The sequence below is a fragment of the Kordiimonas gwangyangensis DSM 19435 = JCM 12864 genome, from assembly GCF_000375545.1.
Taxonomy (GTDB): Bacteria; Pseudomonadota; Alphaproteobacteria; order Sphingomonadales; family Kordiimonadaceae; genus Kordiimonas; species Kordiimonas gwangyangensis.
The window spans coordinates 115,344-230,686 of sequence record NZ_AQXF01000004.1; the positions used below are offsets into that span (position 1 = coordinate 115,344).

Consider the following 115,343-nt stretch of genomic DNA (forward strand, 5'->3'; position numbering starts at 1 on the left):
CAATAAAACCGTCCTGTATGGCGGCGCCCACAAGCGTGGTGCTGACCGACTTCGCCATCGACATGGACATCCAGCGTGTATCCGGCGTGTTGCCATACTCGTAGCGCTCAAGCGCGATGCGTTCATCCTTGGCGATCAGGAGGGCCGTCACCCGGTTGCGCGCCAGATAGTCATACAGGTCATAGTCGCCTTGGTCGGTCTCGATCGTCATGTCATCAAGCGGCAGGGCGCGTGTTGCCAGTTCGCTCACCGCGGTTGATGTTCCACGTGAAATGGTCCGGCTTGGGAACAGCTTGTCGATGTTCCGGAAGGTTTCAATCTGCTCCGTCGGGAACAGACGGCCCGAATAGGCATCGGTGGCGGAACCAATTTTTACCGCGCGGTCATTCATAGAGTGCTTCCCATTTCCTGTGGTCCTGATATCCCAAAGTCGACCCTAGCCGAAGCGCATGCAGCTTTGGCAGGTGCAAACGGGGCAATATGTGGTGCGTGCGTCGCACCAGCGTGCGGCAGCCGCGGATTCGCAGGCGCGGGCCGCAAGGTTTCCAGCCGTTTTCGGGCTGGTGACCCCTGCGCACCGTTCGTTGCACTATTGGCATCTGCCCCAAGGGCGGCGCGGCTGCTTACTCTGACAGCATGAGGAAATCCCGGCTCGTGCATCCTGATGGCAGGGTGTCGCCAGCCGGTCTCGGAGGGGAAACACGATGAAAAAATACAGCAAATATTATCTGGCTTCCCTGTCCACGCTGGCGCTTTTGCAGTCGCCCGTGTTGGCACAGGAGACAAGCGCAGACGCCACAGAGTTCACACTTGAAGAGATTGTGGTCACGGCGCAGAAACGCGAACAGCGGCTGATTGAAGTGCCGATGAGCATCACCGCCCTTGGCGGGACCGAGCTTGAGGAGCGCGGCATCGACAGCATTCAGGACCTGTCGTTCGCGGTGCCGGGCCTGACGATGCGTGAGGATGGTCCGGGTAGCTACCAGATCTTCCTGCGCGGTATCGCAAACGCCTATGGTGGCGGATCGCTCGTGAGCGTCTACCAGGACGAAGTGCCGATGAACCTGACGGGCTATGACGTGCTCCCGACCCGCACGCTTGATATCGCGCGTGTCGAGGTGCTGAAAGGCCCGCAGGGCACGCTCTATGGCCAAGGCGCGGTTGCAGGCACGGTGCGCTATATCACCAACGACCCTAACCTTGACGATTTTGAAGGCCATGTGGACGCGGCGCTGACATCTGTCGCAGGCGGCGAACTGGGCACAGAATTTACGGGCATCGCTAACGTGCCGCTTGTGCCCGGCAAGTTCGCCGTGCGCGTTGCCGCAACCGTGAAGAACGGTGGCGGGTGGCAGGACCAGCCCGAAGCCGGGATCGAGGACGGCAACGACGAGGAGCTCACGAACCTGCGCTTCAAGGCACTGTGGCGTCCCAATGAGGACTTCGAGCTGATGGCGACCTTTGTGTCCTATCATGCGGAATATGAGCTTGGGCAAGGTTACGAGCAGCCGGACCGCACGGTGTTTGTGGCCATCGATCCGTCCAAGGAACTGATCCCCAAAATCTGGGACTATGAGCTTTATAACCTGACCATGAGCTACAACCTCGGCGGTGTGGAGATCATGAGTTCCACAAGTTATGTGGACCAGTACCACCAGTACCCCTTCGCCTACCGTGGCGGTGAGGACACCATTTATCTGGGCCAGTATGAAGGCAATGACCTGCGCTATAACCCGGGCGAGCAGTTCACCCAGGAAGTGCGGCTGTCGTCCACCGGCGAAGGGCCGTTCCAGTGGACAGTTGGCGGTTTCTACCGCGACATGAAACGCTCGCTGACGGCATATTTCGAATATGACTATTTCGGCTTTGTGGTCACCGATCAGGAGTTCTTTTCCGAGAATACATCGAAGTCCTACGCCGCATTCGCCAACGCGTCCTATAAGCTGACGGACCGTCTGGAAGTAGGCGCAGGTGTGCGCTACTTCGAGGACAAGGGCTCTGAGACCAATGGTTTCGCGCCAACCGCGGTTACTGAGGAAGGCAAGTTTGACACGGTAAACCCGCGTTTCTACCTGTCCTACGCCATGACGGATGACCTTAATTTCTATGCGAGCGTGGCCAAAGGCTTCCGCAGCGGTGGGTTCAACACCGGTGGCAACCCGCCGTTTAACCCGGAATCGCTATGGTCCTATGAAGCGGGCCTGAAGGGCACGGCGCTTGACGGCGCGCTCTATTTCGACTTTGCCGCTTATTATACCGAATATAACGACATGCTGCGCCGGGGCCTCGTGTTCCTCGGGCCTGAGCTTGGGCTGCAGCAGCTTGTCTCGAACGTTGGTGCGGCTGAGGTGAAGGGCCTTGAAGCTTCCTTCTCCTGGCGGGCGACGGATGCGCTGACCTTCAGTGCTTCAGGTACGGTCATCGACGCTGAGGTTACGGAAATCACAGCTGACGATACGGCCAACATTGTCGGTGACCCCATCGACTATGTGCCAGACTTCAGCTTCACCCTTGGCGCAAACTATGACTTTATGTGGTCGGCGGATATGCCGGGCTTCTTCCGCGTGGATTATAGCTACAGGGATGAGATGCCCTATGTGGACCGCACCAGTTTCCCCGGTGACAATGTACCGCAATATTCCGACAGCATCGCGCTTCTTGATGCCCGCATTGGGCTGACAAGCGGCGCTGTCTCATTCGAGCTGTTCGCGCAGAACATCACCAATGTGAACAAGTGGATCGACCCCTACCACGAATGGAATAACGCCAACCGCACGCGTCCGCGCACCGTTGGCGTCAAGGTCGGGTTCGACTTCTAGACTTAAACACCTCCCGGTGTTTGTCCGCCATGTTACCGGCTCCAGCGGTGGCATGGCGGCTTTTTTGTTACCACTCCACAATCTTCATTTGCCGCACCACGGCCATCGAATGGGTCTTGATCCCGGGGCATACGACCACGGGTACATCTGCCCATTCAAGGAGCGGCATGTCGGTATGATGGTCGCTGTAGAAAGATACAAAGATGCGGTCGCGGGTGAGGCCTGAGGTGCCCAGAAGCGCGTCCCGCAATTGCAGGAATTTGTCATCACCGTAACAATTGGCACCGCTGAGCGCGACGGGTGCGCGCTCATCACCGGTGAAGGTGGTGCCGGTGCAAACCACACACTCAAAGCCCAGCGCGTTGGCGATGGCGTGCACATAAAGGTCAATCGCGGCGGTGGCGAGCACCATGGTGTCCCCTTCCATCCTGTGCATGGCGAGCGCAAGCTCCGCCCCGGGGCGCAGGCCTTTTGCAACCGTCTTTTGTGCGAACCTTGCGGATGCGGCCTCAATCTCCTGCTCGCTGAAGCCCTTGAAGGCAAGGGTGAGCATCCGGTTCTTGAGCTCAAGTCGGCTGATGCGTTTGGCTTTGTAGAGGATCATGTGGCGGAGCAGGCGCAGCATCAGCACGCTGCGCGCGACCATGCCTTTGCGGGTGGATAGCAGGAAGGGTGTGAACGTGCCGCGCTTGGTCAGGGTGCGGTCAAGGTCGAACACAGCAAAAGACTGGGTGCCGCTGCCGCCCCATTTTTGCGGGCCACGGGTATGTTTCATACGGTCCACAAGGATACGTTCGGCCGCCACAAAATCGCGCGGGCTGTCCACGTCCATCGCGGCTTCCGCCTCCTTCAGAAGATGAGCGTTGACCGGGCAACCAACCACTTTACCAGCGCGGGCAAAACCGTCCTTTAGCGACAGGCGGCGGAGCGCCATGCCCATAACCGTGCCCCAGCCAAACGCGCTCAGGATTTTCCACGGCTTTTTGCGGTGGCTTTCAGCGCGCTCCCAAAACCCGAGTACGTTGGTGGCAGCATCGCCGCGGAAATAGAACAGGTTCGCGCCTGAGACCGCCGCATCACGGAAGCGGTAGTAGGTGCGTTTGCTGGTGGGGTATTTGGCGCGGATGACATGGTCTGGCACGAGGCCGAGCGAAAGCCCGTCATGCCCTGCGGCGGCCATGATGAAATCGCTCAGTGCCTCGACGCTCAGAAGCGGATTGTCAGCGGTGGTGACAAGCGCGCCGCGGCCCTTGGGCACACAGTCGTAGGCCGCCTTCACGCTGCTACAGATGGTGGTGCGTGTGGGCACGTGGCGAAGCGGAATGCCTGCCGCCGCGTGGGTAAGCTCGGCCTCGCCCGTCAAGTCAGAATTGGAGCTGATGAGGATTTCCCCCACAAGGCCTGAGCGCGCGAGGGTCGCGACCACATGCGCGATCATCGGCTTGCCGGCAATGGGTGCCATGGCCTTGCCGTGAATGCCGCCTTGGGCACCAAGCATGTCCCGCTCCGGCCGTTCGCCGGCGAGTACGATGGCGCTGCTGAGGGCTGGCAGGAAGCCGGTGGAAACGCGCGCGTTGGCGACAGTTGCGCCCGCACCGATGGCGAGCTGGCTTTCTGTCAGGGTCAAGCCGTCATGCATGAAAACTCTCCTTTACTCGGCAGCATTGAGGAAGGGTGTGTAGGACTGCGCGGCATCAAAGCCTGCAAGCTCTGCAAGTAACGTTGCCGCCCGCTCCGCACCTCCAAAGGGGGCGGTGCCAAAGGTGGCTTCGAAGGCGGAAAGCTGGCGGCGGCGATAGAGGATGTCATGCCATTCGGTGGCGCCGAGGTGAGCGGTGAGGTCGTCCGTACCGTCCAGCACTTTACCGAGGTGCCAGTGGCTATAGTTGGGGTCATTGTGCCAATCAGCCTGTTCGCTATTGAGGAACAGGCAGGGGCGCGGCGTGGCGATAAATTCATACACCTGGCTTGAAACATCGCCTAGGTAGATATCCGCCGCGCGGGTGTAAGTCATATCCACTGAGCGCGGGCTGCCTTCATCAATGAGGATGTTGGCACACTTGCGGTAGCGCGCGGGCACACCCCCGCTTCGGCGCAAGCGCACAGGCTTGCCGGAGGCGTGAAGCGCGCGCGAGAACAGCATCACATGCGGGGCAAAAATCAGGTTGAACTGGGGGTTCGCGGCAAAATACTCAAGCACGTTCAGCCCGTCCCGGTACCAGGACGAGAGCGCAGGGTGGAAGTGCGGGTTATAGAGAACGGTGGGGTTGTCGTTCTCGAACAGTTTGGGCCTGCCCCCCAGGGGGACGGCATCAAACTTGGGGTAGCCGACGACGCTATAGTCGCCTTCGCGAATGATGCCCGCGGCCTTCATACGGTCGCGGATTTTCTCTCCCGCCACGAGCACATGGTCAAAATGGCGGATCACTTTTTTGAAACCCACAGCACGGTCACCTGCGCCGTGCTGGGTGTAGACCAGTTTGGTGTCTGTGAGGCCGAGGTGGGTTTTCAGGAGCGTGCTGGTGGTTTCAGGGACCACCAGAATATCCATGCGGGCGAGGAGTGCGCGGTGGCGCATGAGCGCACCAATACGCTTGAGCGGCAGGGCAGAACCGGTGAGCGTTTCCGCCACGCGCGCACCGCGCCCGGGTTCAACCATGGTGAAGGTCACACGCTCGGCAAGCACGGGCGGCAGGAAACGCTCCAGCATCGCCATATGGCCGGGGGCGGAGACAAAGGCATGCAGCTCGACGGGGAGGTTGCGGGCTGCAAGCGCTGCGAGGATGGGCGCACTGTGGGGGATCTGGTGCGCCTGTTCATGGTTGAACAGGAAACCGATGCGCGGCTTGGTATCCTGAGTATGCGGGGCGACCGGATTGTGGCGTTGGGGGTTCACAAAAGCATCCGTTTGTTGTTCAAACATACGGATTTTCAAGCATTCGCCGTGCGCGGAGGCAAAGACAACCGACTTTCGTGACAAAAAACAAATGTTCGGCAAATATGCCCGTTAAGTGCGGGTTTTAGCTTGCGCTCATCCCGTGAGTTAAAAGAGGATGAAACGATGAGGAACGCTTTTGGAAAATGGGTCATGCCGCTGGTCGCCTGCGCGAACCTGCTGGCTATGACTTGGGCCGCCAGTGCCGAAGAATATGAACCGGCGATGATTGGCCTGATTGACGCCACGGTGATCGCGGAAACCAACCTCAAGGCAAACCTGCTTGAGGTGGAACTGGACACCAAAGACGACACACTTTGCTACAAGATCGACCTCTCGAAAGCGGGGGATCATTTCCAGGTATGGATCAATGCGCACACCGGCACCGTGGTGCGGGCGCGTAAACCGTTTTTCTCCAACCTCTGGATTGATGTGGCAGCGGGCGAGAAACTGAAACTCGCGAACAGTATGCCCGCGCCAACCGAATGGCTGCGCGCCATAGAGGCCGAGACTGGTGGCACGGTCGAATATGTGCGCTTCGAGATTGAAGACGACCAGCCGCAGTATGAGGTTGGTGTGGTCACCGGTGCAGGGTCGGCCGAGCTTGTGATCGACGCGCTCACCGGCGCGCGCAAGCCGAACTGAGCCGTATCCGGCATTTTTACTGAGAACAGCTGTGCAGATTTTGTTGGTGGAAGACGATAGGCGTGTTGCCGACCATGTCGCCAAAGGGCTTCGTGAGGCTGGCCATATGGTTGAGCATGTGGCGGACGGCAAGACGGCGCTTTATATGGCGGCGGCCGAAAGTTTTGACGTCATCATCCTCGACCGCATGCTACCGAATGTGGACGGGCTGACGATACTGCAGACCATGCGTGCCGCCGATGACCATACCCCCGTGCTGCTCCTGAGCGCACTCGGTGAGGTGGACGAGCGCGTGAAAGGCCTGCGCGCGGGTGCCGATGATTACCTCGCCAAGCCCTTCTCCTTCTCTGAGCTGCTGGCACGCATTGAAGTGCTGTCGCGCCGCGGGCCCGCGACCCCTGAGAAAACCACGCTGAGTGTGATGGACCTGAGTGTTGACCTGCTGGCGCACCAGGTTACCCGTGGTGGCCGCAGACTTGACCTGACGGCGCGCGAGTTTCGTATTCTCGAATATCTGATGCGCAATATTGGCCGCGTGGTCACACGGTCCATGCTGCTTGAAAAAGTGTGGGACTATCATTTCGACCCGCAGACCAATATCATCGACCAACACGTGAGCCGGTTGCGGCAGAAGGTGGACAAGGGCTTCAGTGCCCAGTTGATCCACACTGTGCGCGGCACCGGCTACATGATCCGCCCTTCTGCATAAGGACCACGTCTTGGCACCGGCCTTTTTCACCTACCTTCGCTACAGTTTCGCGTTCCGGCTTGTGGCGCTTTATGTGGCGCTATTCATGGTGTCGGTCAGCATTCTGGTGGGCGGCTTCTACTGGATGATGGTCACCCAGCCGTGGGACGAAACCGCCGAAGTGGTCACGCGCGAGCTGGATGCCTTGTCGCATACCTACAAGGTGGACGGTGAAGCCGCCCTCGTGGCCGCGCTTGACCGGCGCTTCCGGGCGCCTGCGGAACGCCGCGCCTTCCATGCCTTCATCAACGAGAACGGCAAACTTGTTGCCGCGAACTTGCCCAGCTGGCCCTCGGTCCCGCGCCTCGGGTTCTACGAGATTGAAGCCGACCGCTATCTTGAAGGCGACGAGATCGACTATCAGGCCCTCTCAAAAGAACAGGTTTTTGCCAATGGCGCGCGGCTGATTGTAGGCCGCGATATCGAAGATGTCGGCGACCGGCAGGAGCAACTTATTGAGGGGCTCGTGGCGGCCTTTGTTGTCTCCATAATTCTGGGCGGCGCGGGCGGTGTGTTCATGAGCCTCGCGGCAGGCAAGCGTATCGAGGCCATCAGCGCCGCCGCGCGCAAGGTGATTGATGGCGACCTCTCGCGCCGGGTGCCGACGACCGGCTCCGGCGATGATTTTGACAATCTGGCCAACACACTCAATGAAATGCTGGACCGGATCGAGAGATCGGTCGAAGCCATCAGCCGGGTCTCGGACAGTGTGGCGCATGAGCTGCGCCTGCCGCTCAGCCGCCTGCATGCGGAGCTTGAAGACCTCGCGTCTGCCGCGGAACGCGGGGATATGAAACCCGAGCTGGCGGAGCGCGCGATTGCTGAATCCGTACGCCTCAAGGCAGTGTTTGAAGCGCTGCTATCTATCGCGCGGCTTGAGACCGGGCGGCACAGTGTGCCACAGGAGAATGTCGACCTGACCACCGTTGTGAGTGATGCGGTGGAACTTTTCCAGCCGGAAGCTGAAGAACGCGGCCTGCCGCTCAAGGTAACCGTGGCACCAAACCTTATGCTGCAGGGGGATGTGAACCTGCTGTTTCAGATGGTCTCCAACCTGCTCGACAACGCCATCAAGTTCGCGCCTGTAAAGAGCACGGTTGAGGTTGAAGCCTTGATGCATGGCGGGGTCGTATCGATTGCCGTTACCAACGAGGGCCCCGGCATCGCGCCTGAACATCGCGCACGTGTGACCGAGCGTTTCTACCGCGCGGGCGACGGCACTTCTCCCGGTTTGGGTTTGGGCCTCAGCCTCGTCGAAGCGGTGGCTAAAGCACATGGTGGTAAAGTATTATTTCGGGACCGGAATAATACGTTCAGCGTGATTATAGAGTTTCACACCGGGGCATAACCCGCGCCTGTTTCTCTTTGGTTGCATCAACTCGCCAATCTCACATTGTGAAATTTCTTTGGCTGTAGTTAGCTATCCCTCAATTGGGGGTATTTATGACAGCTTCATCACGTATTCTTGGCCTTTTTGCCATTCTTCTTGGTTTTGCTTTCGGAACAGCCGTAAGCGCACAGAACAGCATCTATGAGCTGCCTTGGACCGTCGGTCCCGGCGAGGTGGATATTCCGCACATGCCAGTCACGCTCCGGCTGACTGAAGACGAGGCCATTGTCACCGGTAATGATGCGCTCGATTTCGAGCGGGTTGGCACCGGCGGTTTCACCTTCCGTGCGCCGGCGGTTCTTGTCGGGCTGAATGCCGAGCGGCAGATCACCGACAATGCGTACATCCAGTTCGCGAAGGTCGGTCATGTCATTGATGACGATTGGGAGGAACGCACCAAGCCGCATGCGCTGGTGCAGCTGTTCAATAAGGTACAAAGCCGCGCGAACGCCACTCGGTCCGAGGAGGGGAAACTCTACTTCGATCGTTGGCTCAGGGTGCCTGAACTGGACCCAGAGTTGCAGCAGGTCGAATACGCATTCGAACTGAAGCAGGGCAACGGCGCGACGTGGGTAAATCTGAAGCTGCTGAAGCTGACGCGGGAAGGCTATCTGGCCATAACCTGGATCGGCACCCAAGCACAGTATGAGATGGCGGCAGAACGCATCCGCACAATTGCGACCAACTTGATCGTGGACGAGGGCGAAAACTACGACGATTTCAAAGCGGGTGACTTAAGGGCAAAAATTAGCGTTGCCAAACTGGTTGAAACCACCCTCTCAGGCAAGACGGTGGACCAGATACGCCAGCAAATGTCATTGCCCGACCTTTCAGGCATTGGCATCAAGCTTGGTATCGCCATCGCTATTCTGGCAGTTGGTGGCCTTATTGGGGTTATCCGCCAGAAGCGGCTACGCTGGCAATATCTGGCGAGTGCAGGTGCATTCCTTGCTATCGCGTGCCTATGGCTCGCTTCTGAACTTCGCGAGAATTGGCGCATTCCAAGCGAATATGAACTTGAGGTCGCTGAGGGCATCGTCAAGGAAGCCCATGTGAACGGCAGAGACCTCAAGATTGAATTGATGGAGCCGGAAATTGCTACAGAGTTTCAGGCGCTGACAGGTGAGCAGGCCAAGGAAATTTTCCTTGCCGCCAAGGCCTCCTTCGACACCGGCGCGCGCGTAACCATTAGCTATGTGCCGCCGGGGCATGCCGGTGATGCAGCCACGCTTACCGAGTTTTGCAAGGACGATGAGACCTGCGTGCTCTCCTTTGCAGACAGTACAAAGGTGTTTGAACGCATGCAGGATATTTGGCTGGGTGTCATAGCCTTCGTCTTGGCCTTTGCTGTGATCATGGTCGTTGTCGGGTTGGTTTGGTGGGCGCGGTTGCCCGCTGATAGCAGTGACCGACGCAGCGTTGATGCCGGGATTGCGGGCGTGCTCGGTCTGCTGTTTCTGTTTGCGGGCGGGCGTGTTGCCTTCCTTGAGCATGCACGTTGGTCTGCTATGCGGGCGGATGAGGTTGAGCGGTTCTATAACGACGTCGGATACAATGAGGCTATTGAACAGGCGGACCGTGCGCTGCGCTATGCCACGCTGTCGGACGAGGACCGCAGGGCCATCCTGAACCGCAAAGCGGACGCCTTGCAGGAGTTCGGGCTTGAGATACATGATGATGCCAAGCAGATGGAAGCACTTGCTATTCTGGAAGGGCTGCAAGCCGAGGAGCCGGACAACCTGTCCAGGCTCAAGATGATTGGCTATTCGTTCATATACCTCGGCGCATACCCTGAAGCCCTTGCGGTTGGGGAGCGTCTGGTTGAGCGAGGCGAGCCTTATTGGGGTAATATCCGTATTGCGCTGGTGCACCGGGTGCGCGGCGACTATGCCCAAGCCGAGTCCTTTTACCAGCGCGCCCATGACGCCCAGGGCGGTTGGACTGGCATGCCGCTTAATTATCACCGCGCAAAAAATCAGGTACTTGCTGGGGAAAATGAAGCGGCGATTGCTTCGATTGAGCAGGGCCTGACGCATCAGGAAGACTATTCGTGGGCGTTTGTTTACCGCGCATGTGCAAAAGCAAATATGGGGGACACCGAAGGTGCCAAAGCAGATTATGCCAAAGCGCTTGAGATCATGCGAGAGGAGCGCGGAAACAGTTCGACCCCCGACAAGATCTTCCCCTATGAGCAGGAAATTATTGATCTTGCGGCGGCGTATGAAGAAGGGCCGGTACCCACACCCGAAGACGGAAATTATTGCACTGCGCATATCGCTGGTGGAGAAACCTTGCGCGAACGCAGCAGTTTGCTGCCAGCCACCTATATGCCCGCCTATCTGCAGCCTGCAGAGGAGCCTGAAGAGACGTCTGACGAAGTGTCTGAAGAGCCGCGCGAAGATACGGCACAGCCGTAAAGAAAAAGCACAGCCACGAATGGCTGTGCTTGTTCAAGGTTTTGGTTTGCTTTGATCAGTCGCGCGGGTTGCGAGCGGTGTATTTCTCGAGGCTGAACTTGTCGGCGATACGTTCCCACGGCACCAGCTTGAAGTTCTGCCGTTCCTCTGGCGCGATGTTGCGGCCGTCCTGTGCCACAAACACACCGTATGGGAACTGGGCACCGAGCGGGGTGCTGATGATATCAAGGCCGTCGGTTTCCGAGGAGCCGTCGATGCCAGCGTCGCTATCCGCGATTACGCGGTAGGAGCCGATGTAGCTGTGCGGCGCTTCGCGGTCAAAGAGCGCATAGCTGTTGTTGCCCTGGCTCGAGAGCACTATATAGCCTTTTGTGCCTTCACCGTAGTAGATGGACACACCTTCGAGGTCGTCCTTCAGCGCCGGGTTCGCCTGTGGGTCGGTGATTTTCTCACGGGCGTCGCCGTCTGTGGGCTCGGCACCATATTTCCACAGCGCGACATCTTCCTCGGCCACATAAAGTGCGCCGGTGTCATCATCGGCGGTGCAGCCCTCGGCCGTGCTGCCGACTTCAAACTCGCGTACCTGTGTGGTTTTCAAGCGGCCCGATGTGCCTTCATCCAGTTTCCACTGGCGCACGAGGCCGTCTTTCTCGTTGATGAAGACATAGGTGCTGCCGTCCTTCGGGCTCTGGTACAGGCAGAGGCCGTAGGGGTCCGGCATATTGGTCGGCTGCACGCCGTCCGCGATGTCTGTCATCATGCCGGTGGCATCGTCAATCTCGAAGATGTCGATGCTTTCATGGGTGCGGTTGCTGGCAACAGCGATGGTGGCCGAGCGGTCACCCAACTTGACGCCGTAGCGCACATCAACGTTGTTCACGCGGCCAACCTCAAGATACTGATGCACCTTGCCGTCAAGCGTGTAGCTATAAAGCCCGCCCTGCTTGTTGGTGCCGATGATCAGGCTTTTGGCAGGGTCCGTCGGGTGTACCCAGATGGCAGGGTCGTCCGCCGCGTCACCGCCGTCCGCGACCGGTGCGGTCTCAAGGCTTGGCTTGACGAGCGCGAATTTAGCCGTCGGGTCCTCGCCCGCTGATGCTTTCAGCTTGCTGAAGCCAAAGGCATCCGCAAGCGTCGTCATGCTCACAAGTTTGAAGTTGGTGGCATCGTCGCCATTGTCTTCATCCGCGAGCGCGAGATAGCCGCCACCGGCGGACAGCGCACCGGCGTTGTCCACACCGTCCACATTGCCCGCGCCTTTAAAGCTGGTCTGGCCGATGAAACGGTGCTCATCTTCAACGTCATAGAGGTTGATCATGCTGCTTTCGACATCGGAGGCGAACAGCACGGTCTGGCCAGCAGCTGTGCGGTGAAGTGCAAGGCCACCCACTTCGCCGGTGAAGTGGCCGAATTTCACCACGTCGATCAGCTCCGGTACCGTGTCGGCCTCAACGTCCGCGTCAAAGCGCCAGACACCGACGGCTTCTTCCGTCACATAAAGATTGTTGCGCTTGCTGTCCGCGACACAGAATTTTGGTTCTGAACCCACTTGCAGTTTGCGGGTGAGCCGGCTTTTAAGTGCACCGTTGGCGCCTTTGGTGATGGCCCACTGTTCAATCTGGCCGCTGCTGGTGAGCAGGAAGGCGTAGCTTTCGCCGTCAAGCGGGCTCGTGTAGGCACACATGCCTTCAAGAAGCGCGTCTGTTTTCACAATAGCTTGCTGGGTGGGCACAAGCGCGCCGTCCCTCACCACAAAGCCGTTCACTTGGCTTACCGACGTATCAAGCGCGAGCGCGAGCGGGCCGTCGCCGTCACCATAACGGCCGATCAGGCTGATGGCTTCAATCTCGCCGCCGCCCGCATGGCCAAGCGTCTGGCCGTCCGGGCCATAAAGCTCAAGGCCGTCTTCAATCGCGCCGATTATATAGCCGCTGCCGGGCCACGCCATGGCCGCTGCCGCGCTATCGGATGCGCTGGGCGCGGTTTCCATGGCAACGGCAAGGCTTTGGCCTGCCGGTTCCTGTGACGCTGGTTGTTCTTTTGGCTGGTCGTCACCCGGCGTGCAGGCGGCGAGGCCGATGGCAACAATAGCCATCATCTGGCGGTTCATTTTCATGAGTGCCTCTCCCTAAATTGGCTTCCCTCTGGCCAAGATATGTGACCTATTCCGCCGGTTTCAAGACAAAAAAGAGGAAAAATTTCATTTATGTTGAAAAAAAGAATATAAATTCTATAATGCAATGAACGGAAGGGCGTTCCTAAGCAGTTGGGATGGTCGTTATCCGAGGGAAGGAACATGCTGCCTCTTATAGGTCTGGGGTGGCTGTTGGAGATACTGCAAAACGAATCCATAGTGGGAACCTGGGGAGGTTTTTATGACATACGCATTACAAAGGCGCAGACTTTTGTGCTCCTGTATGCTTTTGGCGCTTGCGCCAGCTGCGTACGCACAGGAAGCAGATACAAGTAATACTGACACCACCAAGGACATGAGCCTTGAAGAAATTGTGGTCACCGGCCAGATTGTTACGCGGAACCGCACATCGTCGGTTGCGCCTGAACTGACGTACGACACCGAGTTTTTCCAGAAGTTTGAGCCTATTTCGGCGGGGGACATGCTCAAGCGTGTGCCGGGCGTGGCGTTCACCAGTGACATCGGTGAATATGATGCGCCGCAGATGCGCGGCATGGCAGACGGTTTCACGCAGGTGCTGATCAATGGCCGTCCCGTTCCGGGGGCGGGCAATGACCGCACCGTGCTGGTGGACCGTATTCCGGCAGAGATTATTGAGCGTATCGAGATTATCCGTAGCCCCGGCGCTGATATTGATAGTCAGGGTGTGGGCGGCACCATCAATATCATCCTGAAGGAAGGCACGACACTTCCGGAAGGGGGTTCGGTGCGGGCAAGCGCGCTTTATTCCGCGAAGGACAAGGAATTGCGCGGCGCGGGTGCGATCTCATACGCGGGCCGCAGCGACAATGACCGCATGTTCTATTCGGTTACCGCCAACATCCAGCAGCGTTTCAACGCCAAGAAGTTTGTTGAAGAGAAAATCGTTGCAGGTGACTTCCCGAACTCATTTGATGGCCGTGACCTCTTCTCGCCCGATGATTTCAATGCGTCCGTGGCCGACGGCCGCGCGACCCAGCTTGATAGCCGCGAGAATCTGGACATTTCGCTGAACGCGGACGTTACCTTCAAAGTTGGTGACGAAGGTGAATTCCGCCTCGATGGCTTTTTTATCGACACCAACCGCGATGAGCGTGAAGACGGTAGCGAGTGGGAGCGCGACGACGGTGTTCTGGTTGGCGACAAGGTGACGACGCAGGACACGGAAATCCGCCAGAAAAGTTATGGCCTGAGCGGGCTTTATGAAGGCCGCATGTCAGACGTGACCAGCTTTGACGCCATGGTGCGCTACAGCCGGTTCGATAACACGGAAGACCAGTACGACCGCGAATTCGGCTTCGACGACGGCGAAGAAAGCCTTGATGACCGCGAGCGCGAACTGGTGACGAGCGTCGATAAGGAATTTGCCGCTGACTTTGGCCTCAAGCACGAGTTTGAAGGCATGACGCTCAAATACGGTGCGGCGGCCAAATTCAAAAAACGCGACTATGGCCTCACGCTTATGGAAGCGGATGATGATGGCAATCTCTCTGTTGAGAGCGACAGCATGTTTGCGGTCAAGGAAAACCGCTATGACGGTTTCCTCGTCAGCGAGTGGGAACTGGGCACTGGCACAACGGTGGAAGCGGGTATGCGGCTTGAACATACCAAAACCAACGTGAACGCAATTGGTGCCGGTGAAACCTCAAACTCCGTCACGCTTTTGAACCCGTCCCTGCACTTCCAGCAGGATCTGGGTGAGAAGGGGCAATTGCGCCTCAGCGTGGCACGCACGGTCAGGCGGCCAACCTTTGACCAGCTTGTGCCTGCGGAACTGACGGACGAGCCGGACGATGATGATGTCACCATCGGTAACCCGGACCTCGCGATGGAGAAATCCTGGGGCCTTGATGTGGGCTATGAGCACACCCTGCCGCAAAACGGTATCCTTGGCCTCAACTTCTTCTACCGCAAGGTATCTGACCTGTCGCAGCTCGTGCGCATTGGCGACACGGAAGACGGTGGGCTTTATAGCTACGACAATGTGGGCAACGGCAAAACCTACGGGATCGAGATGGACATCAGTACACCGCTTGTCTTCCTCGGCCTTGATGAGACGGGCTTCTTCGCCAACTACACCCGCATCTGGTCCAGCCGGTATGACGAGTTCCTGCAGCAGGACGTGCGGTTCAATCACCAGCCGAAATATGTCTACAACTTCGGTGTGACGCAGAACTTCCCGAGTATTGAGGCCACAACCGGCTTCAGCTACCAGAAACAGGGCCTCGCGCGCAGTGTGTTCTACGCCGAGATCGAGGACCAATATTATGGCGGCAATCTGGAACTCTTTGTCGAGAAGCGCTTTGACTTCGGCCTCGTGCTGCGCCTGACGGCCAACAACGTGCTGAACGCGGAAAGCAACCAGGCGGAACGCAACTTCGACAGCCTCGAAGATATGCGCGCCGGCATCGTGGACGAGTTTGAAGTGGAGCGGGAAAAGTCGACCCGCGTCTTCCTTCTGACCGCGCGGTATAATTTCTAGGATACTCCCTTCCAAATGTGCTTTGGGGCACAATTCGGAAACTTCGGGTCGGTTCGCCGACCCGTTTTTTTTGATGCTTAACGCAAATAAAAAAAGACCGGCACCAAGTGGCGCCGGTCTCTCTTGATGTTTATCTCAGCTGCTTAGAGCGCGACGGTAATGCCCTCACGGAAGGACTTCGCTGCCGCTTCGGCGAGGATCAGCGCCTTGTGCCCGTCTTCGCCTGTTGTGAGCGGCGCGGTGCGGCCGTCCAGAATGTCGCGAAAGTGTGCCGCTTCCCGCTCGTACGCCTGTGCGTAGCGCTCAAGGAAGAAATGTTGGATCTTGTCGTCCCGTTCGCCTGCGCCGGTGTTCAGCCGCACGCTGCTCTCAAGTCGGTTACCCGCGCTGACCATGCCGCCACTGCCGTGCACCTCAATGCGCTGGTCATAGCCGTATACCGCGCGGCGGCTGTTCGATATCTGGCACAGTTTGCCCGATGCTGTGCGCAGCATGACCATGGCGCTGTCCACGTCGCCTGCGGTGGCGATATCGGGATCAACAAGGCAACTGGCCTGTGCGGTGACATGGGTGGGCTCCTCACCGAGTAACCAGCGCGCCATATCAAGGTCATGGATCATCATGTCCTTGAACAGACCGCCGCTTGTTTTGATGTAGGACACCGGGGGTGGGCCGGGGTCACGGCTGGTGATTTGTACCATTTCCACCCGGCCGACGCTGCCGTCGTCGATTCGCGCCTTGAGCGCGGCGAAATCCGGATCATAACGGCGGTTGAAACCAAGCAGGAGCGGTGTGCCCGCATCTTTCGCCTTCGCAATCGCTTCTGCTGTGCGCATGAGGTCAAGGTCGACCGGCTTTTCGCAGAAAATGGCTTTGCCGGCACCGGCGGCCCGCTCAATCAGGTCGGCGTGGGTGTTGGTGGCGCTCGCGATCACCACACCGTGCACGGCCTTGTCTGCCAGTGCGGTATCAAGGTCTGTGACCGCCGCACCCAGCTCATCCGCGAGGCTTTTTGCGGCATCTGCCACCGGGTCCACGACATATTTGAGCGCAAGGCCCGGTGTCGCCGCGAGATTGCCCGCGTGAATGCGCCCGATGCGGCCCGCGCCGATCAGGCAAATACCATGGGTCATGTTGGTTTCCCTCCCAAAAATTTACAAAACAGAATTAAAATTCTTGACCTATTGCTAAAATAGAATAAATATTTCTTTCCGTAAATGGTAATTACATACCAAGGTCATTTTGCACAGTAATATGTGCGTCAGTCTACCGGGGAGGGCTCATGTTTGAGCATATCACGAACCACAGGGATGGTTTCGCGATGGGATATACCACCATCACGGACCATGCAGACGTAAACGAGCCAACAGGTATTGGCGTTTCGGTCTGGCGATTCCGGGCTGGCGAAAGCACGACGGTGCATTTTGAAAACGAATCCGCCTGGCTTCTCATGGACGGCAAGGTCACCCTTGGCGTGGACGGCAAGCTGTTCCGCTGGTCGCGGGCCTCGCTGTTTGACGAGCATCCGTCCTGCATCCACGGCGCGAAGGGCGTGACGGTGGAAATTACCGCGGAGACGGATGCCGAGTTCACCATCTACCAGTGTGACAACGAGGCAAAGTTCCCGACCGAGATTTATGAGCCGGACGCAGGGGTGGACGAGCCGCGCGGCAAGGGCCAGGTTGGCGGCACATGCCTTCGTTTTGTGCGCACCATTTTTGACGACACCAATTCATCGCCCGATGCGCAGCTTGTGCTCGGTGAAGTGATCACCATGCCGGGCAAATGGTCGTCCTATCCGCCGCACCACCACGCACAGCCCGAGATTTACCATTACCGCTTCACCGACCCGCGCGGTTGGGGGCATGGCGAGCTGGATGAAGACGTGCTCAAGATCCGCCCTAATGACAGCGTGCGCATCATGGATGAGAAGACCCATGCGCAGGTCGCGGCGCCCGGCTACGGCATGTATTACGCCTGGGTGATCCGCCACCTGCCGGACAGTCGCTACGGCATCCCGCACTTTGTTGAAGAACATGCCTGGACCATGGAGAAGGACGCCGATTTCTGGCAACCCAAAGGGATCACCTTATGAGCACGGGCAAACCCCTTGATGTGATCTGCATGGGCCGCGCGGGCGTCGACCTCTATGGCGAGCAGATCGGCGGCCTCCTGGAGGACATGGGCAGCTTCGCCAAATATATCGGCGGCTGCCCGGCCAATATTGCTGTCGGCACCGCACGCATGGGGCTGAAAAGTTCGCTCCTCAGCCGCGTGGGGGACGAGCATATGGGCCGTTTCATCCGAGGCACGCTTGAGGCAGAGGGCGTGGACGTTAGCCACCTCAAGACCGACAAGGAACGGCTGACGGCGCTTGTCTTCCTCGGTATTCGTGACCGGGAAACTTTCCCGCTGATTTTCTACCGTGAAAACTGTGCCGACATGGCACTCTCGGAAGATGATTTTGACGCGGCTTTCATCGCCTCCGCCAAGGCGCTGGTGGTCACGGGCACGCACCTCTCAAAGTCCGGTGTGCGCAAGGCCAGCTTCAAGGCGGCGGAATGCGCACGCGCCGCTGGCACCAAAGTGGTGTTCGATATCGACTACCGCCCGGTACTGTGGGGTCTGACAGACTTGGGGCAGGGCGAAGAACGGTTTGTGGCCAATGCGGCGGTCAGTGAAAGTGTGGCGGAAATGCTGCCTTACTCTGACCTGATCGTTGGCACGGAAGAAGAATTCCATATCGCCGGTGGCTCCACCGATACCATCAGGGCACTGAAGACAATCCGCGAAAAAACGGCAGCCACACTTGTGCTGAAGCTTGGCCCGCAGGGCTGCACGGTATTTGAGGGTGCAATACCGGAAACACTTGCTGACAATCCTGTTCACGCCGGTTTCCCGGTTGAGGTGTTCAACGTGTTGGGCGCGGGTGATGCCTTCATGTCGGGCCTGCTGCGCGGGTATATTGCCGGGCTTGGTTGGGAAGATAGCTGCCGCCTTGCGAACGCGTCGGGTGCGCTTGTGGTCTCGCGCCACGGCTGCGCGCCCGCGATCCCGAGTTATGAGGAAGTGCGCTATTTCATGGCCCACGGCAGCCCGCACAGAAGTGTGCGGCATGACGCGGGGCTTGAGCAGCTTCACTGGTCCACCACCCGCCACCGGGATTTCCCGGAAGTGCTGGCGTTTGCCTTCGATCACCGCAAGCAGCTTGAGGATATGGCGTCGGAATCCGGCCAGGGCCGTGAGAGCATCGAGGACTTCAAATCCCTGTGCTACCGCGCGTTCGCCGAGGCAAAGCAAACCTATAAGGGACGGGGCCTTGGCATTCTTTGTGATGGGCGGCTTGGGCAGGATGCCCTTGACATGGCCAGCGGCACCGGCATCTGGATCGGGCGACCGATTGAGTTTCCGGGTTCGCGCCCGCTCGCGTTCGAGGGGGGGGATAGCTTACTCGCAACGCTCCGTGAATGGCCGCAGGAACACTGTGTCAAATGCCTGGTGTTTTATCACCCGGACGACACGGAGGAGATGCGCGCAGCGCAGGAACGCGAACTTCTGCGATTGAGTGCGGCCGCACGCGCCAGCCGCCATGAACTGCTGGTGGAAGTGATTCCGCCTGCCTCGATGGCGCGGGATGACCATACGGTCTGCACCGTGATTGACCGGCTGTATGACATCGGCATCTACCCCGACTGGTGGAAACTGCCAACCCCGCTTTCTGAGGCCGAATGGCAACTGCTGTCGGCCTCGGTCGAAAGCCGGGACGCACACTGCCGTGGCATCGTGCTTCTGGGCCTCGACGCACCGGAAGAAGACGTGATGGCCGCGATTGAGAACGCCGCGCACCATAAAGTCTGTAAGGGCTTCGCGGTTGGGCGTACCATCTTTGGTGAAGTGGCGCGGGCGTGGTTTGCGGGCAGCATGGATGACGGGCAAGCGGTGACTGAAATGGCGTCGCGCTACGCCCGCCTTGTCGACTGCTGGATCAAGGCGCGGGAAGGCGCCGTCCCGGCTGGAAAGGTCAGTGCATGAATACGGTTCGTTTGACGGCAGGGCAGGCGCTCGCGCGCTATCTGGCTGCACAGTTTGTGGCGGTGGACGGGGATGAGGTTCCGCTGTTCGCCGGTGTGTTCGCCATCTTTGGCCATGGCAATGTGGCGGGCTTTGGTGAGGCGCTGGCGCAGGTGCAGGATAGCCTGCCCACCTTCCGCGCACATAATGAGCAGGCCATGGCACACACCGCCATCGCATTTGCGAAAGCCACCCGTCGCCGCCGCATGATGGCCTGCACCACCTCGGTCGGCCCGGGGGCGACCAACATGGTCACGGCGGCGGCGCTCGCGCATGTGAACCGCCTGCCGGTTTTGTTCCTGCCCGGCGATACCTTCGCGAACCGCCGGCCAGACCCGGTGCTGCAACAGGTGGAGAGCCCCGCGAGCCCGCTTGAGGTGGCGAATGATTGTTTCCGCCCGGTCAGCCGGTATTTTGACCGCATCACCCGGCCGGAGCAGCTTGTCACCAGCCTCACGCAGGCGATGCGTGTGCTGACCTGCCCGGCGGACTGTGGGCCAGTGACCATCTGCCTGCCGCAGGATGTGCAGGCCGAGGCGTATGACTACCCGGTGGCCATGTTCGAACGCCAAGTGCACCGGCTGCGTCGGCAGGAGCCAGACGCGTTCGAGTTTGAGCGTGCGCTTGAGCTGCTGAAATTCGCCAAAGCCCCGCTTATCATCGCTGGTGGCGGTGTTCGTTATAGCGGTGCGGATGATGCGCTTGCGGCTTTTGCCTCCCACACCGGTATCCCGGTCGCGGAAACGCAGGGCGGCAAAGGCAGCCTCTCGTGGTCGCACGAGATGAATGTGGGCGGCATTGGCGTGACGGGGTCAAAAGGCGCGAACGAACTGGCGGCTGAGGCGGATGTTGTGCTTGCCGTCGGTACCCGCCTCGCCGATTTCACCACCGGCTCGCGCTCGGTGTTCCAGAACCCGGACGCGCGCATCATTGGCCTCAATGTCGCGGCGTTTGATGCGGTCAAACACCGCAGCGTGCCGCTGGTGGGCGACGCGAAACTGACGCTGGAAAAACTCACCGCCAGCCTGCCTGCGAGCGAAGGCCGGCGCGCGGTCGCGGCCGCCAAACGGCAGGAATGGGAAGACATCACCTTGCAGGTTACCACGCCGGATACCCGCCCGTTGCCATCCGACGCGCAAATGTTGGGCGCACTTCACCGTGCGACGGATGCGCGCGACGTTATTGTTGCCGCAGCGGGCGGGTTACCGGGGGAACTGCACAAACTTTGGCAGGTCAAGGCGCCCGGCACCTATCACCTTGAATACGGCTTCAGCTGCATGGGCTATGAGATCGCGGGCGGCCTTGGCGTCAAGATGGCGACCTATGGCTGCGACGTGTTTGTGCTCGTGGGTGACGGTTCGTACCTCATGATGAACTCCGAGCTCTCGACCTCCATCCTCATGGGCCAGAAGCTGATTGTGGTGCTGGTGGATAATGGCGGCTACGGCTGCATCAACCGCCTGCAGGGCGGCACCACGGCCAAGTCCTTCAATAACCTTTTCGAGCACGGCACCCGCATTGACGGCGAACGGCCGTTCATCGACTTTGTCGCGCACGCCCGCTCGCTCGGCGCGCTATCCGAGAAGGTTACAAATATTGCTGACTTTGGCGCGGCAGTCCGGCGCGCGAAGGCGGCGGATAAAACCAGCGTCATCGTGATTGATGCGGACCCCGCGATCAGCACCGATGAGGGCGGGCACTGGTGGGATGTGCCGGTTGTTGAACAGTCTGATAGCGCGGGGGCGGAAGACCGCCTGAGCGCCTACCAAGAGATGAAAAGAAAGCAAAAAATAGATGGCTGACAAGGTTCGTATCGGTACCAACCCGATTGCGTGGTCCAATGACGATATGCGGGAGCTGGGCGGCGAAACACCGCTTGTGGTGTGCCTCAGCGAGGCAGTGGCGGCGGGCTATCAGGGTATTGAGCTTGGCCACAAATTCCCCCGTGACGCCGCGACGCTCACACCCATTCTGGAGCGGCAGGGCATCAGCCTGATTTCAGGCTGGTATTCGTCAGAACTTCTGAGCCGGTCCGTTGAGGATGAGATCAAGGCGCTGGAGCCGCACCTGTCGCTCCTGACCGCGATGGGCTGTGAGGTTGTTGTATGGGCGGAGACCACGGGCTGTGTGCATGGCACGCCGGGTGCTAAGCTCTCTGGCCGTCCGGTGATTGACGAGGCGGATTGGCCCAAGTTTTGTGCCCGCCTGTCCGAGATCGCGGCGCATGTGAAGGGCCGTGGCCTCACGCTCGCCTACCACCACCATATGGGGACGGTGATCGAGACGGAGGCGGAGATTGACCGCATGATGGAAGGCACCACGGATGATGTGTGCCTGCTCCTTGATACTGGCCACCTGACGTTTGCGGGTGGTGACCCGCTTGCCGTTGCCAAACGATACGCGGGCCGCATTGCCCATGTGCACTGCAAGGATGTGCGGCTTGAGGTGCTTTCGCGCATGAAAGCGGCGGATGCCAGTTTCCTCGACGGTGTGGTGGAAGGTGTGTTCACCGTGCCGGGTGATGGTGACGTGGATTTCCCGCCCGTTCTCAAGGTCATGGCGGATGCTGGCTACAAAGGCTGGCTGGTGGTGGAGGCGGAGCAGGACCCCGCCAAGGCAAACCCGTTTGAATATGCCAAGAAGGGCTATCAGGCGCTCGCGGGCTACGCGCGGGACGCTGGCCTGATCTAGGAAAAAAGTTGTGGGGCGCTTTACGCGCGCCCCACATCCAGCCATTGGCGCTCGCTTGCGCTCAGCACCCAGGTATCAATCACTTTCTCAATATCCCGCGCGACATAAAGGTCGACCGGCACTGGCGCACCCTCCGTGATGGCTTTCATCAACCGGTTTACCTCAATGATCTTGAGGTCATTGTAGCCAAGGCCGTGGCCGGGGGCCGGGCAGAAAGCGCCAAAATCCGGGAAGCCGGGGTCAACCAGGACCGTCTTGAAACCCGCCCGGCCTCGTGCCGCACTGCTTTCATAAAGCCGTAGCTCGTTCATGCGTTCCTGATCAAATTCCACACTCGCCTTGGTGCCGACAATCTCAAACGCCAGGCCCTGCTTTTTACCCATCGCGACACGGCTGGTCTCAAGCATGCCCATCACGCCGCCGGCGAACCGTACAATGGCCTGTGCCTGATCTTCATTCTCGACCGCGCGCAAGGTGCCGCCCGCGTCCTTGCGTTTGGGGATGATGATGTCTGTGTCCCCACAAAGGGACATGATCGGCCCGACCAGATGCATCGCCATGCTGATGATGTGAGAACCCATGTCCCCAAGCGTGCCGGTGCCTGCTGCCGCCTTTGAGCAGCGCCAGCTGAAGGGCACGTCGGGGCTCGCCATATAGTCTTCATTGTGCCGTCCGCGGAAATGGATGATCTCGCCCAGCTCCCCGGCATCAATCATGGCCTTGAGCGTGCTGATGATGGGGTTGCACAGATAGTTGTAACCCAGCATGTGCACGAGCGGCTGGGCAGCCTTGCCCCGCGCCTCATAGGCTTTGATGATCTCATCTGCTTCATGAGCATCAAGCGCGAGCGGCTTTTCCACATATACATGTTTGCCAGCCTCAATCGCAGCGATGGTCATGTCCTTATGAAGCGCGTTGGGTGTCGCGATGGCGATCACGTCAATGTCGTCCGCGTTCAGGAGCTCGCGCCAGTCGCCTGTGCCGCGCTCAAAACCGAGGGCAGCCGCTTCGCGTACCGCCTTCTCCTCATTGATTTCCGCAAGCGCACGGCAAACCGGCCGCGCCGGGCCACCAAAGACCGCCGTATGGGCGTTATAGGCAATCGCGTGGGTTTTGCCGATGTAGCCGCTGCCGATCAGCCCAATACCAATGTCCCGCATCAGCTTCCTCCCCGAAAGTATTGTGCGTGGTTTTTAGTGGGCGCATCAGGAATATATATTCCGGTGGGGAAATTTGCATTCCTTTTCTGAAGGCTGCCGGTATAATCATGCCCGGACACCGGATTTGAGAGACAGGACAAGGGGGCGAGACGCGGATGGCGAAAACCGAAGGCCGTGCCGACTATAGCTTTGACGAGTTTAACATCGTGCTTGCGGGCCGTTTTGATGGCCTTAGTAAACAGCTCAAGAAAATCGCCCGTTTCATCCTCGACAACCCTGTCGATACCGCCCTTGATACCGCGGCGGAGATTGCGAACCGGCTGGAGGTGCAGCCTTCAAGCCTGATTCGCTTCGCACAGGCGCTCGATTTTGAGGGCTTCTCGGAGATCCAGAAAATCTTCCGCGCCAATCTGGTGCAGCAGCTTCCGGGCTATTCCGCCAACTATTCGGACCGCATCCAGAAGCTCAAGGAAGGCGCGTCCGAGGGGGCCGAGGGCGCGCACCCCATTTTGAATGTGTTTATGGAAGCCAACCGCGATGCGCTCACCAGCCTGCAGAGCGAGGTTTCGGTCGCGCGACTTGATGAAGCCATTAACACCATCAAGGCGGCGAAGAATATCTATATCCTTGGCCAGCGCCGGTCCTTCCCGGTGGCGAGCTACCTTTATTACATGATGCGCAACCTTGATATCCGCGCTTTCCTCCTCGACGGTGTCGGCGGCAACCTGAGCGAACAGGCGCGGCTGATTGGCGACGGTGACGTGCTGGTTGTTGCCACCTTCCCCAACTATGCAGATGAGGTGATCGGCGTGGCGCAGCAGGCGCGGGATGCGGGTGCAAAGGTGATCGCCATGACCGACAAGCTGGTGAGCCCGATCGTGAAGCTGAGCGACACCTATTTCCTTACCGATAAGGTAACGGTAAGCGGGTTCCGCACCGTGACAGGCACCATGTGCCTCGCGCAGGCGCTGGCGATTGGCCTTGGGCTTGATAGCAATCAGATCAGCCGAACCTGAGCGTTTTAACCCGGAGTATCTCCCCTGTCCGGTTTGCCCTGTGACTTGCCTCAAAGGCTTTTCGGAATAGAAATATTGACATCGACCAAAAAAAGAATAAAAATTCTGAAACTAAGGTCGAATAAAATAAATATTCTTAACGGGCACTAAGCTCTCTGGGGAGGGGGATTATGTTAGCTCTGGTGACATTTGTCGCTTTTACCGCGCTCGTCGCGGCTATCGCATATTGGAAAACCAAAGACGATCACATGGATACGTCGGACGCCTATTTCCTTGGCGGCCGGTCGTTGACGGCATGGGTTATCGCGGGCTCTCTCATGCTCACGAACCTGTCGACGGAACATCTGGTCGGCCTCAATGCCGATGCGTTCAACCACACCATCGCCGTGATGGCGTGGGAGACAACGGCGGCGCTCGCCATGGTCGTCACCGCGCTTTATTTCCTGCCGAAATATCTCAAGATGGGGTTGACCACGATCCCGGAATATCTGGCGAACCGCTTTGATGGGCAAACGCGCATCATCGCTTCGCTGCTGTTCCTCTTCTCCTATGTGGTGGCCATCCTGCCGGTGGTGCTTCTGTTTGGTGCGACCGGGCTTGAAAGCCTGTTTGACGTGTCTGAAACCTTCGGCATCAGCCAAAGCTCCGCCACCTGGATGATGGTGTGGGGTGTGGGCACGCTCGGCTCACTTTATGCCATTTTTGGTGGCCTCAAGGCCGTTGCCATTTCAGACACGGTCAATGGTGTAGGCTTCCTGATCGCCGGGCTTCTGGTGCCCATACTCGCCCTCATGATGGTGGGTGACGGCGACATGCTGGCGGGGCTTCAAGAGGTCTATACCGAAGAACATACCAAGTTTGACATCACGGGGGATGAGCCCGGCTCCTTCCTGCCATTTGGCGTACTGTTCACCGGCATGATCGTGAACCAGATTTTCTTCTGGTGTACCAACCAGTCGATCGTGCAGCGCGCGCTCGGTGCCAAAAACCTGGCCGAAGGGCAAAAGGGTGTGCTGATCGCGGCGTGCTTCAAGCTCATCGGTCCCTTCATTATCGTGCTGCCGGGTGTCATCGCCTTCCATATGTTCAAGGGTGAGCTGGGGCGCGAGGACTATCTGCTCGCATACCCCATGCTGGTGAAAACCGTGTTGCCGGAAGCGCTTGTTGGGTTCTTCGCCGCCGTGATGGTGGGCGCGGTGCTCAGCACCTTCAATAGTGTACTGAACAGCTCTGCCACGCTTTTCAGTCAGGGCATCTACAAGGGGCTTATCAACCCCGAGGCAGATGGCCCGTCGATGGTGAAAAGTGGTCGCTATTGCAGCATTATCCTCGCGCTCACCGCCATGGCGTTTGCACCGCTGATTGATACAAGCGGCAGCCTCTTCAACTACCTCCAGAAGATCAACGCCACCTTCTTTGGCCCCATGCTGGCGGTGATCATGCTGGGCTTGACCACACGTTATGTGTCCGCGCTCGCGGCCAAGGTTGGCATGGTGCTGGGGCCGGTGATCTTTTACCTGCTGGTCTTCGCCTTTGGGGATAGTGTGCAGGCCTTCGTGCAGTCGCTTCTTGGCACCACGGACGAGATCCACTTCCTGCACTTCCTCGCCATCGTGTTTGTGGTGACGTCCGCGCTGATGCTCATCATCAGCCGGTTCGCGCCCGCTACAAACAGCTATGAAGAATCCTACACCCACGCGGTGGATATCACGCCGTGGCCGCACGCCAAAAAGGCGGGGGCCGCAATCTCGATTGTCACAATTCTCTTTTATGTGCTTCTGGCACAGTAAACCGACGGGGAGAGATCCATGTTCAAGATGAAACCTTACCTCGCTGCAGCCAGCATCGCCCTGATGGCGGGTGCTGCCTGCGCGGAAACGGCGCCGGACCAATCGGCAGACGAGACCATCTCTTTTCTCGCGTTCGGGGATAGCGGTTATCACTACGGCTATCAGAAAAAGAGCCTGTGGGAGAAACCCTTCCGCACGCTTGATGCAGTTGAGGCCGACGAGCGCAAGGACTGGATTGAAGACAAACACAACCCGTCAGAGTTCCAGATGCCGTCCCTCTATTTCCACCCTGAGATGGGCGGTTATATCATGCGGAGCGGCCAACAACCGGTGGCGGACGCCATGCGCGCCTACTGTAATGAGAAGCCCTGCGAATTTGCCCTGATGCTCGGGGACAATATCTACCCGGACGGCGCGACCATGGGCACGGACGGTGTTGATGACGCCAAGCGCTTCGAGGATATTTTCACCATCCCCTACAAGGGCCTTGGCGAAAGCGAAGAAGGTTTCCGTATCTATACGGCACTTGGGAACCATGACTGGCACACCTCGCGCGAGGGGGCCATGGCGCAGGTCGACTATATGGAAAAGTCTGACCAGTTTTACATGGACGGCATTTTCTACACCGTGAAGCCGCCTTCAGCGAAGGGTGAGGTGGAGCTGTTTGTCATCGACACCGAAGTGATGCTCTCCGGCATGGGATACCCTGAAGCGCTTCTGAACGATGATGGTAGCGAGAAAAAGGGCACGGGGCCGGATGATATCGACCCCTGGGCCATGCCCGCGAACGAGGCTGAGCGCAATATGGTGCCGTGGCTTGAGGAAGCGCTCAAAAACTCCACCGCCAAATGGAAGTTTGTAGTGGCACACCATCCGCTTTGGTCCACGGGTGGCTCCAAGTTCGAGCAGGCACGCGCACTGAGGAAAGTGCTCTTGCCGATGCTGTGCGAATATGCGGATGCCTATTTTGCGGGGCACGAACATTCGCTCGAGATCCACACCGATAGCTGTGAGACCACGCCAAAAGGCAAACGTGACGTGCCGCTTTTGCACGTGCTGTCGGGCGCGGCCGCCAAGGAGCGCGCGACCCACAGTCGTTTCGCCGCCTATCAGGCAAAAGCCTACCCGCAGCAGACCGCACATTTTGTGCGCGGCATGATCTGGGGCTTTACTCATGTGGAGCTTAAGGGTGACGAAGGCGTCGTGCGTGTGATCTCCACGCCGACCGACAGCACCGGTGTGCCGTACGAGGAATTTGTCTTCCCGTTCAAGCACCGCTCACACTAGTTCAGGCCATAAGCCGAACCCCCGGATGCCGGATTCTGCCAAAGCAGGGTCCGGCATTTGCTTTTGTATGCCGCGGGTTTCAGTCATCAAATAATATTAACACGCTTGTGAGTGAATGAATATTCTGTTAAGCGGAAGAAGGAGTTATCAAGGGAGAGGAGATTAGGATGTCGCTTCTTGGGAAGGGTGGCGAGGGTCCTGCTGACGATCTCGCGCAGTTGCCAAAGCACCACAAGGCCACGAAAAACGAGAAACTCGTGATCGTTGCTTCATCGCTTGGCACCATGTTCGAGTGGTATGACTTTTATCTGTACGGTCTGCTGGCGACCTATATTTCGGGCCAGTTTTTCTCAGGCGTGAATGACACTACAGCCTTCATTCTGGCGCTTGCAGCTTTCGCGGCCGGCTTTGCCGTGCGCCCGTTTGGCTCGCTGGTGTTTGGTCGCCTTGGTGACCTGGTGGGGCGTAAATATACATTCCTAGTCACCATGGGGCTGATGGGCCTGTCGACATTTGCGGTTGGCCTCTTGCCAAGCTATGAAACCATCGGCATTACAGCGCCTATTATCCTTGTGGGGCTCAGGCTGTTGCAGGGTCTTGCGGTGGGCGGTGAATATGGCGGTGCGGCGACATATGTGGCCGAACACGCACCGAACGGCAAACGCGGGCTTTATACCAGTTTCATCCAGACTACAGCCACACTTGGCCTCATCGTCTCCCTCCTTCTCGTAATCGGGCTGCGGTCCGCGATGGGGGAAGAGGCTTTTGCGGACTGGGGCTGGCGTATCCCGTTCCTGATTTCGGTGCTTCTGCTCGCCATCTCGCTCTGGATTCGAATGCAACTTTCGGAAAGCCCTGTGTTCCAATGCATGAAGGAAGAGGGCAAGGTTTCCAAAGCGCCCATCAGTGAAGCCTTTGGCCAGTGGAAGAATGTGAAGTTCGCGCTGATCGTGCTCTTTGGCGCCGTCGCCGGGCAGGCGGTGATGGGCTATACCGGCCAGTTCTACACGCTTTTCTACCTTGTCAAAATCCTCAAGGTTGACCCGGGTACGGCAAATGTGATGATCGCCATCGCGCTTGCAGTCGGTACGCCCTTCTTCGTCATTTTCGCCTGGCTCAGTGACCGGATCGGCCGCAAGCCCATCATTGTTACCGCCTGTTTCATTGCCACCATCGCTTATTTCCCGGCGTTCAAGGCGCTGACCTACGCGGCCAACCCGGCGCTTGCGGCGGCGGTTGAGAGCGCACCGGTCACGGTGGTGGCTTATGACGGCGAATGCTCGGTCCAGTTTGACCCGGTGGGCAGCAATACGTTTGACCAGACAAGCTGTGACATCGCCAAATCGTACCTGGCGACAAGCGGTATCAATTACGAGAATGCGGATGCGCCTGAAGGCACGGTGGCCTTGGTGCGGATCGGTGACCGCGTGATTACGGCACCCAACCCGGAGGGTTTGTCCGCAGATGCAAAAGCCGACGCCATCAAGGTGTTCGAGGCAGAGGTGCTGGGTGGTCTCGATGCCGCGGGCTACCCCCATTCGGCCAACCCGGATGAGGTGAATAAACCCCTCGTGGTTTTGATCCTGATTGGCCTGATGATCCTTGTGACAGCGCCCTATGCGCCGCTTGCGGCCCTTCTGGTGGAGCTGTTCCCGGCGCGCATCCGCTACACCGCCATGTCACTGCCGTACCATATCGGCAACGGCTGGTTCGGCGGTTTCCTGCCAAGTGCCGCGTTTGCCATGGTCGCGGCGACGGGGGATATTTACTTCGGGCTTTGGTATCCGGTTGTGATTGCGGGCATGAGCTTCGTCATCGGCGGCCTGTTCCTGCCGGAAACCTTCAAGCGGAATATTGACGACTAGAAAAGAGCCAGAAGGCCGGGGTTTCCCGGCCTTCTGCGGGCCTGGCTAACACCGGTTGTCTGCGCCTGGGTGAGGCTGGATTTCCAGCCAGCTGAATCGTCAATCAGCTCTGATCACTCATACAATCATTTTATTCACACGCGTGAGAGTGAACATTGACGAGTGTGTGAATACGTGCCATGATCTCATTGTGCCGAAATTTGAAAGCGGCACGGAAGGGGAGGAAATATGAAAGGTTTTCTACGCGCTGCGGCATGCTTTGCCGCGGTGACCGCAGGCTCCACCATTGCCTATGGTCAAGCTGCCGATCTTGGGGAAGAAGAGACGCAGGCCAAAGCAAAGTCGACAGACACTGAACTGCAGGAAATCATCGTAACGGCGACGCGCCGGAACGCACGCTTGCAGGATGTGCCACTGTCGGTAACGGCATTCACCCAGGACAAACTCTCGGATGAGGGTGTTGTAGGTTATGAAGGCATCGCGCACCTGACACCGGGTGTTGTGGTCAACCGCCCGACACAGAACTTCAACAACTTCACCGCCCGCGGTATCGCTACCAACGGTTACGGTGCCAACCTGCAAAGCACGGTTGCCATCTATATCGATGAGCTGCCGATCTCCGCGAACGGCAACTCCACCATTCTTGACCCCAACCTGTATGATGTTGAGCGGGTCGAGTTTCTGCGTGGCCCGCAGGGTACACTTTTTGGGTCAGGCTCGCTCGCAGGCGCGATGCGGATCATCACCAAAAAGCCGGACCTTGATGAGTTCGAAGCCTCCGCACTTGTCGATTATGGCCTGACGGGATCTGATTCGTTCCGGCAGCGTTATAATGGTATGATCAACGTGCCGCTGGTGAACGATGAGCTTGCCCTCCGTGTCGTGGGCTTCTACCGCAACGAAGACGGTTACCTCGATAACGTTGGTACCGGCGTGCACAATTCCAACTCGCTCGAGGCTTGGGGTGGCCGCGCCGTTCTGCTGTGGGAGCCGACCGACCGTCTGGCTGTCAAGCTGCTCGCGAGCCATGAGGACAGCTACCCGGAGGATTCGTCGCTCACGAACCCGGCCCTTGGCCGTGAGAAGCGCAACTCCGAACGGCCGGATCTGTTTACTGGTATCCTCACGAGCTATAACGCCACCATCGATTATCAGTTTGATGGCGCGCAGTTCACCAGCTCGACCACCTATTCCGACTTCGACCAGCAGTTCTTTGTCGATCTCGCGAACACGTTCGCCTTCACCATTCCGTTCCGGCTTGATGCAGCAGCCTATGACAAAATCTTTGTCGAGGAAGCCCGCCTCGTGTCCGATAACACAAGCAACTGGGAATGGGTCGTTGGTGGCTTCTATTACTACAAGCGCCGCGATGTTGATTTCGCCTACCGCGCCTCTGACGAGTTCCTTGATGCACGGGGCCTGACCGGGCTGCCGAACGACACCTACACCCTGTTCTATAACCACACCAACATCCATGAAGCAGCGGGCTTTGGTGAGCTGACCTACCGCTTCTCCGACAGCTTCTGGGTCACGGGTGGCCTGCGGTATGGCAGCATCTCTGTGCAGACCATCACCGAAGAAGGCGGCTACCAGAGTAACTATCTGACAGCAGCCCTCACCGGCTACAGCGGCCCCCTTGCCATCGCACCGGTGGTTGCGGCAACGGGCGAAAAAGCATCGGCCAGCAAATTCGCTTGGAAGGGCAGCGTGTCTTATAAGCCGAGTGATGACATCACTACCTACGCGACCGTATCCACGGGCTTCCGTTCGCCGATCGTGAACGCGCGGGCGGGGCTGCCAAGCCTCAATGACCCGAACGATATCATCATTCCAGACGGCGCAAGCTCCGACAAGTTGATCAACTATGAAGTGGGCCTTAAGGGCACATGGTTTGACGGCAGGTTCACCGCCAACCTCGCGGCTTACCTCATCGACTGGAAAAACATCCAGGTACAGGCAAACCGTGTGTCTGACTCGGTCCAGTTCGCGACCAACATCGGTGCGGCGCGCAGTAAAGGTATCGAGTTTGAGCTGATGATGAACCCGGCGGACGGTTTCACCATCAACCTCAATGGCTCCTTCAACGATTCGAAAGTGACGGAACTGACGGCTGAAGAAGCCGCCTTCTCCGGCGCGGTTGAAGGCGCGCGGCTGGCGTCACCCCACTTCCAGGGCTCGGCGCTCGTGAAATATGCGTTCGACATCGGCGATGATGCGCGTGGGTATGTGTCCACGACCGTGACCCACGTAGGGTCATTCCCGGGCCTGTTCCAGTATGTGGCTGGCCAGCCGGGTGTGGAACAGCCGACCTATGACTACACCGACAGCTTCGAGAATGTGAACGCTCATATCGGTTATGAGCGCGATAACTGGTCGCTGATCGCCTATGCGGAAAACCTCTTTGATAATCACGAGACCACCTATGTGCACCCGGAGGCGTTCCTCGCCAGCCGGTACGGCACCTTGCGTCCGCGCACGGTCGGACTGAGGTTCAGCATCGAGTATTGATGCTGGGTTTTGAGTAGGGAGCAAACCGGGTTTGTGCGCATGCAAACCCCTTCCTGCACCGGCTCTGCCCCAGTGGCGGTAGAGCCGGTGCATCCTTGCCCAGAGGGGCGGAACTGAATTCGGGGGATATCAAGTGTTCAGGATTGCAGGATTTGGACGGCAGCTGAAACTGGCCGCACTGTCGGTTGCGGCAATTGCCTCACTGTCATGTGCTTCATCGGCAAAAGGCCCGGTGGTGGAAGCACCCGCGGGTATGATTGAAGGCAAATCAAAAGGCGACCTGAATATCTTCAAAGGCATCCCCTTTGCCGCCCCGCCTGTTGGCGACTTGCGCTGGAAAGCCCCCGCGCCCGCGCCCAAGTGGGACGGCGCACTGGAGGCATCCGATTTTGGCCCCGCCTGCCTGCAGCCGGTACGCACCTCCGGCAGCATCTATGCCGAAGACATGGGCGCCATGAGCGAAGATTGCCTGAGCCTCAATATCTGGGCACCGAAGGGCGCCAAAAAGGCTGGCGTCTTTGTCTGGATTCATGGCGGTGCGCTCAGGGCTGGTGCTTCGAAGCAAAAAATGTATGACGGCTCGCGCCTCGCGGAAGAGGGTATTGTCGTTGTCTCGATCAATTACCGGCTTGGCGTGCTCGGGTATCTTGCGCATCCGGAACTGAGCGCTGAGACGGACGAGAATATCTCCGGCAACTATGGCCTGCTGGACCAGATTGCTGCGCTCAAATGGGTGCGGGAAAACATCGCATCATTTGGTGGCGACCCCGAGAATGTCACCATCGCGGGCGAGAGTGCGGGGGCGCTCAGTGTCATGTATCTGATGGCATCCCCGCCCGCCCGTGGCCTTTTTGATAAAGCCATCGCGCAAAGCGCTTATATGATTACCACGCCGCCGCTTCGGCAGGCGGAATACGGCCAGACGCCACAGGAAGATATCGGTGTTTGGCTCACCGGCAAACTGGGTGCATCGAACCTCGCTGACCTGCGAGCAATGGACGCGGAAAAGCTGGCCAACGACGCGCTCACCCTCGGTTTTCAGCCGTTTGGTAGTATTGACGGCGTGGTCCTGCCGCGCCAGCTGGTTGAGGTGTTTGACCGAGGTGAGCAGGCACCTGTGCCAGTGCTAACGGGCTTCAATAGCGGCGAGATCCGGTCGCTCCGCTTCCTGTTGCCACCAAAGCCCGAAAGTGCGGAAGCCTATGAAGCTGCCGTGCGCAAAGGCTACGGTGAACTGGCAGACGCTTTCTTCAAACGTTATCCGGCTGAAACGATGGAAGAAAGCATGCTCGCCACCACGCGGGATGCCATGTACGGTTGGACATCCGAACGGCTTGTGGCGAAACAGGCCGCCCTTGGTGTGCCGTCCTACCTTTATATTTTCGACCATGGCTATCCGGGTGCCCAGAAATGGAACCTGCATGCCTTCCACGCGGCGGAACTGCCGTTTGTGTTTGGTACCTGGAAAAAGACGCCAGACTGGTGGCCGCGTGTTGACGGCAACACCGCCGACCTCAAAACCGTTGAAGCCATGATGGGCTATTGGTCCTCTTTCGTGAAAACGGGGGCGCCCTCGGCAAAGGGCTTCCCTGCGTGGGGGCCCTACGCGGACGCTGAAGCCTATATGTATTTTGCCGATGTGCCGCGGGCCGCGAATGACCTGCTGCCCGGCACCTATGAACTCCATGAAAAAGTGGTGTGCCGCCGTGTGAAGGCTGGCGGCATTTCATGGAATTGGAATGTCGGCGTTATCGCGCCACCGTTACCTGCAGCTAGTTCGGAGTGTCCATGAAAGACGGCGCCATGCAGCCCTTTGGGCTGACCCTAGAAAAGTTTCTCGACCACGCGGCCAAATGGCACCCGAATACCGAAATCGTCACAGCAACTGACGGCGGCAAGGTTGCGCGTATTGGCTATGCTGACCTGCATGCGCGCGCCCACCGGGTATCGGCGGTGCTGGCGGGCCTTGGTGTCGCCTTTGGTGAGCATGTGGCCACGCTTGCCTGGAATACGCAGGCCCATATGGAAGCATGGTACGGCACCATGGGCATGGGGGCTGTGTGCCATACCCTCAACCCGCGCCTGACCGCAGAACAGCTTGCCGAAATGATCGCCCAGTCCGGCGCGCGCATACTGGTCGCGAGTGCGGACCTGCTGTCGCTCGCCGCGGAGATTGCTGAGCTATCACCGAGCCTATGTCATGTGCTGGTGATTGATGGCAGCAAGGACGGCTGGCGCAGCGACAGTGCTGACGCCGCAGAGCTGGAAACATTGATTACCGCGACACATGTGAAAGCCGACTGGGGCCAGTTCGATGAAAACGCGCCTTGTGGCCTGTGTTTCACCTCCGGCACCACGGGTGCACCCAAGGGCGTTACCTACACACACCGGTCCAGCTATCTGCACACGCTCCGGCTGCTGCAGGCTGATGTTATCGGCCTGACATCGGCTGATGTGGTGTTGCCGGTTGTGCCCATGTTCCACGCCAACGCGTGGGGCCTGCCGTTTGCCGCTCCTGCCGCGGGCTCCAGACTTGTGCTGCCGGGGCGGCAGGCGGACGGCGAAAGCCTCGCACAACTGATCATGCGCGAAGGGGTGACCGTTGCTGTCGGTGTGCCCACCGTGTGGGTTGGCCTCGCCGACTATCTCGACCGCACGGGTGGTGAAGTGCCGTCCCTGAAGCGCATCATTGTTGGCGGCGCGGCCATGCCGCCCGCCTTGATGGAACGAATTGAGAGGCGTTTGGGTGCCATGGTGCAAACCAGTTGGGGCATGACCGAACTTTCACCCTCCGGCACGTTTGCGCCGCCTGCGGACCCTGACCGCGCGCCGCACCGGTCCGGTCGTCCGGCCGTCGGCGTCGACCTGCTGATCACCGATGCGGACGGCAAACCGGTGCCCAACCAACGCGGTGACGAAGGGCATTTGCGGGTGCGGGGTGCGGCGGTGATTGAACGGTATTTTGGCCACGATAAGCCGGCGACCGACCAGAACGGCTGGTTCGATACCGGTGATCTGGCGCGCATTGACCATGAGGGCAACCTCACCATCACCGGGCGGTCAAAAGACCTGATCAAATCGGGCGGAGAATGGATAAACCCGGCCGAGATTGAGGCGGTGATTGGTGCGATCCCCGAAGTTTCCTTTGCTGCGGTCATTGGCCGCAGTGACGAAAAATGGGGTGAAAGGCCGGTGCTGCTTGTGGAGATGCGGGAGGCGGAAGGCATGACGGACGAGGCGCTTTTAGGCGCGCTCAATGGTCATGTCGCCTCGTGGTGGGTGCCGGATGAAGTGGTGCGCCTCAATGAGATGCCCCTTGCCGCGACCGGCAAAGTAGACAAAATACGCCTGAGGTTGGAATATGGCGGAAATTGAGGTGGTGATTCTTGCCCGGATCGCCGACAAAGGTTTCCAAAATAGGTATTGAAAGGCGAAAGAGTGTCCGCAGCAACCAGTAAAGCGCCGCGCAAGAGACAGGCCAAGGAACAACAGCGCGCCGAGATGATCGAACAGATCCTCGATGCGGCGGAATATCTATTCTCGAAGCATGGCCTTTACGGCGTAACGCTCAAGGATGTGGCAAAACGTGTGGGGGTTCACCACACGCTGCTGAACTATTATTTCAACGACAAGAAGACCCTGTTTGATGAGGTTTTTGCCCGCCGCGCGGTGATCACCAGCGAGCGACGCATGACCATGCTTGAGGAATACGAGCGCAAGACAGCTGGCAAACCAACGGTGGAAGGTGCGCTTCGTGCCTTCCTTGATACCGACCTTGATCTTTATATCGAGGGCGGCGAAGGCTGGCGTAACTATGCCGCCCTTGGTGCGCAGGTTGCCAACACGCCTGAATGGGGCGCGGAGACCATGGACCGGCATTTTGACCCTGTGGTACTCAAGCTGATCGGCCTGCTCCGGAAAGCGCTGCCCGACTGTTCGGATGAAGATATCTTCTGGGGCTATCACTTTGTCACCGGTGCGCTCATGCTCACGCTCGCACGCACGGGGCGGATCGACAAGTTGTCGGGCGGCCTTTGCAAGTCCGACGATTTCGCGGCGGTGAAAGAGCGCATGTCCGCCTTCATGGCTGGTGGCTTCCTGACCATCTGCAAACAACGCAAGGACACACAGGCGTCCTGACCGCGGGGGTTGTCGCTCCCTCATCAGTCACGCCTCAATTATTCACTAAGTAGAGAGTGAGTATTTTTGACCTGAGGGGAATATCCGTGAGACTTGAGAACAGAACGGCAATTGTAACGGGCGCGGGTGGCGGGCTTGGCCGTGCGCATGCGCTGGAGCTTGCACGCCAGGGCGCCAAGGTGCTGGTGAATGACATGAACGGCGACTGCGCCGAACAGGTCGCGGCGGAGATTCGTGGTGTTGGCGGAGAGGCGCTGGCGTTCGCGGCGTCGGTTACCGATGAAGCTGCGGTGGCTGCCATGGTCGCCCATATGATGGACGCCTGGGGCCGGGTGGATATCCTCGTCAACAACGCGGGCATCCTGCGTGACAAGACCTTTGCCAAAATGAGCCTTGATGACTTCCGCCTCGTGGTTGATGTGCACCTGATGGGTGCGGCCATCTGCACACAAGCGGTATGGGGCATCATGCGCGAACAGCAATATGGCCGCGTGGTCATGACCACATCGTCGTCGGGCCTTTACGGCAGTTTTGGGCAGGCCAATTATGGCGCCGCAAAAATGGCGCTTGTGGGCCTGATGCAGACCCTGGCGCTTGAGGGTGAAAAATATGGCATCCGGGTGAATTGCCTCGCGCCCACGGCGGCAACACAGATGACAGACGGTATCCTGTCTGGTGATGCGCTCAAGGCGCTGGCGCCGGAACTGGTAAGCCCCGGCGTGGTCGCGCTTGTGCATGAGGACGCACCGACACGTGCGATCCTCTGTGCTGGCGGTGGCTATTTCGCCCGCGCCAATATTACCCTGACGGAAGGCCGATATGTCGGCAGTGGTGACGCGGCGGCAGAGCAAATTATCCGCGATTTTGACGCCATCAGTGATCGCGGGGGTGAGATTGTGCCAGCCTACGGCTTGATCCAGTCGGAGCGTGAGCTGGCAGGTGCATCGATTGCGCAAAACAAGGGCTGAAAAGCTGAGAGAACAGGGCAATTCAGCTAGATTTCTGGCGGGGTACGGCTAGTATGGTGAAGGCACGAATGAGGGGAAGATCATGACCATGCTAAAACCAACACGCCGCCATTTCCTTGCTGGCATCACGGGCGGTGCCGTGGCGCTCGCGAGCCCGCGCGCGCTATGGGCCTCCGCGGCTTCTGCGCCAGCCATTGGCGTACAGCTTTATATGCTCAAACAAAGCCTTGCGGACGACTTTGGCGGCACACTCCATGCGGTGGCCGCACTTGGCGTGAAGAACCTTGAGTTTGCGGGCTACTATGACCAGCCCGCCGCTGGGATGAAAGTCGCGCTGGCGGACTATGGCCTGAATGCCGTCAGCTCACATTGCCTGATGGCGAGCATGAGTGACGACAAAGCCAAGGAGGCGATCGACTACGGTGCCGAGCTTGGGCTCAAGACCGTGGTGGCGGCCATTCCTTACATGCGCCTCCTCGGTGAATGTCGCACGTGGGACGAGGCCATGCGCGGCGTGAGCCGGGATGATTTCCTGCATTCGGCGGAACGTTTCAACCGGTTTGGTGAGCTTGCGAACGCGGCAGGCCTTGTGTTCGCATATCATAACCATGCGTTCGATTTCACGAAATTCGGTGGCGAATACGGCCTCGATATCCTGCTCTCGAACACCGATGAAAACCTCGTCAAATTCCAGCTTGATGTCGGCAATACCGCGATGGCGGGTATTGACCCGCTCGCCTATTTTGCACAGCACAGCAGCCGTGTGCCATCGGTCCACATGAAGGACTGGAAGAAGCCGATGACACCGTCCCTTTATGACATGCCGGAACCAACACCGGTGGGCAGCGGTGTGCTCGATCTGCCCGCGCTCGTGGCCGCGCTCGCGAAGGCAGGTGTCGCGCACATGTATATCGAGCAGGAAAACATGCCGCGTGAGCTTGAGCTCGTGGCACTGGCGGCGAATGTGGATAACCTTGGCGCGCTCGGCGCTTAGGCTTTCGGTGCAGATGTGCTCGCCCGCACAATAAGCTCATAAGGGAGGGTCAGGTGCCGCGCCTCATTGGTGCGGCCCTCCATCACTTCAAAAAGCATGGCCACGGCTTCTGTGCCGAAGGCTTCCGTCGGCTGGGAAATGGTCGTCAGCGGCGGGTCGGTATAAGCCGCGAAGCTGAGGTTATCGAACCCGGTTATGGAAACATCGGACGGCACCGAAAGGCCCGCCTTCCTGATCTCATGCATGGCACCGATGGCCATTTCGTCATTGAAACACACCATGGCGGTCGGGCGGTTGGATGCCGCCAGCAGGGTACCTGCGGCGGCCGCGCCTGACGCAAGGCTATAGTCGCCCTCGGTGACAAGGGAAGCATCAAAGCTGAGGCCCGCAGCCGTCAGCGCCTGCCGGTACCCGTCAAGTCGCGCAGCGGTCAGGGGGCTTTCCGCAGGGCCGGAAATCACCGCAATACGTTTGTGACCAAGCGCGAGCAGATGGTCGGTCAGCGCTTTTGCGGCACCGCTGTTATCAAGGGTGACGGTGGGCATGCTGTCATCGTCCACACATTCACAGCAGTTGATGACGGCAGGTGTCACACCTTCGCTGCAGTCATCATCCGCGAGCGGGAACCGTGAACTGAGCTGGATGATGCCGTCCGCCTGGTTGGTGTGCAGTTGGTGTGCAAGCTCGCGCTCCACCTCGGCGTCGCCCATGGTGTTGCCAAGCACGACACTATAACCGCGTGCTTTCGCCGCCTGCTGGATACCGCTGATCACCATGGCGAAAAACGGGTTCGACAGGTCAGGCACCAGCACAAGAATGGAATAGGATTTACGCGAGCGGAAGTTGCGCGCCATCAGGTTCGGCTTGTAGCCGGTCTCCTTGACGGCGGCGAGCACCTTTTTGCGCGTCTCCTCCGAGACCACGTCAGGCGTGCTGAGTGTGCGCGAAACGGTTGCGACCGAAACGCCCGCGATCTTCGATACCGCGCGTATATTACTCATGCCTGAACACTCCCATCACATCGCCGGGCTGCAATATATGGACAGTGGGCGAACTAGGCAACGCTATTGCGCGTGGGCCCCTGCGGCCCTGTCGTCTGCCTTGCGGTCATTGAACAGCACCGCGAACAGGATGGCGACCACGGCCGCAAACGCACACGGCACCCACCAGATGCTGGCCCAGCCGCGTACCGCGTCCACGGTATAGTGGTCCACAATCAGGCCCGACAGGCTGGAGCCGATGGCAAGGCCGACACCGTATGTGAGCAGGGTGATAAAGCCCTGCGCGCTTGCGCGGATTTTGCTGTCCGCCTTGCGGTCCACATAAATCTGCCCGGTGACGAAGAAGAAATCGTAACACACACCGTGGAGGAGGATGCCGGCCACGAGCAGCGAAACGATGGCGCTGTCGGCAGCGCTCGCGAATAGCGCATAGCGCGCGACCCAGGCAATCATGCCCACTAGCAGCATCCATTTCACGCCAAGGCGGCGGAAGAAGAAAGGCATCAGCAGCATGAAGGCCACTTCTGACATCTGCCCCATGCTCATTTTCGCGGCGACACCTTCAACCCCAAGCTCATTGAGGTAGAGGTTGGTAAAGGCGTAATAGAACGCCAGCGGGATTGAGATCAGGAGCGAGCAGAGCGCAAAGATGGCAAATGACCGGTCCTTGAGGAGCGATAGCGCATCAAGCCCCAGCACATCCCTGACCGTGACCTTCTCCCCAGCCTTGCCCGGCGGTGTGTTCGGCAGGGTTAAGCTATAAAGCCCCAGAATGACGGAGGCGAGAGCGGCCATTTTCATCGGCAGTGCTGTGGCTTCCACATTGGTGCCAAAACGCGCGAGGCCATAGGTGATCACAAGCCCCGCCACAATCCAGCCAACGGTGCCCCAGACCCGCACACGCGGGAACTGTTCATCCGGGTTCTGCATCTGACCAAATGACACGGCATTCACCAGTGCAAGCGTCGGCATGTAGCAGGCGTTGTAGATCATCAGCCCCGCGATGATGGGGCCGGCTTCCGCCATGCCCGCGACAAGGTAAAGCGTGATGCCGCCTGCGATATGCAGCACCGACATGATTTTCTGTGATGCGAAGAAGCGGTCAGCAATCAGGCCGATGAAAAAGGGTGCGATGATCGCGGCGATATTATTGGTGAGATAGGCGGTGCCGATCTCGGCCCCGGAAAAACCGATGGCGGCCAGATAGGTGCCAAGCGTGACAAACCATGCGCCCCAGATGAAAAACTGCAGGAACATCATGATGCTAAGCTGTGTGTATGCTTTTTTGCCCATCTTCCCCTCCCCAAGGAAATATATACCGGCGATCGGCGCACCGCTGATACGCACCGCATATAGAAGAGCTAGCCCGATTTCCCGATCTTGACAAGGGAAAATGTAACCGGTTACATAGACGCCACTACACCGAAACAGGTGCACACTTTGGGGGGCTGAGGGCAGCGTGGTCAATCTCACTGCGGCAATTATCGGAACGGGCTTCATGGGCCCGACACATGCGGAAGCGCTGGCACGTATTGGCGTGCAGGTGCGCGGCATTCTCGGTAGCAGCGCCGCAAAGTCTGAAGATGCACGCGCTGCCCTCGGTCTTGCAAAAGCTTACACAAGTTATGACGAGGTGCTGGCTGACCCTGCAGTGCAGGCGGTGCATCTGTGTGTGCCCAATGTGCTGCACGCGGATTATGCCAAACGTGCGCTTGCGGCTGGTAAGCATGTGATGTGCGAAAAGCCGCTTGCCATGACCACAGCTGAAACGCGGGAGCTTGTTGCACTTGCACGCGAAAGCGGGTTGGCGGCTGGTGTGTGTTATAACCTACGCTATTACCCCTTGAACCTGCATGCCCGCGCCCTTGTGGACGGGGGTGACATTGGCCGGTTGCACCATGTGAACGGATCTTATGTCCAGGACTGGCTCCTCCATGATACCGACTATAACTGGCGGCTGAATTCAAAAGAGAGCGGCGCCCTGCGTGCGGTTGCCGATATCGGCACACACTGGATGGATATGGTCAGCCATATCACCGGGCACACCATCGAAGCTGTGTTCGCCGACCTCACCACATTCTACAAGACGCGGAAAAAACCGGTGGGTGACACTGGCACCTTCTCCCGCGGCGCGGAGGGTGAGCGCGACTACGAGGATGTCTCCATCGACACTGAGGATTACGGCGCCATCATGCTGCGCCTCTCAGGCGGTGCGGTGGGCAGCCTGCATGTCTCCCAGATGGTGGCGGGGCGCAAGAATGCGCTGCGCTATGAGATTGCAGGCTCCAAATCCTCCCTCGCGTGGGACTGTGAACGGCCTAACGAGCTTTGGATCGGGCACCGCGACAAGCCAAATCAAATGCTGCTGAAGGACCCATCATTGATGGCACCCAACGCGGCGCATCATGCTTCTTACCCGGGTGGGCATTCGGAGGGGTATCCCGACACCTTCAAACAATGTTTCCGGGCTTTTTATGACCATATCGCCGCTGGCCTCAGTGGCGATCCACAGTACCCCACCTTCGAGGACGGCCACCGGCAGGTAGCGCTTTGTGAGGCCATCCTTGAAAGTAACCGGACCGCTACATGGGTCCGGCTGGAGAGTGAAGAATGAAACTGGGCTTCCAAAGCGCCATCCTTGCCGACCTCAACTTCGAGGAGGTGATCGACTTCGCGGCTGAGAACGCGTTTGAGTGTGTCGAGCTGATGTGTTGGCCAAAGGGCGCGAGCGAACGCAAATACGCTGGCGTCACCCATGTTGATGTGACCGATTTCACGCCTGAGAAAGCCGAATATTACCTTGAATATGCGGCAGGGAAAGGTGTTGAGATCAGCGCGCTTGGCTATTACCCGAACCCACTGTCACCGGATACGGAAGAAGCCGAGGTTGCTGTCACCCACATCAAACGGGTGATTGATGCCGCCGCCATGATGGGCCTCAAGGTGGTGAACACCTTTGTCGGCAATGACTGGACCAAAAGTGTGGACGATAACTGGCCGCGCTTCATCGAGACATGGAAGCCACTGCTTGCCCACGCGGGAGCCAAGGGCATCAAAATAGGCATCGAGAACTGCGCGATGTATTTCACGGCGGACGAATGGCCGTCAGGCAAAAACCTGGCGCGCAGTCCCGCCATCTGGCGGCGCATGTTTGCGGACATGGGTGTGGCACACTTTGGCCTCAACTACGACCCGTCGCATTTCGTCTGGATGCAGATGGACTATATGAAGCCGCTGACGGAATTTGCTGACCGCATTTTCCATGCCCACGCCAAGGACGTGCGGGTGGACCGGGAGAGGCTTGATGACCTTGGCACCATGGCCTTGCCGCTTGAATATCATGACCCCTGCATCCCCGGTGAAGGCGATATCGATTGGGGCAAATATATTGGCGGGCTGAAGGCTTCGGGCTTTGACGGTGCCTTCTGTATCGAAGTTGAGGACAAGAATTACGAGGACAGCCTCGCCAGCCGGAAAAAAGCGCTGCTGCTGGCGCGTGATCACCTACGCCAATTCATGTGAGCGATTCAAGGAAGCGGACCCCCAAACCGCAATCTGGCCCACCTCGGACATGCCGGGGTGGGCCGATTTTTGATGATTAGTCGTCAAGCCGCATGATGCGGATATTCCTGAACGTCACCGGGTCGCCGTGGTCCTGCAGCGCCAGGTGGCCTTCGCGCCTGGCGGCGAAAGCTGGCCATTTGCCGAACTTGCTGCCCTTGACCTTCTCATTAAAGCCCGCGGAATCCATGTCGTATTCCACAACTTTGTGGCCATTGAGCCAGTGTTCGACATGGCTTCCGTTCACCACCAGTTTGGAGGTGTTAAATTCACCCACCGGTTTGGTGTAGTCTGCGCTAGGTGCATAAAGCGCGAACAGGGAACCAGCCTGCTCAAGCGGAGGCTCATTGCGGCCCTTGTTGTCCAGCAGCTGGAACTCGGGGCCGGAATAGAACACATAGGGCAGGTCCGCGCGTTCCTGCACGTGGAAGAAGATGCCGCTGTTGCCGCCTTCAGATATTTGCCACTCGAAGGTCAGCACAAAGTTTGTGTAGGTTTCCTTGCTGATAAGGTCGCCTGCCGGTGATGCGACGACCGACAGCGTGTCGCCTTCCGCTTTCCAGCCTTCAGAAATGCCTTCGCCCTGATAGTTGCGCCACTGGCTTGCGTCCAGCAGGGTGCCGTCTTCCTCGGCGCAGGCACTTACGGAGGTGAGGAGCGCCAGGCCGGCGATGAGTCTTTTTTTCATCTTAGATTCCAATCTCTTTCATGCGTGTTTCAAGCATGGCTTTCATCTCGTCGGTCGGGCCGGGGTAATGCTCCAGGGGCACGTTGCCGATGTAGCCGATGTCCTTGAAACCTGCGGGCGTGGTGTAATAGCCGCCCAGCGTGAGGGTGCGGAACCGGTCGAAAAACTTGTAGTTTGCGTTCCCGGCCTTCGCAATTTCAGCCATTATTTTGGTCTGGTTTTCCGCCGGCGTTTCAACATAACCAGCGCCGAACCGGCTTTTGGAAACGGCATCAATCCAGTCGAGGCCACCCAGAACGATTTTTTTGTCTTTCTGGGTCTGCTCATAGGGGCTTGATACCCACTCATTGATGAAATCCGGCACACCAATCTGGCTCGGGCTCGGGTGCGGCGGCTCTTCCGGCAGGATGATGTCGGTCATCACAGCTGCAACCTGAAGCTGGCGGTTGGTCATGATGCGTTCCCACGGTGCTGTGGGGTTCAGCATGTCTGGGTCGGTGCCATAACCGTTTGGCGTTTTCACATAAGTGGCGGCGCGCACCATTTTGGGTGCTGCAAGCGTGGTGGCTGCCGCGGCCGAAAGCCACTTGAGCGCCGTGCGGCGATCGATCTTGGATGTGTAGTAGGACATCAGATGTTCCCCTTTCTGGCTTCTTCGGCGAGATGGGTGGCATTCCGCATTGCGAGCGCCATGATGGTGAGCGTGGGGTTCTTGTCAGGGTTTGAGGGCAGCACCGCGCCGTCAAACACAAACAGGTTCTTCACGTCCCAGGACTGGCCCCAGTTGTTGACCACGCTTGTATTCGGGTCATCGCCCATGCGCGCACAGCCAACTTCGTGGATGATCTCGCCGCCCTTGGCAATGGCGTCACGGCCATCAGTGTCGCCGCCCCATGTAACCTTGCCGCCAAGCCGGTCGATCAGTTCTACGAAGGTCTGGCGCATGTGGCTGGCCTGGTTGATTTCGTGGTCTGCCCACTTCCAGTGGAACCGCAGAACGGGAATGCCGAACCGGTCTTTCACCTCCGGGTCCAGCTCCGCATAGCAGTCGTCATTGGGGATCATCTCACCGCGGCCCGCGAGGTAAACCTCGGTACCATAGTGGCGGCGCATTTCCTCGCGCAGGCCTTTGCCAAAAGGCGCAGATCCATATTTTGCGAGGCCCGCAACCCCCATGCCGGGCATGCGTTGACCGCCGCCAACCTCAATATGGTAGCCGCGCGGGAACGGCAGTTCGCCGCGCGCCTGCTGGCCATAGCCCCACCACGGCACATAGATGTGGGCGTTGGACATGCCATCGTCGTTCCGAGGTGGCATGCCTTCAAGCATCGGGATATGCCCGCCGGTGGATGCGCCTACGGTGTCCATCAGGTATTTGCCCACGGTCCCGCTTGAGTTGGCGAGGCCATCGGTATGCCGTCCGTTTTTGGAGTTGAGCAGGATGCGCGCACTTTCAGCAGCACTGGCCGCCAGCACAACCGCGCGGGCTTTCACATGTTTGTGCTCCCCGGTCTTGCGGTCGATGTAGGTGACACCCTCGGCCTTGTCGCCCTTGCCCATATCAACGGTATAGACCATGGCGTCGGTGATGATATCCAGATTGCCGGTTTCAAGCGCCGGTGGGATCAGCACCGTTGTGGTCTGGAACATCGCCTTGATCGAACAGCCGCGCCCGCACGAGGTCGCGTAAAAACAGGCCTGTCGGCCGTTCATCGGTTTCTGGATGATGGCCGCGCGCATGGGGGCGACGGGAATGCCCATACTTTCAAACCCGCGTGCGAGCATGATCTCATGCAGGCGGCGGTTCGGCGTTTCATGTAGGATGCCCGGCGGGCTGTCGGGCGTGTTCTCAAGGTTCGCGCCGTGGAACTCACCGCCGCCGGTGACGCCCACAATCTCCTCCGTCTTGTCGTACCAGGGGGCCAGTTCCTCATAGGTCATCGGCCAGTCAACACCGAGGCCATCACGGCTGTAGGGCTTGAAATCATATTCTCCGAAGCGTAGCGAGATCCGGCCCCAGTGGTTGGTGCGGCCGCCCAGCATGCGCGGGCGCCACCACATGAACTCTTCCTTGCCGGGTGCAGTGGTATAGGGCTCGCCCGGTACGGTCCAGCCGCCATCAACGGTAGCGTCATAATAGCCGAACGGCTTGTCGGGCGTGGACACGCCGCGGAGGGGCGCCTCATCGTTCGTATTGAACATGGGCGTCTCTTCTTCAGGCTTATAGTCGCGGCCCGCTTCCAGCATCAGGACCTTCAGGCCCTTTTTCGCCAGAATATAAGCGCTCATGCCGCCGCCAGCGCCCGACCCGACGATGACAACATCATAAGGTGTGGATTGTTTCACGGATGCTCCCCTTCTTCCCGTCGCACTCGGCGGCTCCCCGCCAGCACGTGATGCGCTAAAAATGTAACCGGTTACATAAGCCCTTGTCAATCAACTGAACGATACAGGCTTCAGGGCGCATTGTCTGCAGTGTGGTCGATGCGCGAGTCGCGGCAGTTTCACAGTTTCTCAATTGAGGGGCATGGTTTTATGTGTTGCGCCCGGATTGTGAAAAACCTTTCCAAACATACGTTTGCAGGAACAATAACCTTGACTTTCAGTTTTATTATACAATTTACAAAAATGTATTATATTGAAGTGTAATTGAAATTGGAGTGATATATATGGCCAGCTTTGAGCATTCAGAAAACCCCGTCGCAGGTCGTGCCTTGCGCCTCAATGACCCGGCGCCTGTGTTTGTGGCGCGTACCACCATGGGGGTGCGCAGCCTTACCGACTACCGGGGTAAATGGCTGGTCCTCTTTTCGCACCCTGCTGACTTCACCCCCGTATGCACTACCGAATTCATCGCGCTTGAAAAGGCGGCGGATAAATTCCGCGCGCTTGGCTGTGAGCTTCTCGGCCTGTCGGCGGATAGTATCTATTCCCACCTCGCCTGGGTACAGAATATCGAGGAACGTTTTGGTGTCACCATCAGCTTCCCGATTATCGAGGATCTCTCGCTCTCGATCGCGGAAGCTTACGGCATGATTGACGAAACCTCGGTCAGCACGGCAACGGTGCGGTCCGTCTTTTTCATCGACCCCGAGGGCATCGTGCGCGCGCAGGTGCATTACCCCGCCACTGTTGGCCGATCGGTGGATGAACTTCTGCGGGTGCTGACCGCCCTGCGCGCTACCGAGGTGGGTGATGTGGCTGCGCCCGAAGGCTGGCGCCCTGAAGGCACGCTTCTGAAGGCACCACCAACCACCATGGATGAAGTGCGTGCGCGCCTTGGTGCAAATGGCGGGGCGTCACAAGACTGGTATTTTGCGGAGGCTGACCGTGGCTGATGGCAACACCGATATCGTACGCGCAAAAGCGACCGAAGTTGCGGGGCTGATGAAGACACTGTCGCACCCCAACCGGTTGCTGATCGCTTGCGAGCTGATGAAAGGCGAACTGTCGGTCAGCGACATTGAGGCAGGCAGCGGCGTGCGGCAGCCGGTGCTCTCGCGCGAATTGGCGCGGCTGCGCGACGAAGACCTTGTTGAAACGCGACGTGAATCAAAGGCGATTTTTTATAGCCTCAAGGATGGCCGGCTCAAGCAGCTGATGGAAGTGCTTTGCCTCGCGTTTGGCGGGATGGCCGCCTCGGGCTTGCCGCCGCGTCCCGCCATGGCCCCAAGCACGCCCGGCTACCCGACCATTGACGGCCAGCGCGCCGCCCGTGTGCGCCTGAGGCCTGACCCTTACCGCAAAGACTAAAACACAAAAAAGCGGCCATAAGTGCCGCCCTACCGGGACTGGAGAAAGAGATGAAACCGACTGTTACAAAGTTCTTCGATGAACCAACCAACACCTTCAGCTATGTGGTGACCGACCCCGCGACCAAGCAGTGTGCGATCATCGATTCCGTGCTTGAATATGCGCCGAACTCGGGCCGTACCAGCAAGGTTGGCGCGGATGCGATCATCGCGTTTGTGCGCGCGGAAGGTCTGAGCGTTGAGTGGATCCTTGAAACCCACGTGCACGCCGACCACCTGTCCGCCGCGCCCTACCTGCAGCAGCAACTGGGCGGCAAACTTGCGATCGGTAGCCACATCACCACCGTGCAAAATGTGTTCGGCAAGCTTTTTAACGCAGGGCACGAGTTCGCCCGCGACGGCAGCCAGTTTGATGTGCTGTTCGAGGATGGGGATGAGTTTGCCATCGGCACCATTCAGGCCAAGGCGATCCATACCCCCGGCCATACCCCGGCCTGCATGACCTATGTCATCGGCGACGCAGGCTTTGTGGGCGACACGCTGTTCATGCCTGACTATGGCACAGCACGCTGCGACTTCCCCGGTGGTGACGCCAATACACTCTATCAGTCCGTACAGAAGATTTTTGCCCTGCCGGATGAGACCCGTCTTTTCATGTGCCACGACTACAAGGCGCCCGGCCGCGACACCTATGAGTGGGAGACCACCGTGGGCGAGGAGCGCCGCAAGAATATTCATGTGCATGAAGGCACAACCGCCGAAGAGTTTGTTGAGATGCGCACCAAACGGGATGCCACGCTCGACATGCCGCGCCTGATCCTGCCGTCCGTGCAGGTGAACATGCGCGCGGGCCAGATGCCGCCCGCTGAGGATAACGGCATGCGCTACCTCAAAATCCCGCTCGACGCGATCTGACGCGCCGCCCGTCGCGAAGAGAAAGGAATTCATGATGGATATCAGGAAAGTCACTCCGGCGCTGTCGGTCTCGCCGCAAGTATCGGTGCAGGATATCGCTGCACTTCAGGGCCTTGGTTTCAAGGGGCTGATCAACGTACGGCCTGACGGTGAGGAAGACGGTCAGCCCACCTCGGCCGAAATGGAAGCGGCGGCGGCCGCAAGTGGCCTTGCCTATGTGCATATTCCCGTTGTCTCCGGCAAGATGACCGACGCGGATATTGAGGCTTTCAGACAGGCGCGCTCCACCATGCTGGGGCCTGTGCTTTCCTTCTGCCGCACGGGTACGCGCGCCATAACCCTGTGGGCGATCACACAGGCGCCCACGCTCTCAAATGAGGCGATCATCGCCACAGCGGCAGACGCGGGCTATGACCTTGCCGGCAAAGCCGCAGACCTTGATGCCCGCCGCGTGAGTGCCGCCCAGGCGCATGAGAAACCGTCAGCACCACAGGCTGCCGCGCATACCTATGATGTGGTTATTGTGGGCGGTGGTGCGGGTGGCCTTGCGGCGGCGGCGAGCCTCCTGAAGCGCCGCCCCGGCCTTGACATCGCGGTGATTGAGCCCCGCGAAACGCACTATTATCAGCCCGGCTGGACGCTGGTGGGCGGCGGCGTATTCTCCCGCGACCAGACCAAACGCGCCATGGCCAAGGTCATGCCGAAGGGTGTGAAATGGCTTCGCGCCGCTGCCGCCGGTTTCGCGCCCGAGCGCAACAGTGTCATCCTCGAAAGCGGGGATGAGGTTCGCTACCGCGCGCTAGTGGTGGCGCCGGGCCTCAAGCTTCTGTGGGACAAGGTGGCGGGCCTCAAGGACACCTTGGGCAAAAACGGTGTCACCTCCAACTATATGTTCGATATGGCCCCCTATACTTGGGACCTGGTGAAATCCCTCAAGGGTGGGAAGGCGCTTTTCACCCAGCCGCCCATGCCGATCAAATGTGCGGGCGCACCGCAAAAGGCCATGTATCTGGCGTGCGACCACTGGGCCCGCACTGGCCAGCTTGATGGCATTGATGTCGCCTTCCATACCGCAGGCGGCGCGCTTTTTGGTGTTGCCGACTATGTGCCCGCATTGATGGGTTATGTGGAAAAATACGGCGCCAAGCTCAATATGCTTGAGAATCTCATCGCGGTGGACGGTGAGCGCAAGGTCGCAACCTTTGATGTGACGGACGCGAACGGCAACACCGAGAAGGTGGAACGCCCGTTCGACATGATCCACGTGTGCCCGCCGCAAGGGCCGCTCGATTTTATCCACACCTCGCCGCTTGCGAATGAGGCTGGCTGGGTTGATGTGAATGCGGAAACCCTGCAGCACACCAGATACGGCAATGTGTTTGGCATCGGTGACGGCACCAGCGCGCCCAACGCCAAAACCGCGGCCGCTGTGCGCAAGCAGGCGCCGGTGGTGGCGACCAATGTGCTCTCGGTACTTGAAGGCAAACAGTCGGCGGCGATTTATGCGGGCTATGGTTCCTGCCCGCTGACGGTTGAGCGCGGCAAGGTGGTGCTGGCCGAGTTCGGCTATGGGGGCGTGCTGCAGCCAACTTTCCCCAAATGGCTTGTGAACGGCACCAAACCCTCTGCCCTTGCATGGTTTTTGAAAGAGAAGCTCATGCCCGCACTTTATTTCGACCTCATGCTCAAAGGGCATGAGTGGCTCGCCAAGCCTGAAATCATTTCCCACAAGCCTGTGCTGCATGAAGCGCAGGAAGCGTGTGATTTTTCTGAAACCAAAGCCAGCTAGGCCAAGCGGAATAACTGTCATGGGGCTTGCAGCGCAGCTTTCCCGCTTTCTCCCCTGCCTTGAATGGGGCAGGGGCTACACCCGCGAAACCCTCGTAAGCGACGTGACGGCGGCGGTGATTGTCACCATCATGCTGATCCCGCAGTCGCTTGCCTACGCCATGCTGGCAGGCCTGCCGCCCGAGGTGGGGCTATACGCCAGCATGATGCCGCTTGTGCTGTATGCCGTCTTTGGCACCAGTCGTACGCTGGCTGTAGGGCCGGTGGCCGTGGCGTCGCTCATGTCCGCGGCGGCGGTGGGGGCTGTGGTGAAGCAGGGCACAACCGGCTATGTGGAAGCCTCAATTCTGCTCGCGCTCCTTTCTGCTGCATGGCTGTTGCTGATGGGGTTTTTCAGGCTCGGTTTCCTTGCCAATTTCCTCAGCCATCCGGTCATATCCGGTTTTATTTCTGCGTCCGGTATCCTGATTGCGGTTAGCCAGCTGAAACATGTGCTGGGCGTGAAGGCGTCCGGCCATACCTTGCCGGAGGTTGTCTCCTCGCTTGGTGCAAACCTGCAGGACGCCAATGGCTATACGCTTCTTATCGGCGCATCATGCCTTGCCTTCCTGTGGTTTGTGCGGCTGCGCCTCGGCAAGCTGCTGGCATCCCTCGGTGTGCCCAAAGGGATGGCGGGTTTCATCGTCAAGGCAGGGCCGGTGTTGACCGTCATCGTGACCATCTTGGTCACCAGTCTGTGGCAGCTTGACCGCGAGGGTGTCGCGATTGTTGGCGCGGTGCCTGCGGGTCTGCCGGCATTCACTTTCAACCTGCCTGGCCTTGAGCTTGTGAAAACCTTGCTGCTGCCCGCCTTCCTCATCAGTGTCATCGGTTTTGTGGAATCGGTCTCGGTCGCCCAAACCCTTGCCGCCAAACGCCGTCAGCGCATTGACCCCAATCAGGAGCTGATTGCGCTAGGCGCGGCCAACTTGGGCTCGGGCCTGTCGGGCGGGTATGTGGTCACCGGCGGCTTTGCACGTTCTGTGGTCAATTTTGATGCTGGGGCGCAAACGCCAGCGGCGGGTGTGTTCACAGCGGTTGGCATGGCGGTGGCGACGCTCTTTCTCACGCCGCTCATTCATTACCTGCCCAAGGCAACGCTGGCGGCTACCATCATCGTGGCTGTGCTCGCGCTCGTTGATTTTCGCATGATGCGGGAAATCTGGGTCTACTCGAAGCAGGACTTTCTTGCGATGGCGGCCACAGTGGCGCTCACCCTTGGTGTGAGTGTTGAGGTCGGCGTGGCGTCGGGGGTCATCCTGTCCGTGTTGCTGCATCTCTATAAAAGCAGTCGCCCGCACTGTGCCGTTGTTGGCCTCGTGCCGGGGACGGAGCATTTCCGCAATATCCTCAGGCATGAGGTTGAAACCTGCGAGACCATCGTGACCCTGCGCATTGATGAAAGCCTCTATTTCGCCAATGCCCGCTTCCTTGAGGACAAGGTCTATAGCCTTCTGGCCGCCAATGCGAAGCTCAAACATGTGGTGCTCATGTGCCCGGCGGTGAATGAGATTGACGCCAGCGCGCTTGAAAGTCTTGAGGCCATCAATCACCGTCTTGCCTCAGCCGGGGTGAAGTTTCACCTCAGCGAAGTGAAGGGGCCGGTGATGGACAGGCTGAAGCGTTCGCACTTCCTTGAAGCCCTGAGCGGGCAGGTTTTCCTCAGTCAGTATCAGGCCTACCGGACACTGGCGTCTTAAAGTGATTTTAGTTGCACCTCGGCTCCCGTTCCCCATGGCGGCGCCGTATGGATATGGTATGATAAAGGCCATGCGCGCGCCGCTTTTGGGGCTTGGAAAACCCACCCCGGCGCGGCGGCATGACAATCAGAAATCAAAACGTGGCTCACAGGAGGGCCTCCCCAATGCTGAATGAAGCGAAAAAACCAGTTGCCGTGACCCCCACGAACGCCGAGCTTTGGGCGCGGCGGGAGCAGGCCGTGCCGCGCGGTGTGGGCAGCATGCACCAGCGCTTCTCCGCGCATGCCGAGAATGCGGAAATCTGGGACGTTGAGGGCAAGCGCTATATCGACTTCGCGACCGGTATTGCGGTGACGAACACCGGCCATGGTGACCCGCGTATTGTGGCGGCAGTGAAAGCGCAGATCGATGCTTTCTCCCACACCTGTTTCCAGGTCACACCGTATGAAAGCTATATCACGCTGGCGGAGCGGCTGAACGCACTCGCCCCCGGTGATACGCCGAAGAAAACCATTTTCCTCACCACGGGGGCCGAGGCGGTTGAGAATGCGGTCAAGATCGCGCGGGCGGCCACGGGGCGCTACGGCATCATCGCCTTCAAGGGCGGCTTCCATGGCCGCACCATGATGGGCATGGCGCTTACGGGTAAAGTCGCGCCCTATAAGGCTGGCTTTGGCCCGTTCCCACAAGGCATCTACCATGTGCCCTATCCGGTGCCGTACCACGGTGTGACAGAAGAGATGGCGCTTGAAGGCATCGCTGACCTCTTTAAGGCTGACATCGCACCCACAGACGTTGCCGCCATCATTCTTGAACCCGTGCAGGGCGAGGGTGGTTTTTATGCCGCCTCGCCTGCTTTCATGAAAGCGCTGCGTGAGCTCTGTGACCAGCACGGCATCCTCTTGATCTGTGATGAAATCCAGTCCGGCTTCGCCCGTACGGGCCGCCTGTTCGCGACCGAGCATTCGGGTGTGGAGCCTGACCTCATGACCATCGCCAAAGCCATGGCGGGTGGTTTCCCCATCTCGGGCGTGATCGGCAAGGCTGACGTGATGGATGCGGCTGCACCGGGTGGGCTTGGCGGCACCTATGGTGGCTCCCCGCTCGGCTGCACCGCAGGCCTCACGGTGCTGGATATCATCGAGGAAGATGACCTCTGCACGCGTGCGCACACGATCGGCACACTCTTCGCACAGCGGCTTGAGGCGATGAAGGCTGCAGGCGCCAGCGAAATTGGCGATATCCGCGCCCTTGGTGCGATGATTGCGATCGAGATTGTCAAGGACGGTAACGCAGACGAACCGGACCCTGCGCGTACCACCGAGATTGTCAAAAAAGCCGCAGAAGCGGGGCTTATCCTGCTCTCCTGCGGTATTCGCGGTAACGTCATCCGCTTCCTGCCAGCGCTCACTGCGTCAGACGAAATCCTCCACGAAGGGCTCGATATCCTCGAGGCTGTTTTGAAAGGGTGATCATCAGGACAGCGCTGTGTAGGTGACCGGCCAGAAGAGAAACTTTGCGAGAGCAAAATATTCTCGGCCGGTGAGGCTCTGGTGTCCTTGCGGGGTCAAGCTTGTGGGGCCGAATAAGGCCCCACAAGCGATCTGTTTCCGGCGCAGTGTTCTGGTCTCAGCAGCGTCGTATCTTCCCAGCCTACTGGGTGATCTGGTCCAGCCAGCTTTCAACAGTGCCCACATAGGTATCGGGCAGCACATGTTTGCTATCGAAATAGTGGACATCGGGCTTGCGACCCGCGGCGGCTACGAGGTCGGCATTTTGCGATTTGGTGGAATATTCATCCTTGTTTGCCATCAACAGAAGCCATGGCACCGTCACCTTGGGGGCATGGCTGATGGGTGAAACCGCAGGCACGTTGTGCACCGCTGGCGGCACCATGGTCACCAGGTGGGTCACGCGGGCATCTTCGGCGGCCAGAAGTGTTGCCATCTGCGCGCCCATGCTATAGCCCACCACCAACACGCGAGAGGTATCCGGATAGTTTTTGAACGTCCTGTCGAGTATGAAGCGGTAATCCGCCACTGTTTGCAGGATCATGGCCTCATAGCCAGCGCTATCCCCCTTGCGGGCATTCTTCACGTGCTCGATCGGCTTCACATCGACGATGCGGGCCCCATGGAACCGGGCATCGAGTGCAAGCACCCGGTAACCGCGCTCGATCAGTTCCGCCGTGATGTCGTCCCCATGCATGCCGTTGTCGTCCGCCAGCCAATAGAGGCTCGAGCCCATCAGACCATGCATCAGCACCGCGAGCGGCGCATCCTTGGGCGTTTCTGCGGACTGGTAAATAAAGCCGGTAATGCGGTTGCCGTCCGGCGCGTCATAGCCGAACTGCTGCACAAATGTGGTGGCAAGCCCGGCTGTTGTTGCTGTCGTGATCGCCAGGAAAAGGGCGAAGGTTTTTATCATTGTTAGTTTCATGAGAAGTCTCCTTTGCTGAGGAGCTTCTAGCAACGTCAATGTCAAACCATCGTCAAACCATCAGGACCATGTGAGTGTCGCGCTGGTGCCGCCGCCCTCGCGCGGCGCAACATCAAAGCTGATGCCAAAATGGCCGCACAGGCGGGAGACAAGGGCGAGCCCGACACCAAAGCCTTCACGCCCCGGGTCTGCCTTGCCAAAGCCGACGCCGGTGTCGCTGATCTCCAGCCTGCCGTCGGCCCCCAGCACGGCAATCTCGCCCTCATCGGTATAAGACAGTGCGTTCCTGAGGATATTGCCCACGATGACATGCGCTACGGCTTCCGGTACCGGCATCACCACGCCTTTGCAATCAAGGCGTACAGTCACCGGCCTGTCGCCCACCAGTTGGCCGTAGGCATGGATGCTGCTGGCACAAACAGCTGTGAGGTCACACGCCTGCACGCGGCTCGCGTCGCGGCCGAGCCACAGGATACCCTCCGTCAATTGCTGCATGTCCTTGACTGCGGCTTTCAGGCGTTGCAGCGCCCGGTTTTCACCACTGGCTTTCTCCTCAAGGACTTCTGCAGCGCCGTAGGCCACGGCAAGGGGGGTGCGTAGTTCGTGGCTCACATCTCGGTTGAACTGGCTCTCCCGTGCGATCAACTCGCTGATACGGGTTTCCCTGTCCTCAAGTGCGCGGGCCAGCAGCTTAAGCTCACGCGGTGCACTCTCGGGGATACTCAAGCGGCCTGCCACACTGTCCCCGTCACTGAGGATATCCGCCATATGCTCAAGCGGTGCCGATACTTTGCGGCTCATGCGCGCCAGAAAGAAAAGCGAGATCAAAATGCCGAGTATCGCCATACCGCCGATTACCATCAGGAACCCCTTGATCTGGGGTGTGGACTGGATGAAACGCCGGGCGTTGAAAAAAACATAAAGCTTGCGACCGTCCGCGAGCGTGCGAACAACCGCATGAAAATGGCCATGTTCCTCGCCGAAAACTTCAAACACGCCGTAGCGCTCGCCTCGCTCCACTTCCGTGCGCAACCAGTCCGGCATGGCGTCGGTGCCGATATAATAGGTCATATCCAGCGCTTTCAGCGTACCGCTGGTAGCGCCAGTGGCAGGGTTTTCGGCTACAAAGGCGTCTGCCGCTTCACGCACCTGTAGCTCGAAAATATCGTCCTCGAGCGAGAAGCCGAAAATCACAACCATCGCCGTGAAAATGCTGAAACTGGTGACCATAGCCCCGATAAAAAGGCGCATGATCATGCTGCGCACACGGCGCGCGGGACGGGTCATGGCATTATCTCCAGCGCGTAGCCTTTGCCGCGGCGGGTTTTCAGGACCTCCCCGGCGCCAAGGGATGTGAGCGCCTTGCGAAGGTTATAGATATGGGTGCGAAGGGCGCCGGATTCCGGCGGCTCGTCACGCCACAGCGCATAGCTGATGGTGGCGGAACTCACCACCTCAGGTGCGGCGTCCAGCAGCAGCGTGAGGATGCTGGCCTCCTTTTCATGCAGCACCACGGCATTCTCCGGTCCGGTTACGGTCAGCGTTGCGGCATCGAAGCTGAGGCCCGCAAAAGTCTGCACCGTGTTCTGCCGCGCCTTGGGGCGCCGGGCCAGTGCCTCGATCCGCATTTTAAGCTCACGCAGGGAAAAGGGTTTTACCAGATAGTCATCCGCGCCCGCGTCAAAACCGGCTTCCTTGTCGTCGATGGTGTCACGCGCGGTCAGCATGATGACGGGGGCCTGCAAGCCCGCCGCGCGGCGGTAGGCGCTGCAGACCTCAAGGCCGTTCCGGCCCGGCAGCATCAGGTCAAGCACGATGACGTCATATTCGTTCTCAAGCGCGAGCGCGAGGCCCTGATCGCCGCTATAGGCAAAATCAAGGCTGTAACTGTCTTCCAGATAGTCGGCGATGTTGGCCTGTATATCCAGATTGTCTTCCACGATCAGAATGCGCATGGGGCCCCTTTCCTGTGCGATCAGAAAGCATCGCATACGCAATGTCAAACGGGTGTCAAGCGGGGCGCTCGTCTCATTTCACCTTCATTTGACAAACGCGCAGGCATGATGCGCAAAACGACAGGAGAGGGCCATGAAAACCGCCATTGAGCTTGAAAATATCCGCCACGAATTTGACACCGACAAGGAATGCATCCGCCTATTTGACAATCTGAGCCTGAGCATAGGCAAGGGCCAGTCGCTGGCTATTGTCGGTCCTTCGGGCGCGGGCAAGTCCAGCCTTTTGTCCATCGCGGCAGGGCTTGAGGCACCAACGGGCGGCATGGTGCGTTTCTTCGTGCGGGGCGAGGAAGTTGATGCCCGTACGCTCAGGGCGCACAGCGGTTTCATTTTCCAGCAGTTTCACCTGATGCCGGAACTGGATGCCATCGGCAACCTTGCGCTGCCCCTCCGCCTCAAGGGGCGGCGGGATGCTTTTGATCAGGCGGCAGCATGGCTTGATAAAGTTGGCCTCAAGGACCGTGCCCGTCACCGCCCGCACCAACTGAGCGGCGGTGAACAGCAGCGCATTGCACTGGCCCGTGCCTTCATCTCGAGGCCGGATTTCATCTTTGCGGATGAGCCTACCGGCAACCTTGATGTCCGCACGTCAGAAGGCGTCACCTCGCTGATGTTTGACTGCGCGCGCGAGACCGGCTGCGGCCTTGTGATTGTCACCCACAGCAGCCGCCTGGCGGCACAGGCCGACGAGCGCCTTCATCTCGAAGCTGGCAAGCTGGAGATGGCGGCATGAGCAAGATTCAACTAACCCTTGAGAACAGCCTGAACGACCTGAAAGACGGCGATGGCCGCATCAGCCTCACAACCCAGGCTGCGCTTCTGATGTTCCTGATCACCCTGACACTCACCAGCGCGTCGATCCAGAAATTCCTCGCCACCAACCTTGACCAGATGCTGGGGGCTGACCTTGTGGTGGAAACCCATGCACCCCTTGCTGACACACAGGAGGCAACCCTGCGCGCCATGGCAGACGGTGTGTCTGTAACCGGTCTCTCGGGCATTACCCTGACACACGGTGACGCATGGGCACGGGTGCAGCTCAAGTCGGTTGATGATCACTATCCGCTTGAGGGCACACTCAAGATTGCCGACAGTCCCGGAGCACTTGAGCGCAGCGCAGATAGGGGGCCCAAAGGGGGCGAGATCTGGTTGGGGGCACGCTTGGCCACCAAGTTGCAGGCGCGTGTTGGTGATACGCTCACGATTGCTGACACGCCCCTTAAGGTCTCGGCAATCCTGCTCCATGAACCGGACCGGCTGATGGAAGGCCACAATGTGGACCTGCGGGCCATGGTGCACAGCGGCAGCTTGCGGGCTGAGATGGCCACACGGGGTAAGGACCGCACGCGCTATCTGATCTCCGGCACGCCGACTGCACTTGCGAACGTTGAGGAGTGGGTTGGTGAGACCCTGCCCGCGGCCAGCATCGTCAAGAAACAGGGTGGGCGGCATCCGCTTGCCTCCTTCTGGCAGCGCACGGAAAACTTCCTTGGGCTCGCGAGCGTAATCCTCTTTTTCCTAGGTGCTGTTGCGCTTGATATGACCAACCGCCGCTGGCTGGCGAAAATGCGCTACCGCCTCGCGGTCTATAGTAGTTTTGGCACTCCGCTGGGCACCGGCATTGCCATGGCGATGGGCGGCTGGCTCATCTCGTTCCTGATGGCGGCAGCGGTAGCAACCGCGCTCGCCGCTCTTGCCCATGGTGCCATTGTCGCGAAACTCCAGGCGGTATTTCCGGGCGCGCGAGCCAATTGGGACGCGCTGGCCATACTGAAAACCACCGGGCTGTTGCTCATGCTTCTGATGGCGCTCCAGTTACCCAGTATTCTCAAGCTTGCGCGGTCGTCGCTGTTGTCGCTCATCCGGCACACGGGCGAAGGGCACTATGTCTGGGCGCGCCTTGCTGCTGGCCTGCTCGCCGTATCGCTTCTGGCCGCGGCCTATTCGGACAACTGGCTTTTGACCGGCATGACGCTGGCGGCCATGGGCGTGGCGCTGGTGCTGATGATCGTGCTCACATGGGCCACTGTCCGGCTGGGTGACCTTTGGGGGCGTCGCCGCGCGGGCCTGTTGCCGTTTGCCTTCTTCATCATGCGCCAGCGGCTGTTTGCCAAGTCAGCGCAGGTGATGGGGCTCGGGCTTAGCGGGCTTCTGCTTCTGTTCACGCTGATGCTGATGCGCGACCTTGGCGCCATGATGGAGGGCTACAGCCGCACCCATGACGGCAACCTGATGATTTCCGAAGCACAGGAAAGCCATGTTGCAGCGCTCGTGACCTGGGCGGATGAGAATGGCGCGAAGGTGCTGACGCTCCGTCCCTTTGTTTATGCCAAGCTCCTCACCGTGAATGGCGTGCGCTTGCAGGACTATATGCAAAAGCCCAGTGACAGCATGACAACGCTTCAGGAACCCGTGCGCCTTACCTGGACGGATGAGATGCCGCAAAACAACCGCCTTGCGGGCGGCACCTTCTGGCAAGCAGATGATACGGCATGGCAGCAGATTTCGCTTGAGCAGGAAGTCATGACAGACATGAATTTCAGCTACGGCGACACACTGACCTATCAGATTGGTGACAGGCAGTATGACTTCACGCTGGTGGCAAGCCATGTGTTCCGCGCGGGCAGGGGCTCGATCACTTTCTGGTTCCAGATGCCGGCAACAGCCCGCGCCCATATTGATGCGCCGACCCGCTATATGGGCAGCATGGAACTGCCGGATGCCGCATGGGACAAGCTGGCGGCCCTGTGGCAGCAGAACCCCACCCTCGCGCTCGCGCCGCTCAGGGAGCTGACTGAACGCTTCGACCAGATCCTCGCCATCGTCACGCAGGTCACCAGCGGGTATGCGGGTATGATCCTCCTGCTGGCGCTTTTTGTGCTGGCGGCCAGTGTCAGCGGTTTCCGCGCCGACGACCGCCAGAAAAATGGCCTATTGATGAGCATGGGGCTGAAAGACAGGGATTGCCTGTGGCTGAACTTCCATGACTGGGCCGTCACAGCCCTGATTGCCGCAGTTGGTGCCGTGGGTGGCACCTGGGCCGCGGGGCTGATGATCTATGAGGCGCAGTTCGGCATGACCTATAGGCCGGACCTCATGTGGGTAGCGGGCACAGTGGTGCTGATGGTGGCAAGTGTGTGTGTGGTTGGCTATTTCGCCTGCCGCCAGAGCCTCAAGGTATCGGTGCGCGACCTGCTTGGCGGCTGAGTGTTGCGCTGAAATCCATGACCCCCACGGGCGAAGTTTTGCGAGCAGTAGAAGCAGAAAAGCCTCCCGGTAAACCGGGGGGCTTTTTGTTTGGGAACTTAGGGGAGTGAAACGCCGGGCTCTATCTTTGAGGAAGCAGGGTATCGCTACCCCGCCTAGATGGGGTGAACCCGGCGTTTCCGTGCCCGGCAGCAGTTAAGATTCCCGCCTCAGCGCCGCCGGACACAGCTCTGATTGCATGGCGCGCGACCGAAGGCAAACCCTCGGAAACGCTTAGGTGCGCGATCATATTTTTTGTGGACGAGATCATAATTTCAACGGTGTTTCGCCGCTTGAGCAAAGTCAAAGACGGTTTGTGCGCCCTCTGGCTTCATGGATGGGCAGAGAAGGGAACCGGTCGATGAAGGACTATATGAAATGTGGTGACGGGCCCAGCTGTATAAGGTGTCGTCACAACCGCGCAGTACACCCAGTAGGGGTGCGTTACCTTAGGCGCAATGCGCTTGGACGCTGCGACTATTTCGCGGAGAAGGACAAAAGCCCGGATGATCAGCGGGGTGGTCCGCGCGAAAACCCGGAGGAGCGAGAGCGCGGCTAGAGCGCTCTCGCAGTCGCAGGGTCAAACGAATTCAAACATTTGACTGAAATGCGCGATTTCCAGAATGTCGGCAACCTGCCCACCGGCGGGCGGACGCAGTGCCGCGACCGCGCCGCTTTTCTCAGCACCTGCCTTGGCGCGGAGCAAGAGGCCAAGCCCGGCAGAGTCGATGAATGTCAGCGCCTTGAGGTCGAGAATCCATTTGCTGCCACCTGCGGTCGTCATCTCCTGAAGCATGGCGCGGAAATCCTGCTGCACCGAAAACGCGAGTTCGCCCGTAATGTTGGCAGTCACTGTCGTACCGTTTTTCGAGACTGAATATTGCATGGCTTTTCCCTTGATCAAGCGTTCAAGATATTGAGAAATTCGGACGTGGCATCGGTCAGCTGATGCAGCGGCTTGTCGATATCCTCAGCTGACCAGATGACCTGAATGGACGCGGAATAGGACGCAGCGGACGACTGCACGAGTGTGGTCACGCTGCCCGTTACCACTTCGATATCCTGCCTCAGACGGTGTACCTGATCGCTGATCTCAGCGGTGGCGGCGTCCTGTTCTTCAACCGCGGCGGAAATGCCAGCGCTGATCTCGCTCAGCTCGCGCGTGATCTTCTTGATTGAGCTGATGGCCTGCACGCTCTCGGTCGTGGTGGCCTGAATGTGGTTCACTTGATTGACGATATTCTCCGTCGCAGCGGCTGTCTGGTTCGCCAGATTTTTCACTTCGCTCGCCACAACGGCAAAACCCTTACCGGCCTCACCCGCGCGGGCAGCCTCGATGGTGGCATTCAGCGCGAGGAGGTTGGTCTGTTTGGAGATTTTGGTGATGAGGTCCACAACCGAGGTAATTTCGTTGGTGGCTTCCTCAAGCCCCTCAATCTTGCCGCTCGCAAATTCGGTTTCAGACAGTGTTTTGGCAGCGCAGTCGGCAGAAAGGGTAATCTGGCGTGCGATCTCCTGCGAGGAGGCGCGCATCTGTTCCGTGGCTGCTGCAACGCCGTTTGTGTTCTCAAGCGTGCGGCGCGCTGCTTTCGAGACTTCAATGGTGTTGCTTGAATTGGCGTCCGTCTTGCGGATGGTCTCGTTCGCGGCTTCGGCGATTTCTTCCTGGCAGCTCGCCACTTCGCGCACGTGGCGGTCTACGCGCTCAGCAAGCGCGTGGGACTGGTGGTGGAACTGCTCGATAATATCAATCGATGCGTTGATGCGCTGCGCCGCGACCCGGAATACGCCGGGCATGCCGGTCTCGAGAATTTTCCGGTAGAAACGGTTTTCCTGTGTGGCTTTCATTGCCGCAGCGGACTCACGAATGAAGGCGTCATTGCGGTCGATGATGCGGTTGATGGCATTGAAAAGCGGGGTCAGTTCCCCGTCGTTCTGAAGATTCAGAATGCGGGCTTCAAAATCCCCTTCGGCAACGGCCTCACAAACCTTGAGGGCTTTGTCGATCGAGGCAGCAAGGGAGGTGCTGTTTTCAGTCATATCCTGTGATCCTGCGATTGTCTGGCCGTCAGGCGAGGGAGAGGAAAAGCTGGTTTGCGGTCATACCCTTTTCCTTGAGCATGGCTTCAAGTTTCGCGCTTGAGGCTTCAAGGCCTGCCTTGCGGTCGCCGCTCATCTCAAGCGCGCGCAACTGCTTATAAAGGGGAATGATCACATTGTTGATGGTGTCGCGCTTTGGCACCCGGCGGTTGGAGTGGTAGCCCACAATTGTGCCGGCCGCATCAAGGGACGGTGTCACGTGCGCCAGCACCCAGTAATGGTCACCGTTCTTTGCACGGTTCATGACATAGGCGAAAATTTCCTCGCCTGATTTGAGGTGTTCCCACAAAAGCTTGAACACGGCACGCGGCATGTCCGGATGGCGGATCATGCTGTGCGGTTGGCCGAGGACTTCATCCTCCGCGTAGCCGGCGATATTCAAAAATACATCATTTGCGTAGGTGATGTAGCCCTTTAGGTCTGTCTTTGAGACGATGATTTCATCGTCGCCAAAATAAACCTCAACGCCAGTCACCGGTAAAGCTCTGTCGCTCATCAGAGATCCCAATCCAATGCTCTATATTCAACTATAGATTGTTTATGCTGTCGGAATGACAGTCGTTATCCGCGAGGCCCGATAATTGATCGGGAGTTCTAAAGAAATCGTTAGCATTAACAATTAATTATCCATGTTCACGGACGCAACAACAGAATTTCCTTCTTCGGAATAGCGCAACTCGTCAAACGCAAGTTTTCTGGCAATGAGAATGCCGCGCCCGTAGGGGCGATCAAGCTTTTCTGCCTCATGTTTCAGGTACAGGCGCCAATTGAAGCCGGGGCCTTCGTCGTGAATATGAAATGAAATGCATCCCTCGGCGATGGTTGTCGTGACCTCAACCCGACGGTCGCGGTAGGCGGGATCAAGGAGCCGCGCGTTGATCTCTTCCTCCAGGCTATCCTGGCTCAGGAGAATACCTTTCTCGGTGCTGCCAATCTCAAGGTTGCCGTGTTCAATCGCATTCATGAACAGCTCGAACAGGCCGGTCTCGACCGCATGAGGGCGCGGGCATATCGCCGCAAGGTCCCGGGCAAGGGCGCGGGCTTCCTGCACCGTTCTGAAATGGTGCTGGCTTTGAGGTGCCGTATCAGTTGGTTTCTTGGCGAGAGACATCGGAGGCGGGGATCCTGAGCAGGGGATATTATCGTAACTTCCACACCAGTATTAACGGCATATATTTAACGTGTCCTTAAGACAAGTGATGCATTCTCGGCCTATCAGTTTGGGGTCGCATGTCCTCCTGGGACACAGGCAGTGGCGTCACTGCCAGACGAACCAGGCATCTTAAAAATAAGCCTGCTTCGACGGTCTTTCCTCGGGAAGGTGAAAGGAATGTCCGAAACCATGAATAAAATAGCATGTATTCTGGGGTTGCTGGTGCTGGGTTCGCCCGCAGCCGCGCAAACTCCGTCTTCCGCGATCATCGATGATCAGGTTCTGGCCCAGATCCGGGAGTGGCTGGTGGTGCCAGTGGTCTCGCTCACGCTTGAAGCGCAGAACGAGCGGTATACAGACTTGGGCAGCGCCGATATCGACCGCCTCGATACCCAGTGGCGCGCAGAGCGGGAAGCGAAGGAGCAGCCGCTGATCGCCTCCACACTCAACAACCCGCTGTCCACTTACCTGACGCAGGTTCAAGCCGCATCCGCCGGGCTTTTTACCGAGATTTTTGTCATCGACGCAAAGGGCCTGAACGCGGGCCAAAGCAGCATCACTTCGGATTTCTGGCAAGGCGATGAAGCCAAATTCCAGAAGACATATGATGTGGGGCCGGGGGCAGTCTTCATTGATGACCCCGAATTTCATGACCCAACAGGCACATGGCGCGCGCAGGCCAACCTGACCCTGATGGACACATCGGGACAGTCGATTGGTGCCGCGACGGTTGAAGTGAATCTCACTGAACTGGCGCGCCGCAAGGCAATAAAGAAAGGAGCAAACTGATGTTGGATATGATCAGGAAGCTCTCCATCCCTGCAAAAGTGATTGCAGCCTTTGGAATTCTCATCGCTATCATGCTCATGGCCTCCGCAGCCACTATCACAAGCATGTCACAGCTCCAGGGCGCGCTTGCGGGGTCCTCTCGCGTGCAGGATTTCCGCACCAACTATGGTGAGATGATCTCCAGCCTCGACCGGCAGCGACAGGCCGTGCTTTATCTTCTCGTCGCCAGCGACCGGAGCGTGCTTAAGCAATATGATTCCGGAGCCGAGCAGTTTGACCGCATGGCAAAAGAATTGACGGCACAAACGGCTGACAATGAAAAGTTGAATGCCTCGGTTGCCCGTATCATTGATAAAGCACGGGAATGGCAACGGGTTTATGCGAGCAAACAGATTGCGCTGACCTCTCACTATCTGACCGTCAATGAGGCGCGGGCGCTGGAAGCTACCGGGCGCCCCGGCCAGATTTTTGACGATATCCGGACCCTCGAGGAGGAAGTGGACGCCATTGAAGCTGAAATGACAGCCGCCGCCCGCGATGCTGCAGGTTCAGCGATCACGACGGTGGACCGTGCGACAATTGTCTCAAACATCCTTATGTTGGTGATCGCGGTGCTTGCCGGACTGTTTTTCATCCGGCAGATCGCGGTGCCCATTCGCCGCATGACCAGCACGATGCTGACGCTTGCGGACGGTGACAGCAGTGTTGATGTGCCGTGTAGGGAGTTCAAGGATGAGATCGGCCACATGGCGGGCGCCGTGAATACCTTCAAGGAAAACGCGATTGAGCGGGAACGCCTGCGTGCCGAGGCCGAGGAAGCGCGCCTGCGCGAAGAACGTGCCGAGCGCGAACGTATGGAAGCCGAGCGCATCGCGCAGGAAAACGAGATGAAACGCCAGCGCGAGGAAATGGAAGCGCGCGAACGCAAAGCCGCGATCATTACCAAGCTGATTACCGACTTTGACAACAACATCAAGGAAACCATGGGCGAGGTCTCGCGTGAGCTGGATAACCTCATGGGCATCTCGAACATGCTCGTTAAAACAGCGGACCAGACCGGCAGCCAGTCTTCCGCGGCCGCTGCTGCCGCTGAGGAATCAAGCACCAACGTTCAGACCGTTGCCGCCGCGACCGAGGAGCTTGGCCAGTCGGTGTCCGAGATCGCACGCCAGATGGATATGTCCTCCCGCCAGTCGCAGGAAACGGCAGAAGCCGCTGGCCAGTCCGAGAAAATCATGCTGGAGCTGACCAATTCCTCCAGCGCGATTGGTGAGATCGTGAAGCTGATCAACGACATTGCGGAGCAGACCAACTTGCTTGCGCTCAACGCAACCATCGAGGCGGCGCGCGCGGGCGAAGCTGGCAAGGGCTTTGCCGTGGTGGCAAGCGAAGTGAAAAGCCTCGCGAACCAGACCGGCAAGGCGACGGAGCAGATCAGCGAACAGATCGGCGCCGTGCAAACCCAAAGCGAGCGGGCGAGTGAAGCGATGAAGTCCATCCGCCGTGGTATCACCACCATTGCGGAGATGGCCTCAGGCGTGGCGTCCGCGGTGGAGGAACAGCGCGCCGCGACTGACGAGATCGCCCGCAACGTTCAGGAAGCCGCCACAGGCACGCAGGACGTGAGCCGCCACGTGGCCGGCGCGGCTGAAGGTGCACGCCAGACACGGGACGCGTCCGGCAATATGGCGACGGCATCGAACGCGATCCAGCTTTCGACCGAACGCATGCGCAAGGTGACCACAGTGTTCCTTGATGAGGTGCGCCAGCAGGCGCTGAGCGCCTAAAGCCTACAAGACTGTGCCGCCCTCAAAGTGGCACAGGTGCGGCGGCAGGTAACTGTCCGCCAGATTGACATCCTCGGGCCGTCCCGTCGTCATCAGGCGGATACGGCCCGAACCTTTTTTGCGGAATTCGCTGTGCCGCTTGAGGTAATCCTCAAGCGAGGCAGCCACCACGTCGGGCTGGGACAGGATTTCAATGCTCTCCGGCATCGCGGCTTCAAAATAGCTGCGCACCAGCGGGAAATGGGTGCAGCCAAGAAGCGCCGCGTCAGGCAGGCCGCCCGCTTCATGCAGCGCTTCTTCCACATAGCCTTCAATCAGGCCGGCTAGCGGTTTGGGGCCGGTGCCACCTTCGATGGCATCCACAAGGCCGGGGCAGGCTTTCTGTACGAGGCGGATGGTGGGTGCGCGTTTTTTTACTTCTTCCACATAGGCACCGCTTTTCACGGTCTTTTGGGTCGCAAACAGGAGGATGGTTTTGGGCCGTGCGCTTGTGCGTGCCGGATGCTCCTGCGCCCAGGGCACGCCGGTGATGGCTTCCACCATGGGCACCAGCACACCAAGGATGCGGCGGCCCGGATAGGCGTGGGGCAGCCATTTTTGCTGCAGGGTCCTGAGGGCTACGGCGGCGGCTGTGTTGCAGGCCAGCACAACAAGGGTGCAGCCCGCGTCAAAAAGCGTGCTGATGGCCTCGCGCGTCATCTCCACGATTTTCTCGTTGGAGCGGTGGCCATAGGGCGCATTTGCGTGGTCGCCGAGATAGAGGAAATCCTGGTCCGGCATGCGCCGGTGCAGTGCCTCAAGAATGGTCAGTCCGCCCGAGCCAGAATCAAAAACGCCGATCAAATGAGGTGCCCCTTATCAAGGCTCGCCGAGCCCGTATTCCGCAACTTTCCTGTATAGGGTCGACCGGCCGATGCCAAGCCTGCGCGCAACTTCGGCCATACGGCCGTCATACTTGAGCAGGGTGAGGCGAATGATCTCCGCCTCCAGTTCCGCCAGCGGTTTGATGTGCCCGTCAGCCCCATGAAGCACAAGAATAGCCCCGCCTTGTGGCATAATTTCGACATGCGGTGCCGCGCGGCCAAAATGCACGGGCTCCACTGCCTGCGTCGGCATGGGCAAGGGTTGGCCCATCAGGTGCGGGAAGTCGCTTTGGCTTAAGGTCTCCCCGTCCGAGAGGATCACCGCGCGGAACAAGGCGTTCTGCAGTTGGCGGATGTTGCCTGGCCAGTCGTAGCTCGAGAGCAGCGACTGAACGTCAGGTGTGATCTTGCGCCGCGGCACACCTTCCATCTTGGAAATCTGGGTGAGGAAATGTTCGGTCAGCGCCGGGATGTCCGCCCGCCGGTCACGGAGCGGCGGCAACAGAATAGGGAACACATTCAGGCGGTAATAGAGGTCTTCACGGAAAGCCCCTTCGGCCACAAGGTTCGCCAAGTTTCGGTTCGTTGCCGAAACGATCCTTATATCAACGCGGATACTTTGTTTGCCGCCAACGGGGTCGATCTCTTTTTCCTGAATGGCGCGCAGGAGTTTTACCTGCACATCAAGCGGCAGTTCACCCACCTCGTCAAGGAACAGGGTGCCGCCGTTGGCTTCCTGGAATTTACCGATACGGCGTTCGGTCGCGCCGGTGAACGCACCTTTCTCGTGTCCGAACAGGATGCTCTCGACCAGATTTTCGGGGATGGCACCGCAGTTGACGGCCACAAAAGGTGTGTCCTTGCGGTCGCTCGCGGCATGAATGGCGCGCGCGAACACTTCCTTGCCGACGCCGCTTTCACCCTCAATCAGCACCGGGATGTTGGCGCTGGCCGCCTTGCGTGCCAGCTTCACCGCCTTCTGCATCGCCGGGCTTGTGCCCACAAGGCTTTCAAAGCCTGCGGTGTCGGTGGTGCCGCGCATTTGCCCGCTCATGGGGATCTCGCCCACCAGCGCACTGGTCTTGAGCGATGCTTCAATGGCTGTGCGGATACGTTCCGCACTCGCAGGTTTGACGATAAAATCATTGGCGCCTGCGCGCATGGCGTCCACCACCGTATTGATGGACGAATGCGCGGTCAGCATCACCACTGGCAGGTTCGGGTGTTTGGGACGGATGGATTCCAGCACCTCAATGCCGTTCATGCCGGGCATCATCAGGTCAAGGAGCACCACATCCACTTTGGGCAGGGTCTGATCCAGAAGGCGTTTGACCGCCTCCGCGCCTGACATGGCTTTCTCGGAGGTGAAACCCGCGCGCGTGATCACACCGTCCAGCAGTGTGATCTGTGTCAACTCGTCTTCAACGATAAGCACGCGCTCATGCGCCATGGCCCGCTCCCCCAATAGTCCCCGAATCGGACTGTATCATTTCAGGACACATATTAACAAAGATCAAATGATAAAATTTTCAATTACAGTAATTAAGAGAAAGAATGTTGCTTGAAACGCGATTTACGCTACCTTTTCCCCTCAGGCGTGCGGCGCACGGGGGCAATACCAATCATAATCATCACAGAGTTGGTGCCTGCAGCCTTTATTGTTGCCTTTAACGTTTCAGGGAGGGTTACTCATGAAACTAGCCGTACTTCGGGAAGGGCGGGACGCAGAGAAGCGTGTCGCAGCTACCCCGGAAACTGTCAAAAAACTGATTGCGCTTGGCTTTGAGGTCAGCGTGGAAGCAGGGGCTGGCGCAAATGCGTCGATGCCAGACACTGCTTTTGCGGACGCCGGTGCGAAAATTGAAGCCGACCGCAAGACACTGCTTGCGGACGCTGATGTCATTTTCTCCGTTCAGGGCCTTGAGGGCGCTGACGCGGGTCTCGCCAAAAAGGGTGCGGCACAGCTTGCTGTATTGAACCCGTTTGGCGAGAAGGACCGCATGCAGGCCTATGCCGACGCAGGGCTCATGGCTTTCGCGATGGAATTTGTGCCGCGCATTACCCGCGCGCAGTCGATGGATGTGCTGTCATCCCAGTCGAACCTCGCGGGGTATAAGGCGGTCCTTGATGCCTGCGCGGAATATGGCCGTGCATTGCCGATGATGATGACCGCCGCGGGCACCATTGCACCCGCACGCGTTATGGTTATGGGCGCAGGTGTTGCGGGCCTTCAGGCGATTGCAACAGCCAAGCGCCTTGGTGCGGTGGTCTCGGCCACCGACGTGCGCCCGGCAGCCAAGGAACAGGTTGAAAGCCTTGGCGGCAAGTTCGTGATGGTCGAAAGTGAAGAGACCAAAGCGGCTGAAACCTCGGGCGGTTACGCCAAGGAAATGTCGGACGACTATAAAGCCAAGCAGGCAGCCCTGATTGCCGAAACGCTCGCCAAGCAGGATATCGCCATCACCACGGCGCTGATCCCCGGTCGCCCGGCGCCACTGCTTATCACCGAAGACATGGTCAAATCCATGAAGCCGGGCAGCGTGATCGTTGACCTCGCGGTCGAGGCGGGCGGTAACTGCGCGCTCTCGAAACCCGGTGAGGTGGTTGAGGTTCACGGCGTCAAGATTGTCGGCCACAAGAACGTGCCGTCGCGCCTTGCGGCTGACGCCAGCGCGCTTTTTGCCCGCAATCTGGTGCATTTCATCACCCCGGTCGTCAAGGAAGGCGCACTTGCCTTCGATTTTGAAGACCAGATCATCAAAGAATCGCTCGTCACCAAAGATGGCGCGATCGTGAATGAACGCCTGAAGGGGGAGAAATAAAATGGAACAGATCATCGTCAATCCGTTCATCCAGCAGTTCTCCGTTTTCCTGCTGGCTATCTTCATCGGCTACTATGTTGTGTGGTCGGTGACGCCGGCGCTGCACACCCCGCTCATGAGCGTAACCAACGCCATCTCGTCCGTGATCATCGTCGGCGCACTCATCGCCGCCGGTCCTGACGGCATGAGCATCTCGAAAGTGCTGGGGGCCATCGCCATCGGCCTTGCCGCCGTCAATATCTTTGGCGGTTTTGCTGTCACGGCGCGCATGCTCGCCATGTACAAGAAAAAGAAATAGAGGGGAACGCACATGACACAAATGCACGTTGACCTCACGGCAATCGCCTATCTGGTGGCCGCCGTTCTTTTCATCCTGTCGCTTCGGGGGTTGTCCTCACCTGAGACCAGCCGCAAGGGCAATATCTTCGGTATGCTGGGCATGACCATCGCGGTCCTGACCACGATCATGAACCCGGAGATTGTTTCCTACGAGTGGATCATTGGCGCGATTGTGATTGGTGGGGCCATCGGTTTCATCACCGCGCGCAAGATTGCCATGACCCAGATGCCGCAGCTTGTGGCCGCCTTCCACAGCCTTGTGGGCCTCGCGGCTGTTTTTGTGGCGGCATCGGCTTTCCTCAACCCGGCGTCGTTCGGTATTGCGGATGCCATGGGCCATATCCATACGGCATCGAAGATCGAGATGAGCCTTGGTATCGCCATCGGCGCCATCACCTTCTCAGGCTCGCTCATCGCGTTTGCGAAACTGAACGGCAATATGTCGGGCACGCCGATCATGCTGCCCGCACGGCACCTCATCAACATCCTCCTTGGCGCAGCCATCATTGGCGGCATCGGCTGGTTTGTGGTCGATGACAGCGCGAATGTTGCGGGCATTCACATCTTCTGGATCGTGACAGCGCTCAGCTTCATCATCGGCTTCCTGCTCATCATCCCCATCGGCGGGGCGGACATGCCGGTTGTTGTCTCCATGCTCAACAGCTATTCCGGCTGGGCGGCAGCGGGCATCGGCTTCACGCTGGCAAACACCGCGCTCATCGTGACCGGTGCGCTTGTGGGCTCTTCGGGTGCCATCCTCTCTTACATCATGTGTAAGGGCATGAACCGGAGCTTCATCTCGGTGATCCTTGGTGGCTTTGGTGGCGACAGCGCGGCCGCGGCCGGTGGCCATGTGGAAACACGGCCGGTCAAACAAGGCTCTGCTGAGGATGCGGCTTTCATCATGAAAAACTCGTCGAAGGTCATCATCGTGCCCGGTTACGGTATGGCGGTGGCGCAGGCGCAGCATGCCCTCAAGGAAATGGCGGACGTGCTGAAGAAAGAGGGTGTGGAAGTCAAATACGCCATTCACCCTGTGGCTGGCCGTATGCCGGGGCACATGAACGTGCTCTTGGCAGAAGCCAATGTACCCTATGACGAAGTGTTCGAGCTTGAAGACATCAACAGCGAATTCTCACAAGCCGACGTGGCTTTCGTGATCGGAGCAAACGATGTGACCAACCCGTCCGCGAAAACAGACCCGCAAAGCCCGATCTTCGGCATGCCGGTGCTTGATGTTGAGAAGGCAAAAACCGTGCTCTTCATCAAACGCTCCATGGGTAGTGGGTACGCGGGCGTGGAGAACGAGCTGTTCTTCCGCGACAACACCATGATGCTGTTCGCGGATGCCAAGAAAATGGTCGAAGAGATCGTGAAAAGCTTCCACTAAACGTGACACTTTTCTACAAACACACACCCCGGAATGCTGTTCCGGGGTGTTTTTTGTTGGGGCTGTGCCGTTCAGTTTAGGTTCATTTGCACTAATATAAGCTGCAACTTATTATGAATTATGGACCGACGGAGGGCTAGACGATGGTTGGAAAAACTCCAAAGCAGTATCTCGTGCGTACCCTGATGGCCGCGGCCTCACTCGCGGCGGTAGTGCTTGCCGCCCCCGCACAGGCCGATGTTGACGTGAAGTTCGAAGGCTATGTCGCTGACAAGATGGACGCCATCACCCGGATCGACAAAAGCCGCGAAAAGGTTTTCCGCCGTTTCCGTGAGGAGGGCTCCCGCACCCAGGTGCGTGCCAGCGATACGCTGAACCGTTCCTACTTTTCGGGTACCGAATGGGCGAACGAGCGCATCTTCCCAGATTTCTCGAATTACAACGTGCCCGACCTTATCAAAGGCATGATGGAACGCGGCATCAAGGAAGCTGACCCCGACTTTGCTGGCACCGTTGAGGTGACGGTTGATAAAATCCGGGTGAAGGATTTCTCCCTCGCCGTCGTTTCCGCCACCACCACCCAGATGGGCGGGAAGGTGCGGGTGCTCGATGCGGCCGGCAATGTGGTGGCAGAGCATGACGTGTGGGCCGGGATCGTACCCGAGTATAGTGCGTCAACGAATTATAATGGCCGCAACTACGCTTACCTTGAAAGTGCGGCAGACACCCGCATCGGCCCTATCGTGGCTGAGTTCACGGAAAAAGCGCTGGAGACCCTGTACCCCAACTATGACGCGCCGGGCCTTGTGCTTATTCATCCGCGCAGGATGTAGCTGCCCGCCCCACATACACTATGGCACCCAAGTAAAAGGCCGCTGCACGACAGGTGCAGCGGCCTTTTCCCTAGGGGTAGGTAGGGTAGGAAAGTAGGAAATAGGGGCGGGTGGTTCCGGGCCAATATGGAACCACCCGCCAGAGAAGAGCGCCGCTGTCAGGACCGGCGCAGCAGGTTGAGGCATCCGAAATCAACCTGATGACCATGATATGCCATGGATGATATTAATAATCAATCGCAAAAACTACTTTTTGTGAAAAAAGCCGTCACGCCACCCGGAAACTGGAAATCAGCCCGTCTTTGAACTCCAGCAGATAGGTGAGTTCAGCGGGGCTGCCGGGGAAGTTCCCCTCCACACGCATACGGGCGGCAAGGGTCTCGCCTTGCCATTTATAATCAAGCGGTGTGTTGGTGATCTTGTACCGTTTGGTAACATCCTCTTTCCAGCCGCGGATTTCAGCCGGGCCGCGATAGGTTTTGCCTTCGTCCCTTACCACTGCATCGGGGCTGAAGCAGCTGCTCAGGCCTGCGATATCATGGGCGTTGGTGGCCGCGACATAGCGGTCGAGAATTGCGGGGACATCTTTCATCTTGGGCTCCTTGTCTCGGAAGGGTGACCCGGCCGGGGCTCTGGATTGTGCGCCTCTCCAATATGGGATAAACCGTAAAAAGCGACAAGAACCGACAAAAAAGTAGGGTACTTACCTATGAGTAAGAATAGGAGCTATACGCCAAAAACCGCTGCCGATGGTGTCGGTGCCGCGCTCCGGTTCCTCGAAGGACGGTGGAAACTTTCCATCCTTTTCCAGCTTTTTGGCGGCAAAACGCTGCGATTCTCCGAACTGGAGAAAGCGATCGACGGTATTTCCCAGAAAATGTTGATCCAGCAGCTCCGTCAGTTGGAAGTGGACGGCATCGTGCGGCGCACGGTCTACCCGCAGGTGCCGCCGAAGGTGGAATATGAGCTGACAGACTGGGGCCAGGAACTTTGCCCGGCGCTCGACGCCATCCTGACATGGGCGGAGCAACGACCGAGCGGCAAGCCTGAAAAATCCTGAAGCAGCCCGAGCGATCTGGGGTGTTGGTTTAAGGTGTCTTATTAATATTGACTTTGCGAGTCATTATTAATAACGTCCGCGCCATAAATCAAAACCAACTCATTTTGCTCAGGGGTTATTTATGTTTGCACCTTCCCGCCGTGCGCGTGCCCGCCTTCTCGCCCGCGCCTTTGCCTCCAGTGTTGCCACCATCGCGCTCGCGTCTGCCGCTCACGCACAGGACAGTGCGTCCGAGGACGAGGATATCGAAGAAATCATCGTCGAGGGGCAGCTCAGTCGCTACTCGGCGACCAAGATGGACACACCGGTTTTCGAGACCGCACGGTCGGTCTCTATCGAGGATCAGCAACAACTGCTGGACAAGGGTGTGCTGGAGCTCGCTGACGCTTATGTCTATGCGCCCGGCGTGTTTGGCCAGACCTACGGTTTCGCCACGCGCGGTGACTGGGTGAAGGTGCGCGGCCTTGATGTGCCCGAGTACCGCGACAGCCTGCAGGCGCTTTTTGGCAATTATAACAACACGCGCAGCCATGTTTATACGCTGGAGCAGGTTGAAATCCTCAAAGGCCCATCGTCGGTGCTTTATGGTCAGGGTTCACCCGGCGGTCTTGTGAATGTGGTCTCGAAACGCCCGGAGGAGGAAGCCGCCCATGAAGTGGTGGCCGAATACGGCAACTTCGACCGCAAACAGATCGCCGCTGACCTCACTGGCCCCTTGGACGCTGACGGCAAGCTTCTCTACCGCATGATTGCGGTGTACCGCGACGCCGGCACGCAAGTGGACCATGTGAATGATGATGCGCTTGTGCTCGCGCCCTCCATCACATGGCGGCCGGGTGCGCATACCAATATCACCATCCTCGGCAACTATCAGGACTATGACGGGCAGGCGGGCGCGCAGTTCCTGCCGATCTACGGCACCTTGTTGCCAGCGCCGAACGGCGAATATATGGACCCGAATGTGTTCCTTGGTGAACCGGAGTTTGACCGCTACGACACCAAAACCAAGTCTGTCACGCTGCTCGCGGACCATGACTTCAATGCAAGCTGGGGCATGGAAGCCACGGCGCGCTACACGAAGGGCGAGGCGAAATACAATCAGGCCTGGGCGGCGTTCATTGGTGGCACGCGCTATATCGACGATGAGGGCAACGTGCTGCGCACCTTCTATAAAAACGTGGCGGACAGCGAACAGTTCGCGGTGGACGTTCGCGCGCGCGGTGAATTCTCAACCGGCGGCCTTGAGCACAACATCCTCATTGGTGTCGACTATCAGGACGTGAGCACCAACAGCGACTATTATTACGCTTTTGCGCCCGCAGGTTTTGGGATCAATGTGTTCAACCCCGTTTACGGCAATGTGCCGACGGATGCGGAACTTGGGCCCTGGTTCGATAACCCCGAGACCAAAAACGAGCAAGCTGGTTTTTCCGTTCAGGACCAGATCCGTGCCGGTCGCCTGCTGGTGACCCTTGGCTTGCGCGGCGACAAGGTGACGAGCGATACGGGCACCGCCCAACAGGACGACAAGGAACTCAGCACCTCAGTCGGCGTGATGTACCAGCTGCCGGGTGGTTTCTCGCCTTACGCAAGCTACGCAGAATCGTTCGAACCCGTTGTCGGCACCCAGTTTGACGGCACGGCCTATGATCCGCAGAAGGGCAAACAATATGAATTTGGTATCAAATACCAGCCCGAGGGCACCACGGCGCTCATCACCGCCAGCTATTTCGAGATCGACCAGACCAATCTGGTGACCGCCGACCCCGAGCATCCGGGCTTCTCGGTGCAGGAAGGCAATGTGGACATCAAGGGGTTCGAGTTTGAAGCCCTCGGCAGCGTGGGCGACTTCAGCCTTGAGGCCAACTACAGCTACCTCGACACCATCACCAGTGACGGTTACCGCCTCCCCAGCATCCCGGCGCATCAGGCGTCAAGCTGGGTCACGTGGCGGCCGAGCGAGGTGATGCTCGGCTTCAAGGCGGGATTTGGTGTGCGATACATCGGCGCGAGCTATGACGGGGTCGATAACCTCAAAACCCCGTCCTACACCCTCGCCGACGCCATGGTGGGTTACGAGACCGAGCGTTTCGACCTCAGCCTCAACGTGCGCAACATCACCGACAAACAGTATTTCGCCACCTGTATCGCGCGCGGTGACTGTTTCCCCGGCAAGGACCGCACCATCGTCGCGCGCCTCGCGGTGAAATTCTAGCATCGCCCACGTGGGGGCAGGGCCTTGGCCCTGCCTCATGGCACGAACGTCCGCGCTTACGACCAGGGCGTGACGAGATATTTCTCGCCCGTGCGCATGGCGCGGTAGTCGGTCACCGCGTCTTTTGTCAGCATTTCCTCAAGGTTCACGCGCTTCTTGTAGCTGCTCGCAAACGTGGTGGTGAGGTTTTCAAGCACACGCTTGCGCATGCGGGCAGCCGTTTCCATGCCGACAGCCTGCAGGAACGGGAACAAAAGCCAGCCGGACAGGGTCCAGCCGAAACCGTAACTCGGGGTCAGGATCGTCGGGCTCACATCAAGCCGGCCATAGATGAACATGCGCTTCTGCTGGTTGGAGCCGTAGCGCGAATATTCGGTCATCTTCTTGACCGCCACCTGCTCCATCGCCTTGAACGCGGTATCAACCGCCTTGCCGCCGCCGATCGGGTCAAAGCCGTAGAAAGCGTCTGTGTCGTCAATCGCGGCGCGAAGCTGGTTCATGAAATCATCGTCCGATGAGTTCACCACATGGGTGGAGCCAAGCTCCTTCAGAAGCTCGACCTGCGCGTCCTTGCGCACAATGTTCACCAGCGCGAGGCCATCTTCCTTGCAGATGCGTGTCAGCATCTGGCCGAGGTTCGAGGCCCCCACCGTGTGCAGGATGGCATTCTGTTTGTCCATCTTGGCGTTTTCGGCAAAGCCAAGCGCCGTCATCGGGTTCACGAACGCGCTCGCGCCGTCTTCCGACGTGTGGTCACCAAGCGGCAGGCACATCTTGGCATCCACGATACAGTATTGGCTGTAGGCATTGCCCGGCACGCACGCCACACGCTGGCCCATCAGCGCCTTGGCCATGTCACCGTCGCCGGTGGCGACCACAGTGCCCGCGCCCTCATTCCCCGCAGGCAGCTTCAAGCCATGCCGCGCCTTGGAGCCGGTGTTGAAAGGCTCCGGCATGGTGGCAACAAATTTGCCGGTGGAATAGTCGGCATTCTCAAGGTCAGCGGCGCTCGTGAGGATCGCGAGGTCCGACGGGTTAATGGGCGCCGCTTCCATCTTCACCAGCACCTGATTGCCGGTCGGGTCCGGGAAGGTCACATCCTCAATCGCGACCGTGAGCGTGCCATTGCTCTCAAGCGTGGTGAAAAGTTGTTTGCCCTTTGTGCTCATAGCCTTGTCCCTCTTGGTAATGCTGTTCATGCGCCGCCCGCCAGCCGGGGCCGCCACAGATGTTTTGCTATTAGGTCATGTAGCGCGGTTGAGCCAAAGGCAAGGCTGACAGATGCCGTTAAGGCTCCGCCATACACCCGTCCCTGAGCATCCGGGGGGCGCCAAACGGGGCTAAAGCGCTTGCAGTATCAGAAGGACGGAGGCATGGGCCAGAAAAAGGCCCACGAAATATCGGATCAGTTGGTTGTTCCACTTGCCGCGCAGGTACCGGTAAGTTGCAAAAACCAAGACCAAAGCAGCTCCGCCATGCATGCCGAAGATGACGCGAAATAACACCCTGAGTGGGGACCGCCAGGGCATATGGTCCAGATGTGGTATCACTGAAAAAGTCGCCATGACGAAAAAAGGAAGTGAAAAGCACAGGATGAATGAATAATCCCTGACATCTAGGCGGAAGGGCTTTTGGGCAAAGGCATTCCAGACGACCCAGAGAGCAAAACAGGACAGGTAGGCAGGCCAGCCAAGTTCAAGAAGCTTCCCTACCGTCAAAAATATATTGTCCTCGGCTCTCGCTATTGCCTGATATCCTTTGCTGCCTGTGGTTATTGCTTGGGAAAGAGGTGGAACGTGCACAGCGGTTTTGTGCCGCCGCCGCGATCGAACCTAATACGCGAGTATCCAGTACCGTTATCGGAGGACATNTGGAGCGTCTGCTGCCAGAAGAAAATGTTTTTGCTGGAACGGTGACCTTGTCCCGCAACCAGGTTATCGAAAAGGCCCGGCGCGATCGTGGGTTCGTAATAATACATATAGGGACGGTCTGGGCCGGGGAGGCCTATATTCGTGCATGGTCTGGCGANGGTGTGGGCAGCATGCACCAGCGCTTCTCCGCGCATGCCGAGAATGCGGAAATCTGGGACGTTGAGGGCAAGCGCTATATCGACTTCGCGACCGGCATTGCGGTGACGAACACTGGCCATGGTGACCCGCGTATTGTGGCGGCGGTGAAAGCGCAGATCGACGCTTTCTCCCACACCTGTTTCCAGGTCACACCGTATGAAAGCTATATCGCGCTGGCGGAGCGGCTGAACGTACTCGCTCCCGGTGAGACGCCGAAGAAAACCATTTTCCTCACCACCGGAGCCGAGGCGGTTGAGAATGCGGTCAAGATCGCGCGGGCGGCCACGGGGCGCTACGGCATTATCGCCTTCAAGGGCGGCTTCCATGGCCGCACCATGATGGGCATGGCGCTTACGGGTAAGGTGGCACCCTATAAGGCTGGCTTTGGCCCGTTCCCACAAGGCATCTACCATGTGCCCTATCCGGTGCCGTACCACGGTGTGACGGAAGAGATGGCGCTTGAAGGCATCGCTGACCTGTTCAAGGCTGACATCGCACCCACGGATGTGGCGGCCATCATTCTTGAACCCGTGCAGGGCGAGGGTGGTTTTTATGCCGCCTCGCCTGCGTTCATGAAAGCGCTGCGTGATCTCTGTGACCAGCACGGCATCCTCTTGATCTGTGATGAGATCCAGTCCGGCTTCGCGCGGACGGGCCGCCTGTTTGCGACCGAGCATTCGGGTGTGGAGCCTGACCTGATGACCATCGCCAAAGCCATGGCGGGTGGTTTCCCCATCTCCGGCGTGATCGGCAAGGCTGATGTGATGGATGCGGCTGCACCCGGTGGGCTTGGCGGCACCTATGGTGGCTCCCCGCTCGGCTGCACCGCAGGCCTCACGGTGCTCGATATCATCGAGGAAGATGACCTCTGCACGCGTGCGCAAACGATCGGCACACTCTTCGCACAGCGGCTTGAGGCGATGAAGGCCGCCGGCGCCAGTGAAATTGGCGATATCCGCGCCCTTGGTGCGATGATCGCGATCGAGATCGTCAAGGACGGTAACGCAGACGCGCCGGACCCTGCGCGTACCACCGAGATTGTCAGACACGCCGCAGAAGCGGGGCTTATCCTGCTCTCTTGCGGTATTCGCGGTAACGTCATCCGCTTCCTGCCAGCGCTCACCGCGTCAGACGAAATCCTCCATGAAGGGCTCGATATCCTCGAGGCTGTTTTACAGGCCTGAGGGCGAATTTAGCGCCGCACAGATCCCGCACACTTTCCGCACACTTCCAAGCGGGTTTTGTGCGGGGCCTCAGCGCTACTTGATGGTCTCGATAAAGGCTTTAATCGCCTGAATATCCGCGCGTGTCAGGCCCACATTGTAGGCTTGCGCCTCGGCCTCCTGCACCTCCTGCGCACTGCCCATCTGGATTGCACACGATAGTCTGATGGCAGCAAGTGCATGAATATCAAAGCTTTTTCGGCTTCGTGCCGCATCAATTTCCACGCCAACGATACCGATTTCCCGCGCGCGTTCATCCTGTTCCGCGAGGGTATCCTCACAGTCGCAGTCGGCATGAAGGGCAATTTCAATCAGCATTTGCAGGCGTGCGCTCAGAACGTCCTGGGGCTTCAACTCTCATACTCCAATACATCTATGGTCCGGCCAAATCGGTCGGTTGTTTATGCCCCGTGCTTTAAAAAGCTCTCGCCCGTGCCGTCGCTCAGGCGTCAGTAACCCACACTGATATGATGCCCATAACGATTAAACTATTGAATGCTGGAAAAATTGAACTCACTATTGCGTAAAGTGGAACAATTAGATGAGTAGGTGCAACAATGGCCCGGCTTGAAGCAATGCGTGTATTCGTGAAAGTGGCGGAAACCAGCAATTTCGCCAAGGCCGCCCGCCAGCTTTTCATGAGCCCGCCCGCCGTGAGCCGCGCCATCAGTTTCCTTGAGGACCAGATCGGCACCTCGCTTTTCATGCGCACCACCCGGTCGGTCAAGCTTACGGAAGCCGGGCAGCGTTACCTTGAGGATTGTCGCCGCATTCTGGCGGACGTGGCGGAGGCCGAGGCCGCCGCCGCGGGCCTCTATGCCCGGCCAACCGGTACCCTGAATGTCACCGCGTCCGTGCTTTTCGGGCAGAAATTCCTTGTGCCGATCCTGACCGATTTTCTGGACGAGAACCCGGAGGTCACCGTGGTCGCCACTTTCGTGGACCGCGTGGTGCACATTGTTGATGAGGGCATCGATGTTGCTGTGCGTATTGGGCATTTGCCGGATTCGAGCCAAAGCGCCATCAAGGTGGGTGCCGTGCGCCGCATTGTATGTGGCGCACCCCAGTATTTTGCTGCGAACGGCGTGCCGAAGACCCCGGCGGACCTCGCGCACCACAAGATTATCACCAGTACAAGCGCCTTCGCGTCACACGAATGGCGCTTTGGTGGCGCGCAGAAACAGTCGATCAACGTGTCGCCACGGCTGAATTTCAGCACCTTCGAGGCCGCCATACAGGCCACCTTGCAGGGCTGGGGCCTGTCGCGCCCGCTATCTTATCAGGTTGGCCCCCACCTTATGTCAGGGCAACTGCAGACCGTGCTGTCGGAATTTGAAGAAGAACCACTGCCCATCCATATCGTGCGGCCCGCAGGCCGACGGCCGTCGGCAAAAGTGCGGGCTTTCATCGATATGGCGGTGGACCGCTTGCGGGCAGACCGCTTCATCAACTGATCAGCTGCAAAATTATTCCATAAAACGGTTTAATCAATTTCATTTTTTGCCCATTAAATAAATCATGGGAACTATCGATATCTCTTGGCGACGAAACACACTGGTTCATCGCTCGGGCAGTGCCATGAGCAGCCCGACAAAAGGAGATACATCATGAAATCGAATTCCACCCGTTCCGTGCTCGCGGCTATCGGCCTCGCACTCGCAGCAACCACCGTTACCGCCATGCCAAGCTTCGCGGTTGTTGAAACATCCACGTCTGCCGTGAACACCAATGAAGAAGGCCTTGCCATGCACGGCTACGACCCGGTGGCTTACTTCATGTCAAACGCGCCGACGAAAGGCGACAAGAAGTTCGCTGTGAAACACATGGGCGGCACCTACTTTTTCGCCAGCGCCAAAAACATGAAGGCTTTTCAAGCTGATCCGGCTGCCTACCTGCCGCAATACGGCGGTTTCTGCGCCATGGGCGTTGCGCTTGGCAAGAAACTGGATGGTGACCCGAACGTTTGGAAAATCGTCGACAACAAGCTGTACCTCAACGTCAACAAGGACGTTTCCATGGCTTGGCAGCGTGACATCCCAGGCAACATCGAGAAAGCCGACGACTACTGGCCGGAAGTCAAAGATCAGACGCCAGCGGCGCTGAACTAAGCCAGTTTGACCGAGCAGGGGCCGCGAAACTGCGGCCCACTGACCTCCAATCCCCCAAAAAGGAACCGATCATGGATTTCAAGAAATCGGCCTATGTGGCGGCTGCTGTGGCAGCTGTCGCAGCGAACCTCGCCACCACAGCCCCCGCTGACGCGCGTGAACCGAAAGAGAAATGCTTTGGTGTTTCGCTCGCCGGTTACAACGACTGCGCCGCAGGCCCGGGCACGTCCTGCGCTGGCAGCTCCAAGTCTGACTATCAGGGCAACGCTTGGAAACTGGTGCCAAAGGGCACCTGCACGACAATCGAGTCCCCGTCTTCACCAACCGGTTTCGGCCAGTTGAAAGAATTCAAAGAAGTTAAGCGCTAATCAAGAAAGGAAGCCCATGAATACCGCCCCCTCGCAGTACCCCCCTGTCTGCAATGGGCTTCCTCTTGGTGCAGGGGTTGGCCTGAAAAGACAGCTGGTCTCGCCACTTCTGGCCAACCCCACCTCCGTAGACTTCATTGAGGTCCACGCAGAAAACTATATGTCCGGCAGCAGGCAGCTTGAGATGCTGCAGGACCTGGGCAAAACCTGGCCGGTGTCGGTTCACGGTGTTGCCCTGTCGCTCGGCGGTGAAGACCCGCTTGATATGGCGCACCTTAGCCGGCTCAAACACCTTCTTGATACCGTCAAGCCGGCGAGCTTTTCAGAGCATATCGCCTGGTCCAGCCACAACGGGGTCTATTTCAACGACCTGCTACCACTCCCCTATAACGCCCAGTCGCTTGAGCATCTGAGCGCGCGTGTTGATGAGGCGCAGCAATTCCTTGGGCGCCGGATGCTGCTCGAAAACCCCTCAAGCTATGTCCGGTTCGAGACCGATACGATGGCAGAGGCGGACTTCATTGCGGCGCTTGTGGAGCGCACCGGTTGTGGCCTCCTTCTGGATATCAATAACCTTCATGTATCGGCGCAGAACCACGGCTGGGACGCGCTTGATTGGCTCGCTCGCCTGCCGCTTGGTGCGGTTGGCGAAGTGCATCTGGCGGGGCATGAGCGCACACTCGACGCAGACGGTGCCGAGCTTCTGATCGATACGCACAGCGACGCGGTCGCGGACCCGGTCTGGAACCTGTTCAGTGACTTCCTGGTCCTTGCTGGCCCAAGGCCAACCTTGATTGAGCGCGATAACAATGTGCCGGCATTTGAAGCCCTTCTCGAGGAAGTCTGGCTTGCCCAGTTACTGCTGGCCGCAGCGAGAGAAAAGGAAGCTGCGGCATGATCGCGTCTTTTGCATATGCTGTGCTGGCGGACCACGCATCCGCGCCGACTGCCATCCGGCAAAGCGGTGACAGGTTCAACGTTTACCGCAACACTTTCCGCACCAGCGTCGCGGGTGCGCTCGCTGATGTTTTTCCGGTTGTCGGGCGGCTTGTGGGCGATGAATATTTTGCGGCGCTGGCCCAAGCCTTTGTGCTGGACCACCCACCAGAGACCCCCGTGCTGGCGGATTATGGCGGCGACTTTGCAAGCTTTATTGCCGCTTTTGAACCCCTGAAGACCATGCCCTATATCGCGGATGTCGCAAGGCTTGAGTGGGCCCGCACACGCGCTTTTTATGCGCCTGATGCACCTGCCACCGACATTGACAGTGAGATTGACCTGATAGCCGCGATGCAACTGTCGTTTCACATGCCGGAAGGCGCCAGCCTGCTCTCCTCCCTCTTTCCGGTGGGCTCACTGTGGCAGGCCCATCAGGTTGAGCCGGTGGTGCCGATTGACGACTGGCGCGCAGAAACGGTGGCCGTATGGCGCAATACCGGTGACGTGCAGACGCATGTCCTGAGCGGCACCGAACATCTCATCCTGTCGCACCTTTTGACCGGTGACATCATCGGATCGATTTTTGGCCGGGCGACTGGCCAGAATGAGGCGACTGATTTCCTTCAATCCTTTGCAGCGCTGGTCTCCATGGGGCTGGTTGTTGCCCGCATTTAAATACTTAGAAAGGAACCCAAAACATGTCCCCCAATCGACTGACAGACCGCTTTCTGAAGCCGAATGATGCGCCGCCGCGTGTTGAGGCCGATATCACCCAATTCATGTTGCGGCTTGGATTGGCCGGTGTTTTCTGGGCGTCTGCCCGGACCAAGGTAACCGAGGGGCTGACCATCAGCGACAGCACCTATTATCTGTTCGAGGAAGAATATCAGCTACCTCTCATCTCCAGTGATCTCGCGGTTCCGCTCGCGACCTATGCGGAGCACCTGTTTCCGGTTCTTTTACTCGTTGGCTTGGCGTCTCGTTTTTCGGCGCTTGCGCTTTTTGTCATGGCGCTGGTGATCCAGATATTTGTCTATCCGTCGGCTTTTGTTTCCACCCACCTCGGTTGGTTTGCGTTGGCACTCGCGGTCATGGTGTATGGCCCCGGAAGGCTTTCGCTTGATCACGCGATTTCGCGCTACCGGGCGGGTCGCATGAACGGCGGGTATGGGCACTAGGGAGCCGCATGCTCCCTAGTTGTATTCAAGGCTATCCCTTCGCGCAGATGCGGTAGCCCACAGGGCAGGTGACACCCTTGTAGGCATCGACCGCTGTGTTCAGCTCATCGGCCGATAACGCACGTGGGCCGTGGCCATCAACATATTCAGTAACATCCAGCCCCAAAGCCTGTACCTTGTCCCGGAATGTCACCATATCCTTGTGCACGCGGGGGCGGCCGACCTTAAAGGGTACCTCAAAATGGTCCTCGCCAAAGACCAGTTTGGCTGTGGGCACATAGACCAGCAGGTAGTGTTCCGCATGGGCGGTGGCGATATCGAACACTTGCACTGCACCTTCGCCAAAGCTTGCCCTGTCGTCCACGAGGGACAGTCTCTTCTCCGGAAGGGCCGTTGGCAGCGCCTCCTGCGCGGTGGACAGATGGTCTGCGACAGTGACTAGCGTCGCACCGAGCTCAGCTACGTCCGCGAGCACGCCAAGGTGTTCACCATGATGATGGGTGAGGATGAAATACGTCAGCGGTTTGCTGGTCGCGAGATGCGCTTGCAATGCCTCGAAACTTGCCTTCAGCGCGTCCTGCCCGCCAGAGGCAATGAAGTATTCACCGGCATCAACAAACAGGGTGAAGGATCGGCCTTTCCCCGCATGATAAACGCCGTCTCCCACCTTGCGGACCATCATTGCAGAAGTATCAAACCCCTCCCCCCACGAGGTATAGCCAGCCGCATCAGGGAATTTGTCCGCGAGGCTCGGGTTGATCTCGATGTTGCGGTCGACAGAGATTTTCCGTGCCTCTCCACCCACGAAGAAATTCATGTCCTGCGCGTATGCAACGCCGCCAGATTTCTGGTGGTTCGCGAATATATGACTGATCTCGCCCACGCGGGCGTGCTGCCTCACACGCTTGGAAATGAGGCCGGTTTGCGCATTGATGTAAAGCGTATATTCCGCGCTCGTGCCTGCACCCACCTTCAGCTTGTGGTGCTGCGCACCGCGGTAAGGCGCATCACCGTCATAGGCCAAACTGTCTTGTGCGTCCGCCAGCGTGCGGGCAATCATCGTGTCGCTCGCACTCTCGACAGAACGCCCGAGGCTCTCGAAATTCAGCCAGTCTTCACCCGAATATTTAGCGTTGAGCACATCGTAGATACGGCCCTTCTCACCGTCGAACACAAAGATGTCGAGGTCCTTACCGGTGCGCGACACTCGCCACGACAGCATGCTTTTGCGCTTGCCCTCAAAGTCGATCGTCAGCTCCGCATTGTCGCGGAAAAAGTCCGGCTGGCCCGGGCTGCCGTTCTGGCCGGGCCATGGGCCTTTGCTGTAGTCAGTGATGGTGATGCTTTTGGCCGCCATCAGGCTGTCGCCGCCATAAGCTTGGGTAACCTTGGCGACGATCGCATCTTCTATCTCGCCAGCCTGTGCAGGCATGAGCGCACTGAGGGAGGCAAGTCCGGCAAATGCGGATTTCTTGAGTATATTCATTGGCCTGCCCTACTGTGCTGCGTTCACGAGGTCAGCAAGGGCTGCGAGGTTTTCATCATCCGGGAAACGGGTTTTAAAGCTGACGAACTCTGCCTGCGCCTTTGCCGTGAAGCCTTGTTCCATTAGTGCCTGAATAAGGCTGGCCGAATACATCGGGTGGTCAAAATGCCGGCCCACAGCCTGCATGATCTCAAGCTCCAGGCGCTTGGCGTCCTGCCCTGATGCCAGCTTGTAGCTATAGAAGCCGTAGAGCGCTAGGTAGTTGAGGTCATAAAGCTCCGGCTCTTTCTTGAGCGCGACATCAATAAGATACGCGCCCGCTGTGCGCGCTTCCTGCACCAGCTTCATGGTCGCCTCATCCTTGAAATCGGTGCGGGCGGCAGGTGTCACGCCAAGCTGCACCAGAAGGGCTTCGGCCGCATCCGGCACCGCCATCGGGTTCTGCGCCGTGATCAGCTTACCGTCCACAGCCACATAGGGCAGCATGGGCGCGTTTTTCACATAGACCGCACCACGTGCTTTCAGCTCATCCTCCAGAAGGAAGGGCAACTCGTCAATCACGTCACCACCGAAGGCCTGTTCCTCAAGGTTGGTGAAGCTATTCACCCGCTTGCCCGCAACAAGGAAGCTGCCGTCCGCCAGCTTGACGTTCACCAGCGCCGCCGGGCCGTGGCATACCGCAGCCACCGGCTTGCCGTGCGCAGCAAAGCTGGTGAGGAAAGCGGTTGTGGCTGCGTGGGTCGGCAGGTCGAACATGGCACCGTTACCGCCAATCACCAGCACAGCGTCATAATCGCCTGCGTCCGCATCCGCGCTCGCAATCGTGGCAGCCAGCTGCGTGAGCGCAGGGGTGTTGTTTTTGAAGTCCTGCATGTAGGCGAGGTCGTCTTTTTTGGTGTGCACCAAAAGCGCACCGCCCTTGGGGCTGATCAGGTCTACCGTCACGCCGTTCCGGTGCAGCACAAGGTAGGCCTGTGCCAGTTCTTCAAGGTCGTAGCCCAGGTTCTCGCGCTCGGGCGTGCCATGGCTTGACACCACAACGGCAACACGCGGCTTGGCACTATCAGCGAAACCGGGGCTAGAAAGCGTCGCGAAGAGGGCGACGAGCAGGGCAAAAGTGAAACGCATGGGGGTCCTCCATATCTGTCGTTATGGAATGACGATAGGGAAGCGCGTGTCGTGACTTTGTGAAGATGACGCTCAGGCAGGCTGAAAGTGCAGCACGACGGCAAACTTACCGTCCGTGGCGGCGGTTTCCACCCGCCAGCCCATCACGTCGCAGATGCGCTGCACAAGGTATAACCCCTGCCCGAGCCCGCTGCTGTGGCTGCCTTTGCTGTGGCTTGATAGCGGATCATCGGGTAGCGGTTCGCCCATGGGGTTGGCGAAAATAATGCACCCCTCGCGCGCCGTGATATCAAGCGCCGGGGCTGCACTGTGGGTGACAGCATTTGTGAGCAGGTTGTTGATCAGCAGGGTCAACAGGTTGGCGTTTGCCCCCACCGTCAGGCTTGCCGGGATATCGATCGTGAGGTCAAAATCATCCCGGTTCGCGAGGTCAGGGTGCCGCACCACACAGTTTTCAAGCGCGTGCAGGAACACGACCGGCGCCACCGTCTGGCTTTCCTCGCGCGCGAGGGCGAGAAGCGTGCTTATGGTTTGCTCAAGCTCCTGCACTGTGGCTTTCAGCTGGGCGGTTTGCTTCTCGCTCAGCTGCGCCTCCCCCACGCATTGCTGGGCAAGGTTTTTGAGGATCGTTGTGGGTGTCCTGAGCTCATGGCTCACGTCGCGGGTGAAATCAGACTCGCGCTGCAGCATGGCTTTTACATGCAAGAGGCTGCGCTCAATCTCCCGCGCGAGATAACCGACCTCATTGTCGGGGAAGGATGCGGCAAAACCGGGCTCCAGCTTGTCGACATCAATGGCTTCCACCTGTTCCTTGAGCGCCACCAGCGGCTTTGAGGCCGCACGCGCCACCGGCCACGCGATGGCGAGCGCAAGGGCACTGAAAAGCGCGAGCACCGCCACAAGCGTGAGCGTGACATAGGGCAGATACTCGCCGCCCACTTCGAATGCGCCAACATCCGCCACCAGAATGCGCGTGTCGCCCGCCAGTTGGATTTTTCGCAGGTGCCATGTGCCGCCCTCTGGCCCCGGGAATTCAATACGCGCCGGGTCGCGCAGGTGCTGCTCATATATATCGCCCGGCAGCGCTTCCCAGCTGTCATAAAGGGTCAGGAACTGGGCACGCGGCGGCACCAGCTCGCCCGTCGCCCTATAGTGCGTTTCAATATAGCAGGCTTCGTTTTCAACCAGCTTGTTGAACACATTGTCTTCCACCACCCATGAGTAGCCGAGCAGGAGCAGGCTGTAGCACAGACAGGTGAACAGGGTGAATGCGGCAAAAAGCCGATAAATGCGAGTCCTGATGCTATGCTTCTGCTTCACTGCCTGCATCCAGTTTGAAACCAATGCCGTGTATGGTTTTGATCATGGCGCTGCCGAACGCCTTATCCACCGCTTTCCTCAGTGTGTAGATGTGCGAACGCAGGGCGTCACTATCGGGGAAATCATCGCCCCACACCTTGGCAACCAGCTCATTCCGGCTAACGGCATTGGGGTAGGCGTCGGCAAGTTGGGCGAGGATGGCATAGTCTGTCGCGCTCAGGTCAATCACTTGCCCCGCGCGGGTGACCAGCCGCTTGCCGGGGTCGATCACCAGGTCACCAATGGTGATGGTGGCGGAGCGGTGGAGCTGATGCCGCCGCGCAAGCGCCTGGCACCGCATGGCCACTTCAGCCAGCTCAAACGGCTTGGTGAGATAGTCATCTGCGCCGGCGGCGAATCCCTCCCCCTTGTCAGCAAGGCTATCGCGCGCGGTCAACATCAGGACCGGCATATTGATGCGCCCCTTTGCCTTGAGCTGCGCGCAGAGGTCAATGCCGTCCGCGTCCGGCAGCATCAGGTCCAGCACGATCACGTCAAAATCGTGCGCCTCCACAAGCGCGAGCGCCTGCCGCCCGGTGTCGGCATAATCCACCACGAACTGCCGCGCGCTCAGATAGTCGTGCAGCTGTTCGGCTATGGCGTGATTATCTTCAACAATCAGGACGCGGGTATGGTTCATGTTTATCCTTCTGGCCCAAATGGCGTTCGGGGGCCGAAGCCCCCTTCATATCAGCGCTTTTCCGCAATAAGTGCGAGCGCTTTTTCCATTTCCACATCACGGCCCGCCTGCAGGCTTTCCTGCGTGGCGCGGGTGTAGTGGTCCGGTTTTACCCCGCCGGGCGCCAGTGAGCCGCTGGGGCGAACCAGCATGCGCGTGGTGATATAGGCCCGCAGCTGAGAATGCGGCAGGTTAAAAAGATTGCCCTGCGCGGTCTGGTTCGCATTGCCGCCGGTTTCCTGCCCCACAAGGGTGGCAAAGCCAAAATCCTTGAGGGTGGAGGCGAACACAATGCCTGAGGAATAGGTGACCGGGCTGATCAGCAAATAGGTATCGCCCTTAAACCGTATATCCTCGCCCATCGGGTCGGTCCAGTCGTCCCATTCGGTATCGATGATGGTGCCCACAGCGCCCTTGTGGTTCATGAAGCCGCGGTTATCGCTGTTCAGCTTCTCGCGCAGGTGTGACACCATACGGAACGGCTTGCCCGCGATGTAGCGTGTCAGATACTCGGCGGTGTCGGTGTTGCCGCCAGTGTTCTCCCGTACGTCGATGATGAGCGATGTTGCACCCGCCGCGCGGAAGGCCTTGAAGGCTTCATCCGCAAAATCCTCGAACCAGTCAGGGTCGACATCAAAATGGCCCACGTGCAGAAGCGCGGTGCTGCCCGGCAGCATGCGGTGGTAGAAATCTTCGTCCTCTGCCGCGTCCGCACCGACTTCTTCCCAATCATCAAGGTTGGTGACCGCAACGGTGCGTGTGCCTGCACCGTCTTCCAGTTCCATCTCAAAATCACCGGCGATGCCATACACTGCCCATGCGTAGATGAAGAAACGTTCGGCCACAAACTGCTTGCGCAGGTATTCCGTCTCGCCGCCCACATAGCGCTGCAGGTTTTTGGTCAGCTCCGCCGCCGGGATACCGCCGATGGAGACAATACGGCTACCCGCCGCAACCTGACCGCCCGATGCGCTCCGGTAGCCTTCCTTTATCAGGATGCGGTCTTCAAGGTCGATATGCACATCAAAGGGGAAGGGCTTGGTGCCCGACGCCTTCAGGGCGTCATATTCCTGATACGGCCATATGAGCATGGAGTGACCGTCACCAAATTTGTGCGTCAGTTTGCCCACATGGCGGAAAAACTCAAGCCGGGTAAGGGGCGTATCAATCTCCGCCTTGATCTCAGCGACCGCAGCCTTGAGCGCCGCCTGGTCGGCATAGTCAGCAAGGCTTGGGTGGCGTTCAAGCGCGCCAAAATAGAAGGCGTCCACATCCTCGCGCAGCTCGTCAACCGGCAGTTTGGTGCTCATGAGCGCGGGGTCTTCAAGCGGTGGGAAAATTTCAAGGTGCGGTTCCGAACATGCGCCAAGAAGGCATGCAGCGGCCAGCATTAAAAGTGAGGGTATCCTCGCCATCGTAGGCTCCTTTTCCATATTTTGAAGGACCCTCGCACAGGCGATGTGAAGCTTTTGTCAAGGCGAGCAGATGACAGGCCCATATTGAGGTCAGCCTGTTTTCCTAAGGCTGAAAAGCATGCGCGCTGAGAATTTTTTCGTCGTGAAATCAGGATGATAATCATTATACTGCGAGCAATGAATTTCTTTGATCCATGCTCTCTAAGGCCCAATGCGTGACCAGATATATCCAGACCGGCGATCTGCAGATTGACCCTCTCGCCGGGCAGGTGTGGCGGGACGGCGAGGCAGTTAAAATCCGACCGAAAACGTTTGAACTTCTGGTGCTGCTGGTTGAGGCGCGCGGTGCCCTTGTCAGTAAGGAAGAAATCCTCAGCCGTATTTGGGATGATGTCAGTGTTGACGAGCAGGTGGTGTTTCAATCGGTCAAGGAACTACGCAAGCTCCTTCAGGTAGCCGATGCGATTAAAACCGTGCCAAGAAAAGGGTATGCTTGGACGCTGCCGGTGGAGGGGTTTCATGAACCCCAAGCGGCAGAGGCGCCAAGGTATTCTTGGACTGTCTGGCACGGCAAGGTACGGCGTTTGATACCTGTAGTTTCTTGTCTCGTGATTGCGGTGGTGGCGGCCTTCCTGTTTTTCATGAAGCCCTTGAGCGCCCCTATTCATGCAGGTTCGGTCATCGTTCTGCCGGTGGCGAATTCGCTAACGGATACGGATCATCGCTGGGTGCGCTATGGCGCAATGGACCACCTTATCCACCGGTTGCCGGTCACCGATTCGTACGGTGTCTATCAGGCCGGCGATGTGCTTGACGTAGTGAAGCGCGCGGGTATTGCCAACCAACAATTTAGTCGTGCCGATGTAGCGAAAATCTTCGCCGTGACGGGTGCTGCGTTGGTTGTTGAAGTCACGCTCGCTGGCACACCGCGCGAGTATCAGATCCTCTACCGGCTTCATGAGCGCGGCGGTATGGAAAAAGGTGCGCTGCTGACTGACCGCATTGACCTCGGGCTTGATCAGTTGGCCGAGGTTATAACCCAAAGGCTTGGGCAACCCGCACTCGTTGAAGACAGCGAGTACCAGTCCGATTTTGCCAATGAGATGATTGCGACCGCATTAGAGTTGATGCATGGCGAGGACTTCGCATCGGCTGAGAAATTTCTGGCGGTTGCTGCGACATCAGAGCCCGACAATATTGTCGCCAAACGGTTGCTCATTCAGGCATTAGTGCATCAGAACAAGTCGGAGGAAGCGCGCCTTGTCTTGGATGAGGCCTTGCCAAAGGCAGGCGCTTCCGGCAACCGGCACGAACTGTTGCGTCTCAACTATTGGGCGGGCGTCGACAGGATGCGGAACGGCGAATGGGAGGCAGGCCTCGAATTCCTCGCCAAAGCGACTGTCGAAGGTGAGGCTCTCAAGGAATGGCTCTATCTGGGATATATCGCAGAACTCAGAGGGCATGCACAGCGTGCCATGGGGAACCTGACCGAGGCAGTAAACCTCTATGAGGAAGCGATTGACTTCCACAAGGTTATCCAGTGTCCCTATGGGCAGGCGCTTGGTCACCTGAACCTCGCACGTATCTGGTTCGATCTTGGCGAAGTGTCTACATCGCGTGGGCATGCTGATGAAGCGGTTCAACTCATCGAAAGCCGTGAGCTACACTCCCTCGAGCAGGAGGCTGCTGCATGGGTGGCCAGCCTGAACGAGAAAACGGTAATGCCGTGAAACCAAGGCATCAGGCCGGAATTTCAGAATTTTTCAGAAGATTTCATTGGCGCGATCCACACGTCGCTCGCATCTGTTCAGCACCCATCGGCGCAATCGTTGCGCCTTCATGCAAAACAAAAAATGGTGCTGAAATGCAAAAACACCTGTTTGGTACTACACGACGTTTCACGAGGAAAACCCTGACAACACTGACCTGTGCTCTTGCGCTTTCCGCAGGCGCGGATGCGCAATCAGGTAGTACTCAAGACCAAAAGATCGCCTTTGTCGGTGCGACGGTTGTGAGCCCGCATCTTGCTTCGCCGATTGAAGATGCGGTCGTTTTGGTGCGTGGCGGCAAGATTGAAGCGGTTGGTCCCGCCTCGCTTGCAGTCGGTGAAGACTATGAGACCATCAACCTTGAGGGGCGTTACGTCGCCCCCGGTCTGATTGACGCCCACATGCATTTCTTCCAATCTGCCAGCGCCTTCACGCGACCGGATAGCTTCGACTTCAGCCAGATAAAGCCCTACAAGGATGACCGAGTCTGGGTTGAAAACCATATCGCTGACACAGCGACCCGCTATTTGATGAGTGGTGTCACCGCTGTCGCTGATATGTGCGGGCCGTCCCTCAACTATAAAGTCCGCGCTGAGGCCCGTGCATCGTCCTTTATGCCGACGGTGGCTACGGCTGGCGCCTGCATAGCAAGCTTTGGCGCGCCGGTGCTTGACTTGCAAGATGGGGACCCGGTTTTCCAGCATGCCACATCAGCCGAGGCGGCTGTTGCTTTTGTGCGTGAGCAGCTTGCCCTCAAACCGGATATGATAAAAATCATCTGGTCTCCGGACGGTGGTGAAACACCGCAGCAGCTCTTCAATCTGTTTGAACATGCAATCAGGCTCGCGCAAAACGAAGGCATTCCGGTTGCCGTACATGCCACTGATCTCGCGAACGCCAAAATGGCGGTCCGCGCCGGTGCAAGCATTCTGGTGCACGGCGTGATGACGGAAGCCATTGATGACGAGTTTATCGCGCTCGTCAAACAGCACAATGTGGTCTATGTGCCGACCCTCGCCGTTCACGGCAAGATGGGGGCAGTGGCGCGTGATGACCTTACTTTTTCCTCACATGAGCACAAGTTGGCGCATCCCGATATTCTGGCCAGCTTTGACACTGCTGCGGCACAGCCTGAGAAGGCTGGCATGATGGTGCAGATGATCCGCAAATATATGCCCTATGTGGACGCGGGTGCTGCGGACGTCGCCAAGCTTTCACCGCAAGAACAAGCTATTGTTGGCCAGCTCCGAGGGTTTTTCTCACGCCAATTGACGCTCATCCAGCGGGCAAACCTAAAGCGCATGTATGACGCGGGCGTTACCCTTGCGCTTGGTACCGACGCTGGCAACCCGGGTGTGGTGCACGGGGCGTCCATGCTGACCGAGATGACAGAATGGCAGCATGCTGGCCTGCCGCTTCCCACTATTTTTAAAGCAGCGACCTTGAACGGCGCAAAGGTCATGAAGATGGAAGCGTTCATGGGCTCCATCGAGGTGGGGAAATGGGCAGATTTCATGGTGCTGGACGCCAACCCGCTAAAATCGCTTGAAAGCTATTCGTCGGTTGCGGGTGTCGTGAAACACGGCAGCTATATGAGTGCGGCGCAATTGACGGACCGTCTTGAGGAATAGCTATTCCTGCCTCTGCAAGTGCACCGAAAACATCGGCTGGCGGACTGCGCCAGCCGATTTTCTGTTTTCGGCCGCTCATCAAGCGGTACCTTCGGAATGATCTGACCTTCCAAATGCGACGTATCCAAATCTACACGCTTTTGGAGATCATCCGTGTATTTCGACCCCCTTTTAAAACGTCAGGCTCCCGGTAAACCCTCGCCTAAAGTCGCGGTTATCGGTTCAGGAATTTCCGGCCTCTCCTGTGCATGGCTACTAGGCAAAAGCGCGGATGTCACCGTCTTTGAGGCGAACGATTATATCGGCGGACACAGCAATACTGTTGATGTAAGCGTGGGCGGTGTGACCTTCCCGGTCGACACCGGCTTTATCGTCTATAATCCGGTTAATTACCCCAATCTCTGTGCGCTTTTTTATAGTCTGGATGTGCCCTCACGCGAGACAGACATGTCTTTTTCCGTGTCGCTTGATGACGGGCGGTTTGAATATGCGGGTGGGGACCTGAAGGGGCTTTTTGCCCAGCCGGCCAATATATTTTCGCCTCGCTTCTGGAAGATGCTGACAGGCATTTTGCGCTTTTACCGGCATGCCGACAGGTTCCTTGATGAAGCGGAAGGCACTGATATCTCGCTCGGCGATCTCGTGGCGCGCCACGGCTTCTCTCGCGCCTTCATTCGTGACCACCTTGCCCCGATGGGCGCGGCCATCTGGTCGAGCAACTGCGATGATATCCTCGACTATCCCGCAGCATCTTTCCTGCGATTCTGCAAAAACCATGGCCTGACACAATTAACCGACCGGCCGGCGTGGCGCACGGTCATGGGCGGTAGCCGTGAATATGTGAAGCGTCTCGTGGCGACATTCGACCGCCCGGTAGTGTTAGGCGACCCGGTCGTTGAAGTCCGCCGGGAAGAAGGCATCGTCCGTGTAACAACCCTGTCCGGGCATCAGGATACGTTCGACGATGTGGTCTTTGCCTGCCACTCCGATCAGGCGCTTGCGCTGATGAAGGAACCTGACACGCGGTTGGCGGATGCCCTATCGGCGATGCGTTACAGCCGGAACCACGTGGCGCTGCACACGGACCTCGGTCTCATGCCGCGCCGCCGCGCGGCCTGGGCCAGCTGGAATTATATCGAACGCCGGGATGGCCCTATGAGCGGCCCTGCCGTCTCCTACTGGATGAACAACCTGCAGCACCTGCCGACCGAGACACCGGTGATCGTGACCCTGAACCCGGACCGGGAGATCAATGAGAGCGCGGTGCTGGGGCACTATGAATATGATCACCCGATCTTTGATCGCGCCTCCCACGAGGCCCGCGCGAAGCTTTGGGAACTTCAGGGCGAAGGCGGCCTCTGGTTCTGCGGTGCCTATCTTGGTGACGGCTTCCATGAAGACGGCATTCAGGCTGGCCTCGCCGTCGCGGAAATGCTGGGCGGTGTGCCGCGGCCATGGTCGCTTGGTGGCCAAAACGCGCGGATTGGACTACCCGACGAGCTGCTGGCAAAAAGCGAGGTCCCTGCATGACGGTGCGCCTCAACCCAGCGCTCTATACCGGTAATGTCTGGCACAAGCGGACACGGCCCAAGGTGCATGCTTTCCGCTACCCAGCTTATTACCTTCTATTAGACGTTGACGATTTTAGAGCTGAAAAACCCAAGCTTCCGTGGTGCCTTTCCCTCAACCGGGCCAATCTTTTTTCCGTCTATGAGAAGGATTTTGGCCCGCGCGATGGCACGCCGCTCCGGCACCATGTGGAAAGCCTGTTGACCTGGCCTGTCGGTCCCGCGCGCATCATGATGCTCACCATGCCGCGGCTGTTTGGCTATGCCTTTAACCCGATCACCGTCTACTTTTGTTATGATACGAATGGTGCGCTGACCGCCACCATCTATGAAGTGCACAATACCTTCGGTGAGGCGCACTGTTATGTCTTCGAGCCGGGGATGGAGATGGACGCCGTGCCCATGCATGAGGCACGGAAAACCTTCCATGTTTCGCCCTTCTATCCGGTTGAAGGGCACTACAGGTTCAGCCTGCGCCAGCCTGAGGAGCAGTTTGCCCTCGCTATCCGCTACTTTGGTGCGGACGGCAAACATGACCTGACGGCGTGCCTGAAGGCGAAGCGGCGACCGCTCACATCGTCCGCGCTCATGAAAGTTTTTGCCAGTATCCCGCTCGTTACCTTCAAGGTTACCGCCGCCATACATTATGAAGCTCTTCGGCTTTTCCTGAAGCGGCTGAAAGTTTTCTCCAAGCCACCCCAGTCCGACCAGCGCACTGAGCTTGCGCGCGCGGACGTACGCAATACGAAAAGAGGATAAAATGGACGGCAGCTTTACCAGCCCCGATGCGCCTGCGCGTGTCAGCCTGCGCGAAAAAGTTTTCGCCAGTGTGCTCGGCCACCTTTCGGAGGGTACGCTCTGTGTCTCCTTTCCGTCGGGCCATGTGCGGACCTTTATCGGCAGGCAGGACCCAACGCGTTTTCAGGCCACCATGCATATCAAGCGGTGGTCGGCGGTTGCGCGCACTTTGCGCGGCGGCGCCATTGGTCTTGGCGAAAGTTTCATGGACGGGGACTGGCATAGCCCCGACCTGACCGCACTGCTGCAGCTTCTTGCCGCCAATATGGACCGGCTCGAGAGCAAGTTACCCAAGCTTGGCGCCTTCAAGCTGATTGACCGTATCGGCCATTTCTTCAACCGGAATACGCGTAAAGGCAGTCGTCGCAACATCGCCTATCACTATGATCTGGGTAACGACTTTTACCGGCTATGGCTTGATGCGAGCATGACCTATTCCGCCGCGCTGTTCGACCAGGGGACGACTGATCTTGAAGCAGCACAGGCACGCAAATATGCCCGGCTGGCTGAAGCGGTGGGCATCAAGGCGGGCGATCATGTGCTTGAAGTGGGCTGCGGCTGGGGCGGCTTTGCCGACTATGCGGTCAATGTGCTCGGCGCGCGCGTGACGGGCGTCACCCTGTCGCAGGAGCAACTTGCTTACGCGCAGGCGCGCCTCGCGGCAACACCGGGGCGGGACAGGGCCGACCTGCGCCTCTGTGACTACCGCGACATAGAAGGCGAGTTCGACCATATCGTCTCGATCGAGATGCTCGAAGCGGTTGGTGAACAGTTCTGGCCCACGTATTTCGGCACACTGAAGGCACGGCTCAAGCCGGCTGGGCGCATCGGCATTCAGGTGATCCGCATTGATGACCAGCGTTTTGAGGGCTACCGTCGCGGTGTTGATTTTATCCAGAAATATATCTTCCCCGGCGGCATGCTGCCGTCTGACGAAGTGCTGAAAGCGCGCTTCAGCGCGGCCGGGCTTACCCTCGCTGACCAGCTTGATTTTGGCCTCGATTATGCCGAGACGCTCAAACGCTGGCACCAGAGTTTCAATGCGGTGCTAGGTGACGTGCGGGATCAGGGCTTTGATGAGCGCTTCATCCGCATGTGGCAGTTCTACCTTGCCTATTGCGAGGCAGGATTCCGCGAGCAAACAATCGACGTCAGCCATTATGTCCTTGGCCACGACAGGTAACAGGCGCAAACTCGGCGCGCGGCATATCATCTATGGTTTGCCAGCTGCGTGTTTCGCATTCCCCCTGGTGCCGTTTGCGGTCTATCTGCCGAGCTTCTATGCGACTGACATGGCGCTTGGTTTTCTTGTTGTCGCCATCGCGCTGTTCCTGTCGCGCCTTGTGGACATGATCAGCGACCCGCTTGTCGGCATGTGGAGTGACGACACAGGGAACGCCTGGTGGCACCGCAAGGGCTGGATAGTAGCAGGGGCAGTGATTGCAGCCATAGCGCTCGTGTTCCTTTGCCGTCCCCCGGCGCAGCCATCAGCGCTTTACCTTGGGCTCTGGTCCGCCATTCTTTATATTGGCTGGACCATGGTAATGGTGCCCTATCAGGCCTGGGGCAGCGAACTCGCGGAAGACGATGGTGAGGTCGCCACCTATACCGCCGCGCGCGAGGGATGTTCGCTCCTCGGTATGCTTGCAGCGCTCAGCTTGCCCATGTTTTGGGATGGACCGCTCTTGCCGTCCATCCCAAATTTTCTGCTACCGATTGGTGTTGTAACGCTTGTTCTCGCGCTTTTCCTGTTGCCCCATACCGCGGCGTCGGACGCTGTCAGACCGCGAAGCCGGTTTGCGGACCTCTGGCAAGTCTTTCGCACTGCCGAAGTGTCGTCCCTGAGCCGGGTGTGGTTCCTGACCGCAACCGCAAGTGCCATACCGGCGGCCTTGTTCCCTCTATACGTCCAGCAGGTGTTGGAAGGCTCAGGTGGGGAAGAAAATCTCGCGGTCCTCCTCTATTTCATGACCGCGGTGCTGGCCATCCCGCTCTGGGCACGCGCCTCAAGGGGCAGGAACAAGAAGCGCCTGATGGCGGCCGGCATGGCGACAGTATGCCTTGTGTTCCCAACCGCCGTGTTCCTTGGGCCCGGCGACACCGACCTCTTCCTCATCGTCTGTGTGCTGAGTGGTGCTGGCCTCGGTGCCGAGCTGGTGCTCGGCCCCGCAATCCTTGCCGATATCATCCGCGCGCGGAAAAAGGCGGGGCAGGCTGGTCTCGCTGCTATTCACTTCGCCATTTGGGGCATGCTTGCCAAGCTTGCCTTCGCGCTCGCGATCCTGCTGTCGTTCGGCCTCCTGGCGCTTTTTGAAGGACTATTGGGTGAAGGCGCCAGTGCTTTTGCAGTCGCAGTGGTCTATGCCCTTCTGCCCGCGCTCATCAAAGTGGTGGCAACCGCCGATTTGTGGCGGAAATCCGGCACACTCACGCAAACCGGCGACGGCGCGAATGCGTATAGAGAACCATGATCTGATTGAGGAGGCCAGGATGCGATGCAAGCCGATTATGTTGATCCTAACCCTGTTGACCCTTAGCGCATGTGGTATGACCATGACGGAAAAAGATTTCGAGAACCAAACCCCAAAACTGGTGCTGGAGGACTATTTCAGCGGCAACCTTGTTGCCACTGGCCTGTTTGAAGACCGGTTCGGCAACATCAGGACCCAGTTCACGGTGGATATCACCGGCACTTTCGATGGCAAGACCCTCACGCTTGATGAAAATTTCGTCTATTCGGACCAGAGCACCGAGTTCAGGCGCTGGGTGATCGAGAAAACAGGCCCGAACAGTTATAGCGGGACAACGGAAAATGCCATTGGGGAAGCCTTGGGCACCGCCTCCGGCAACAGTTTTCACTGGACCTACAAGTTCCGCCTCAATGTGGGGGACGACGTGTGGAAGGTGAAGTTCGATGACTGGATGGTGCTGCAGCCGAATGGCGTGCTTCTCAACAAGGCAACGGTTTACCGCTGGGGCATCAAGATTGGCACCGTATTCCTGTCATTCCGCAAGCAGGCAGCGGTGGAGGCGGCGGATGGTGAGCCAGCCCGCCTCGCTTCCTGATCGCGCTTAAAGCGCCAAATCAATGGTGTTGGTGCAGGTGGTGCAGCGAAACTCGATAAGGCTTCCGTCGGTGTGGCGGAAGCTCATGCCCAGCCAGTTTCCTTTTTGGTCATAGGAAGTATCGATCTCAAGTTCGCCACGCACGGCATAGGTTTCGCCGTCCGCAATGGTGCTTTCCCTGTTCTCCGCTTGGCCGATACGGACCTCGTTCAGGCGACCGGTGATGGTGTTGAAAAGCGTGTCCACACCCAGTACATCCGCGTTCCAGTGGTTTGTGGTCATGAAGCCCGGGTCAACGGATAGCACTTGTCCACTGCTGTCCTCCGCGAGATAGATATCACCCTCACGGCGGATCTCGGTCTCTGACACTTTGCCGTTGTCGTCCACTTTCGTGACAACGCTCTCAAGCCCTGCCTCAGACCATAGCTCGGTGGACCGGTAATGGTATTTGTATGCCGTGATGAAAAGGAATTTCACTTTCATCCGCGTTTCAGACACTACCGTGAGGGTCTCGCCCTCACGGTGGAAACTGATGTCATGGGTGCCGATCTCTTTGCCGTTCCTCAGCACCTCATAGCTGTTGACGGCATCGGCTGCGGTCGCGGCACTTGTGTTCGCCACCAGAAGCAGCGCGGCACCGGTATAAAGTTTGATCCCTCTCACCATATGATCCTCTCTCCCTTGTGGTCGAAAAAGTTGCCGCTGTCTGCTGGTTTCAGTGCGGCGATGACATCCAGTAGCCTGCGGGCAGCCAGGTCAGGTGCCTGCACCTCAAGGCCCGATTTTGCGAACGGGCGCGTCAGCCCTGTGTCCACCGTGCCGGGGTGCAGGGCCACGCAGATGGCGTCCTTTGCGCGGCGCGCGAGCTCCGTCGATGCGGTCCTGACGACCTGATTTACCGCGGCTTTTGATGCGCGGTAGGAATACCAGCCGCCCAGTCGGTTATCGCCAATGCTGCCCACACGGGCGGAGAGGATGGCAACGACAGCGCGTTCACGTTTTGATAGCAGTGGCAGGAAGTGTTTCAGCACAAGCGCGGGGCCGATGGTGTTGACCTTGAAGCTTTCCAGCATGGCGTCGGCGTCGAGCGCCGACAGGCTTTTCTCCGGCATCATGCCGTCGCCATGCAGCTTGCCGGTTGCGACAATGATCAGCTTTGGGGTCATGCCACCTGCTTTCACTTTGTCGGCGGCGGCGCGGATGCTGGCTTCATCACAAACATCAAGCGGTGTGGCGCCGCCCTGCCGGCTGAACCGGTAAACCCGGGCGTATTGCCCGCCAGCTTCAAGCTCGTCGCACAATGCTGCGCCGATGCCGCCGGTGGCGCCAATCACGATCGCGGCACTGTTTTCTGCGCTGGGTTCCATCTGGTACTCCTTACCTTAGATCTACGGAAATCGAGCGGGTGTAGATCATGCGATTGTCTGCCAGCGCTTTACAGGGAAGCGAGGAATCTCTCTGCCGCAGCCAGATAGTCGGCCCGGGTATCCGCATGCATGCGGTCCCAGGTGGAGTAGGTGTTCCGTAGCCGTGCGTTGCTACCAATCCGGTCGCGGTTCCGGTCAAGGAAATGCCAGTAAAGCGCGTTGAACGGGCAGGCGTCCTCGCCCACCTTGCGGTCGGCGCGGAAACGGCAGCCACTGCAATAGTCCGACATCTTGTTGATGTAATTCGCGCTCGCCGCATAGGGTTTTGAGCCCAGGAGGCCGCCGTCGGCAAACTGGCTCATGCCAAGCGTGTTGGGCAACTCAACCCACTCAAGCGCATCTACATAAACGCCGAGGTACCATTCGTGGACCTCTTTGGGGTTGATGCCCGCAAGCAGAGCGAAGTTGCCGGTGATCATGAGGCGTTGGATATGGTGGGCATAAGCCAGCTCCATTGTCTGGCCGATGGCGGCTTTGAGGCACGCCATCTCTGTCTCGGCTGTCCAGTAAAAGTCGGGCAGGGGGCGCTTGGCCTCGAGGTGATTTGCGTCCACATAATCCGGCATTTTAAGCCAGTAGATGCCGCGCACATATTCGCGCCAGCCGATGATCTGGCGGATAAAACCCTCCACAGCGTTAAGGGGCGCACGTCCTTTCTTGTATGCTTCTTCCGCGCGGCGGCACACGTCAAGCGGATCAAGAAGGCCCACATTGATGTAGGGCGACAGCACGGAGTGGTAGAGGTAGGGCTCACCCGTCAGCATGGCGTCCTGATAGTCGCCAAAAAGCGGCAGGGCGTGGCTGATGAAATAGTCGAGGCATTTTTCTGCGTCCGCCCGTGTCACTGCATAGCCGAAGCCTTTGAGCTTGCCACAGTGCGTATCAAACGTTTCGCCCACCATGGTAATGACATCTGCGGTTGTCTGGTCGGGTTTGATACGCGGTGGGCGCGGCATGAAAAGGTCAGTGCCCGCAGGTTTGCGGTTCTCTGCATCGAAGTTCCAGCGCCCGCCCTCGGGCTTGTCGTCGTTCATCAACAGGCCGGTCTTGCGCCGCATCTCGCGGTAGAAATATTCCATGCGCAGCCCGCGTCGCCCTTCGGCCCACGCGGCAAACTCGTTGCGGCCGCACAGGAAGCGTGTGTCTTCAAGGGTCTTAACTGGTATATCAAGTGCGTTCTCGAGTGTACCGACCATACGCTCCACCCGCCATTCGCTGGGCGCTGTGAACACAAGCCTATCGGGTGACAGGCGCTCGACCGCGCGGGCGATTTCGCCCTCGAATGTGCCCGTGTTCTCTGGAGCATCAAGGGTCACATAGTCAACCGACCACCCCGCTGCTCGAAGCTCATCGCGGAAGTGACGCATGGCGGCGAAGAAGAACACCAGCTTCTGTTTGTGATGATTGACGGTCTCGGCTTCAGCAGCCACCTCAACCATCAACACATGGTCCTGCGCGGGATCAGCCGCCTTCAGTGAGGCCATATCCATGCTGAGCTGGTCGCCAAATATCACCAATAGATTGCGCGGTTTCATCAAAGCCATCTCCTAACCCGCTTTCATACGCGAAGCGGGCAGGGGTGGACCTTTAAACCGAGGAAGGCTTGGCTATCCGTTCAGGGCGTGAACGAGGGCAGGCCATTTCTTGAGCGAGGCTTCGATCTCAAGAGCTGCGTTCTGGAGGAGCGGTAGTCGCGACTGGATCAACTCTTCCTGCTTGATCCGCGTTGTGGACGTGGAGCAGTTGATGGCCGCGACGATGTTGCGATTGGGGTCCGAGATCGGCACGGAGACCGATACAATGCCGTAATCCAGTTCGTCCTGCGCGCTGTCATAGCCACGCATGCGCACCTGCTGCAGCCGCTTAATAAGCTCGGTCTTGCCGGTAATTGTGTGTTCGGTGAATTTCTGGAACTTGGTGGAGGCCAGATAGTCGTCAATCACGCTGTCCGGCTGGTAGGAGAGCAGTACGCGGCCAAGCGATGTTGCATAGGCCGGAAAGCGGGTGCCCACACTTGCACCAAGGCGGATTTTCCGGTTGGTTGATACATGCGCGAGATACAGGATGTCGGAACCAGACAGGATCGCGAGTGAGGAACTGTCACCCGTTTCATCGCGAATGGTCTGCAGGAACGGCAGCACAATTTCTTCAATGTTCATCGAACTCAGGAAAGCCCAGCCGAATTCAAGTGTCTTGGGTTTCAGGAGGAACTTCCTGCCCGCGCGGCCCATATAGCCAAGTTCGACAAGCGTGTTCAGGCAGCGCCTTGCAACCGCGGGGCTGAGGCCGGTCTTGACCGCTACTTCGCTCAACTGCATCTCGGGGGCGTCTGCGTCAAAGGCTTTCAGGACTCTCAGTCCACGCTCAAGTGTAGAGAGAAACTCAGGGTTTTTCTCGGCTCTTGAAGTATCGTCCACTGAGGTTGCTCCCTTTTTGCTCGCTCCTGATTAGTTAGCGGACCCAGTGGTTTTGTAAAGCGCTTTTATGGATGCGTCATGCTCGCCAAGGGTCGGGGGAGCGGCTACTTCAGTCGCCCGTTCGCCGTCATAGGAAATCGGGCTGCGGATGGTGCGGAAACGGCCTTTTTCAGCGTGTTCGGTCTCAAGCAACAGGCCCATATGTTTGAACTGCGGTGTCTCGGTCACCTGCTCGGATGTGTAGACAGGTGAATGCGGCACCTCACCCTCCGCCAGAATGGCGCACCATTCATCAAGCGACTTCGAAAGGAAAATCGGCTTCAGGTAAGCGATGATATCCTCATAGTGCTTGATGCGGGCCATGCGTTCGCCAAAGCGCGGGTCTTTGAGCATGTCTGGTCGGCCTACGGCCTCAGCAAGGTTTTCCCAGAATTTGACAGGGGACGACATGTGAAGCGCCAGCCAGCGACCATCAGCGGTCTCGAACACATAGGACTGTGACACGGTGGGGCGGCTATAAGCGTCCATCACCTGACCGGCGGAGAAGAAATGCGTGAAGTCGTCAAGATTGAAGTGGCACATTGCCTCGAGCATCGACACTTCCACAAGGCGGCCTTTGCCCGTGCTGTGCCGTTCAAAAAGTGCGCCCATGACGCCGTAAGCTGCATAAAACCCCGTGATGGCGTCTGCGATGGCCGGGCCTACAACACGCGGGTTCTCAGGGTTCACCAGTAGGCGCAGGAAGCCGGTTGCCGCTTGTGCGACCGTATCAAACGCCGGGCGGTCCTTATCAGGGCCGTCTGGACCGAAGCCGGAGATTGAACAGTAAACCAGTTTGGGGTTGATGGCCTGCAGCCGCTTGGCATCCACATGCAGGCGATCAGCCACGCCCGGCCTGAAGTTCTGAATGAAGACATCAGCTTCCGCAACCATCCGGTCGAGGACTTCAAGATCTTCCTCAACCTTTGTGTTGAGCGTGACGCTCTTCTTGTTCCGGTTATAGGTTTGATAGTGCGGGCTATAAAGTTCACCCTTGTAGGCGCGGAAGGGGTCGCCGCCGTTCGGGTTCTCAATCTTGATCACTTCGGCACCGAGGTCCGCGAGAAACATGCCTGCAGCAGGACCCGTAATAAAGGTTCCCATGTCCAGAACCTTCACGCCATTCAAGACCTTAATCATATGAGATCACCCTTCTTGCCGGTCGTTAGTCTGCGCGTTGCAAGCACGCCTTCTTGTTGCTTCCTATACGATATTCGATAATCGAAAACAAGTACGTATATCGAAAAAACTTTGACACAAGATCAGCCGTCTTATAGCTTTTGTCTCAATTCATTCTCAAAAATTGAGGTACAGCAATGCGTATAGGAAAGACTGACGCGCCCTTCAGCGCTATTTCGACATCCACCCATGAGACCATCACTGTGCGGGGAAAGGACCTGTGCGGCGATATCATGGGTAAGGTCGATTTCACCTCCTATTTCTGGTTCCTCGTGACGGGCCAGGAGCCCTCTGAAACCCAGGTATATTTCGCCAATGCGGTGCTGGCTGCTATCGCGGAACATGGGCTTGTGCCGAGCGTAGTGGCTGCAAGAATGACTTACGCTGCAGCGCCCGAGGCGTTTCAGGGCGCGGTGGCGGCAGGCCTTCTTGGCTGTGGCACGGTGGTGCTGGGAAGCGCGGAAGTCTGCGGCCGTTTCATTGCGGATCTGTGTGCTAAGGCGCGGGAATCAGGCGACATTGAAGGGGAGGCCCTCAAGGGTGTGCAGTCCCTTCGGGTTGAAAAAAAGCCAATACCGGGCTTTGGTCACCCGCTTCATAGCGAAGGGGACCCTCGTGCCAACCTCCTGTTTTCCATGGCGGAAGAAAAGGGCGTTGTGGGGGAGCATATCACCATGCTGCGTGCGGTGAAGGCTGCGATCCCCAAGGTGCTGGGCCGCGAGTTGCCCGTCAATGTGAACGGCGCCATTCCGACCGTGATGCTTGATGTTGGTTTCCCGCTCGCAGCGCTCAAGGGCATTTCGCTTCTCGCGCGCACCGCCAGCCTTATCGGCCACCTGCAGGAAGAAAGCGAGCGCGGCATCGGTTTCATCATGTCTGGCGCGGCTGCTGAGGCGATTGATTACGACGGGCCAGGTGCATGAAGTCACAAAATTCGATTAACGAACTTGACTTCGATAATCGAATAAATTACACAGCGGATCAGGGAAGTGAAAATTCGCACAACTGTGTTCTGAGTTCTTGAGGTGTGCACCTTTGGGAGAAGGTCATGAATACGAGGGAAGTGAAGCGCTCGCTTTTGGGCGGAACGTCTATAATTGCTGCAATGATGATGTCGCCCGCTGTGGTCGCGCAGGACCAAGGCAGCGACGAGAGCGGTTTTGCGCTTGAGGAGATTGTCGTCACCTCACGCCGCAAGGCTGAAAGTCTGCAGGAAGCACCGGCCGCCATCACGGCCTTTACATCCCAGAAAATTCAGGATGCAGGTATTGAGCGCCCGGCCGACTTTGTCGCGCTGACGACAAACCTGACCCTCATTGAGACCCAGAACGCGGGCAATGCCTTTGTCGTTCTGCGCGGCATCACTCAAAACCGCAATTCTGAACCCTCAGTCGCGGTGGTGATTGATGGTGTACAGCAGGTGAACCCCGCTCAGTTCAACCAGGAACTGTTTGACATCCAGCAGATCGAAGTGCTCAAGGGACCACAGGGTGCCATCTATGGCCGCAACGCCATTGGTGGTGCCATTGTCATCACCACAAAAAAACCGGGTGAAGAGACCGAGGGCAGCATCTCCGCCGGCATCGACAACGGACCGGGCTACAAAATCCGTGGTAGTGTCGGTGGCCCGATTGGCGATAGTGGCAAACTTAAATACCGCCTGTCTGGCGCTTTCATTGATACCGACGGCTACATCAACAACGAATTCCTCGGTGAGGAAGCGGACCCCTATCAGGACCTGTCGCTGCGCGGTAGGCTGATCTGGGACGCCAGCGACCGGCTGAGCGTTGACCTGCGCGCCTCGATGTCACGTCTCAAGACGCAGGCATTCTACTATAACATCGTCACCGACGTGAACGACACCAGCCTGCCAGTGCGGGTGAACAACGCGGGCCAAAACGACCGCGACATGAACTCGGTCTCGATGCAGATAAACTATGACGTTGGCGGTGGTACCATCACGTCGACGACATCGTTTGACACGCTTGAGGAAATCCTCACCGGCGACGCCTTTGACTTCCTCCCCATCGAGGAGTCGCTCTTTTACCAGATTCTCGGTGTTGACCTGAACCAGAGCCAGTTCCTTGATGTGGAAAGCTGGAGTCAGGATTTGCGCTTCGCCTCGGATAGCGACGGTCCGCTGCGCTGGATGGTCGGCGGCTATATGATTGGCACCAAACGCTACATCTCAACCGGTAACCTTGTTGATCTCGGGCAGGGTGTCACACCGGTTTACCGTGAACCCAGCACCAACCCGAATAACCCCCAGGCCACCTTCCTCGCGGACGAGCAGGACAATTTTGCGTGGGCGGTTTATGCCGATGCGACCTATGACCTGACCGACAAGCTGGAGCTCAACGCCTCGATCCGGTACGACGAGGACGAACGTGAGCAAACCACGCTGACGCCGACAGAATATCTCCCCAACGTGGAAGGTATTCCGGGGGCGGTGAGCGGGGAGGTGCGCACGGTTACCTTCAGCGAGTGGCAGCCAAAGTTTACTCTGCGTTATCTCGTGAACGATGACCTTACCTTCTATGGTGGCTACAGCACCGGTTTCCGCAGTGGCGGATTCAACCAGTCTGGTGTTGGCGCCATCGCTGTGGCGAATGGCATTGTTGGCGTGAATGACATTTTTGAAGCCGAAGTGGCGACAACGTTCGAGCTTGGTTTTAAAAGTGAACTGCTGGATAGCAGGCTGACGCTGAACGGTAACGTCTTCACCACCAAGTCGGAAAACAGCTATTTCTTCGTCTTCCTTGCCGCCAACTCGACCCAGAACCTGGGCACAGTGCCGGAAGGCCGCCTGAAAGGGCTCGAACTTGACGCAAGCTACCGCGCCGCACCCGGCCTCGATTTCAATCTGGGCTTTGGCTACACCGACAGCGAGATCAAGGAATTCCAGGATAGTTCAGTGATCGGCAACAAGCTGCCCGGTGTGTCCGAGATGACGCTGAATATGGGTGTGCAGTACAGCACGGAGATTGCCGACGGTGTCACTCTTGTCACCCGCGCGGATTACCAGCGTATCGGCAAAACGTGGTGGGACCTGCCGAACTCCACCGTTCGTAACCCGGTTGACCTCTTTGACGCGCGTATCAGTGTCGAATGGGGTGACGGCTGGGCAGTGACCGCATGGTCACGCAACCTTTTCAACGAAAAATACAATGCGGAATTCTCGCCGGGCGGCTTTGTTTTCAAGGCCAAGCCGCGCCGCTACGGGCTTGATATTTCCAAACGATTCTGATCGAGCAGGAGCCAAGGATGACAAAGATACTGGTGCTATATTATTCCGGCTATGGGCATACGGAAGTGATGGCAAAAGCGGTGGCCGAAGGGGCCGGTGCGGTTGACGGAGTGAGTGTCACCATCAAAACCGTGCCTGAACTTGTGCCGGAAGAGGTGCTGAAGGCTAGCGGCATGAAAACCGAACCGTCGCACCCGATCGCGGACCCCAATGAGCTGAGTGACTATGACGGCATCATCTTTGGCACTCCAACGCGTTTTGGCAATATGGCGGCACAGATGCGCAACTTCCTTGACCAGACGGGCGGCCTCTGGATGAAGGGGGCGCTTGTGGGCAAGGTGGGCAGCGTGTTCACGTCCACGGCAAGCCAGCACGGCGGGCAGGAGACCACCATCACTTCTTTCCAGACGACGCTCTTTCACCATGGTATGGTGGTCGCAGGTCTACCCTATTCGTTCGAAGGCAATGCCATCATGACAGAGATATCTGGCGGCACCCCTTATGGTGCGTCGACAATCGCCGGCGCGGACGGGTCGCGCATGCCGAGCGAGAACGAACTGGCTGGTGCCCGGTACCAGGGCAAATATGTCGCAGAAATCGCTGCCAAGCTGGCAGCCTGACGAGAGGGGAGAGGACTGATGAACGCCAACAAAAAGATGCCCACCCGGCTGCATCACACCGCCTATGTGACAAAGGACCTTGAGGCCACGCGCCAGTTCTATGAAGACGTGATTGGCATTCCGCTCGTCGCGACATGGTGTGAAAAAGAGGAACTGTTCGGTTCCGAGCGTATTTTTGCGCACTGCTTCTTTGAAATGGCGGACGGCAGCGCGCTGGCGTTTTTCCAGTTCGCGAACGAAGAAGACCATGCGCTCTTTGGCCCCGAGCAACCGGAATCCCCCTTCATTCATATCGCACTGAATGTAGACGAAGAAACCCAAGCGGGCATTATCGAGCGTATTGCCAAGGCTGGCATTGAGGAGCCTGACACCTACATACTGGACCACGGCTACTGCAAATCTGTCTATGTGCGGGACCCGAACAGGATGCTGCTTGAGTTCACGACCGATGCCCCCGAAGCGGACGGCCTGAAGGCGGAACGCCGCGCCAAGGCGCGGGAAGACCTCAAGCGCTGGCTTGGGGGTGATCATACCTCCAATAATGAGGTCCGCTAACTGGTGCAGGCGGAAGGGCGCGACATCGATGTAGCTGGCGGCACGTTGTCTCTTCGCACTCTCGGTGAAGGGCCGGCGGTCGTGTTTCTGCATGGTTGGGCGCTCGATCAGCGTATGTGGCGACCGCAATATGCGCTTGCCAAGGCTGGATACCAACTAATCACATTCGACCGGCGCGGTTTTGGTGCCTCCTCCGCCCCTCCGGATCTTGGGCGGGAGCTGGACGATATTTCCCGTGTGCTGGATGCGATGGGGCTCGACCGTGTCGCGCTTGTTGGTATGTCTCAGGGCGGCAGGGTGGCTCTCCGCTACGCGCTGGCTAACCCTGGACGTCTGACCCATCTGGTGCTGCAAGGTGCGCCGATTGACGGCTTCCCCACCCTGCCACCAGCGACCGAGGCAGTTCCTGTCGCAATGTTCCGCGAGCTTCTAAAGGATGGTCATGTGTCAGCCTTTCAGGATGCGTGGTTGAACCATGACCTGCTGAGATACGACCGCTCCGTCGCGCCGGATGTCATAGCGCAACTCGTGACCGGTTACGCCGGGCGCGATCTGCTCGAAGGGGTGCCCGATAGCTACGCACTGAATGTATTTGAGGGGCTTTCTGCCCTTCATATGCCCTCCCTCTATGTGACTGGCGAACATGACACAAGCTGGCTGAAAACAGTGGCGACGAGCTTTGCTTCCTCGGTGCCGAACGGTCATGCATGCTTCATTCCCGGTGCGGGGCACATGTGCAATGTCTCGGTGCCGGAGCGCTATAACAGCGTGCTCCTTGATTTTCTGCGCTCATGAGCCGCGCCGATGCAGCCTTTTCACGCCGTCCGTTCAGTGCCAACGCCTTTCCGCCGGGCCAATGTCGATACAGACATGATCATCCCCGCGCGCTTTATGAAAAGCATCACGAAGGAAGGCCTGGGCTCAAATGTATTTCGGGATATCCGCGAGGGTGCCGACGGGGCTATTAAAGAAGCCAGGGTTTTTGATGATCCCCGTTTTTCGGGCAGTCAGATTTTGCTGGCCGGGATGAATTTTGGCTGTGGCTCGAGCCGAGAGCACGCGGTGTGGGCGATCGCCGGTTACGGCTTCCGCTGCATAATTGCCGAAAGTTTCGCAGAAATTTTTCAAGGCAACTGCCACAAGAACGGCATCCTGACTATCTCACTTCCAGCTTCCGAAATAGACACGCTTGAGACCGCCGCACGAGAAAAGCACGAAATCAACGTAGATCTGGAACGCAGGTATATCGAGCGGCCGGACCGTAGCAGACTGGCATTTGAGGTGAGGGATGATGTCAGGGAAAACCTGCTTTTCGGCCGGGACGAAATCGCACAAACCCTGACATCTGCTCTCAGTATTTCTCGTCATGAAGAAAGGGCGAAATCTCGCACGCCCTGGCTCTTCTCTGGTCAAATCCACTGACCGAGGGTCAGTAATAGTTGAAGCCGATCAGGTTCCAATAGGCATAGAACCACACCATGAACAGCCCGGCGGCGGTGACCACGCTGTAGCGGATACGCGCCGCCACGCCTGTGAACGCGCCCAGCCGCCATACCCGGTACGCCACATAGGCGTGATAGAGCGCGGCGAGCGTCGCGAGAAGTGGGAACACCAGCGCGATCTTGAGCGTGTTGGGCAGCGCATAGGTCAGTGCCTGTTCGCCAACACTCACCCCCATATAGCCGAAGATGACGAACAGCAGGTTGATGAGCGCAAGCAGGACCGACGCCCGCATGGCTGTTTTCTCAAGGCCCCTTTCCGTGCGGTACTCACGGAAACGGAACGCCAGTTTCAGCATCACACCGACAAATAGCAATAGCGCAAGGCCAACATAGGTCTGGATAAAGCTCCAGGTCTCGTAGATAGGCGCCTTGTAGAACTGCATCACGCCGGTGCCGTCGATCACGTAACCTGTGATATTGCCATCCGCGTCTTCCTGAAAGGCGACGCGGCCATAATCGTCCACCTCGCGGAACAGGTTTTTTTCCACCTCCACATAACGCTTGCCTGCGATCAACAGCGTACCGTCCGGCATCGGCGCTACGGGGCTGCCGCCCAGCGGGCGTGTCAGGCTTTCCGCGAGCGTGAAATTGCCGCGCCAGCTGTGGTAGATGCCTGCGTATTTTGCGGCACGGTCAGCAAAGTCGGCGGGCGGTGTGAGACGCGGGATATCACGCGGGAAAAATTCGTCATAGAAGGCTTTGACAAAGGCCTTGTGTACCGCACTCGCGCCGGGGCCCGAGAAGGAGGAGAACAGCATCATCTCTTCCTTCAGCGATAGCCCGAAGTGCGAGAGGAAAATGGTCGTGCCGCCATCGTGGCCGAAGTTTTCCAGATCATCAGGGCCGTAGCGGCGCTTGAGGAAACCAAGCCCGGTGCCGCGAACCCGAGGGTCGTGCGAAAAGCCTTCATCAAGGATCTGCTGCATGGTCTCAGGTTTCAGGATGCGTTTGCCGTCTAAGCTGCCACCATTCAATAGCGCACGGGCAAAGAGCGACATGTCATAGGCTGTCGCAGCCAGCGAGCCGGCAGGGCCGAAGTTGGAGATGATTTCGTAATTCTGTTCATGGTAGGCGCCAGCGGCATAGCCGTAGGCCTTGGCCATGTGTGGTTGGTATTGTTCCGGCAGCGGTTCGCGGAAGGTGGCGTTTTTCATGCCGAGCACATCAAAGATATGCGTCTCGATATAGTCGTTATAGTCCATGCCGGAGACATTCTGCACAATCAGGCCAGCAAGCGCGGAACCCCAGTTCGAGTAGCCGGTGTGCACGCCGGGCGGGTTGATGCGCGCGGGCTGGTATTTCTCAAGCGCTTCGGCAAGCGGTATGATGCGGCTGGCGTCATTCATGATCAGATAGCCAAGGCCGCCAGCCTCAAAACCCGCGGTGTGCGTCATGATATGCCGCAGCGTCACAGGCTGGCCCGGCCATGTCTCCTTGACCTTGAAGGACGTGAGATAGCTGTTCACATCCGCATCAAGGTCAAGCTTGCCTTGTTCGACAAGCTGCATCACCGCGACCCATGTGAACAGTTTGGAGATGGAACCCGGCCGCACAAGGCTGGTCTCCGCGTCCATCGGAATACGTTTATCCACATCCTGATAGCCGTACCCTTTGGCAAAGATCATCTCGCCATCTTTCATCAGTGCCACAACGCCCGACGGGCTGTGGTTGGCGGCCATGGTGGGTTTGACCACCCCGTCAACAAATGCCTCAACGGTGGCGGCATTGTTCACGTCCGGCGTTTGCGCGGCGACGGAGAGAGAGGTACCGAGACAGAAAAGTGAAAAGGCCGCGATCCGGCGCAGCCTGCGAAGGGTGTTAAATCTAGTCATTTTTTTGGCTCCTCGCGGCTGCCTGCAGGATCACGTCCCGGATATGGGGCAAGGTGGCTTCGGCATATTTGCGTTCTATAATCAGGCTCATGTGGTCGGCACCCGGAATGGTCGCCCGCTTGCTGTTTGTGGACAGGGTTTCCATCTCGGTATGCAGGTCCTTGAGGATGCGGGTGATGCGTTCGGGGTTGATCTCCTCGGGCCAGCCTTCGCCGGACTGCGGCTCACCCGCGCTGATGATGGTGAAAGGCATGTCGTCCAAGGTTTTGTTGGCGTCGGCCTGTTTGGCTGCCAGCTCAAAATCGCGAAATTCGGCGAGGAAAGCGGTGTAGGTTTCGCCCCGCTTGCCAAGGTAAGTCAGCTGATCCTGAATTTCCTGCGGGTATTCGGCGATGGGCGTGTGTTCGACACCCTGTTCAAGCGGGTTGAAAAGTTCCACGTAGCCGGTCGCGATCAACAGGCGTAGGGGTTTGAGTTGCGCCTCAAGGCCCGGCAGGAACTTGGCGTTGTCGATGCCCATGGCTTCGCCCTGTCGCGGGTGGCTGGGGTCCAGCAGCACAAGGCCGCTGACATCGCCCGGATAGCGTTCGATATAGTCGCGGTTATAAAGCCCGGCGATGGAATGGCCGACAAAGACGAAGGGTTTCTCCACCCCTGCCTTCTCAATGAGCGTGTGCAGCGCTTCGTTGATGTGTTTGGCGTCGCGCGGTAGGCCGCTTTCTTCGCTCCAGCCGATGCCGGGACGGTCGTAGGAGCAGACGCGGGTGGTACCTTCAAGGCCAGCCTGTATCCAATGGAAAAGCGGCGAGGCCTCGCCTGATCCGGTCTCTATAACAGCGGTGGGAAGACCCTTGTCCGCACCTGTGCAATGGATGTGCAGGCTGTAGCCGCCAACGTCGATCATCTCGCCGGGCGGCGGAATGTCGGGTGCGGTCAGTTTGAGGGCTGCGCCAAGCAAAATAGGGGTGGTGATGACAGCGCCAACTGTCCAGCAAACGATTTTCAGTGCTTTTTTCATGTTTATCTTCCTGTCGGGGTGGAGGTGACGTTCCCCTGTGGGATAGAGAACGCCACCTCCGGGCAAGGCTATCCACGTGGAATGGATAGCCAGCGGGATCTACCTATCTGGAAGGCTGGGGATAGGAGGCGCGACCCAAGGAGTCGGAGCGGTGCCGCGCCTCTCCCCTAACTGCCCAGGGGGGCTGGAAGTGCGCTAGAAGCTTACGGAGAGAACGGCGCCAATGGTGCGTGGCCGCGCGGGCACGCCCGTAGGAACGCCGACAATCTTGTCGTAACTTGCCGTGGTGTAGACCACCTCATCGAGGAGGTTGGTGACATAGACACTCAGCGCATAGTTTTCACCAAAGGTGACACCTGCGTTCATGTCGACAAGGAAATATTCTTCGCCCGGGAAGTTGAAGGACGGCGAGGCCGCGTCGCCGTTGTCGAACGCGCCCTTCTGGCCACTTGAGTATCGGAAGCCGCCGCCCACATGGGCCATGGTGTCGCCCGAGAGCACAAAGTCATACCGTGCGTTCATGGACGCCACCCATTTGGCGAGACCCGGCACATACTGGTCCTTGAGGCCGAAGATCACGGGCTCGTCCTCATCCAGCTTGCTGTCGGTATAAGCGAGGGCCGAGATGATGCTGAGGCCCTCAAGCGGCTTCAGGGTCAAGGTCCCCTCAAAGCCTTTTGCGGTCAGGCCGTGGTCGGCGTTGCCGATGTAGGACGCGCCGAAGATAGGCACAAGGGTCTGGAACTTGGACCAGTCGATGTACCAGAGGGCTACGTCATAGGCGACCTTGCCTTCCGCCGCATAACCCTTGGCGCCCACTTCATAGGACCAGAGGCTGTCGGACGAGACATCAAGCGATGCAATCGGCGCGCCCGGCGGGTTTGTACGCGCGGGGCGGAAGCCACTTGCCACGCGGCTATAAAGCGATAGGGTTTCACTTGGGCGGTAGCTGAGCGCGAAGGACCATGTGTCCGCCGTGTCTTTCACTTCTGCTTCAAGTGCGCCGCCCGCACCCACAAGAGCCGGGTGGCCGGTGACCACCGTATCAAGGCCCACCGTCTGACGGCTGATGCGGCCACCCACAGTGATATCAAGGTCTGGCGTGATGTAATATTTGACGTTCGCGAACGCGGCATATTCCTCATACGAATCCACGGTTGTGCTGTCGAACACCAGCCACTCTGACGGCGTGGCAATGCCAAGCGCCTGCGTGGGCGCATCCTCATCGGTGAAATAAAGACCAACAAGCCATTCGATGCTGTCGCTCATCTCGGAGGTCAGGCGCAGTTCCTGCACGGTCTTCTCGTACCCTGTCGTGGTGCGGGTGGGGAAGCCGGTGTCAGTCCCTGTGGGGTGGCCATCAAGGCTATTGATAAAGGCCATCACGCCGGGGCTGTTCTGGTCCACCAGGAAAAGTTTGGGGCTGTCCATATAGGCGGTGACAGACGTCAGCGTTGCCCAGTCGAACTGATAGTTGATGGTGGCGCTTAGAAGGTCGGTCTTGATGGTTTGCACATCGTCCGGGTTGCCGGTGGTGCGGTAGTTGCCGAGCGTGGCGTTATAGCCCGCGTCAAGGTAGGAGAAACCGGAGCCCGCCCATTCGGTCGACTGCCGGGTATAGTTCACGCGCACGTCAAAGCGGTCAGATGCCGCCCAGTAAAGGTCCGCCGCATAACCGTAGCGCTCATATGTGTCACCGTTTTTGGCGAGGAGCGATCCGCTTGCAGGGTCGATGTAATCAAACAGGCCAGCATCATCCTGATAGAAGCCCGAGAGGGTAATGCCCAGCTTGCCGTTCACGATGGGCGTGCTGATACGGCCGCTATAGATCTGGTTGAAGCCGCCGTGTTTGGTGGATGACAGGTTGGCAGACGCGTCACCGCGAAATTCTTCGAGGGCCGGTTTGCGGGTGACATATTTGATCGCGCCACCGAGCGAGGTGGAACCGTAAAGGTTGCCTTGCGGGCCCTTCAGCACCTCGATCCGCTCCACATCAAGAAGCGAGGCGTCGATAAAAAACTCGGCGCTCAGGTTCGAGTTGACCGGCACATCATCAATATAGACCCCAACAACGGGCGAGTGGGAGAACTGGCCCACGCCGCGTGCGGTCAGCGTGCCAAGGCCGGGGGGCGCACCTTCGCTTGCGGTGCTGAGGCCCGGTGTATAGGCCAGCATGTCGGCCAGCGTGACAAGGCCGCGGCCCTTGAATTCATCGGGCTTCACAACCGAGATGGCAAGCGGTACGTCCTGCAGGTTCTGCTCACGACGGTTCGCGGTTACCACAATGTCCTCGAGCACATAATCGGCTTCCGGGGCGCTGGTGTCATCCAGTGGCGCCTGCACATTGGCGGCATAATCCTCGCCATAGGATATGACGGTATAGCCTGAGCCGGGCTGCTGGTATTCCGCCACCGTGCGCTTGTAGTTGGCGTCACCTGTGCCGCGCGGGCGAATGACATAGGTGGTGTCGTCAACCTTCTGGTAGGCGAGATCGGTACCCTCAAGCAGCTCCTTCAGCACAGCGATGGAATTGAGGCGGCCAGAAACACGCCCCGCCATAATGCCTTCAAGCTGCGCGGGTGCGTATATCAGCTGGATTTGTGTAATGTCAGAAAGCTGCGCCAGCGCTTCGGTAAGCTGCTGGGCCTCGATGGTGATATTATAGAGCTTCGCATCCCCCGCGAACGCAGGCGTCGCCGCGCTTACCATGAGTGCAACAAGTGCCGTGGAAGTTTTCAAACCGAACATCTCATGTTCCCCTTTGTGGTTTCCTCAAAGGTTCCGCAATTTGCTTATGACACCTGGCCTTGTCCCCCAAAGATGCGGCGCAGTTTCGATATGCTCAAAAGGTGCCGCGGGGCCGGATGCAATTTTCGTAGAACCTGAGCGTGAAACACAGGGCGCTCGGAAATCCCCTATCTGATTTTGTAAAAAACCGGACAAAAAGTCCAAAAAAAGCATATGCTTATAAAAATCACAAAAAAATCGCTGCACGACTAGGGGATTTCTGAAGTTGGGGTGTCTTCGGACTGGTGAACCATTTTTTGGGGCCGGCCCCCACCTTGAAACTGAATGACGGTCAACGGGCATGACGATCAAATCGCTATTTGAAGCGCAGTACAGGAAATACGCCCCGGAGGTGCAGAATTTCATTGCCCGCTATGTGGGCAATTATTCCACCGCCGAAGACCTGACCCATGAAGTGTTCATCAATTCCTTCAAGGCCACGCGGGAAAAAGAGCTGGAGAACCCGCGCGCCTACCTGTTCGCCGCGGCGCGCAACCATCTGATCAACCACTTTCGCAACCGGACCAACCGGCGCTCGGACGTCACGGTGGAATTTGATGAAATGGTCCACGCCGGTGACATGCGCGCCGAGGACAAGCGCCTTGAGGCCCGCGATGACCTGCAGCAGGTGCTGAAGGCCATCCGCACCTTGCCGCCCCGTGCACAGCAGGCGTTCCTGCTGAACAGGGTGCATCAGCTGAGTTACGGCGAGGTGGGCAAACGCATGGGCATTTCCCCGCGCACGGTTGAAAACCATGTTGCCAAGGCCTTGCTGGTGTGTGCCCGCCAATTGGCTGCCAGCACCGAAAACACCACCACGATAGCAGACAATATTACCGACCTCGCCGCGCACCGCGACAGGCTGAGATCGCAGGCAATGGACCGCTGACAATGAGTAAAAGCGACTTGGAAAAATTTGATGACCTGACGGCAGAAGCCGCCACCTGGCGCGCGCGTGAACGTGCCGGCGACATGATAAGCCGGGAACGTGCCGAGCTTGAAGCACGGCTGGCAAGCGACACTGCTTTTGCTGACGCCTACCTTGGCGTATTGCGCGCCGATGATGCACTGGACGCTTTTCAAGGTGCAGCGGGCGCCGACCTGCTGGCGTCGCTTGATCCCGAGCTTGCGCGCGATATCGGGCATGCTGGCCTCATTCCGTCACCGCCGCGACCGTGGTGGCAACCCAGCCGCCGCGGCATGGGCTGGATGAGTACCGTTGCGGCGTCTTTCCTGCTGCTGGCTGTCGCGTCGTTGTCGCTTTTTGACCGTGGGCCGATGTCGACCATGTATGAAACGTCGGTCGGCGAAAGCCGCACGATCATGCTCAAGGACGGCTCTG

General features: G+C 58.4%; 96 protein-coding genes and 1 pseudogene (2 of these 97 cut by a window edge). 60 read left to right on the forward strand and 37 right to left on the reverse strand.

The features are described from left to right. Nucleotides 1-391 carry the 5' portion of a serine hydrolase domain-containing protein gene (locus B150_RS0112135; RefSeq protein WP_020400202.1) on the reverse strand. It extends 755 nt beyond the left edge of the window, so the window shows 391 of its 1,146 coding nt (coding positions 1-391); the start codon lies at nt 389-391; its stop codon lies off the left edge, out of view. A 313-nt stretch (nt 392-704) separates the two neighbouring features. On the opposite strand from B150_RS0112135, the gene B150_RS0112140 reads away from it, so the two are divergent. Beyond that, nucleotides 705-2,819, forward strand: a complete 2,115-nt coding sequence (locus tag B150_RS0112140) for a TonB-dependent receptor (RefSeq protein WP_020400203.1) — start codon at nt 705-707, stop codon at nt 2,817-2,819. A 67-nt stretch (nt 2,820-2,886) separates the two neighbouring features. Here the strand turns inward: B150_RS0112140 and B150_RS22440 are convergent, their stop codons facing one another. Both B150_RS22440 and B150_RS0112150 read right to left on the reverse strand, forming a co-directional pair. Continuing rightward, a complete protein-coding gene (locus B150_RS22440) occupies nt 2,887-4,458 on the reverse strand; it encodes an HAD-IB family hydrolase (protein WP_020400204.1) in 1,572 nt (523 codons plus the stop codon). Between the two features lie 12 nt (nt 4,459-4,470). Next, nucleotides 4,471-5,742 (reverse strand): hypothetical protein, encoded by a 1,272-nt coding sequence (locus B150_RS0112150; protein ID WP_020400205.1) that lies wholly within the window; start codon nt 5,740-5,742, stop codon nt 4,471-4,473. A gap of 138 nt (nt 5,743-5,880) precedes the next feature. On the opposite strand from B150_RS0112150, the gene B150_RS0112155 reads away from it, so the two are divergent. The 4 genes from B150_RS0112155 to B150_RS0112170 all read left to right on the forward strand — a co-directional run bounded on the left by B150_RS0112155 (nt 5,881) and on the right by B150_RS0112170 (nt 10,954). Then, nucleotides 5,881-6,399, forward strand: coding sequence for a PepSY domain-containing protein (locus B150_RS0112155; protein ID WP_081611435.1), 519 nt, complete (start codon nt 5,881-5,883; stop codon nt 6,397-6,399). A gap of 31 nt (nt 6,400-6,430) precedes the next feature. Further along, nucleotides 6,431-7,108, forward strand: coding sequence for a response regulator transcription factor (locus B150_RS0112160; RefSeq protein ID WP_020400207.1), 678 nt, complete (start codon nt 6,431-6,433; stop codon nt 7,106-7,108). 10 nt (nt 7,109-7,118) lie between these two features. Next, the gene (locus B150_RS0112165; RefSeq protein WP_020400208.1) at nt 7,119-8,495 is read left to right on the forward strand and encodes a sensor histidine kinase; all 1,377 of its coding nucleotides are present in this window, start codon (nt 7,119-7,121) and stop codon (nt 8,493-8,495) included. A 95-nt stretch (nt 8,496-8,590) separates the two neighbouring features. Further along, nucleotides 8,591-10,954 (forward strand): DUF2167 domain-containing protein, encoded by a 2,364-nt coding sequence (locus tag B150_RS0112170; RefSeq protein WP_020400209.1) that lies wholly within the window; start codon nt 8,591-8,593, stop codon nt 10,952-10,954. Nucleotides 10,955-11,009: 55 nt separating this feature from the next. Here the strand turns inward: B150_RS0112170 and B150_RS20850 are convergent, their stop codons facing one another. Beyond that, complete coding sequence (locus B150_RS20850; RefSeq protein ID WP_020400210.1) at nt 11,010-13,070, reverse strand: phytase; 2,061 nt, start codon at nt 13,068-13,070, stop codon at nt 11,010-11,012. 301 nt (nt 13,071-13,371) lie between these two features. Between B150_RS20850 and B150_RS0112180 the strand changes: the two genes are divergently transcribed. Continuing rightward, a complete protein-coding gene (locus B150_RS0112180; protein WP_020400211.1) occupies nt 13,372-15,609 on the forward strand; it encodes a TonB-dependent receptor plug domain-containing protein in 2,238 nt (745 codons plus the stop codon). Nucleotides 15,610-15,752: 143 nt separating this feature from the next. Here the strand turns inward: B150_RS0112180 and iolG are convergent, their stop codons facing one another. Beyond that, entirely contained in the window at nt 15,753-16,742 is a 990-nt protein-coding gene (iolG, locus tag B150_RS0112185; RefSeq protein WP_020400212.1) for an inositol 2-dehydrogenase, read from the reverse strand. Nucleotides 16,743-16,891: 149 nt separating this feature from the next. Here iolG and B150_RS0112190 point away from each other — a divergent pair, with 149 nt between their 5' ends. Genes B150_RS0112190 through iolE form a run of 4 tightly spaced genes read left to right on the forward strand, consistent with a single transcriptional unit; the run spans nt 16,892 to nt 22,371 of the window. Next, the gene (locus B150_RS0112190) at nt 16,892-17,704 is read left to right on the forward strand and encodes a 5-deoxy-glucuronate isomerase (RefSeq protein WP_020400213.1); all 813 of its coding nucleotides are present in this window, start codon (nt 16,892-16,894) and stop codon (nt 17,702-17,704) included. Then, nucleotides 17,701-19,641, forward strand: a complete 1,941-nt coding sequence (locus B150_RS0112195) for a bifunctional 5-dehydro-2-deoxygluconokinase/5-dehydro-2-deoxyphosphogluconate aldolase (protein WP_020400214.1) — start codon at nt 17,701-17,703, stop codon at nt 19,639-19,641. The genes B150_RS0112190 and B150_RS0112195 overlap by 4 nt, the downstream gene beginning before the upstream one ends. Beyond that, nucleotides 19,638-21,482, forward strand: a complete 1,845-nt coding sequence (gene iolD / locus B150_RS20855; protein ID WP_020400215.1) for a 3D-(3,5/4)-trihydroxycyclohexane-1,2-dione acylhydrolase (decyclizing) — start codon at nt 19,638-19,640, stop codon at nt 21,480-21,482. Before B150_RS0112195 ends, iolD begins: the two co-directional genes overlap by 4 nt. Next, nucleotides 21,475-22,371, forward strand: a complete 897-nt coding sequence (gene iolE / locus B150_RS0112205; protein ID WP_020400216.1) for a myo-inosose-2 dehydratase — start codon at nt 21,475-21,477, stop codon at nt 22,369-22,371. Before iolD ends, iolE begins: the two co-directional genes overlap by 8 nt. Nucleotides 22,372-22,391: 20 nt before the next feature. Here the strand turns inward: iolE and B150_RS0112210 are convergent, their stop codons facing one another. Next, entirely contained in the window at nt 22,392-23,531 is a 1,140-nt protein-coding gene (locus B150_RS0112210; RefSeq protein WP_020400217.1) for a Gfo/Idh/MocA family protein, read from the reverse strand. A 155-nt stretch (nt 23,532-23,686) separates the two neighbouring features. On the opposite strand from B150_RS0112210, the gene B150_RS0112215 reads away from it, so the two are divergent. The 10 genes from B150_RS0112215 (at nt 23,687) to B150_RS0112260 (ending at nt 38,099) form a co-directional block, all read left to right on the forward strand. Further along, nucleotides 23,687-24,547 (forward strand): MurR/RpiR family transcriptional regulator, encoded by an 861-nt coding sequence (locus B150_RS0112215; protein WP_020400218.1) that lies wholly within the window; start codon nt 23,687-23,689, stop codon nt 24,545-24,547. 170 nt (nt 24,548-24,717) lie between these two features. Beyond that, a complete protein-coding gene (locus tag B150_RS0112220) occupies nt 24,718-26,337 on the forward strand; it encodes a solute:sodium symporter family transporter (protein ID WP_020400219.1) in 1,620 nt (539 codons plus the stop codon). Between the two features lie 18 nt (nt 26,338-26,355). Further along, nucleotides 26,356-27,624, forward strand: a complete 1,269-nt coding sequence (locus B150_RS0112225) for a metallophosphoesterase (protein WP_020400220.1) — start codon at nt 26,356-26,358, stop codon at nt 27,622-27,624. Between the two features lie 167 nt (nt 27,625-27,791). Then, the gene (locus tag B150_RS0112230) at nt 27,792-29,489 is read left to right on the forward strand and encodes an MFS transporter (protein WP_020400221.1); all 1,698 of its coding nucleotides are present in this window, start codon (nt 27,792-27,794) and stop codon (nt 29,487-29,489) included. 228 nt (nt 29,490-29,717) lie between these two features. Continuing rightward, complete coding sequence (locus tag B150_RS0112235; protein WP_020400222.1) at nt 29,718-31,997, forward strand: TonB-dependent receptor; 2,280 nt, start codon at nt 29,718-29,720, stop codon at nt 31,995-31,997. Nucleotides 31,998-32,130: 133 nt separating this feature from the next. Continuing rightward, a complete protein-coding gene (locus tag B150_RS0112240) occupies nt 32,131-33,789 on the forward strand; it encodes a carboxylesterase/lipase family protein (RefSeq protein ID WP_020400223.1) in 1,659 nt (552 codons plus the stop codon). Next, a complete protein-coding gene (locus tag B150_RS0112245) occupies nt 33,786-35,372 on the forward strand; it encodes a long-chain-fatty-acid--CoA ligase (RefSeq protein WP_020400224.1) in 1,587 nt (528 codons plus the stop codon). Before B150_RS0112240 ends, B150_RS0112245 begins: the two co-directional genes overlap by 4 nt. Nucleotides 35,373-35,498: 126 nt before the next feature. Beyond that, nucleotides 35,499-36,137, forward strand: coding sequence for a TetR/AcrR family transcriptional regulator (locus B150_RS0112250; protein ID WP_051078164.1), 639 nt, complete (start codon nt 35,499-35,501; stop codon nt 36,135-36,137). Between the two features lie 86 nt (nt 36,138-36,223). After that, nucleotides 36,224-37,105, forward strand: a complete 882-nt coding sequence (locus tag B150_RS0112255) for an SDR family NAD(P)-dependent oxidoreductase (protein ID WP_020400226.1) — start codon at nt 36,224-36,226, stop codon at nt 37,103-37,105. Between the two features lie 82 nt (nt 37,106-37,187). After that, nucleotides 37,188-38,099 carry a sugar phosphate isomerase/epimerase family protein gene (locus B150_RS0112260; protein ID WP_020400227.1) on the forward strand — a complete coding sequence of 304 codons (912 nt, stop codon included), beginning with the start codon at nt 37,188-37,190 and terminating at the stop codon, nt 38,097-38,099. Here B150_RS0112260 and B150_RS0112265 read toward each other — a convergent pair. Continuing rightward, the gene (locus B150_RS0112265) at nt 38,096-39,100 is read right to left on the reverse strand and encodes a LacI family DNA-binding transcriptional regulator (protein WP_020400228.1); all 1,005 of its coding nucleotides are present in this window, start codon (nt 39,098-39,100) and stop codon (nt 38,096-38,098) included. The genes B150_RS0112260 and B150_RS0112265 overlap by 4 nt on opposite strands. 63 nt (nt 39,101-39,163) lie before the next feature. Further along, nucleotides 39,164-40,393, reverse strand: a complete 1,230-nt coding sequence (locus B150_RS0112270) for a nucleoside permease (RefSeq protein WP_025896791.1) — start codon at nt 40,391-40,393, stop codon at nt 39,164-39,166. 166 nt (nt 40,394-40,559) lie between these two features. On the opposite strand from B150_RS0112270, the gene B150_RS0112275 reads away from it, so the two are divergent. Beyond that, entirely contained in the window at nt 40,560-41,714 is a 1,155-nt protein-coding gene (locus B150_RS0112275; protein ID WP_025896792.1) for a Gfo/Idh/MocA family protein, read from the forward strand. Further along, complete coding sequence (locus tag B150_RS0112280) at nt 41,711-42,622, forward strand: sugar phosphate isomerase/epimerase family protein (RefSeq protein ID WP_020400231.1); 912 nt, start codon at nt 41,711-41,713, stop codon at nt 42,620-42,622. The genes B150_RS0112275 and B150_RS0112280 overlap by 4 nt, the downstream gene beginning before the upstream one ends. A 76-nt stretch (nt 42,623-42,698) precedes the next feature. Here B150_RS0112280 and B150_RS20860 read toward each other — a convergent pair whose 3' ends face one another. The 3 genes from B150_RS20860 to B150_RS0112295 are packed head-to-tail and all read right to left on the reverse strand — an operon-like array spanning nt 42,699 to nt 45,695. Next, entirely contained in the window at nt 42,699-43,349 is a 651-nt protein-coding gene (locus tag B150_RS20860; RefSeq protein WP_020400232.1) for a 3-keto-disaccharide hydrolase, read from the reverse strand. Between the two features lies 1 nt (nt 43,350). After that, nucleotides 43,351-43,980 (reverse strand): gluconate 2-dehydrogenase subunit 3 family protein, encoded by a 630-nt coding sequence (locus B150_RS0112290; protein ID WP_020400233.1) that lies wholly within the window; start codon nt 43,978-43,980, stop codon nt 43,351-43,353. Further along, a complete protein-coding gene (locus tag B150_RS0112295) occupies nt 43,980-45,695 on the reverse strand; it encodes a GMC family oxidoreductase (RefSeq protein WP_020400234.1) in 1,716 nt (571 codons plus the stop codon). The genes B150_RS0112290 and B150_RS0112295 overlap by 1 nt, the downstream gene beginning before the upstream one ends. A gap of 323 nt (nt 45,696-46,018) precedes the next feature. On the opposite strand from B150_RS0112295, the gene B150_RS0112300 reads away from it, so the two are divergent. From B150_RS0112300 to gabT (B150_RS0112325), 6 genes are all read left to right on the forward strand, one after another. Next, on the forward strand, nt 46,019-46,687 hold the full coding sequence (locus B150_RS0112300) for a peroxiredoxin (RefSeq protein ID WP_020400235.1): 669 nt from the start codon (nt 46,019-46,021) through the stop codon (nt 46,685-46,687). Beyond that, nucleotides 46,680-47,102, forward strand: coding sequence for an ArsR/SmtB family transcription factor (locus tag B150_RS20865; RefSeq protein WP_020400236.1), 423 nt, complete (start codon nt 46,680-46,682; stop codon nt 47,100-47,102). Before B150_RS0112300 ends, B150_RS20865 begins: the two co-directional genes overlap by 8 nt. A gap of 50 nt (nt 47,103-47,152) precedes the next feature. Then, nucleotides 47,153-48,016 carry an MBL fold metallo-hydrolase gene (locus B150_RS0112310; RefSeq protein ID WP_020400237.1) on the forward strand — a complete coding sequence of 288 codons (864 nt, stop codon included), beginning with the start codon at nt 47,153-47,155 and terminating at the stop codon, nt 48,014-48,016. Nucleotides 48,017-48,050: 34 nt separating this feature from the next. After that, on the forward strand, nt 48,051-49,805 hold the full coding sequence (locus B150_RS0112315) for a bifunctional protein tyrosine phosphatase family protein/NAD(P)/FAD-dependent oxidoreductase (protein ID WP_020400238.1): 1,755 nt from the start codon (nt 48,051-48,053) through the stop codon (nt 49,803-49,805). A gap of 19 nt (nt 49,806-49,824) precedes the next feature. After that, nucleotides 49,825-51,543, forward strand: a complete 1,719-nt coding sequence (locus B150_RS0112320; RefSeq protein WP_020400239.1) for a SulP family inorganic anion transporter — start codon at nt 49,825-49,827, stop codon at nt 51,541-51,543. A gap of 164 nt (nt 51,544-51,707) precedes the next feature. Continuing rightward, nucleotides 51,708-53,015 carry a 4-aminobutyrate--2-oxoglutarate transaminase gene (gene gabT / locus B150_RS0112325; RefSeq protein ID WP_020400240.1) on the forward strand — a complete coding sequence of 436 codons (1,308 nt, stop codon included), beginning with the start codon at nt 51,708-51,710 and terminating at the stop codon, nt 53,013-53,015. Nucleotides 53,016-53,196: 181 nt separating this feature from the next. Here the strand turns inward: gabT (B150_RS0112325) and B150_RS20870 are convergent, their stop codons facing one another. Genes B150_RS20870 through B150_RS0112340 form a run of 3 tightly spaced genes read right to left on the reverse strand, consistent with a single transcriptional unit; the run spans nt 53,197 to nt 55,937 of the window. Beyond that, nucleotides 53,197-53,982: an alpha/beta hydrolase gene (locus B150_RS20870; RefSeq protein WP_020400241.1), complete on the reverse strand. Its 786-nt coding sequence runs from the start codon at nt 53,980-53,982 to the stop codon at nt 53,197-53,199. A 60-nt stretch (nt 53,983-54,042) separates the two neighbouring features. Continuing rightward, nucleotides 54,043-55,269: a sensor histidine kinase gene (locus tag B150_RS0112335; protein ID WP_020400242.1), complete on the reverse strand. Its 1,227-nt coding sequence runs from the start codon at nt 55,267-55,269 to the stop codon at nt 54,043-54,045. After that, on the reverse strand, nt 55,266-55,937 hold the full coding sequence (locus tag B150_RS0112340; protein ID WP_020400243.1) for a response regulator transcription factor: 672 nt from the start codon (nt 55,935-55,937) through the stop codon (nt 55,266-55,268). Before B150_RS0112340 ends, B150_RS0112335 begins: the two co-directional genes overlap by 4 nt. A 133-nt stretch (nt 55,938-56,070) precedes the next feature. On the opposite strand from B150_RS0112340, the gene B150_RS0112345 reads away from it, so the two are divergent. Continuing rightward, nucleotides 56,071-56,730, forward strand: a complete 660-nt coding sequence (locus B150_RS0112345; RefSeq protein ID WP_020400244.1) for an ABC transporter ATP-binding protein — start codon at nt 56,071-56,073, stop codon at nt 56,728-56,730. Then, nucleotides 56,727-59,204, forward strand: coding sequence for an ABC transporter permease (locus B150_RS20875; RefSeq protein WP_020400245.1), 2,478 nt, complete (start codon nt 56,727-56,729; stop codon nt 59,202-59,204). The genes B150_RS0112345 and B150_RS20875 overlap by 4 nt, the downstream gene beginning before the upstream one ends. 619 nt (nt 59,205-59,823) lie before the next feature. Here the strand turns inward: B150_RS20875 and B150_RS0112355 are convergent. The 4 genes from B150_RS0112355 to B150_RS20885 form a co-directional block, all read right to left on the reverse strand. Beyond that, nucleotides 59,824-60,129, reverse strand: a complete 306-nt coding sequence (locus tag B150_RS0112355) for an STAS domain-containing protein (RefSeq protein ID WP_020400246.1) — start codon at nt 60,127-60,129, stop codon at nt 59,824-59,826. A 14-nt stretch (nt 60,130-60,143) separates the two neighbouring features. After that, nucleotides 60,144-61,283, reverse strand: coding sequence for a methyl-accepting chemotaxis protein (locus tag B150_RS20880; protein ID WP_020400247.1), 1,140 nt, complete (start codon nt 61,281-61,283; stop codon nt 60,144-60,146). A 28-nt stretch (nt 61,284-61,311) separates the two neighbouring features. After that, on the reverse strand, nt 61,312-61,839 hold the full coding sequence (locus B150_RS0112370; protein WP_025896693.1) for a PAS domain-containing protein: 528 nt from the start codon (nt 61,837-61,839) through the stop codon (nt 61,312-61,314). 123 nt (nt 61,840-61,962) lie between these two features. Then, nucleotides 61,963-62,454 carry an ATP-binding protein gene (locus B150_RS20885; protein ID WP_020400249.1) on the reverse strand — a complete coding sequence of 164 codons (492 nt, stop codon included), beginning with the start codon at nt 62,452-62,454 and terminating at the stop codon, nt 61,963-61,965. A 231-nt stretch (nt 62,455-62,685) separates the two neighbouring features. Here B150_RS20885 and B150_RS0112380 point away from each other — a divergent pair, with 231 nt between their 5' ends. After that, entirely contained in the window at nt 62,686-63,285 is a 600-nt protein-coding gene (locus tag B150_RS0112380; RefSeq protein WP_202899611.1) for a hypothetical protein, read from the forward strand. A 155-nt stretch (nt 63,286-63,440) separates the two neighbouring features. After that, a pseudogene (locus tag B150_RS20890) lies at nt 63,441-65,072 on the forward strand (methyl-accepting chemotaxis protein); the annotation flags it as partial. A 3-nt stretch (nt 65,073-65,075) separates the two neighbouring features. Here B150_RS20890 and murI read toward each other — a convergent pair. Next, nucleotides 65,076-65,915: a glutamate racemase gene (murI, locus tag B150_RS0112390; RefSeq protein WP_020400252.1), complete on the reverse strand. Its 840-nt coding sequence runs from the start codon at nt 65,913-65,915 to the stop codon at nt 65,076-65,078. Between the two features lie 15 nt (nt 65,916-65,930). After that, a complete protein-coding gene (locus tag B150_RS0112395) occupies nt 65,931-67,385 on the reverse strand; it encodes a sigma-54-dependent transcriptional regulator (RefSeq protein WP_020400253.1) in 1,455 nt (484 codons plus the stop codon). 241 nt (nt 67,386-67,626) lie between these two features. Here B150_RS0112395 and B150_RS0112400 point away from each other — a divergent pair, with 241 nt between their 5' ends. From B150_RS0112400 to B150_RS0112415, 4 genes are all read left to right on the forward strand, one after another. Further along, nucleotides 67,627-68,757 (forward strand): Re/Si-specific NAD(P)(+) transhydrogenase subunit alpha, encoded by a 1,131-nt coding sequence (locus B150_RS0112400; protein ID WP_020400254.1) that lies wholly within the window; start codon nt 67,627-67,629, stop codon nt 68,755-68,757. Between the two features lies 1 nt (nt 68,758). After that, entirely contained in the window at nt 68,759-69,055 is a 297-nt protein-coding gene (locus B150_RS0112405; protein ID WP_020400255.1) for a proton-translocating transhydrogenase family protein, read from the forward strand. A gap of 12 nt (nt 69,056-69,067) precedes the next feature. Further along, nucleotides 69,068-70,486, forward strand: a complete 1,419-nt coding sequence (locus B150_RS0112410) for an NAD(P)(+) transhydrogenase (Re/Si-specific) subunit beta (protein WP_020400256.1) — start codon at nt 69,068-69,070, stop codon at nt 70,484-70,486. Between the two features lie 143 nt (nt 70,487-70,629). After that, nucleotides 70,630-71,319, forward strand: a complete 690-nt coding sequence (locus B150_RS0112415; RefSeq protein WP_155860050.1) for a hypothetical protein — start codon at nt 70,630-70,632, stop codon at nt 71,317-71,319. Between the two features lie 268 nt (nt 71,320-71,587). Here B150_RS0112415 and B150_RS0112420 read toward each other — a convergent pair whose 3' ends face one another. Continuing rightward, nucleotides 71,588-71,911: a nuclear transport factor 2 family protein gene (locus B150_RS0112420; RefSeq protein ID WP_020400258.1), complete on the reverse strand. Its 324-nt coding sequence runs from the start codon at nt 71,909-71,911 to the stop codon at nt 71,588-71,590. 117 nt (nt 71,912-72,028) lie between these two features. On the opposite strand from B150_RS0112420, the gene B150_RS0112425 reads away from it, so the two are divergent. Then, complete coding sequence (locus B150_RS0112425) at nt 72,029-72,379, forward strand: winged helix-turn-helix transcriptional regulator (protein ID WP_020400259.1); 351 nt, start codon at nt 72,029-72,031, stop codon at nt 72,377-72,379. A gap of 121 nt (nt 72,380-72,500) precedes the next feature. Then, on the forward strand, nt 72,501-74,594 hold the full coding sequence (locus B150_RS20895) for a TonB-dependent siderophore receptor (RefSeq protein WP_020400260.1): 2,094 nt from the start codon (nt 72,501-72,503) through the stop codon (nt 74,592-74,594). Between the two features lie 56 nt (nt 74,595-74,650). Here the strand turns inward: B150_RS20895 and B150_RS0112435 are convergent, their stop codons facing one another. Beyond that, on the reverse strand, nt 74,651-75,763 hold the full coding sequence (locus tag B150_RS0112435) for a zinc-binding dehydrogenase (RefSeq protein WP_020400261.1): 1,113 nt from the start codon (nt 75,761-75,763) through the stop codon (nt 74,651-74,653). Nucleotides 75,764-75,934: 171 nt separating this feature from the next. Next, nucleotides 75,935-76,312 (reverse strand): hypothetical protein, encoded by a 378-nt coding sequence (locus B150_RS0112440; RefSeq protein ID WP_026168359.1) that lies wholly within the window; start codon nt 76,310-76,312, stop codon nt 75,935-75,937. A gap of 260 nt (nt 76,313-76,572) precedes the next feature. On the opposite strand from B150_RS0112440, the gene gabT (B150_RS0112445) reads away from it, so the two are divergent. Further along, entirely contained in the window at nt 76,573-77,847 is a 1,275-nt protein-coding gene (gabT, locus tag B150_RS0112445; RefSeq protein ID WP_155860078.1) for a 4-aminobutyrate--2-oxoglutarate transaminase, read from the forward strand. 75 nt (nt 77,848-77,922) lie between these two features. On the opposite strand, the gene B150_RS0112450 is transcribed toward gabT (B150_RS0112445), so the two are convergent. Beyond that, entirely contained in the window at nt 77,923-78,240 is a 318-nt protein-coding gene (locus tag B150_RS0112450; RefSeq protein WP_020400264.1) for a hypothetical protein, read from the reverse strand. A gap of 203 nt (nt 78,241-78,443) precedes the next feature. Here B150_RS0112450 and B150_RS0112455 point away from each other — a divergent pair, with 203 nt between their 5' ends. From B150_RS0112455 to B150_RS0112480, 6 genes are all read left to right on the forward strand, one after another. Beyond that, nucleotides 78,444-79,340, forward strand: a complete 897-nt coding sequence (locus tag B150_RS0112455) for a LysR family transcriptional regulator (protein WP_020400265.1) — start codon at nt 78,444-78,446, stop codon at nt 79,338-79,340. 153 nt (nt 79,341-79,493) lie between these two features. After that, nucleotides 79,494-79,994 carry a YHS domain-containing (seleno)protein gene (locus B150_RS0112460; protein ID WP_020400266.1) on the forward strand — a complete coding sequence of 167 codons (501 nt, stop codon included), beginning with the start codon at nt 79,494-79,496 and terminating at the stop codon, nt 79,992-79,994. 71 nt (nt 79,995-80,065) lie between these two features. Then, on the forward strand, nt 80,066-80,362 hold the full coding sequence (locus B150_RS0112465) for a BufA1 family periplasmic bufferin-type metallophore (protein WP_020400267.1): 297 nt from the start codon (nt 80,066-80,068) through the stop codon (nt 80,360-80,362). 16 nt (nt 80,363-80,378) lie between these two features. Then, complete coding sequence (bufB, locus tag B150_RS0112470; protein WP_020400268.1) at nt 80,379-81,260, forward strand: MNIO family bufferin maturase; 882 nt, start codon at nt 80,379-80,381, stop codon at nt 81,258-81,260. After that, nucleotides 81,257-81,976, forward strand: coding sequence for an HvfC/BufC N-terminal domain-containing protein (locus B150_RS20900; protein WP_020400269.1), 720 nt, complete (start codon nt 81,257-81,259; stop codon nt 81,974-81,976). Before bufB ends, B150_RS20900 begins: the two co-directional genes overlap by 4 nt. A 23-nt stretch (nt 81,977-81,999) precedes the next feature. Then, nucleotides 82,000-82,479 carry a DoxX family protein gene (locus B150_RS0112480; RefSeq protein ID WP_020400270.1) on the forward strand — a complete coding sequence of 160 codons (480 nt, stop codon included), beginning with the start codon at nt 82,000-82,002 and terminating at the stop codon, nt 82,477-82,479. 31 nt (nt 82,480-82,510) lie between these two features. Here the strand turns inward: B150_RS0112480 and B150_RS0112485 are convergent, their stop codons facing one another. The 5 genes from B150_RS0112485 to B150_RS20915 all read right to left on the reverse strand — a co-directional run bounded on the left by B150_RS0112485 (nt 82,511) and on the right by B150_RS20915 (nt 88,546). Beyond that, on the reverse strand, nt 82,511-83,965 hold the full coding sequence (locus B150_RS0112485; RefSeq protein WP_020400271.1) for an MBL fold metallo-hydrolase: 1,455 nt from the start codon (nt 83,963-83,965) through the stop codon (nt 82,511-82,513). A gap of 9 nt (nt 83,966-83,974) precedes the next feature. Continuing rightward, nucleotides 83,975-85,093: a type 1 glutamine amidotransferase domain-containing protein gene (locus tag B150_RS20905; protein ID WP_020400272.1), complete on the reverse strand. Its 1,119-nt coding sequence runs from the start codon at nt 85,091-85,093 to the stop codon at nt 83,975-83,977. A 72-nt stretch (nt 85,094-85,165) separates the two neighbouring features. Further along, nucleotides 85,166-86,413: a sensor histidine kinase gene (locus tag B150_RS20910; RefSeq protein WP_162139698.1), complete on the reverse strand. Its 1,248-nt coding sequence runs from the start codon at nt 86,411-86,413 to the stop codon at nt 85,166-85,168. Then, on the reverse strand, nt 86,397-87,092 hold the full coding sequence (locus tag B150_RS0112500; RefSeq protein WP_020400274.1) for a response regulator transcription factor: 696 nt from the start codon (nt 87,090-87,092) through the stop codon (nt 86,397-86,399). Before B150_RS0112500 ends, B150_RS20910 begins: the two co-directional genes overlap by 17 nt. A 50-nt stretch (nt 87,093-87,142) precedes the next feature. Beyond that, the gene (locus tag B150_RS20915; protein ID WP_025897320.1) at nt 87,143-88,546 is read right to left on the reverse strand and encodes a S41 family peptidase; all 1,404 of its coding nucleotides are present in this window, start codon (nt 88,544-88,546) and stop codon (nt 87,143-87,145) included. A 215-nt stretch (nt 88,547-88,761) separates the two neighbouring features. On the opposite strand from B150_RS20915, the gene B150_RS22445 reads away from it, so the two are divergent. The 7 genes from B150_RS22445 to B150_RS20925 all read left to right on the forward strand — a co-directional run bounded on the left by B150_RS22445 (nt 88,762) and on the right by B150_RS20925 (nt 97,378). After that, nucleotides 88,762-90,276, forward strand: a complete 1,515-nt coding sequence (locus tag B150_RS22445; RefSeq protein WP_020400276.1) for a winged helix-turn-helix domain-containing protein — start codon at nt 88,762-88,764, stop codon at nt 90,274-90,276. A gap of 134 nt (nt 90,277-90,410) precedes the next feature. Next, the gene (locus tag B150_RS0112515) at nt 90,411-91,946 is read left to right on the forward strand and encodes an amidohydrolase family protein (RefSeq protein ID WP_020400277.1); all 1,536 of its coding nucleotides are present in this window, start codon (nt 90,411-90,413) and stop codon (nt 91,944-91,946) included. Nucleotides 91,947-92,099: 153 nt separating this feature from the next. Further along, on the forward strand, nt 92,100-93,476 hold the full coding sequence (locus tag B150_RS0112520; RefSeq protein WP_020400278.1) for an NAD(P)/FAD-dependent oxidoreductase: 1,377 nt from the start codon (nt 92,100-92,102) through the stop codon (nt 93,474-93,476). After that, nucleotides 93,473-94,273, forward strand: a complete 801-nt coding sequence (locus B150_RS0112525; RefSeq protein ID WP_020400279.1) for a DUF1365 domain-containing protein — start codon at nt 93,473-93,475, stop codon at nt 94,271-94,273. The genes B150_RS0112520 and B150_RS0112525 overlap by 4 nt, the downstream gene beginning before the upstream one ends. 1 nt (nt 94,274) lies before the next feature. Beyond that, nucleotides 94,275-95,495, forward strand: coding sequence for an SAM-dependent methyltransferase (locus B150_RS0112530; protein WP_020400280.1), 1,221 nt, complete (start codon nt 94,275-94,277; stop codon nt 95,493-95,495). Beyond that, the gene (locus B150_RS0112535) at nt 95,473-96,783 is read left to right on the forward strand and encodes an MFS transporter (RefSeq protein WP_020400281.1); all 1,311 of its coding nucleotides are present in this window, start codon (nt 95,473-95,475) and stop codon (nt 96,781-96,783) included. The genes B150_RS0112530 and B150_RS0112535 overlap by 23 nt, the downstream gene beginning before the upstream one ends. A 37-nt stretch (nt 96,784-96,820) precedes the next feature. Then, nucleotides 96,821-97,378: a DUF3833 domain-containing protein gene (locus B150_RS20925; protein WP_020400282.1), complete on the forward strand. Its 558-nt coding sequence runs from the start codon at nt 96,821-96,823 to the stop codon at nt 97,376-97,378. 6 nt (nt 97,379-97,384) lie between these two features. On the opposite strand, the gene B150_RS0112545 is transcribed toward B150_RS20925, so the two are convergent. From B150_RS0112545 to B150_RS0112565, 5 genes are all read right to left on the reverse strand, one after another. After that, entirely contained in the window at nt 97,385-98,044 is a 660-nt protein-coding gene (locus tag B150_RS0112545) for a DUF6134 family protein (protein ID WP_020400283.1), read from the reverse strand. Then, nucleotides 98,038-98,745, reverse strand: coding sequence for an SDR family NAD(P)-dependent oxidoreductase (locus B150_RS0112550; protein WP_020400284.1), 708 nt, complete (start codon nt 98,743-98,745; stop codon nt 98,038-98,040). The genes B150_RS0112545 and B150_RS0112550 overlap by 7 nt, the downstream gene beginning before the upstream one ends. A 68-nt stretch (nt 98,746-98,813) precedes the next feature. Beyond that, nucleotides 98,814-100,349 (reverse strand): cryptochrome/photolyase family protein, encoded by a 1,536-nt coding sequence (locus B150_RS0112555; RefSeq protein WP_020400285.1) that lies wholly within the window; start codon nt 100,347-100,349, stop codon nt 98,814-98,816. A 63-nt stretch (nt 100,350-100,412) separates the two neighbouring features. Continuing rightward, entirely contained in the window at nt 100,413-101,222 is an 810-nt protein-coding gene (locus tag B150_RS0112560) for an IclR family transcriptional regulator domain-containing protein (RefSeq protein ID WP_025897301.1), read from the reverse strand. A 30-nt stretch (nt 101,223-101,252) separates the two neighbouring features. Next, on the reverse strand, nt 101,253-102,401 hold the full coding sequence (locus tag B150_RS0112565) for a CaiB/BaiF CoA transferase family protein (RefSeq protein ID WP_020400287.1): 1,149 nt from the start codon (nt 102,399-102,401) through the stop codon (nt 101,253-101,255). A gap of 176 nt (nt 102,402-102,577) precedes the next feature. On the opposite strand from B150_RS0112565, the gene B150_RS0112570 reads away from it, so the two are divergent. From B150_RS0112570 to leuD, 6 genes are all read left to right on the forward strand, one after another. Then, complete coding sequence (locus B150_RS0112570) at nt 102,578-103,363, forward strand: citryl-CoA lyase (protein WP_020400288.1); 786 nt, start codon at nt 102,578-102,580, stop codon at nt 103,361-103,363. A gap of 125 nt (nt 103,364-103,488) precedes the next feature. Further along, nucleotides 103,489-105,687, forward strand: a complete 2,199-nt coding sequence (locus tag B150_RS0112575; protein WP_026168363.1) for a TonB-dependent receptor — start codon at nt 103,489-103,491, stop codon at nt 105,685-105,687. Nucleotides 105,688-105,704: 17 nt separating this feature from the next. Beyond that, nucleotides 105,705-106,307 carry an NAD(P)H:quinone oxidoreductase gene (gene wrbA, locus B150_RS0112580; RefSeq protein ID WP_020400290.1) on the forward strand — a complete coding sequence of 201 codons (603 nt, stop codon included), beginning with the start codon at nt 105,705-105,707 and terminating at the stop codon, nt 106,305-106,307. 18 nt (nt 106,308-106,325) lie between these two features. Next, nucleotides 106,326-106,862 (forward strand): VOC family protein, encoded by a 537-nt coding sequence (locus tag B150_RS0112585; RefSeq protein ID WP_020400291.1) that lies wholly within the window; start codon nt 106,326-106,328, stop codon nt 106,860-106,862. Between the two features lie 81 nt (nt 106,863-106,943). Continuing rightward, nucleotides 106,944-107,657: an alpha/beta fold hydrolase gene (locus tag B150_RS22450; protein WP_155860051.1), complete on the forward strand. Its 714-nt coding sequence runs from the start codon at nt 106,944-106,946 to the stop codon at nt 107,655-107,657. A gap of 9 nt (nt 107,658-107,666) precedes the next feature. Then, the gene (gene leuD, locus B150_RS0112595; protein WP_020400293.1) at nt 107,667-108,284 is read left to right on the forward strand and encodes a 3-isopropylmalate dehydratase small subunit; all 618 of its coding nucleotides are present in this window, start codon (nt 107,667-107,669) and stop codon (nt 108,282-108,284) included. A gap of 7 nt (nt 108,285-108,291) precedes the next feature. On the opposite strand, the gene B150_RS0112600 is transcribed toward leuD, so the two are convergent. The 3 genes from B150_RS0112600 to B150_RS0112610 all read right to left on the reverse strand — a co-directional run bounded on the left by B150_RS0112600 (nt 108,292) and on the right by B150_RS0112610 (nt 113,962). Beyond that, complete coding sequence (locus B150_RS0112600) at nt 108,292-110,196, reverse strand: serine hydrolase domain-containing protein (RefSeq protein WP_020400294.1); 1,905 nt, start codon at nt 110,194-110,196, stop codon at nt 108,292-108,294. Further along, the gene (locus tag B150_RS22455) at nt 110,189-111,214 is read right to left on the reverse strand and encodes an alpha/beta hydrolase (protein ID WP_020400295.1); all 1,026 of its coding nucleotides are present in this window, start codon (nt 111,212-111,214) and stop codon (nt 110,189-110,191) included. Before B150_RS22455 ends, B150_RS0112600 begins: the two co-directional genes overlap by 8 nt. Before the next feature lie 195 nt (nt 111,215-111,409). Beyond that, complete coding sequence (locus B150_RS0112610) at nt 111,410-113,962, reverse strand: TonB-dependent receptor (protein WP_020400296.1); 2,553 nt, start codon at nt 113,960-113,962, stop codon at nt 111,410-111,412. A gap of 340 nt (nt 113,963-114,302) precedes the next feature. Between B150_RS0112610 and B150_RS22460 the strand changes: the two genes are divergently transcribed. Further along, nucleotides 114,303-114,890 carry an RNA polymerase sigma factor gene (locus B150_RS22460; RefSeq protein ID WP_020400297.1) on the forward strand — a complete coding sequence of 196 codons (588 nt, stop codon included), beginning with the start codon at nt 114,303-114,305 and terminating at the stop codon, nt 114,888-114,890. A gap of 2 nt (nt 114,891-114,892) precedes the next feature. After that, nucleotides 114,893-115,343, forward strand: the 5' end (the start) of a protein-coding gene (locus B150_RS22465) for a FecR domain-containing protein (protein ID WP_020400298.1). 656 nt of this gene lie beyond the right edge of the window; only the first 451 of its 1,107 coding nucleotides appear in the window; the start codon lies at nt 114,893-114,895; its stop codon lies off the right edge, out of view.

Coding starts and splice junctions, on each gene's coding strand:
- B150_RS0112140 (WP_020400203.1), top strand. CDS start 705: ATGAAAAAATACAGCAAATATTATCTGGCTTCCCTGTCCACGCTGGCG.
- B150_RS22440 (WP_020400204.1), bottom strand. CDS start 4,458: ATGCATGACGGCTTGACCCTGACAGAAAGCCAGCTCGCCATCGGTGCG.
- B150_RS0112150 (WP_020400205.1), bottom strand. CDS start 5,742: ATGTTTGAACAACAAACGGATGCTTTTGTGAACCCCCAACGCCACAAT.
- B150_RS0112155 (WP_081611435.1), top strand. CDS start 5,881: ATGAGGAACGCTTTTGGAAAATGGGTCATGCCGCTGGTCGCCTGCGCG.
- B150_RS0112170 (WP_020400209.1), top strand. CDS start 8,591: ATGACAGCTTCATCACGTATTCTTGGCCTTTTTGCCATTCTTCTTGGT.
- B150_RS20850 (WP_020400210.1), bottom strand. CDS start 13,070: ATGAAAATGAACCGCCAGATGATGGCTATTGTTGCCATCGGCCTCGCC.
- B150_RS0112180 (WP_020400211.1), top strand. CDS start 13,372: ATGCTTTTGGCGCTTGCGCCAGCTGCGTACGCACAGGAAGCAGATACA.
- iolG (WP_020400212.1), bottom strand. CDS start 16,742: ATGACCCATGGTATTTGCCTGATCGGCGCGGGCCGCATCGGGCGCATT.
- B150_RS0112190 (WP_020400213.1), top strand. CDS start 16,892: ATGTTTGAGCATATCACGAACCACAGGGATGGTTTCGCGATGGGATAT.
- B150_RS0112195 (WP_020400214.1), top strand. CDS start 17,701: ATGAGCACGGGCAAACCCCTTGATGTGATCTGCATGGGCCGCGCGGGC.
- iolD (WP_020400215.1), top strand. CDS start 19,638: ATGAATACGGTTCGTTTGACGGCAGGGCAGGCGCTCGCGCGCTATCTG.
- iolE (WP_020400216.1), top strand. CDS start 21,475: ATGGCTGACAAGGTTCGTATCGGTACCAACCCGATTGCGTGGTCCAAT.
- B150_RS0112210 (WP_020400217.1), bottom strand. CDS start 23,531: ATGCGGGACATTGGTATTGGGCTGATCGGCAGCGGCTACATCGGCAAA.
- B150_RS0112215 (WP_020400218.1), top strand. CDS start 23,687: ATGGCGAAAACCGAAGGCCGTGCCGACTATAGCTTTGACGAGTTTAAC.
- B150_RS0112220 (WP_020400219.1), top strand. CDS start 24,718: ATGTTAGCTCTGGTGACATTTGTCGCTTTTACCGCGCTCGTCGCGGCT.
- B150_RS0112225 (WP_020400220.1), top strand. CDS start 26,356: ATGTTCAAGATGAAACCTTACCTCGCTGCAGCCAGCATCGCCCTGATG.
- B150_RS0112230 (WP_020400221.1), top strand. CDS start 27,792: ATGTCGCTTCTTGGGAAGGGTGGCGAGGGTCCTGCTGACGATCTCGCG.
- B150_RS0112235 (WP_020400222.1), top strand. CDS start 29,718: ATGAAAGGTTTTCTACGCGCTGCGGCATGCTTTGCCGCGGTGACCGCA.
- B150_RS0112245 (WP_020400224.1), top strand. CDS start 33,786: ATGAAAGACGGCGCCATGCAGCCCTTTGGGCTGACCCTAGAAAAGTTT.
- B150_RS0112250 (WP_051078164.1), top strand. CDS start 35,499: ATGATCGAACAGATCCTCGATGCGGCGGAATATCTATTCTCGAAGCAT.
- B150_RS0112260 (WP_020400227.1), top strand. CDS start 37,188: ATGACCATGCTAAAACCAACACGCCGCCATTTCCTTGCTGGCATCACG.
- B150_RS0112265 (WP_020400228.1), bottom strand. CDS start 39,100: ATGAGTAATATACGCGCGGTATCGAAGATCGCGGGCGTTTCGGTCGCA.
- B150_RS0112270 (WP_025896791.1), bottom strand. CDS start 40,393: ATGGGCAAAAAAGCATACACACAGCTTAGCATCATGATGTTCCTGCAG.
- B150_RS0112280 (WP_020400231.1), top strand. CDS start 41,711: ATGAAACTGGGCTTCCAAAGCGCCATCCTTGCCGACCTCAACTTCGAG.
- B150_RS20860 (WP_020400232.1), bottom strand. CDS start 43,349: ATGAAAAAAAGACTCATCGCCGGCCTGGCGCTCCTCACCTCCGTAAGT.
- B150_RS0112290 (WP_020400233.1), bottom strand. CDS start 43,980: ATGTCCTACTACACATCCAAGATCGATCGCCGCACGGCGCTCAAGTGG.
- B150_RS0112300 (WP_020400235.1), top strand. CDS start 46,019: ATGGCCAGCTTTGAGCATTCAGAAAACCCCGTCGCAGGTCGTGCCTTG.
- B150_RS0112310 (WP_020400237.1), top strand. CDS start 47,153: ATGAAACCGACTGTTACAAAGTTCTTCGATGAACCAACCAACACCTTC.
- B150_RS0112315 (WP_020400238.1), top strand. CDS start 48,051: ATGGATATCAGGAAAGTCACTCCGGCGCTGTCGGTCTCGCCGCAAGTA.
- B150_RS0112320 (WP_020400239.1), top strand. CDS start 49,825: ATGGGGCTTGCAGCGCAGCTTTCCCGCTTTCTCCCCTGCCTTGAATGG.
- gabT (WP_020400240.1), top strand. CDS start 51,708: ATGCTGAATGAAGCGAAAAAACCAGTTGCCGTGACCCCCACGAACGCC.
- B150_RS20870 (WP_020400241.1), bottom strand. CDS start 53,982: ATGAAACTAACAATGATAAAAACCTTCGCCCTTTTCCTGGCGATCACG.
- B150_RS0112335 (WP_020400242.1), bottom strand. CDS start 55,269: ATGACCCGTCCCGCGCGCCGTGTGCGCAGCATGATCATGCGCCTTTTT.
- B150_RS0112340 (WP_020400243.1), bottom strand. CDS start 55,937: ATGCGCATTCTGATCGTGGAAGACAATCTGGATATACAGGCCAACATC.
- B150_RS0112345 (WP_020400244.1), top strand. CDS start 56,071: ATGAAAACCGCCATTGAGCTTGAAAATATCCGCCACGAATTTGACACC.
- B150_RS20875 (WP_020400245.1), top strand. CDS start 56,727: ATGAGCAAGATTCAACTAACCCTTGAGAACAGCCTGAACGACCTGAAA.
- B150_RS0112355 (WP_020400246.1), bottom strand. CDS start 60,129: ATGCAATATTCAGTCTCGAAAAACGGTACGACAGTGACTGCCAACATT.
- B150_RS20880 (WP_020400247.1), bottom strand. CDS start 61,283: ATGACTGAAAACAGCACCTCCCTTGCTGCCTCGATCGACAAAGCCCTC.
- B150_RS0112370 (WP_025896693.1), bottom strand. CDS start 61,839: ATGAGCGACAGAGCTTTACCGGTGACTGGCGTTGAGGTTTATTTTGGC.
- B150_RS20885 (WP_020400249.1), bottom strand. CDS start 62,454: ATGTCTCTCGCCAAGAAACCAACTGATACGGCACCTCAAAGCCAGCAC.
- B150_RS0112380 (WP_202899611.1), top strand. CDS start 62,686: ATGAATAAAATAGCATGTATTCTGGGGTTGCTGGTGCTGGGTTCGCCC.
- B150_RS0112395 (WP_020400253.1), bottom strand. CDS start 67,385: ATGGCGCATGAGCGCGTGCTTATCGTTGAAGACGAGTTGACACAGATC.
- B150_RS0112400 (WP_020400254.1), top strand. CDS start 67,627: ATGAAACTAGCCGTACTTCGGGAAGGGCGGGACGCAGAGAAGCGTGTC.
- B150_RS0112405 (WP_020400255.1), top strand. CDS start 68,759: ATGGAACAGATCATCGTCAATCCGTTCATCCAGCAGTTCTCCGTTTTC.
- B150_RS0112410 (WP_020400256.1), top strand. CDS start 69,068: ATGACACAAATGCACGTTGACCTCACGGCAATCGCCTATCTGGTGGCC.
- B150_RS0112415 (WP_155860050.1), top strand. CDS start 70,630: ATGGTTGGAAAAACTCCAAAGCAGTATCTCGTGCGTACCCTGATGGCC.
- B150_RS0112420 (WP_020400258.1), bottom strand. CDS start 71,911: ATGAAAGATGTCCCCGCAATTCTCGACCGCTATGTCGCGGCCACCAAC.
- B150_RS0112425 (WP_020400259.1), top strand. CDS start 72,029: ATGAGTAAGAATAGGAGCTATACGCCAAAAACCGCTGCCGATGGTGTC.
- B150_RS20895 (WP_020400260.1), top strand. CDS start 72,501: ATGTTTGCACCTTCCCGCCGTGCGCGTGCCCGCCTTCTCGCCCGCGCC.
- B150_RS0112435 (WP_020400261.1), bottom strand. CDS start 75,763: ATGAGCACAAAGGGCAAACAACTTTTCACCACGCTTGAGAGCAATGGC.
- B150_RS0112455 (WP_020400265.1), top strand. CDS start 78,444: ATGGCCCGGCTTGAAGCAATGCGTGTATTCGTGAAAGTGGCGGAAACC.
- B150_RS0112460 (WP_020400266.1), top strand. CDS start 79,494: ATGAAATCGAATTCCACCCGTTCCGTGCTCGCGGCTATCGGCCTCGCA.
- B150_RS0112465 (WP_020400267.1), top strand. CDS start 80,066: ATGGATTTCAAGAAATCGGCCTATGTGGCGGCTGCTGTGGCAGCTGTC.
- bufB (WP_020400268.1), top strand. CDS start 80,379: ATGAATACCGCCCCCTCGCAGTACCCCCCTGTCTGCAATGGGCTTCCT.
- B150_RS20900 (WP_020400269.1), top strand. CDS start 81,257: ATGATCGCGTCTTTTGCATATGCTGTGCTGGCGGACCACGCATCCGCG.
- B150_RS0112480 (WP_020400270.1), top strand. CDS start 82,000: ATGTCCCCCAATCGACTGACAGACCGCTTTCTGAAGCCGAATGATGCG.
- B150_RS0112485 (WP_020400271.1), bottom strand. CDS start 83,965: ATGAATATACTCAAGAAATCCGCATTTGCCGGACTTGCCTCCCTCAGT.
- B150_RS20905 (WP_020400272.1), bottom strand. CDS start 85,093: ATGCGTTTCACTTTTGCCCTGCTCGTCGCCCTCTTCGCGACGCTTTCT.
- B150_RS0112500 (WP_020400274.1), bottom strand. CDS start 87,092: ATGAACCATACCCGCGTCCTGATTGTTGAAGATAATCACGCCATAGCC.
- B150_RS20915 (WP_025897320.1), bottom strand. CDS start 88,546: ATGGCGAGGATACCCTCACTTTTAATGCTGGCCGCTGCATGCCTTCTT.
- B150_RS0112515 (WP_020400277.1), top strand. CDS start 90,411: ATGCAAAAACACCTGTTTGGTACTACACGACGTTTCACGAGGAAAACC.
- B150_RS0112525 (WP_020400279.1), top strand. CDS start 93,473: ATGACGGTGCGCCTCAACCCAGCGCTCTATACCGGTAATGTCTGGCAC.
- B150_RS0112530 (WP_020400280.1), top strand. CDS start 94,275: ATGGACGGCAGCTTTACCAGCCCCGATGCGCCTGCGCGTGTCAGCCTG.
- B150_RS0112535 (WP_020400281.1), top strand. CDS start 95,473: ATGTCCTTGGCCACGACAGGTAACAGGCGCAAACTCGGCGCGCGGCAT.
- B150_RS20925 (WP_020400282.1), top strand. CDS start 96,821: ATGTTGATCCTAACCCTGTTGACCCTTAGCGCATGTGGTATGACCATG.
- B150_RS0112545 (WP_020400283.1), bottom strand. CDS start 98,044: ATGGTGAGAGGGATCAAACTTTATACCGGTGCCGCGCTGCTTCTGGTG.
- B150_RS0112550 (WP_020400284.1), bottom strand. CDS start 98,745: ATGGAACCCAGCGCAGAAAACAGTGCCGCGATCGTGATTGGCGCCACC.
- B150_RS0112555 (WP_020400285.1), bottom strand. CDS start 100,349: ATGGCTTTGATGAAACCGCGCAATCTATTGGTGATATTTGGCGACCAG.
- B150_RS0112565 (WP_020400287.1), bottom strand. CDS start 102,401: ATGATTAAGGTCTTGAATGGCGTGAAGGTTCTGGACATGGGAACCTTT.
- B150_RS0112570 (WP_020400288.1), top strand. CDS start 102,578: ATGCGTATAGGAAAGACTGACGCGCCCTTCAGCGCTATTTCGACATCC.
- B150_RS0112575 (WP_026168363.1), top strand. CDS start 103,489: ATGAATACGAGGGAAGTGAAGCGCTCGCTTTTGGGCGGAACGTCTATA.
- wrbA (WP_020400290.1), top strand. CDS start 105,705: ATGACAAAGATACTGGTGCTATATTATTCCGGCTATGGGCATACGGAA.
- B150_RS0112585 (WP_020400291.1), top strand. CDS start 106,326: ATGAACGCCAACAAAAAGATGCCCACCCGGCTGCATCACACCGCCTAT.
- leuD (WP_020400293.1), top strand. CDS start 107,667: ATGCAGCCTTTTCACGCCGTCCGTTCAGTGCCAACGCCTTTCCGCCGG.
- B150_RS0112600 (WP_020400294.1), bottom strand. CDS start 110,196: ATGACTAGATTTAACACCCTTCGCAGGCTGCGCCGGATCGCGGCCTTT.
- B150_RS22455 (WP_020400295.1), bottom strand. CDS start 111,214: ATGAAAAAAGCACTGAAAATCGTTTGCTGGACAGTTGGCGCTGTCATC.
- B150_RS0112610 (WP_020400296.1), bottom strand. CDS start 113,962: ATGTTCGGTTTGAAAACTTCCACGGCACTTGTTGCACTCATGGTAAGC.
- B150_RS22460 (WP_020400297.1), top strand. CDS start 114,303: ATGACGATCAAATCGCTATTTGAAGCGCAGTACAGGAAATACGCCCCG.